We start from the raw sequence: 115343 nt of genomic DNA on the forward strand, positions 1-115343 counted from the left end.
CTCGTGCGTTCTGGCACGGGTGCCTTCGATGCGATGGAAGCGCTCGAAGACGCGCGGCAACTGGTCCTGCGCAATGCCGACGCCCGTATCAGTAACCATCAGCACAACGCGATCGTCCAGTGCATGGAGCGTGACCGTGACCGCGCCTTCGAAGGTGAACTTGAATGCATTCGACAGCAGATTGAGAATGATCTTCTCCCACATCGTGCGGTCGACGTACACCGGCTGCGGCAGCGCTGCGCAATTGACATGCAGCACCATGCCGGCCTTTTCGATGGCGGAGCGGAACACGCCGGCCAGCTCCGCCGTGGTTTGCGCGAGATCGATCGGCTCAAAGGCGGCGCTCATGCGTCCGGCTTCGATGCGGGAGAAGTCGAGCAAGGCATTGACCAGCTTCAGAAGACGCATGCCGTTGCGATGCAGGAGCCTGAGCTGGCCGTGGGCTGCGGACGGCATGCTGTCGTCCGCCAACAGTTCTTCCAGCGGGCCGAGCATGAGCGTCAGCGGCGTGCGGAACTCGTGGCTGACGTTGCTGAAGAAGACGGTCTTGGCGCGATCGATTTCGGCCAGCGCCTCGACGCGCTTGCGCTCCGCTTCATAGGCCAGCGCTTCACTGATCAAGCCTTGCAGCTGGTCGGCCAGCAGGTTGTAGAAGGACAAATAGGCATCGTCGAGCGCGCGGTGCGGGTTGACGCCGGCGACCAGTAGCGCGATCGGACGGTCGCCGCCCGGCATGGCGATGGGAGCGAGTATCGCTTCGCGCACGCTGGACGACCAGATGCCAACCGGCAAGCGTGCGAAGCGCTTGTGCAGGTCGCCCGCCACATGCACGCCATCCGAAGCCAGCGCTTCGGCCAGCGGCCAGGAAGATGTCTTGTCGTGCAGCGCAATCTCGTGGGGAGCAATCTCGGGAAATTTCTCGACGCCAAAGGAAGCGGCGAGACACGCCGTGCCCGATTTTTCGTCGATCAGGTAAAACAGACCGAAGGGCAAATCCGCCTTCGCGCCGGCGAGCACGTTCGCGGCGGCGCGGCAGGCGCCGGGCAGATCGGATGCGCGCGGCTGGTTGCCGAGCAGGCGAAGCGTCTCGATGCGGCGGTGCCCGATCACCTTTTCGGTGGTTTCGATGACCGGTGTAAAGATGCCGCCCACGCCACCTGATTCGTCCATGATGGGCGAGTAACTGAAGGAAAAATAGGTTTCCTCCTCATAGCCGTTGCGGTTCATCACCAGCAGCAAGTCTTCCGCCTTGACCGCCTTGCCGGTGCTGACCACTTCCGCCAGCATCGGGCCGACCACCGGCCACACGTCGGCCCACACCTCGCGCCCGATGCCGCCCATCGCCGCCGGGTGCTTTTTGCCGAGGGCCGGAATGTAGTCGTCGTTGTAGAGAATGACCATCTCCGGCCCCCACCACAGGATGATGGGAAAACGGCAGGCCAGGCAGATGCTCAGGGAGGTTTTCAGGCTTTGCGGCCATTCGCTCATCGGGCCGAGCGGCGTGGTGTCCCAATCCATCTTGCCGACCAGGCGCGCGGTTTCACTGTTGCCGCCGATTAGGTAAAGCGATTCCTGCATCTCGTGTTCCTTGACGGCCGTGAGAACCATTCCGACGGCTATGCAAGCATGATACCAAGCCAGTCCAAAAACCAATTGAGGGGCGTCGAACGCAATTCATGTCGACGCGGAAATGGACACGCGTTCTACAAGACCCGGTTGAACCAGAGCATCGACAGGAAGGCGGACAAGACCGCGAATACGGCTGCGCCGGCGGCAAACAGACCGGACACCTCGCGCTCGCGCCGCTCAAGGGTGAGATGCGAACTGAGTGTCTTGTACACATTGGCCAGGTCGTGTGCCGTGCCTGCGTGAAAATACTGCGCTTTCGTGACTTCGGCGATCTTCTTCAGCGGTTCTTCGTCAAGCCGCACGTGCATGGCCCATCCGTCGCCCGTGAGGATCTTGCCGGCCTCGGTGCCGATGCCGACGGTATAGACCCGCACACCGCGCTCGGCCGCCATCAAGGAAGCCTCGACCGGATCCGGACCGGTAGTGGTCTGACCGTCGGTCAGCAGAATGATGGCGGCGGAGTTGAAGGAACCAGGCGGTACCGGAACAAATTGCCCTGGCGGTTTCGGCTTCAGCTCCTTGCCCAGTTCCTGCGCGGTCAGCTTGTCCTGCGACTCAACGGGTCGCGGATCGAGCGAATCCAGATTGAACTCGATATCCGGAAAGATCGCCTTCAGCGACACAAGGATGCCGCTGCCCACCGCCGTGCCGCGTTGCAGTTGCATGCGGCCAAGCGCGTCCAGCAGGTCGTCGCGATTCGACGTTGGCGCCTGCACGATGGCTGCCGTGCCGGCAAAAGCCACCAGCCCGACGCGGGAATTGCGTGGCAGGTCCTGCACGAAGGCCTTCACGGCGGAAAGCGCCGCCGCCAGGCGGCTTGGTGCGACGTCGTTGGCGCGCATGCTGCCGGAAACATCCACGGCAAGGATCATGGTTTTCTGGTCGGAGGGCAGCATCATGATGGCCGCGGGTCGTGCCGCTGCCAGCAGCATCAATGCCAGCGCCACCAGGAACAATGCCGGCGGAATGTGGCGGCGGATCTGCTGCGTGCTGTCCATCGCCTGCCGGACCGTTGCCAGGCCGGCGTATTGCATCGCATATTTCTTCCGGCGCCGCATCATGACCCAGTACGCGAGCACCAGCAGTGGCAGGACCAGCAACAACCACAGCATGTCAGGCCAGATGAAACTCATTACTGTCTCCTGCCGAATTGCGATGTGCCGCCTGTCGCCAGGCGGCTGCTGTTCTTGCGCAACTCCGAAAAGCGGTACAGCGCATCGACAATGTCGTCTTCGGTCGAGAGTTCGAGCGCATCGACCCCGGCGTAGGAAAACGCGTCGTGCAAGGCCTCCTCGCGTTCCGTCACGGCAGCGGCAAAGCGGCTGCGGAATGCCTTGTCGTGCGTATCGACAAGCAATTGCTCGGCTGTTTCCGCATCCTGGATCGTCAGCAGGCCGAGGTCGGGCAAGGCCATTTCCAATGGGTCATAGAGCCGGATCACAACCAGTTCATGACGCTGCGCCAGCATGGCCATCGCCTTTTCCCATCCGGGCTGGGTAATGAAGTCGGATATCACGAAGACCAGCGAGCGCCTGTGCATCACATGCGCGGCGGTCTGCAACAGGTCCAGCAGCCGGGTCGAAGACGGCGCCTTGGCGCCCTGTGGCCGCTTGAGCATCCTGTGCAGCAGCTGCAAGACCTGGCGCCGGCCGCTGCCGGCTGGCACGACGGTGTCCACACTGGTGCCGTAGAACAGTGCGCCGACGCGATTGCCGTGCCGACTCAGCAGGCTGGCGAGGATGGCCGTCAGGTCCATGGCCTGCGTGCGCTTGGTGACTGTTTGCGAGCCGAAATTCTCGGACGGACTGAGATCGAGCAGGAACCAGGCGGTCAGCTCGCGTTCCTCGTAGTATTCCTTTACGTAAGGGGTCTGCAGGCGCGCGGTGACATTCCAGTCGATATGCCGCACGTCGTCCTGATACTGGTATTCACGCAGGTCGGCGAGATCGACGCCGATGCCGCGGAACAGGGTTCGGTAGTCGCCGTGCAGCAAACCATCGAGACGGCGAAGCACCGTCATTTCAAGGCGGCGCAGTATCGCCTCAGGCGCTGGCATCAACTCGGACATGGCTTTCAAGCACTCTTTCGGGAGGCGGCAAGTGTTTCAGGATGCGATGGATGATCTGGTCGGCGCTCACCGCATCCGCCAGCGCTTCATAGGACAAGGACAGACGATGGCGCAGCACGTCGGGCACGAGATCGACCACATCCTCGGGAAGAACGTGGTTGCGCCCGCGCAGCAGGGCCAGCGCCCGCGCGCCTTCCACCAGATGAATCGATGCGCGCGGACTGGCGCCGCAGCTCAGGTAATGCGCCAGGTTCTGCACCTGGTAACGGTCCGGATTGCGGGTGGCGGCGACCAGGCGCACCGCATAGCGCACCAGCGACGGGTCGATATAGCAGGCACGGCATTGGCGCTGCAGGTTGGCAAGTTCCTCGGTCGTGGTGACGGAGGCCACTTCCTGGTCCTCGCTCGTGACCCGGTTGACGATCACGAATTCCTCTTCCTCGGTCGGATAATCGATCAGCACCTTCATCATGAAACGATCGACCTGCGCTTCCGGCAGCGGATAGGTGCCTTCGGTCTCGATCGGGTTTTGAGTCGCCATCACAAGAAAGGGTTCGGGCACGCGATGGGTAGTGCCGGCAATCGTCACCTGGCATTCCTGCATGACCTCCAGCAGCGCGCTTTGGACTTTCGCCGGTGCACGGTTGATTTCGTCGGCCAGCAAAAGATTCGAGAAGACCGGCCCGAGCGAGGTGCTGAACTCGCCGGTCTTCTGATTGTAGATGCGGGTGCCGATCAGGTCGGCGGGGACCAGGTCGGGCGTGAACTGGATGCGATGAAAACTGCCGCGGATGGTGCGGGCAAGCGTTTTGACGGTGAGCGTCTTGGCGAGTCCCGGTACGCCCTCTACCAGCAGATGGCCGCCGGCCAGAATCGCCACCAGCACACGTTCCAGAAAATGATCCTGCCCGACGACAACCCGTTTGACTTCATACAGAACGCGCTCCATGCGCAGCGAAACGTCCGGCTTGCTCTTGTCCATGTTTTCCATTGTGTGGTGTCCGGTCAGTGTTGTCAGAATGGCGACTCGCCTGCTGCGGCCGCCGCGACTTCAATCGGTACCGCGAAGCCGATGCCGATGAAGGTGCCCTGCTCGTGCGGGCTCAGGATGGCGGTCACCACGCCGACCACTTCGCCGTCCATGGTGACCAGCGGCCCGCCGGAATTGCCCGGATTGGCGGCGGCATCGAATTGGATCAGGTTATGCAGGACTTCGCTGCCGTCCGGCGCGGAATAAGTTCGCCTCAGGCCGGACACGATGCCGGCCGATGCGGAGGGACCGATATTGAACGGATAGCCCACAGCAACCACCTTGTCGCCGACCGCGAGATTCTGCGTGGAACGCAAGGTCGCGGGAACCAGGTCATCCGGAATCGTCAATGCCTCGATGACCGCCAGATCCTGGTCCGGCATGCGGCGCAGCACGATCGCATCCGATTCCACGCCATTGGCGAACTGCACCTTGATGCGCGTTTTTTCATCGCCGTCGACGACGTGCAGACTTGTCAGGATGGCGCCCTTGTCGATGATTACCACGCCGGTGCCGACACCGCTGGGCGTCTTCTTGCCGTTGCCTTCATCATGGACCTGGACCACGCGCACCACGGAGCGCCGGATGCGCTCGAACGCCCTGGATTCGGGTGAAGGCAAGGTGTTTTTCTCCAGTGTGTGCAGCACGGCGGCATCGATATCGCGCTGCGTCAGCTTGTGCACGGAGGGCAGCGAGAGTGTGTAAGCAAGGAACAGCACTGCGCTCAGCAGCACAGACGAGGCGACCAGCAGCACGCGCTCATGTCGCGCGGCCAATGCCCGCATGCGGACATAAACCTGGTTCTGCTTGTGCGGGCGCGCCTCGGGCGCAGCTTCTGCCGATTCGTATGAAGCAGCAGACGCCGCGTCCGCCGGCGGCTCCGCCCTGCGTTTCCGCGCGGATCTGCTGTAGATGGGTGGGCGTCTCATTGCATGTCACTCTCGCGGGTCTCAGGACGATCCTGTGGATATCGGCTGCGGAAAATTCTTCAACGCAGATTCTTGTAGCGTCCTACGCGATATTTCCGCATCTGGTAATTGGCCGTCGTTCCCAGCACCAGCACGCCGAACAGCGGTATCAGCAAGAGCGGAGAATTGCTGAAGACCGCGCCGCCAAATCCGAGTACCGAACACAGAGCAAGAAGCTTGCCCAACTGCCGCATGCCGACCTTCCATGCCTGGTACGCAAGATCGAGTGTCATGAGCATGAAGAACACGTCAAGAAAAATCATGATGCTTTCCTGCAGTAATCAAACCGGTATCCCGCCTCATGGGTGCGGGATACCGGTTGGAAAACAGGCGCGTCCAAGTCTCCTGCACTCGGATTTGCGTCCCACCTTGTTACTTTGTCCTTGCGGGATTGGGCAAGTTCAAGGCGTTTTTCGCCCTGCAGCAAGCAGCATGCAAATAATGTGGCGCAGACGGGAGTGACGGCGGGCGACCCTCGCCGCGCTCAGGCGGCGAGCTTGGCGTCCGCGCTCGTTGCGTGGAAACTCATTGCCATCTCGAACGATGCCTGCATGAAGGCGAGCAGCCTGGCGAACTCCGCATCGTTCAGCGCGCGTGCCTGGTCGCATGCGCGATAGATATTGGCGAACTCGCGCTCGCGTCCGGCCTGTACCAGCAGCCTGCCGAGGCCAAGGTCTTCGAGGGTCTTCCAGAGTCCCGGATTGTGGCTGCGCGCCAGGTTCAGGAGAAAGATCACGGGATCCTTGCGGCCCAGGACTGCCGTCAGTCTCAGGATGATTTCAAACGGCAATGCAGCCTTGCCGTTCTCTGCGAGGTCCAGCAGAACCGGGTCCTTCAAATTGACAGCCTTCCCCAGCTCTTCGATGCTCAGCCCCGCGGTCTTGCGTGCGCCGCGCAGCAGGCTTCCCGTCTTCCGCAGTATTTCCTTCTGTTCCGGACTTGTGAAACCTTGGCGGGCGATGGTGATCGTGATATCGGTCGCTGCAACAGTGATGTTGAGCAGAGAACCGGTCCAGCTCCTTAGCTGTCGAGCCAGGCGCAGTACCGGCGTGCCTTGCGATGCACGCACGGCCGGCACATTCGCGGCCTCTTGCGGTTTTCGGCTCGCGCTGGCGCGTGGCCTGCTGTTTCGCGCGGTAGTGGATGCGCTCTTTCGTGTTGCCGCCAAAATCCTTCCTCCCATTCGTTGTCAGCCAAGCGGAATTCGCTCCGCCGGTGGCAGGAAATGGTGGCACACAAAGTCGCGCGTCAATACGACCTGGCGCGGAACGCGTGACGATTGCGGAAGGAAAATGCAGCCGGTTTGATAAAAATCGGCTGCCGCATGGAAATGCGCACGCCGAAGGCGGCTTTCGCTGTTTCCGAACAGCGCAAGCAATCCATTCAAATGGCGCGGATTTCCGATGAATTCGCCGGCTCGGCGAAGGGGCCCCTGGTTTCAAGCCGCTCTTCAAAGTCTTCGTCGATCTGGCCGTGCTCTTTCAGGAATTCACGCACCTCATGCAGCCACAGGCGCTTGTCGCTCAAGCCGGAATCGTCGCCCAGGGTGTAGGTGTTCCTGTCGCTGAACAGACGCTCCGCGTCGGGTTCCTCGAGAGCGAATACTCTTGCCAGAATGTGCGCCGGCGATCCGGTTTCAGTTGGTTCACCCTGCAGCACCAGTTGCTCGCCCTCGAGCGACAGGCCCAGCGCCGTGAACTTCGGATGCTGTGCCAGCCAGCCGGCCGGCGAGCATATCGTTCCATGTTCGAGGGACGCGCCCCGGGCGGTTTGCAGCTGGCCGAGAGCAATGGCGGTTTCAGGGATGCCATCGATGATGGCGTAAGCATCCTTGAGCAGTTCAAAGTCAGGTCCGGTTTCCATTGCTCATCCTTTCGCGTCGTGTTGTGAGATGTGAGATCGTCCGGGACAGGTGTCTCCCTTGATCTGTAGACTCGAAATCAGGTCGAGTGGTTTCATTGACCTCGATCCGGTCAAACGCGATTCGTGTCGTTTGCCTTCACCGAATATGGCCGTGGTCTTTCCATCCGGCACGGGCAGCAGTCCACACCGTCATTCGACGGTCAGGGCGTCGGCGGCGATCACCACGCGGTTTCTTCCCTCGTGTTTGGCGCGATAGAGCGCCTCGTCGGCGCGGGACAAGGTTTGTCCGATGGTTTCGCTCCCTTCGTATTCCGCGACACCGATTGAAATCGTGACGCGCGCTTCCCGCGGTATCCCCGGAAATTGCAGTTCTTCCACGCCCTGGCGGATGCGTTCGACGAATGCGGCCGCCGAATCGACGCCGCTGCCGGTCAGGAGCAACAGGAACTCCTCTCCGCCATAGCGCCCGAAGCAATCGGTCTTCCGAATGTCGCCCTGGATCTTTGCGGCCAGGGTCACCAGCACCTGGTCGCCTGCCGCGTGGCCGTACCTGTCGTTGACTTCCTTGAAATGGTCGATATCGATCAGGCACAGGCAGAACGGTGCGCCGTTGCGCTCCACGCGGTTTCTTTCCTGCTCGGCGACGCGTATCAGTTCGCGCCGGTTGAACACGCCGGTCAGTTCATCCCTGATGGCGAGATCGCGAATGATGCTCAACGCCTGGTCCAGTCGGACGAAGGCAGCGGCATTGATCCTTTCGTAAAGCAGCAGGAAGATCGCCACCGTCATGACGAACGTGCCCGTCGACGCGAACGTGAGCAGCCGCATGTCGCGCACAACCGTGGCCGGCAGCACGTCGAGAATGTTTCCGATATACAGGCCGATTACGGCAAGCAGGCTGAGCGCGGACCAGATTAGACCGGGGCGCAGGCCGCCGCCGGCTGTCGCGACCAGCGGGCAAACGGCGAACCAGACGACCGTCGGCGCCGTCACGCCACCGAGCCGGGAGCTGAGGATGGCGAGCGGGATGAACATGGAGACGATGAGGATTTCCCGCGCCAGCACCGCGTTGCCGGCCCACTTGAGTACGCCTATCGTACTCAGCGCACCCGCCATTGCAATGAAACACGAGCTGGCATTGACCTGATCGCCGAGCGCCTGGTAGAAGAAACCGTAGGTCGGCATGATCACCAGCGCCAGCAGCGCCGCGGTAAGCAGATTTTCCGCGCGCGTCATCTCCGACGGACTATGCAACTCGGAGGCCGGCAGAAGAAGTCGTACGGCGTTGAAAAGGCGCTGGAACTGCAGCGTGAAGCGTGGTCTCATCCTCAGCCTTTCACAAACGCTTGCTCGACGAGCGTAGCGACGGTATTGCCGCGCGCGTGAGGCGCCACGGGAAAGCCCCACTGCGGCGAAACGACCGGTCAAGTGCTGAAAGGTGGATCTGTCGGACGAAGAACCTGGCCGTCTTCCGTCTTCTCTTCCGATGCAGACTGCAGGCCTGAACCGGTCAGTTTCTGCAGATAAACTTTACCGCAGCATTGCGTTGCCCGCAATAAATGTGGCAAAACTGCACGATCGCATTTCATTGCCAAAACGGAAAGCCGCGATCGAACAGAGAGGATGCCTAGACTATCTTTCCGGGGTTCAGGATGCCGTTCGGGTCCAGGGTCGCTTTCAGGGCGCGCATCAGCGCGATCTCCTCGGGTGTCCTTGAAAGAGGCAGATAGGGTTTCTTCTCCAGTCCGATTCCGTGCTCGGCGGAGACGGAACCGGCGACGAGTGCGAGCGGCTCGTACACGATGCGCTCCACCTGCGCACGATCTGCGTCATTGCCGGTATGGATCACGAGATGCAGGTTGCCGTCGCCGAGATGGCCGAATACCCAGCAGTGATGCGCAGGCCAGCGCTCTGCCAGCGTCCGCCGTACGCCAAGGATATAACCCTCCATGGCGGTGACCGGCAGCGAGACGTCGAAAGTGAATGGCCAGCCGTAGCGCGCCACCTGCATCACGTCGTCGCGCATCGCCCAGAGTCCGGCCCGCTCGCGCTCGGAGCTCGCGACCACCGCATCGGCAATCAGGCCGGCGTCGCTGGCGCTTTCCAGTGCGGCGATGAAGCGCGCAGAATCTTTCTCCTGCTCCGCGCCGAGCGATTCCACCAGCACGTAAAAAGGCCGTCCATGCGGCAGCGGCGGCGTCGATTTGGCCGGCGCCGTCGTCACCAATTCGTAGAACTCGCGCCACATGACTTCGAATGCCGACAAGCTGCCGCCCAGTGCGCGATCCATGTGCTTGAGAAAGGCCGTCACCGCATCGAAACTGTTCAGGGAAACGAACGCCACATCCTGGCTGCGCGGGCGTTCCGACAGGCGCAGCACCAGGCGCGTAATGACGGCGAGTGTGCCTTCCGAGCCGATGAACAATTGCTTGAGGTCGTAGCCGGCATTGTTCTTGATCATGCGGTTGAGCGATGAAATCACGGTGCCGTCCGCCAGCACGGCTTCCAGGCCGAGCACCATCGCGCGCATCATGCCGTAGCGGATGACGCGATTGCCGCCGGCATTGGTCGCGGCATTTCCGCCGAGGGTGGCCGAGCCGCGTGCGCCGAGGTCGAGCGGAAAGGCCAGACCGTGCGGTTCCAGCGCTTCCTGCATGGTTTGCAGCGTGACGCCGGCCTGCGCCACTGCGATGCGCTGCACCGGGTCGATTTCCTCGATGGCATTCATGCGTTCGAGCGACAGCACGATATGCGCGGGCGCGGTGTCGGCGCCGTGTACCAGGCCGGTCAGGCCGCCCTGGGGCACGACCGGGATCTTTTCGCGGTTGCACAGCTTGAGCACCGACGACACTTCCGCCGTCGTCTTCGGCCTGATCAACAGGCCGGCTTGAAGGGTATCCTCGCGCATGAAACCCGCAGGACGCCGCCTGAGTTCTTCCGCAGGCAGGATGCCTTCCGGGCCGACTATGGAACGCAAGTGCTCGATCAGTTCTTCATTCATCATTGTTCTCCCGACACCGCGGTGTCAACGCACTACTCCAGTTTGCTGACGTCGCGCACCGCGCCGAACGCGGCCGAGGTCACCAGTGCGCCATAGGCCTTCAGTGCGGTCGACACCGTGCGCTTGCGCGACACCGGCTTCCACGCCTGCTTTCCGCGCGCCTGCATGGCCTCGCGTCGCGCCGCGATCTCGTCATTGGGTACCGCCAGGCGGATGCTGCGTGCCGGTATGTCGATCTCGATCATGTCGCCGTCTTCCACCAGGCCCAGCAGTCCGCCTGCCGCTGCCTCCGGCGAGATATGCCCGACCGACAGGCCGGAAGTCGCCCCGGAGAAGCGGCCGTCGGTGATCAGCGCGCAGGACGCACCGAGGCCGCGCGCCTTGAGCATGCCGGTCGGCTTCAGCATTTCCTGCATGCCCGGACCGCCCTTCGGCCCTTCATGGCGCACCACGACCACATCGCCCGCCTTCACTTTTCCACTCTGTATGCCCTGCCCGGCGTCGTTCTCGCTTTCGAATACGATGGCCGGACCTGAAAACACAAGCGCGGACGGATCGACTCCGGCCGTCTTGACGATACAGCCATCCGGCGCCAGGTTGCCATACAGGACCGCCAGGCCGCCGTCGGTGCTGTACGGATGCGCGCCATCGCGGATGCAGCCCCCGCTGCGGTCCAGGTCGAGTTGCGGATAGCGCGCATCTTGCGAAAACGCCTGTAGGTTCGGCCGGTTCCCCGGCGCGGCGCGGAAGAAATCGAGGACGCGCTCCTCGCGCGTGCGGCAAACATCCCATCGATCGATCGCCTCTCCCATTGCAGCGGAATGCACGGTCGGCACGCGCCTTTCGATCAGCCCGAGACGGTCGAGCTCGCCGAGGATGCCCATCACGCCGCCGGCGCGGTGCACGTCCTCCATGTGATATTGCTGGATCGAGGGTGCGACCTTGCACAGGTGCGGCGTCGAGCGCGATATGCGATCGATGTCGGCCATGGTGAACGGCACACCGGCTTCATGTGCCGCGGCCAGCAGGTGCAGCACGGTGTTGGTGGAACCGCCCATCGCGACATCGGCGCGCATCGCATTTTCGAATGCCGCAAAACTGGCGATGCCGCGCGGAAGCGCGCTCGCGTCGTCTTGTTCGTACCAGCGCCGTGCCAGCTCCACGGCGGTGCGTCCCGCCTGCAGGAACAGTTCGCGGCGTTCGGCATGCGTCGCGACCAGCGAGCCGTTGCCGGGCAGAGAAAGGCCGAGCGCTTCGGTCAGACAGTTCATGGAATTGGCAGTGAACATGCCGGCGCACGATCCGCAGGTCGGACAGGCATTGTGCTCGACCTCATCCACTTCGGCGTCGGAACATCCGGGATTGGCGGCCGCGATCATGGTATCGACCGCGTCGATCGGAATGACGTTGCCGTTGCGCGTCAGCTTGCCCGCCTCCATCGGCCCGCCGGAGACGAAGACGACTGGAATGTTCAGCCGCAGTGCCGCCATCAGCATGCCGGGCGTGATCTTGTCGCAGTTGGAAATGCAGACCAGCGCATCGGCGCAATGCGCGTTGACCATGTACTCCACTGCATCGGCGATCAGGTCGCGCGAGGGCAGCGAATACAGCATGCCTTCGTGGCCCATGGCGATGCCGTCATCCACGGCAATCGTGTTGAATTCCTTGGCCACGCCGCCGACCGCCTCGATCTCGCGCGCCACCATCTGCCCCAGGTCTTTCAGGTGTACATGGCCCGGCACGAACTGCGTGAAGGAATTGGCAATGGCGATAATGGGCTTGCCGAAATCCCCATCCTTCATGCCGGTGGCGCGCCACAAACCGCGTGCGGCGGCCTTGTTGCGTCCGTGGGTGGTGGTGCGTGAGCGGTAGTTCGGCATAGGGCCTCCTAAGGATTCACCAGGTCCAGCGGCGTGCCGTGCAGCGCTGCGATCAGGTTGCGCGTCGCCTGCATCGCCATGGCGTGGCGCGTGGCCATCGTGGCGCTGCCGATGTGCGGCGCGAGCACGACATTATCGAGCGACAGGAAACCGGGATGCGGATGCGGTTCGTCCTCGAATACATCCAGCCCGGCGGCGGCGATGGTGCGGCTCTTCAGCGCATCGACCAGCGCGGCGTCATCGACCACGCCGCCCCTGGCCGTATTGATCAGCACCGCGGTCTTTTTCATCATGGCCAGTTCCACTGCGCCGATCATGTGATGCGATTCGGGGCCATAGGGCATTTGCAGCAGCACGAAGTCGGATTCGCGCAGCAGGTCCGCCAGCGGCTGGTAACGCACGCCGAGCGCTCCCTCTTCCCTTGCCGGCAATGGTCTGCGCTTGAAATAGCGCACATCCATGTCAAAGCCGCGTGCCCGGCGTGCGATGGTCTTGCCGATGCGGCCGAAGCCAACGATGCCCAGCACACGGTGGTGGATGTCGAGTCCCATCGGCGGCGCCGAGGCGCCCCATTTGCGTTCGCGCACGAAGCGGTCGACTTCCACTAGCCTGCGCGCAGCTGCCAGCATCAATCCGAATGCCAGGTCGGCAGTCGCGTCATCCACCGAGCCGGGCGTATTGGTCACCATGATGCCGCGTGCCGTGCAGGCATCGACATCAATGTTGTTGTAGCCCACACCGATATTCGCGATGACGCGCAATTTGGGGCAACGCGCGATCAGGGCGGCATCGATGCGATCAAGCGCGCTCACCAGCACCGCATCCGCCTGCGCCATGTGTTGCGCCAGCGCCTCGCCTTCGAGCACGCCGGCGTCGGGGTTGTAGAGAACCGTGCCTTGCTGACGCAGCAAGGCGATGATGTCGCTCGGCATCGGGCGTATGACGGCAATGGTATTTTTCAAGCTCACTCCTTCGACGAGTGGTCGGGACAGGTTGGCGCAGGTCGGTACATCAGACGCCGAGGTAGATCCGCCGGATATGATCGTCGTCCTTCATCTCCGCACTTCCCCCGCTGCGCGCAACCTTGCCGTTCTCCAGCACGAACACGCGATTCGCCACGCGCAAGGTATTCAGCGCGTCCTGCTCCGCCATCAGCACGGCAACGCCCGATGCGCTAATGGCACGAATGGCATCGAAGATCTCGATCTTCAGACGATGGGCGATACCGACCGACGGCTCATCGAGCAGCAACAGCTTCGGCCGGCCCATCAGCGCGCGGCCGATCGCGACCATCTGCTGCTGCCCGCCAGACAGGGTCGCGGCCTGCTGATCGCACCTTTCCCGGAGCACGGGAAACAGCGCGAATACTTTCTGCATATCCGCTTCGATGTCGTCGCGGTCGCGCCGCAGGTAGGCGCCCAGCTCCAGGTTCTTGCGCACGGTCAGTTCTGCGAACAGGCGGCGGCCTTCGGGGCAATGGCAGATGCCGAGGCCAACGACCTGATGCGGCGCATGCTGATGCAGCGACGCGCCATTGAATTGCAATGTGCCGGATGACGGCAGCGTGCGCGATATCGCCTTCAGCAAGGTGCTCTTGCCGGCGCCGTTCGGCCCCAGCACACCGACCAGTTCGCCCGGCTGAACGTCGAGGCTGACGGACTCCAGCGCAAGCGCCTTGCCGTAGCGCGCGGCAAGCTGTTGAATGTCAAGCAATGCCAAGGTCGGCCTCCGTCTTTCCGATATAGGCTTCCACCACTTTCGGGTGGCGCACGATGTCTTCCGGGCTGCCGGTCGCGATCACTTCGCCGAAATCGATCGCGATCACGCTCTGCACCAGTTGCATGAACTCGCGCAGCTTGTGCTCGATGATCAGGATGGTCAGGCCGCGTTCGCGATGCAGATGGCGGATCAGTTCCGACAAGGGCTCGATTTCGCTCGATCCGAGTCCGGCGAAGGGCTCGTCCAGCAGCAACAGTTCCGGCTCGGTCGCCAGTGCGCGCGCGATCTCGAGGCGGCGCTGATCGCCGTAGGACAGCAATTCCGCCGACATGTCGATCTTGTGCCCGAGGCCGACATCGCCCAGGATCTTGCGCGAGCGGTTTTCCGGTGATTCGCCGTGGATTGTGCCGTGCCTCGCGCCGCGCGGCGAATAACAGGCAACCATCACGTTTTCCAGCACCGACATCCCGACGAATGGCCGGCAGAGCTGGAAGGTGCGTGCCAGTCCCATGTTCACGACGCGGTACGGCGGCTGTTTTTGCAGCGGCTTGCCGTTGAATTCGACGCTGCCCTGGTCCGGCGCCATGAAGCCGGTCAGCAGGTTGAACAAGGTGGTTTTTCCGGCACCGTTCGGCCCGAGGATGCCGACGATCTCGCCGCGCCGCACCGAAAAGGACACATTGCGCACAGCAACCAGGCCGCCGAAGCGCTTGGTCAGGTCGCATACTTCAAGGATCGGTTTCATTTGGCCGCCCCCTTCGATGCCGCTGCACCGAGGCGCTTCCAGATCGGGGCGATCAGCCCATTGCGCAGGAAGAAGATCACCAGGATCAGCACCAGTGCGTAGACCAGCAGACGATACTCGCCGACGCTGCGCAGCAGTTCCCCCATCAGCGACAGCAGGATCGCGCCGCCGGCCGCGCCGTACACCGTGCCGAGGCCGCCGACATAGACCATGGTCACCACCGCGACCAGCATCATGACCGACAGAATCTGCGGGCTGACCTGCATCTGATAGCTGGCATACAAGGCACCGCCCATGCCGGCGAAGGCTGCGCTGATCACCAGCGCCGCGATCTTGTAGAAGGTGACGTTGATGCCGGCTGCCTGGCAACTCGCCTCATCCCCGCGAATCGCGCGCAGCAATATGCCCCAGCGCGAGCGTGCCAGGCCGACCAGCACCGCGCCGCTGACCAGCGTCATGGTCAGCACGAAGTAATAAAAGGCGACCGGATTGCTCACCAGCGGTGTGAGTCCCTGGATGCCCTCCTCGCCGCCGCTCACCTCCCAGAAGATCAGCACCATCCGTTGCGCGATGGACGCCGCGGCCAGCGTCGCCAGCGCGAAGTACGGCCCTTTCAGGCGCAGCGTCGGAAAACCGATCACGATGCCGACCAGCGCCGCGCATCCCATCGCCGCCGCCATGCCAAGCCAGGGCGAAACGCCATGATTGACATTAAGATAAGCGATGGCATAGGCGCCGATGCCGATGAACAGCGGATAGCCGAAGTTCTCGCGCCCGGTCAGCCCGGAAAAGAAATCCCAGCTCATCGACCAGATCGCGTAGATCAGGCAGACGGTGAGAACGCCCGTCAGGTAGCTGCTGCCGCCAAGCCAGGGCGCGGCCACGAGCAGCAGCAAACAGATCGCGGCCAGCGCGGCCTGCTTCACGCTCAATTGCATGGTCAATTTCATGCTCCTCAGAAAGCAGCCTGTTTGCCGCGCAGGCCGGCCGGACGCAACAGAAGTGTCAGGAGCACCGCCGTCAGCGAAACCACTTCGGTCCACGATGAAGACACCAGATAGGCCACCGCCGTTTCGGCAAAACCGAGCAGGATGGCGGCCATGATGCTGCCCGGCAGCGAACCCAGTCCGCCGACGATCACGATGGCGAAGGCCTTGGTCAGCGCCGGCAGCGCCATGTGCGGCGATGCGGACAGGAACGGACCCGCCATCACCCCGGCCAATGCAGCCAGCGCAGCAGCGACCGCCACCACGCGGCCATACACCCGGTCGATGGGGATGCCCATGTACTGCGCAGCCAGCGGATCCTGCGAGATGGCCAGCACTGCCGCGCCGGCACGGGTGTGCTGCACCAGCAACCACAGCACGGCCAGCGCCGCCACCGCGACCACCAGCGCGAGCATTTGCTGCCCGCCGATATCAGCGCCGAACACGGTCAGCTTGGTGTCGACGAAGGCCGGCACGTTGATCACTTCGGAACCGAAAGTGACAAGCAGGCCCTGCTCGACCACCAGCGACAGCGCCAGGGTCACCATCATCACCGCCATGGCTGAACTGCGTTGAGGGCGGATCAGCACGCGCTCCACGACCAGCCCGAACAGCGCGGTGATGCCGATTGCCAGCACTGCGGCCACCAGCAGCGGCAGTTTCAGCACGACGGCGAACAGGTAGGTGAGATAGGCGCCCATCGCGTAGAACGCGCCATGCGCCAGGTTAAGGATGCGCGCCACCCCGAATACCAGCGTGAAACCCACCGCCAGCATTGCGTAGATGGCGCTCGTGACAGCGCCGTGTACCAGGATTTCCATCATGCTCTGGCAGCCTTACTTGAGCCAGGGCGGCAGGATGTAGGGGCCGGTACGCAATTCCTTCGGCCACACGATCACGCGCTTTCCGCCTTCCTGCCATTGCGCGAACAGCACATTGACCAGGCCCGGGCCGGCCTTGACGTCATGGTTTTCGTCAAATTGCAGGCGGCCGACGGTGACCGGCATGTCGGTCTTTTCGAGTTCCTTGATCACCGCATTGTTGTCGAAGCTCTTGGCGCGCGTGACTGCCTCCGCATATGCATACACTGCGTCATAGGCGCCATTGCCGGTGTAGACCGGTTCGCGGTTGTAGTGCTGCTTGAATGCGTCGAGGAAGGGAATCGTGCGCGGCGACAACGGTGCGCGGACGATGAAATTGGTCGCCACCTCGCCGATTGCCTTGCCGCCCACGCGCTGGAAGAAGTCGGCGTCCTGGCTCTTGACGTCGATGCCGCCGTACGGAACCGGGATGCGTGCGTCATACCACTGCTTGGCGAAGACATCGCTGGACGCATGCGACAGAATCACGAGCAGATATTCCGCGCCGCTGTTCTTGATCTTGGAGAGCAAGGGCGAGAAGTTGGTGGTGCCGGTATCGAAGGTTTCCGCCATCACGACTTCCAGCCCGCCCTCTGTTGCGCCCTTCTTCAGCACCGGCAGCAAGTCCTGCACCCATTTCGCGCTTTCGCCCACGACGGCGATCTTCTTCAGGCCGAGTTCGCCCTTCAGGAATCCGGTCATGTAGCCGACCTGGCTGCGCGCCAGATGCAGCGAGTTGATCGGGCCGACGCGGAAGATGTATTTGTTGGTCTCGTAATCCTGCTTGACCTTGGCATTGATGGCGGGCGACGCAGCACCGACATTCAGGTAGATGGTCTTGGAAGCGGCGATATGCGGCACTTGCGCCAGCACCACGCCGGAAGTATAGCCACCGACCAGGACGTCGACCTTTTCATCGCCGGTCAGCTTCTTGATGGCGCTGATGCCTTTTTCCGGATCTTCGGTTTCGTCCGCCACCACCATCGACAGCTTGCGTCCGAGCACGCCGCCTTTCGCATTGATCTCGTCAATGGCAAGCTGCGCGCCGTCGCGCGTGTCGCGCCCGATCTGCAACTGGATCGCAGTGGTAACGCCGATCTTGACCGGCTTGTCCGCCTGCGCGAACGCGAGCGCCGGGCCAAGCGCCAGCGTCGCCGCCAGCGCCAATCGCTTCAATGCAAATCTGTATGTCATGTCTCGCTCCTTTTGGATTGTCTTAGTGTTGATGCGGCGCTTTTTTTCACCGCTGCTTTCAGCAAGCTTCTATGCGGCCACCTCCTTTTTCGCGCCGTTCCACCGTTGCAGCAAATTCGTGCGCTGGCTCGCCAGCTTCTGCGCGCTGGCTTCGCGTACGTGGCCGTAGCCGCGTACCTGCTCCGGCCATCCGGCGATCTCGACTGCCAGATCGAGATGCGTTGCATCCAGCCCGTCCAGCAGTTGCGCGATGTCCTGCTCGTATTCCGCAAGCAGGCGCTGCGCCAGCTTGCGCTCGGGGCTGCGCCGGAAGGGATCGAGGAAGGTGCCGCGCAAGCCGCGCAGCCGCGCAAGCACACCGAACACTTGCAGCACCCATGGCCCGAGTTCACGCTTGCGCGGCGCGCCGGTGACCGGGTCACGCTGGGCGAACGGCCAGGCACCGAGATGGAAATGCAACTTGTAATCGCCTTCGAAGGCCTGTTCCAGTTCGGCACGGAATTCCGGCGAGCTGTGCAGGCGCGCGACCTCGAACTCATCCTTGGTCGCCAGCAGCTTGTAGTAGTTGCGGGCCACGGCGCGCGCCAGGCGTTCGCTGCCGTCGAATATGCGCTCCACCTCCGCCACGCGCGTGACCAGGCGGCGATAGCGTTCCGCATAGGCAGAATTCTGGTAAGCAGTCAGGCGCGCGGAGCGGTCGGCGACGATGTCGGCCAGGCGGTTCAGGCTGGTCGGCACGATACTGATCACGGCGGCCGGCTTGACCAATGCCTCGACGGAGACGGGATCGTGCGCCATGCGTCGCCCCCACAGGAAACTCTTGAGGTTGAATTCGACGCTGACGCCGTTCAGTTCGATGGCGCGTTCGATGGCACCGCGCGACACAGGCACCCAGCCGCGCTGCCATGCATAACCGAGCATGAACATGTTGGCGGCGATGGCGTCGCCCATCAGGTCCATTGCCAGGCGCGATGCGGGTAGACAGGCGACACGCTCTTCGCCGCCGGCGGCGGTACGGATGCGCTGCTGCAACTCCTGCGGGTCGAGCTGCCAGTCGGGATTCTTGGTGAAATCGCTGGTTGGCGTCAGTTCGGTATTGACCGCGGCGCGCGTGCGCCCTGCCGCCAGCCGTGACAAGGCTTCATCGCCGGCACTGACCACGAGGTCGCATCCGACCAGCAGATCGGCTTCGCGCGCGGCGAGGCGCGAGGACTGCAGCATCGCCGGATCGTTGCCGATGCGGACATGCGACATCACCGCGCCGTATTTCTGCGCAAGACCGGTGACATCGAGCGTGGTGGCGGCCTTGCCATCGATATGAGCCGCCATGCCAAGTATCGCTCCGATGGTGACTACGCCGGTGCCGCCGATGCCGGTGACCAGCACGCCGTAAGGATGTCCGTCCAGTTGCGGCACGACGGGCTCGGGCAAGGCCGGGAAATCGGCATCCTTCAGCGTGCGCGTCTTGCCGCGCTTGAGGCTGCCGCCGTGCACCGTCACAAAACTCGGGCAGAACCCTTCGACGCAGGAATAGTCCTTGTTGCAGGAAGATTGGTTGATGCGGCGCTTGCGTCCGAGTTCGGTGGCAACCGGCTCGATCGACATGCAGTTGGATTTCTGGCTGCAGTCGCCGCAGCCTTCACATACCGCGGTGTTGATGAAGCTGCGTTTTTCCGGGTCGGGATACTTGCCGCGCTTGCGCAGGCGACGGCGTTCCGTGGCACACATCTGGTCGTAGATCAGCACGGAGACCGCCGGGAAGTGACGCAAATCGCGTTGCACGTTGTCCAGTTCACGCCGGTGTTCGACCTTGACGCCAGCGGGCAGCTGCACGCCGGCATAGCGTTCCGGGTCTTCCGTGACGACGACCACCTTGCCGACGCCTTCGGCCAGCAGCTCGGCGGCCATCTGCGGAACGCTCAGCTCGCCGTCCACCGGTTGGCCGCCGGTCATGGACACGAAGCCGTTGACCAGCAGCTTGTAGGTAATCGGGACCTTGGCCGCGACCGCCTGGCGAATCGCAAGGAAGCCGGAATGGAAATAGGTGCCGTCGCCGAGATTGGCGAAGACATGCTTTTCCTCGGTGAATGGCGCCTGGCCGACCCACATCGCGCCCTCGCCGCCCATGTGGCACATGGTGCCGGTGTGCTCGGGACGCTGCAGCGCGGCGATCGCATGGCAGCCGATGCCTGCCAGCGCACGACTGCCGTCCGGAACCTGGGTAGAGGTGTTATGCGGGCAGCCGGAGCAGAAGTTCGGCATCCGGATCGGGCCGGGACGACGGGTTGCGTCCTGGGCATTGCTTCCCCAGCTCAGGCCAAGCAGCTTTGCGATCAGGGCTGCGACCTGCGGCGGAGCCAGTTCGCCGACCGAAGGCAGGCCGGCTGCGCCGCGTGCCGGCGACCATTCATTGGCACTGTGGAATTTGCCGACAACGCGTGCGCGAATCGCGGAATCGAACAGGATGGTCTTGATCTGGTTTTCAAGGACCGGGCGCTTTTCTTCCACGACAAGGATCGTGTCGAGCCCTTGCGCGAATTGTTCGATGATCTGCGGATCGAGCGGCCATACCATGCCGATCTTCAGCAGGCGGATGCCGTGCGCGGCGACCTCCTCTTCGCTCAGGCCCAGTTCCAGCAGGGCCTGACGCACATCGGTATACCCCTTGCCGGCCGCGACGATGCCCAGCCGCGGGCTGGCGCTGTCCAGCACGATTCGGTTGAGGTCATTGGCGCGCGCATAGTCGAGCGCGGCGTGCAGCTTGTGGTTGTAAAGGCGCGCCTCCTGATCCAAGGGACGGTCGAAGCGGCGGATGCCGAGACCGTCGGCCGGCAATGGCACACCGGGCGTAACCGATCGCGGATGCTCGGGGCCGACGTAGACGCTGCCGGAGGATTCGACCACATCGGTGACCAGCTTCAGTCCGACCCAACAACCCGCATGACGACTCATCGCCAGGCCATGCAGACCGAAATCGAGAATGTCCTGCACATTGGCGGGATACAACACGGGAATGCCGGTGGCGATCAGGATGTAATCGGATTGCGCGGCCTGGGTCGATGACTTCGCCGCATGGTCGTCGCCGCACAGCGCAAGCGCTCCACCCCATGGCGAGGTTCCCGCGCCGTTGGCGTGGCGCAGCACGTCGGCGCTGCGGTCGACGCCCGGCGTCTTGCCGTACCAGATGCTGAAAACGCCGTCGTATTTGGCACCGGGGAAAATCCCGATGTACTGCGAACCCCACACCGCGGTCGCGGCCAGGTCTTCATTGACGCCCGGTTGAAAATGGATGTGGTTCTTCTTCAGCCATTCGGAATTGCGCCACAACTCCATGTCATAGCGACCCAGCGGCGAACCGCGATAGCCGCTGATGAAGCCGGCGGTGTTGCGTCCGGCGGCCTGGTCGCGCATGCGCTGTTGCATGGGCAGCCGCACCAGCGCCTGGGTCCCGGACATGAATGCCCAGCCGTCATTGAGCGCATATTTGTCGTCGAGCGTGATGTCGAGACGGGCCGTCAGTGGAAAAGGTGCATTCATAGCGCGCTGCGTGCGGGCACGGCGGACCCTTGCGACTGGCGCGGCCGTTTGTCCTTCCGGGCGGCGAATGCGTCCGGTTGGCAAACACGGCCGGCGACCGCGCTGGCCCGGACGGGCGTGACGCTGTCTCCATTGTTGTTTTGACCAGCGGGATTCTAAAAGGAACGAGCGTTCGATTCACCACCTGTTCGGGTGGTGAACGTCGCTGCGGTGCAGCATGGGAATTTCCGCTACTCAATCAGGCGCATGCAGCGCGCCCTGGCAATGGCCTGCGCGCGGTTATGCGCATCGAGCTTGGCATACAGATTCTTGAGATACCACTTGACGGTGTTTTCGGAAATCTGGAAACGCACCGCCAGTTCGCGGTTCTGCTCGCCCTGGGCGAGCGCGCGCAGCATCTCGCGTTCGCGCGGATTGAACGGCTCCGGACCCGTTTCCTGCGTGCTATCGATGCCTGCGGGCACCGACTGTCCGCCCGCTTGCAGCACCCGTTCTGCATGGTCGCGCACCACGCCGTGCGGCAACGCGTCCCTGCCGGAAAGCCAATGGCCGATGCGCGCCAGAACCGCATCGCCTTCATCCGCGAAACTGCGAATGAAGCCATGCCGGCTGCCGATAGCCATGGCTGCAGCCAGTTCATCATTCGCCGCAACCGACTGCCCGATGGCATCGAGCGCACAGGCGCGCATGATCGACAGTTTCAAGGCCCGCCAGCCACGATCCAGCGCGCGCGCCTCTTTCAGCAGACGCTCGATGAGCGGCAGCATGGTTTGCGCGTTGCCGAGGCGGATCTGCAGCCGTATCCAGGTGATGTCGCGCGCTTCGGCATCGGTGGTGAAATAGAAATGCGCTTCCTGCGGCTCATGCTGCGCGGCGGCGGCCAGCGTGGTCGCCACCCGCAACTGGTTCGACAAGGTCGCGAAGCGCACCTTCTCCCAGCGGCAAGCAAATGCCAGGCGATGAAAGCGCCTGACCATTGCACGACCCAGCGCCTCGTCCAGCATCGCCATCGCTTCGTTGACCTCGCCTTGCACGAAACGCAGGCGCGCTGCGGTCAGGTAGCCGCCCAGCAGCAGCCCCATCGCCAGATAGCCTTCCTCGGCAGGTGTGTGAATGGCAAGCACCGCGGCCGCTTCGTCCAGCCGGTCAGCCTCGTACAGGATCTCGTTGTGAAGGCCGGAGCCGATGCTGGCGTACTCGATTTGCGCGTGATCGGCGGGCGGCGTGCGCACGTCGATACCGGTGTAGCACGCCATGGCGCGATGCAGCTCTCCCCTCGCCGCCCACGCGGCAGCACGTAGGCCGACCGTGGCCGACATGCCGAACAGGTTGGATGCCTTGCGATTGTGGTGATCGGCGCGGTCAAGCAGTTCGAGCGCGGCGTCGAAATGGCTCATCGCGATTTCGCCAAAGGCGCGCACGTTGGTCATGATGCCGAGCGCATAGTCGCCGGAGACCTTGCTCAGGTTGCGCGCCGTGACTTCCATCACCTGTCCCACGTCTTCCGCGACGGCGGGAATCAGGGCTTCGAGCGCGAGGCAGTCCTCCCATACCAGCGGGGCAAAGGGCCGGCTCTCGGCCAGGGAAAACAACTGGCGCAGGCGGGCTTCCGCTTCGTCGATCTGGTGGAAATAGGTATGCGCGCGGGCTGCCGCCCACACGATGTCCGGATGATCATCCGCGATATGCGAAGGCAGTCGTCGCACCCATTGCAGCAGGGTCGCGAGATTGCCGGCCTTGACCAGTTGCTTGGCTGCGCGCTCCATCATGCCGGCGGCAAAGCCTGGTTCGTCCGCCTCCATGGCATGACCGATCGCCTCGATCAGTTGGCCGTGCTGTTCCAGCCAGAGCGCTGTCTTGCGATGCAATTGCTGCGCCATGCCGGGGTGCAGTCGATCGAGGCGCGTGCGCAGGAAATCGGCCAGCAAGGGGTGATATCGGTAGGCACCGTTGCGCACATTGTCGAGCGGGATCACGAACTGGTTGCGCCGCCCCATTTCATGCAGCAGCTGCGCACTGTTGCGGATGTCGCACAAGGCGTCGCACAAGCCCGGCTCCAGGTAACGCAGCACGCTGGTATGCAGCAGGAAGGATTGCTGCTCCGCCGGCTGGCGATCGAAAATCTCCCCGGCCAAATATTCAGCAAGATCCGACGCGCCATCCTGCAAGACTTCCAGAAAACCCTGCGGCGCTTCGCTGCGATTCAACGCCAGCGAGCTGAGGCGCAGCATTGCCGGCCAGCCTTCGCAGCGCTCGGTCAGCAACGCATGCCATGCTGCCGGAACGGCGTTGCTTCCGCCGGATCCATGCAGGAAGGCGCTGGTCTCGTCCGAATCGAAGCGTAGCTGGCGGGCCGACCATTCCAGCACCAGTCCGCTGGCCTTCATGCGTCCAAGCGCGAGACCGGATTCCGGCCGGGTGCCAATCACAATGCGCAGGTTGTCGGGTGCGAAGCGCAACAGGCGGTTGAGCAAGGCCAGTGCTGCAGGTTCCTGCACCGATTCAAGCTCGTCGAGGAACAGCACCTGCGGTTCGGGCAGACGCTCGACATTGTTGAGCCAGAAACCGAGATCGGGCATGTGCGGCATCGCCAGCGATTCCTGCGACTGGCCGGGATATGGCTGTCCGATGACGGCCTGCAAATGCGTCAGAAGATGGTTGAGGTCATCGTCGCGCGGGTCCAGCGTGAGCCAGCGGCAATGCGCGCCGTTTTGGGTGAGGCGCGCGAACAGCTGGCTCATCAGGGTGGTCTTGCCGTAGCCGGCCGGAGCGCGCAGCAGGAGGACGCGCCAATCGGGCATCTTGTTCAGCGCGTCGAGCAGCTTGTGCCGCGGCAGCATGCCTGCTGTCAGGGTCGGCGGATGGAGCTTGCTTCCCAGCGCCGCGCCTGCAGCGACATCAAGGTTTTGCCTGGAAAGGTCTTTCATGGGAGCGACTGACTTCCCTTCGTGTCGAGAACGTGCTGGACGATGTGGAGCGGACATTATCGCAGCATTCCAGAACGAAAAGCTTCGGGCGCTGCAGGGCTCAGGCCAGCGCGTCTTCCGATGTCTCCTGCTGCTTGTTGCTGGCATTGAAGCGGCCTTCGAGCAGCAACAGGGAGTCCATCAACTGGCGCAGCTGATGGTCGGGGATGCTGCCCAGCGTGCGCTTGACGAAGGAGGCGCGTTTCGGAAGGCTGTGCTCGACCTGCTGCTTGCCCGCATCGGTCAGGGTGACATTGGTGATGCGCTTGTCGTGCTGATCGGTGTGGCGCTCGATCCAGCCCAGCGTCTCGAGTGCGCTGAGCTGCCGGGAAAGCGCGCCGGGATCCATGTGGGACGCGTCGCCCAGCTGCTTTTGCGGACAGGGACGCTCTTCGGTGTACAGGTACAGCATGACCCGCCAGCGCGGCAGGAAATGCCCGACTTCCTTTTCGTATGCGCTCATGAACGCCCGATAGGTGCGTCCGAGCTGCTGAAGCACTTTCAATTGTTCAACCGCATCAAGCATTTCCACTCCCCTTGCGCCCCATGGCTCGCATTATCCCCGATTCTGCCGGTTTTTCGTCCTGTCAGCGGCGTAACTGGAGGCGCGGCACGCGGCGCAATTGCAATACCGCAAGCACGGCGACGGCAACCGACAACATCTGACCGACGTGGATGGACGATACCAGCGACACGCGTGCCATTTCAATCAGGTCAAGGCCGTTTTGTCCGGCCGCATGCACCTGGGCCAGCAGGTGCCCCTGCTCCACCTTGTTGATCAGGATCTGCGGATCTTCCAGCGGTACCAGCCATTGCGAAGCATGCATGGACTGCAGCGCATCGCTCACGCGGCTGATGTACAGGTGATTGACCAGGGTGCCGACAAGCGCGGTGCCGAGCATGCCGCCCACCATGCGCAGCGACTGGATCATCGCGGTCGCAATGCCCAGATGGGCGCGGCCGGCGGTCTCCTGGGTGAAGATCGTCAGGTTCGGCAGGATGAATCCAAGGCCGAGTCCGCTGCCGAGCAGATAGAGCGCCACCAGCGCATGCGGCGTCGTATGCTTCAGTGTTGCGATGCCGATGCCCGACAGGCCCAGCAAGGCGAAGCCGGTAAACATGATCCAGGCGGGATTGGGCACGTGCGGCAACAGCCGGCTGTTGGAAATCGAGCCGATCGTGATGCACACCACCAGCGGCGTGATCAGCATGCCGGCCGCATTCGGCGACAGTCCGAAGCCGCCCTGCAGCAGCAAAGGCATGTAGAACAGCAGCGCGAACATCATGAAGCCCATCATCACCGACAGGATGAACAGCGAGGCGAGCGCCGGATTGCGGAACATGTCGAATGGCAGGATGGGATTGCTCGCCCGCTTTTCACAGAAATACAAGCCGACAAAAGACGCCACGCTGCCGGCCGCCAGCAGTGCCATGGCGATGCTCAGTCCGTGTTTCGGCAGCAGTTCGACGAACAACTGCAGGCTGCCGAGCGAGCTTGCGATCAGTAATGCACCGATCCAGTCCAGCTTCATCGGACCCTCGTGCTTGTGGTGGCGAATCAGCGGCATATGACGCCAGACGAAGTACACGCTGAGGAGTCCCACCGGAAGATTGACATAGAACACCGAACGCCAGCCGGCGTATTCGGTCAGGAAGCCGCCGAGCGACGGTCCGACCGCGTTCGCGATGCCGAATGCCGTGCTGATCAGGACTTGCCAGCGCAGTCGCACGCGAGGTTCGGGAAAAAGATCCGGGACGGAAGCGAATGCGGTGCCGACCAGCATGCCGCCGCCGATGCCCTGCAGGCCGCGTGCCAGTACCAGGAAGAGCATGCTGCTTGCCATGCCGCACAAGGCGGAAGCGAGCGTAAAGATCACGATCGATGCGACGACGAAATACTTGCGCCCGAAGTGATCGCCCAGTCGCCCGAAGATCGGCACGGTAATGACCGACGCCAGAAGATAGGACGTGGCGACCCACGCATACAGGTCGAAACCCTTGAGCTCCGCGACCACGGTCGGTAGCGCAGTGCCGACCACCGTCTGGTCGAGCGCCACCATCATCACGACAAAAAACAGACCCAGCATCGCGAGCAAGGACTCGCGGAACGACCTTCCTTGCGTGCCTTCTCGGCTCGGAATGGTGACTGTTGCTGGATTGGAATCTGTTGCTTCGGTAGTGTTGGCTTGCTTTTCCACGGGAATTGTTTGACATCACAATCATTGACATGTCAATGATATTACGCCTCACCGAAACCCGTGTCAAACGCCCTCCACACATTCACAGAGCGATTGCAAGAACCACTACTCGGTCCCCGAAAGACACGAAAAATACAAATAGTGCTCGCGTTGCATTTTTTCGTGTCTTTCGTGTCTTTCGTGTCTTCCGTGGACGACATAATGTTTCGCCTTCCCAACGCTTCCCCTCATCCAGTCACGCTGCACATATACTCACTTCCCTTCCGCACCCCTGCTCTCGGCCTCCCAGGCTTCCGCGTCGCGCGCGAACATGTCTTCCAGTTCCTTCCGGCCCTGCTTGGCCATCGAAATCATCTGCGGCTGATCCTTGTAATGCGGATACGCGGCTTGCAGCAGCTTGATGTTATGCGCACGAAATTTCCGGACCACATCCTCCGCCCGGTCCCGCTCATACCCCAGCTCCTGCAGCACTTTCCCGCCGAGTTGCAGCGATGCCTCGAAGGTTTCGCGTTCGAGGATGGACACGCCGCGATCCATCAGATCGTAGTAATGGGTAACGTTGCGCGCACGGGCCAGGATTTTCAGGTGCGGAAAGTCGCGCCTGACCATATCAACCAGCGCAAGGCTGTCCTCGACATTGTCGATCGCGACCACCAGCAACTTGGCCTTCTCCACCCCGGCGGCACGCAACAAGTCGGCGCGCGAGGCATCGCCAAAGAACACCTTGAAACCGAACTTGCGCAGCAGATCGACCTGGTCCGGGTCGTGGTCCAGCACCGTGGCGCGAATCCGGTTGGCCAGCAACAGGCGACCGATGATCTGGCCAAATCGGCCGAAGCCGGCGATGATGACCGGATCCTCCTGCGGCTCGATCTTGTCCGCCGGGCGCCGCTTCTCTCCCCTGAAACGCGGCGCGATCCATTTGTCGTAGAGCACCAGCAGCAATGGCGTCGTCACCATGGACAGCGCGACCACGACCACCAGCAGCGATGCGATCTGCGCGGAAAAGACCCGAGCCGTTGCCGCCGCCCCGAACACCACGAAGGCAAACTCGCCGCCCTGCGACAACACGAATGCGAACAAGGCCTGTTCGCCGCGCGGAATGCCGAAGCGTTTGCTCAGCACATAAAGCACTCCGGTTTTGAGGAGCAGAAAACCCGCCACGAGGCCGAGCACCAGCAAGGGCTGCGCGAGAAACACCCCGAAATCGACCGACATGCCGACCGCGGTGAAGAACAGTCCCAGCAGCAAGCCCTTGAACGGTTCCAGGTCGCTTTCCAGGGCGTGCCGGTATTCGGAGTCTGCGAGCAGCACGCCCGCGATAAAGGTGCCGAGCGCCATCGACATCCCGACCGACTGCATCAGCCAGCCAATCGCGATCACCAGCAGCAGCGCGAAGGAAGTGAATATCTCCCGCAACTGCGTCTTCGCGATGAAGCGCAACAAGGGGCGGATCAGATAGCGCCCGCTGAAGATCAGCGCGATCATCACCGCGGCCACTTTCGCCGCGACCATCCATCCGCCTTCGGTATCGTCGCGCGGCATTGCGCCCAGAAACGGAATCAGCGCGATCATCGGAATCGCCGCCATGTCCTGGAACAGCAGGATGGAAAATCCCGCCGCGCCGGCCGGTGTTGCCTTGAGGTTGCGCTCTTCCAGCGTCGCGAGCGCGATCGCGGTGGACGACAAGGACAAGCCGAGCGCCGCGATCAGCGCGGTCTTCCAGTCGAGCCTGAGCGCAAGCCCTGCCCCGAACAGCACGAGAGCGCCGACACCAACCTGCAGTGTGCCCCAGCCAAATATCGGACGGCGCAAGGCCCACAAGTGCTTCGGATCCAGCTCCAGCCCGATCAGAAACAGCAGCAGGACAACGCCGAATTCGGAAAAATGCAGGATGACATCAACGCCTTCGATCAGGCGCAATCCCCACGGGCCAATCGCCATGCCGGCCAGCAGATAGCCGAGCACGGCGCCCAGGCCAAGGCGCTTGGCGATGGGCACCGCAATCACTGTGGCGGCAAGGTAAATCAGGGAATTGAATAGCAGGCTGTGTTCCATCGGAGGTCTCGGCCAGGCGCGAGCAATGTCGCAGATGCTGGTACTTTACCGCGGGACCGGAGAAATCGCCGATGGAAACCCGTTGTTGAATGAAAGAAGCGCGATGGCGTGCTCTGCACGGTGATCTCGAGCATCAAAACATGTCGGAAATGGGCCGGTCAAGTCCTTGAATCTCACTTCGTGATCGCGGGGACCAACTGTGGCTTCCCAAGTCAACAAAAATATCGGCGCGCTCATTGTTTTTATACAAATCCGGACAGACAATCGCTTCGTACCAAGTCGACCATGTGCCTGCTCAAGGGGTGATCGAAATCAGGCGTAGAGCAAGAGTGGTAAAAACCACCTCAATGGCTTGGAACACCGCTCGCAGGGAGGCGGAACGACAAAACAGACTGCCGAAAAGGCAGCAAAGGTCGTAAAAACTTAAACACCAATTCATGGAGACAACAATGAAAACCCAGCTACGGAAATGGCTGTCTGCAGCCCTTATTGCAATTTGTATTCTGCCGGCCCAGTCCTGGGCAGTCGGCTATACCCAGACCAAATACCCGATCGTGCTCGTGCATGGCCTGTTCGGCTTCGATAATATCGGCCCGTTCGGTTACTGGTACGGCATTCCCTCGGCCCTGACAGCCGACGGCGCCAAGGTTTATGTGACACAGGTGTCGGCAGCCAACAGTACGGAAGTGCGCGGCGAACAATTGCTGACCCAGGTGAAGCAAATCCTGGCAGCCACCGGCGCCGCCAAAGTCAACCTGATCGGCCACAGCCACGGCGGCCCGACCGCGCGCTACGTGGCGTCGGTGCGGCCGGACCTGGTGGCCTCGGTCACCTCCGTCGGCGGCGTCAACAAGGGTTCCGCGGTGGCCGACATCCTGGTCCACGTGGCTCCGCCGGGCTCCCTGTCCAATGCCGTGCTGACCTCGGTCACCAATGCCCTGTCCAGCCTGATCAACTGGCTGTCGGGCAACCCGTCGCTCCCGCAGAATTCATGGGCAGCCGCAATGTCGCTCAGCACTGCCGGTTCGGCAAAGTTCAACGCAGCCCATCCTGAAGGCGTGCCGACCACCGCCTGCGGCGAAGGCGCGTATCAAGTCAACGGTGTGCGCTACTTCTCCTGGAGCGGCGGCAGTTCTTACACCAATGTCCTGGACGTCGTCGACCCATGGCTGCTGTTGACGTCGGCTGCGTTCGCCGGCGCCAAGAACGATGGCCTGGTCTCGAGCTGCTCCAGCCACCTGGGCAAGGTCATTCGTGACAACTACGGGATGAATCACCTCGACGAGGTGAACCAGACGGCCGGCATCGTGAATCTTTTCGAAACCAATCCCAAGACGCTCTATCGCCAGCATGCGAATCGCCTGCAAAGTCTTGGCCTGTAATTTCCGATAGAGATTCCTCATGCAAATAAGGAAACGATATCTTGGCGTGGCGGCGGCTTTGGCCGTCGCCATTTGTTACGCTGCCTGGCCGACGCAGCCTGAACCCAGGGTGGCGCTCAAACCACGCGGCGACGGCAATCTGTTTTCCTTCGTCAGATCGATGGACGGCACCCGGCCGGATGGCAATGTCACCTCCTCCCCCGACGACCAGCTGGTCGTCGATGCGGAGCTGCCGCGCATGTTCGATTACTACCTGGCTGCGGTCGGCGAAAAATCGCTGGACCAGATTCGCGCCGAAATCGAGCGTCAACTGGACCAGCGCCTGAAGCCGAACGCAGCCGCGCAAGCCAAGCGCCTGCTGGCCGCCTACCTGGATTACAAACGCGACTTGGTCACAGTGGAAGAGAACTTGCAGGCCGGCGCCACCGGCAACGGAATCGAAGCGATCAAGGCACGCCTCGACGCCATCCGGCAATCGCGCCTGCAATTTTTTACTCCCGAAGAAGTGCAGGCCATGTTCGGCCTGGAGGATGCGTACGACCGGTATAACGTTGAGCGGTATGAGATTGCCCAGGATAAAGCCCTGACGGACGCGCAAAAGGGGGAAAAGCTGGCAGCGCTGGATGCGGCGATGCCGCCCGAATTGCGCAAGGAACAGGAGGCGCCGCTGGCCGTCGTCAAACTGGAAGAGTCGGTGCAGAAAATGCGGGCAAACGGTGCCAGCGATGACGACGTGTATCGCACGCGCGCTGCCACGCTCAACCCGGAAGCAGCGGCGCGCCTGAGCGAATTGGACCGCGACGAGGCCGCCTGGAAAAATCGCATTGCCGACTATCTGGCCCAGCGCAGCAGCCTGCTTAACGCCAACATGGCGGATGCGGACCGGCAGGCGGCAATCCAGCAATTGCGCAACAGCCGCTTTGACCCGCAGGAACAGATGCGCCTTCCGGCATACGAGTAACCGGTTTTATCGGCGTTGGAAATCTCCCTTTCTGGCAGGAGTGACGCACGGTGCCGCAGAATGATTCGCGCTGCGAGCACCTGCTATTTTGCCGCTTAACGGATTGGGCCGACTTCAGATTCAACACCTGCACAGAAGTTCGCAGTTCAATCAAGGAACGCGCAGTGCGCTCGCGCGCTGGCTTTTTGCCGCTCGCCATGCCGCCAGCATTTTTCCGACTACTCGCCAGTGAAACCGCTTGTCCGTTGCCGCACGGTGAACGATCCATCGATTGGCCTGCAGCGCATAGCCCTTGCACGCGGTTCTCGTCGCTATTCCCGCGTGCCGCAGAAGCGCGCCCCGGGAGCGATACAAGGTGATGTGGTCGAAAGCCTGCAACTCGCCGAGCAAAGCCGTCTTGTACTCGTACCAACTGTGACCGAGATGAAAATGTTCCGCGCCCGATTCAATGGCATTGCATATCGCCAGGTAGCAGCACAGCATGCCGAGGCGGTAATCGTCGTAGGCCGGATCATGTGCATTCACCCGCGATATCCAGTTCGTCCCGATGCGGTACATGATCGTGCCGCCGCACAGGCGACCATCGATGGTGGCAAGCAGAACGGCGCCGCTGCGCTGAACCAGCTTGATGATGTTGCACGTTTCATCTTCGTCGATGCCGAAGGAGATGCCTTTGCCAGCGATGCGCGCGCGGCTCAGTTCGATGATCTCGCGGATGAGCCGTTCGTCCACCTCGCCGCGCTCGACGATGCGATGCCTGAATGAGGGGAAATCGCGCTCCACGCGGTTGCGATGACGCTTGAGATTCTTGCGCGTGGAGGAACCCAGGCGCGCAAGATAGTCTTGCGGTGTGGACGGCAGCGTCACAATGAAATCTTCGGCGCAAAAAAAGCGCTGCTGCAGCAGCGGGACGCCGCGCGACTCCATCTGCACCGCATGCAAGATGATCATGTCAACCGGATCGGAGCCGGCAAACATGTGATGCGCGAAGCGTTCCACCTCAGCCGCCTCAAGTCGCATTCCCTCGTTGACCACATACAGCCTTGTCCCTTCGCGCCGGTACAGGAAGACCGCCGTCGGCACGCCATTCCGTCGCGCGATATAAGTGCTGACGCCTGCCAGACTCGCGCAGGCGTGAAAGTAAGTCAGTGAGGAATACAGCGTCCCGTACAGCCGGTCCAGCTCCGGCCCGACATGGGGCGGCACCTCATTTTCATGCACAACAATATCGGCCTCGGCCGCGAAATTCGGCTCTATATCGAAAGGTGTCATGTCTCTTCGGACGGCATCGCGCGCTGCGTCGTAGCCGTCACCTCCGGAAGATTCCTCTTGTCGGCGAGCACTTGTTCGCTCTGCCACTTGTCCAGGCGTCGGCGTGCAACGGCCTGTTAAGACTGCGAGCGAGCATGCAAGGGGAAGTTCCGGCTTTTGCGTTTCCTGCGTGGAGGGCTTTGAACCGGCGCAAGCAGATCGTGGAGCGCGTCGGCAAGTGTCTGGTGCGAACGAACAGAAGTGCATCAGTCTGTTTGGCGGGGACCACCACGCCTTCGACCAGCATCTTGCGAAAAACAGTAGCAAGACGTATCACGAAGAAAGTATTTTTCCTTTTAATTCAATGGCTTGGAAGATTCCGCGTGAGGTGTGACGCGAGCTGGCACAGTCCCTGCGATATCCCTCTCGAGTGCGACAAAACGCTCACCAACCAAACCCGAATCATTCATTTTTAAAGGAACATCACCATGAAAACCCTGACCATCAAAGACCTGTCCCGCACCGAAGAACTCGACCGCGATGCCATGGCTGCCGTACACGGCGGCACCGGCATGGGCAAAGGCATGATGCCCTACTACTGGGGCGGCCCGTCATACAACGTCAACAAGAACGACTTCTCGTTCGACGCCAGCCAGTTGATGTCGCAAAGCCAGAACACCGAAGTCAACAACGGCAACAACGTTGCCTTCGCAAGCAACATCACTGCCAACGTCAACCCGACGCAGACCGGCACCAACAAGATCGACTTTCTGTAATTTATTTTGAAAACCTTCAGGAGAACAGACATGACCACATTGATCATCAAAGACATCGCTGCCATCGCAGAACTCGACCGCGACTCCATGGCTGCCGTACACGGCGGCCATGGCATGGACAAGGGCATGATGCCCTCTTACTTTGGCGGCCCGTCGTTCAGCCTCAACAAGAACGACTTCTCATTCGACGCCAGCCAGCTGATGTCGCAAAGCCAGAACACCGAAGTCAACAACGGCAACAACGTTGCCTTCGCAAGCAACATCACCGCCAACGTCAAGCCTACGCAGACCGGCACCAACAAGATCGACTTTCTGTAATCAAATTGAAAACCTATTGGAGAACCGACATGACGACACTGATCATCAAAGACATCGCTGCCACCGAAGAACTCGACCGCAAAGCCATGAGCGCAGTACGCGGCGGCACCAGCAAAGGATTGACGCCCTACTACTGGGGTCCGAGCGTGAGCATCGACAAGAACGACTTCTCGTTCGACGCTACGCAAATGCTCGGCCAGAAGCAGGATACGCTGGTGAACAACGGCAACAACGCTGCCTTTGTGTCGGGGATTACCTCCACGGTAAATCCGAGCCAGACCGGTACCAACAAGATCAACTTCGGTTAAGAAGTGACACGGTGAGGGGCAGCCCTCACCTGCATGCGAAGATGAAGGGCGGGTATCCGCCCTTCACTCTTACTGCTTGCGTGCGATGAAACCGCCCACTGAAGCGGCCCCAGTCGTTGCGTTCGACAGCGAGAAGCTGCCGCCGATTTCTGCAGGGCCTGCGCCGCTGCCTCCTGCAAGCACCGGGCCGAAGAACCGGCCGCTCAATCCGCCATTCAGCGTGCCGTTGTTGACCGCGCCGGTCAGGTAGTTGGCGACATTGCTGCCCGCGGCACCCATTGCGGTGGAGGCGCTCATGGTGACAGGCACCGCCAATGCGGCATCGTCATCCGTATGCGTATTCTGGATCGCGACGCTGACCGAACGGGTGGCAAAGTCGACGGTAATGAGCGCCGAACCACGGAAGAATGCAGCATCTTTGGTGGCCGAGGCAGCGTACCAGCCGAATACGATGCCGGAATAGGTCGCCTTGCCCGAGGCCGGTACGCTGGCCGGATCGGATACCTGCCCGAAGGCGACCATGCCGGTGCGTGCCTGATTATGCTCATCGCTGCCGGCGCCGGCGGTCCACTCCACGATGCGGACAGTGTCCTGCGTGAGCCAGGCGCCGAGGTTGGCATACTGGTAGCTCCAGTTGCTCAACTGGCGATAGCCCTTCGAGCCGGGGAACGGCACGCCGAAGCCATTCCCGCCGGGCAGGATGGTCGGATTGCCATTCGCATCCGGCAAACCATTCCCAGCATGCACGTCGCCGTCGCCGTGCAGGCGGCTGGCGCTCGTCGTATCCGGCATGATGCCGCCGGTCTGCCAGTCGCCCGTGTGATGCTGGATTCCGGATGTCTCGATCGTCGGGCAAGGCACCATCTCGGGCGGACAGCGCGAAGGATCGCTGCGCGGGAAGTAGCTGTTGTTCGCGTAGTTGAGCTGCGTGGCGGCCGTCCCCTTGCTGGCGACGTCGTAGAAGGCCAGGTTGGAACTCGGCGGCAGCGCGCCTGAACTGATCATTCCAGAGGAATCGATCTGGACGCGGCCTTGCGTGGTGCGGAAGGTCTCGACGATGATCGGACGCTCGACCTTGCCATCCCACGAAATGCCCAGGTTGGACAGCAACAGCACGGGGTTCGACACCAGCCCGTCGCTCGCCTTGAACACGCGCACCTCGGCCAATCCGCCGCTCGCAGGCGCAAGGCCCCAAGCCGCGGTGGCGTCGACGATGGGCGTGGCCAGGTCGTTGGTCGATTTGCCATACGCCTGAACGCCGGAACTCGTCAGGGTGACGCCGTTCTCGGTGCGGATGATGCTTCTGCCGCTGCACTGGGTGTTCGCGCCCTCGACGCAGGACATGGTCATCTGCACGCCGTCCGGCACAGGCGACGGCAGTCCCGGCGGCGGCGGGGGATTGGGATCGGTGGACGTCGTAGCATATTCACAGATCTTGTTCGCGCCGGGCAGCGGATCGCCAAACACTTCGTTGTTGCAGCCGATCGTATTCGTGGCGGTGAGCGTCGCATAGGTGCCGTTCAGGCCGTAACGGACCTGCGTGGTGCCGGAGAACGAGCAGATGCCGTTTTCGTCCGCACACTTTGTCCATCCTGGCGTCGGATCGGGGTCTGGTGGCGGCGTGGACCCGGATAAAGTGTATTCGCAGATTTTGTTGGCACCCGGTAGCGGGTCACCGAAGACTTCATTGTTACAGCCGATGACGTTGGTGGCGGTGAGGGTCGCGTAGGTGCCGTTCAGTCCATAACGCACCTGCGCGGTGCCGGAGAAGGAACAGGTGCCGTTCTCGTCCGCGCATTTTGTCCAGGTCGTCGGGTCTGGCGTGGGATCGGGTACGACGGTGATCGTCCGATACTCGCAAGTCTTGTCCGCGCCGGGCACCGGATCGCCGAAGACATCGTTGTTGCAGGCAATCGCGGAACTTGCCGTGAGCGTCGCATAAGTGCCGTTCGCGCCATAGCGCACTTGCGTGGTGCCGGAGAACACGCAGGTACCGTTCTCATCCGCGCATTTTGTCCAGGTCTCAATATAGGTGTCGGCGAGCAGTTTGGATGTCGCGTTGGATTGTTGTCCTCCCGCGGAGACGTCTTGATTGCCGCCGCAGCCAGTCAGTCCAATCATGAGTAGCATGGCGAACGCGAATGCGACGCTTCCGGGTGTTTTCATTGGTGTTCTCCGCATTGAAACACTCACGAGTCTACGAGTTGCGGATTTGCATATGCTTGAGTGGCATCAATTGCCGATCGTATAAGAAAAAAATCGGCTTTCCCCTGGGCATGTCTCATTGATTCGCGTTGCAACCAGTCTTCAGGACGTGGCCAGAGACAGCCGGGTTGCGGTTACTGGCGGCATCGAGCAAATGTGTTTATGCTCCGGTCTGACAGCGGCACACGCAGCTGATACCAAGGTGAATGCAATGGCAAAGAAAGAGAAACTTGATCCGGAAACCGCCGCGCTGATTCAGTGGTGCACGGAGGTGGAAGGATTCCTGGTCGCGGGCGGAGCGACGCTGGCCCAGGCGCAGGAACATATCGAGGAACAGGTCGAATGGTTCACCGACATGTTCTACGACGGATTGTCGCCCGAGGAGGCGGCGAAAGCGGCATTAAGCGACTGAGAGCGAAGCGTCCGGCGGCAGGGCCGTGCATCGCCGCCGACGCCTCTTCAATCTCGATTCCGCACGGATACTATCCGGCGAACGCGCGCCGCAGTCCTTCACGCAGTCCTTCAATATCGATCTTCTTCATCTTCGGCCTCGCAGCCATCGCGCTTTGCACAAAGGCTGCGACGCCGACTGCAAGACTTGTCTTATTTCGCGTCCGGCGCATGCCAGTTTCGCGGTACCGGTTGCAGCATGCTCACGCGATTACCTTCTGTGTCGATGAACGAGACGTACTGGCCGACGCCGGGTATCTCCATCGGCTCACCGAGCACCTGACCGCCGGATTCGCTCACTTTCCTCGAGGATTCCTTGATGTCGGTGACAGCGATGACGACGGAGGGATGCTGCGCCGGCCATTCCGGATTCTTCGAGTAGAAGCCGCCGTTGATCGCACCGGGGCGCTTCGGTCCTGCATCGTCCGTCTCGGTCGTGGTGGCGATGACGTAGTTGCCCATCTCCGGGCCGAGATTTTTCGTTTGCCAGCCAAAGGCCGACTCGTAAAACGACGCCATCCGGTCTTGATTCTCGTACGGCATTTCAAAGTGAACGACTGGATCCATGTCTTTCTCCATTTCGGTTGAGTAAGGATGCGCTCCCGCGTGCGTCGGGCAGTCGCACGCGTCGCGGTGCTGTTTCTTGTTTCCAGGTTTGAAATCGCTCCCAGTTGATATGCAGGATGGTGCATGGAGAATCCTTGTCAAGCATGATCATCAGGTTTTCCTGACCGGTCCAAATTCACGGCAGCAAGGGTTGTGAGGCATCCTTCGCGCATTTTGCATTGCGTCATTTCCATATTTCGACTATCCTTGAAATATCGAACAACACAAGCCGACCGGCTTCCGAAACATGGACACCTCCGCCGCCGTCTCCGCACTTTCCGCGCTCGCCCACGAATCCCGCCTGTCGGTATTCCGACTGCTGGTCCAGGCCGGGCCGGAAGGAATGGCCGCCAGCAAGATTGGCGAGAAGCTCGACATTCCGCCCTCCTCGCTATCCTTTCATCTGAAGGAACTGACGCACGCCCGGCTGATCAGCCCGCGCCAGGATGGCCGCTACATCATCTATGCCGCCGCGTTCCCGACGATGAACGCATTGATGGCATTCCTGAGTGACAACTGCTGCGGCGGCAATCCGTGCATGCCGATCCCGCAGTGCACGCCCGACTGCCAAAAGACCGCGGACACATCCTCCGCAGATTGAGGCCCCTCTTTCCGACCAACGCGATCAGCACATGAACGTTCTCTTTCTATGCACCGGCAATTCCTGCCGCTCGATCCTGGGTGAAGCGACCTTTAACCATCTCGCCCCGCCAGGCTGGCGCGCAATGAGCGCCGGCAGCAAGCCGACCGGCCAGGTCCACCCGCGCTCACTCGCGCTGCTGGCCAAGGAAGGTATGGCCACCGACGGCTATTACAGCAAGTCGTGGGATAACTTGCCGGCCACGCCCGACATCGTGATCACCGTCTGCGCCAGCGCGGCCGGCGAGACCTGCCCGGCTTATCTTGGTCCTGTACTGCGTACGCACTGGGGCGTGGAAGATCCGGCGCACGCGACGGGCACCGATGAAGAGATCAATGCCGCCTTCCGCAAGGCGTATCGCATCCTGCGCGCGCGCATCGAGGCATTTCTCGCCCTGCCGCTGGATACGCTCGAACGCGACAAGACGGCACTCAAAGCAGAACTGGACAAGATCGGTCAACTCGTTTAAGGAGCATTCATCATGGCAAGCATTCAAGTATTCGATCCGGCATTGTGCTGCAGCAGCGGCGTCTGCGGCGTCGACGTCGACCAGCAACTCGTCACCTTCGCAGCCGACGTCAGCTGGCTCAAGGAGCAAGGCGTTCAGGTGGAACGCTTCAATCTCGCGCAGCAGCCGATGGCCTTCGCAGAAAATGCCACCGTGAAGGGGTTCCTGGAGCGCTCCGGACAAGAGGGCCTGCCCCTGATCCTGGTCGATGGCCAGATCGCCTTGACCGGCCGCTATCCGCGCCGTGCCGAGCTCGAGCGCTGGGCGGGTCTCGCAAAACCCGCCATCGAGGTCAAGGCGGCCGGCGGATGCTGCAGCGGATCGAACTGCTGTTAAGGAAGGTCCTGCCATGCGATTCCTCGACACCCCTCCCCCCTTCCTCTTTTTCACCGGCAAGGGCGGCGTGGGAAAAACCTCCCTCGCCTGCGCCTCGGCCATCCAGCTCGCGGACCAGGGCAAGCGTGTCCTGCTGGTCAGCACCGATCCTGCGTCGAACGTCGGGCAAGTTTTCGGGATCACCATCGGCAACAAGGTGACCACGATCGATGCGGTACCGCGCTTGGCCGCACTGGAGATCGACCCGCAAGCGGCGGCGCAGCAATACCGCGACCGGATTGTCGGGCCGGTGCGCGGCGTGCTTCCCGAGGCGATCGTCAAGGGCATCGAGGAACAATTGTCCGGCGCATGCACGACGGAAATCGCGGCATTCGACGAGTTCACCGCGCTCCTGACCGACCCGGCCCTGCTGCTGCAGTACGACACCATCGTGTTCGATACCGCGCCCACCGGGCATACCATCCGCATGCTGCAATTGCCCAGCGCCTGGACCGGTTTTCTGGAGGCCGGCAAGGGCGACGCCTCCTGCCTCGGGCCGCTCGCCGGTCTGGAGAAGCAGCGGAGCCAATACAAGGCGGCTGTCGACGCGCTGTCCGATACGCATCGCACCCGGCTCATCCTGGTCGCGCGGGCACAACGCTCGGCACTGCTCGAAGTCGCGCGCACGCACGAGGAACTGTCCGCAATCGGCTTGGCGCAGCAATACCTGGTCATCAACGGCGTGCTGCCCGTTGCTGAGACGACGGATGATCCCCTGGCCAAGGCCATCTACGAGCGTGAGCGGGCGGCGCTGACCGAGTTGCCGGCAGCGCTTTCCGTACTGCCCGTGGACTACGTTGCCTTGAAGCCTTTCAATCTCGTCGGCCTGCCGGCATTGAAGAGGCTTCTGAGCGACGAGACAGCAGCATTGGCGTCAGGAACACCTCCTTCCCGGCCACCCGCAGCGCCGGACCTCGCATCCCTGGTCGATTCGATATCCGGCGACGGTCATGGCCTGCTCATGCTGATGGGCAAAGGCGGTGTCGGCAAGACCACGATGGCCGCAGCCGTTGCGGTCGAACTGGCCAGCCGGGGCTACCCGGTTCATCTGACGACCTCCGACCCGGCGGCGCATCTTTCCGAGACCTTGGCCGGCTCGCTTGAGAATCTGACCGTCAGTCGCATCGATCCGCACGCGGAAACCGAACGCTATCGCCAGCATGTGCTGGACACGAAAGGCAAGGATCTGGATGCACAGGGACGCGCGCTGCTGGAAGAGGACCTGCGCTCGCCCTGCACCGAGGAAATCGCCGTATTCCAGGCGTTTTCGCGGGTGATTCGTGAAGCCGGAAAGAAGTTCGTCGTGATGGACACCGCACCGACCGGCCATACCCTGCTCCTGCTCGACGCAACCGGCGCGTACCATCGCGAAATCGTCCGCCAGATGGGCCACAGCGGCATGCATTTCACCACGCCGATGATGCAACTGCAGGACCCGAAGCAAACCAAAATCATGATCGTGACCCTGGCGGAAACCACGCCAGTGCTGGAGGCGGCGAATCTGCAGGATGACTTGCGCCGGGCCGGGATCGAACCCTGGGCATGGATCATCAACAACAGCCTCGCTTACGCCAACCCGCGATCGCCCTTGTTGCGCGAGCGCGCCGCAAATGAAATGACGCAAATCGAAACCGTTGCTTCCCGCCATGCGCAGCGCTGGGCGATCGTCCCCTTGCAGGCGCAGGAACCGGTCGGCGTCGAGCGCTTGCGCATGCTGGCGCGCCACGCAAGCGATATCCCCGCCCACTCCTGAACGAGAGCATCATGTCCGCACAATGTGAAGTTACCGGCAAGCGCGCCGCCAAGGCGCCGCTCAGTTTTTTCGAACGCTATCTGACCGCCTGGGTGGCCTTGTGCATCGTCGCCGGCATCCTCCTCGGGCAAGGTTTGCCCGACATCTTCAAGGCCGTCGGCGCGATGGAAATCGCGAAGGTCAATATACCAGTGGGCTTGCTGATCTGGGTGATGATCATCCCGATGCTCCTGAAAATCGACTTCGGCGCCCTGAACCAGGTGCGCGCACATGTCAAAGGGATCGGCGTGACACTCTTCGTCAACTGGCTGGTCAAGCCGTTTTCGATGGCACTGCTGGGATGGCTCTTCATCCGCGTTCTGTTCGCGCCGCTGCTGCCCGCCGCGCAGATCGACAGCTATATCGCCGGCCTGATCCTGCTGGCGGCCGCACCCTGCACCGCGATGGTTTTCGTCTGGAGCCGCCTGACCGACGGCGATCCGTATTTCACCCTGTCGCAGGTGGCGGTCAACGACCTGATCATGGTGTTTGCGTTTGCCCCGGTGGTCGGCCTGCTGCTGGGTGTCTCCAGCATTACCGTGCCGTGGGACACACTCATCACGTCGGTCATCCTGTACATCGTCATCCCGGTACTGATCGCGCAGGCGCTGCGGCGAATACTGCTGGCCAGGGGGCAAGCGGTGTTCGATGCGGCGATGGGGAAGATCCAGCCGTGGTCGATTGGCGCGCTGCTGCTGACGCTGGTGCTGCTGTTCGCGTTCCAGGGTGACGCCATCATCAAGCAGCCGCTCGTGATCGCGCTGCTGGCTGTGCCGATCCTGATCCAGGTCTTCTTCAACTCGGCGCTCGCGTACTGGCTGAACCGCAAGCTCGGCGAAAAGCATTCGGTAGCATGCCCTTCCGCCTTGATCGGCGCGTCGAACTTTTTCGAGCTGGCGGTCGCCGCAGCGATCAGCCTCTTCGGATTCGAGTCCGGCGCTGCGCTCGCGACGGTGGTCGGCGTGCTGATCGAAGTGCCGGTGATGCTGCTGGTCGTGAAGGTGGTCAATGGCAGCAAGACCTGGTATGAAGCTGGAGCGCATTCCGCGCCGCGCGGCTGATGGAACTAGTCGAGCGCTGCACCGATCGTCCCGCCCAGCTCGCGGAAGCTCTCTTCAACAATCGCGACATCATCTAGCAGGCATAGTCGCGCCATGCGCGCGACGGCCTTCATGTAGGCATGCTCCGCACGCGTCTCGAGCGCTTCGCAGTAGTCGAGGCCCCATGCAGCGAGATGTGTATTCAGGAAAGAGCGCTGGCTGGCGACCAGTTGCATTGCTTCGGCCGTCCTGCCCTGCTCCCACGCCTGGCTTTCCTCGCAACTCAGCAAGGCCATGAACTTCAGTTCCGCGCCGATATGATCGGGTGACGGCGCATCCGGTGCAATTTCGGCAAAGCCGCAGTCCGCCATGCAGGCGACGACCTCCGCCGTTGCCGGTCCGGGGACCGTGCCATCCCGCACAAATGACTCGTAGGGCAGACTCTCTCCGCCCGACTTGCTCACGACGACGAGGCGACGGGTGAATTCAACCGCCGCATCGTCCGGCGCACGCAAGGATTCCTCGACCGCCCGTCGCAACTCGGCCAGCGAGCCGTCCGTATCGGCGCCCGCAAGCTCTGCCTGCAGTTCGCGCAGATGCTGCGCATCCGGCACTCTCAGGAACAGCCGGGAAAGCAACCAGTATCCCTGGCTGCGCACCTGGGCCAGAACACCATACTCCTTGTGCTCATCCATGGTCAATGCGGCGCATAGACCGGCAGCTTGTTGCTCTTCTGCCGGTGACACTCATAGCACTCCTTCGGATCGACCGGACCGGGCGAGCCCTTTGCGAGCGGCTTGTTGCGGCTCACCAGCAGCACATTGTCGGCCAGCGGCTCCTTGCTGTGGCAATCCTCGCAGTCGGTCTTGGCCTTGCGCGCATGGACCTTGTGGAAGGACCCCTTTTCCGCCATGGAGAGCTTGCCGGTCGCGACAGGTTTGGTGGTGGTTTTCTTCGCTGCGGCATCGGCCGCGATCGCGCCCTGGAAAACCGCCGCACTCGCCACGCAAAGCAGGAAGGTCAGAATCGATTTCATGACGATGCTCCCTCATCGAGAATGTAATAGACCTGCGGCGAAGTGTTGAACTGCTTCTTCAACTGCACCGCGTTGCCTTCCTTGATGCGTTTCGACACTTCGCTGTTCGGGTCGTCCATGTCACCGAATACACGCGCCTGCACCGGACAGACCAGGTCGCAAGTCGGTGTGTATTCCTGGTCCTTGCCGATACGATCGACCTTGCCGTTGGCCACGGCCTTTTCCAGCTTGTGGCTGCAGAAGGTGCACTTTTCCGCGACATTGGCCTTCTTGCGATGCGTCGGATGGCGCACAGCGGCGGACAAGGTTTCGGATCCGATCGGTCCCTTGCCTGGCCGCAGGGATTTCAGCGACTTGTTGACCTGCGGTACGCCATAGGGGCAAACCGATGCGCAATAGCCGCAGCCGTTGCACTTGTCGTAGTCGATGATCACGGCGCCGAATTCATTCTTGCTGATCGCCTTGGTACCGGTATGGTCGCAGGCCGCCTTGCAGGCCGGGTGCTCGCAGTGCATGCAGCCCATCGGGATGTAGATCTTCTTTACCGTCGGATAGGTGCCGACTTCATATTCCATCATCACATTCCACGGGGCGTCGGGCGTGAAATGGTTTTCGACCGCGCAGGCCGCCATGCAGGAGCGGCAGCCCATGCAGCGCTTGGTGTCGATTACACGAACGAACTTGGTCATTTTCTTCTCCCTTACGCCTTGTAGAGCTTGCACTTGGTATCGTTGAACGAGTTATGTCCGGAGATCAGGTCGGGATGATGCTCCAGCACCTGATTGATCGCGGTCCCGTTGTGCCCGTCCGGCGCGTAGCCGGGGCTCCATTGTCCGTAGTGGTAGGAGACGGCGATGGTGTCGGGGCGGATGCCCTGTATCAGCTGCGCGGTCCCCTTGATCTTGCCGACCCGGGTTTCGATCGTGACGGCGTCACCGCTCCTGATGCCCAGCTTGCGCGCCGCGGCGGCATTGATCTGCACGGTGTTGGTCGCCGCATCCCTACCGATCGCCTGGTTCAGGATCACGTTGTTGACGGTGTTTCCGGACTGGTTGCGATACATGCGTTTATGGGTGATGACGTAGAACGGGTAGTCCGTTGCCTCGCGATGCGGGGTCGGGAACGCATGCTCCCGCGTCGGCAACGGCGAGTAGGCTATCCGCAGTTTCGTCAGGTCGAACGATGCGAGATTGTTCTTCTTGACGATGCCCTCGGCCTTGTAATAGGTGTCGATCAGCTGATCGGCGTAGAACTTCATCTTGGCCTTGCCTGGCCCCTTGAACTTGTCCTCGGCGCCAGACAGATACTTGCTCTTGACGCTCTTCTTGCTGCCGATGAAGCCCTGCTCGACCGCGACCGAAAAATCCTTCCTGGCCTTGTCGGCCCAGAGTGTTTCCACGCCTTCGCGGGTCGTGTAGTCGCGCCCCGGCTTGAAGGTGACTTCCTTCAAGCCCCAGGACTTGTTGCATTGCTCGGCAAACTGATCGCGGAAGCCGACCCGCTTGCTGAGCTCCCAGATGATGCTGAATGCATCGTGTTCCAGGTTGTAGGGATTGGCCATCGGCTGGCGGATCGCGACATGGCCGGTGTCGGTCGTGCCGCGCGTCGGCGCGAAATGCCAGGATTCGAGGTAGGTCTTGTCCGGCAGCACGATATCGGCGTACCACGCGCTTTCGCTCATCACGATGTCGATGACGACGTTGTAGGTTTTTGCCAGGCCTTCGAACTGCTGCCATGAATTCGGAATCGACACCGGCCGGTTGGTACCGTAGAAGATCTGCATCTCCGGCTGATACGGCAATCCGTATGCCTTCGGATCCTGCACCACGAGATTCGGCGTCTGCGCAATGTGGTGATTGGAGTACGGGAAGAACACGCTTTGCGCAAGGTCGGCGCGGCTGGGCGGGTATTCGCACTTGCTGACGTCAAAGTACTGCGGACGTCCATACGCGCCGCCGAGCATCAGGCCACCCACGGCGTCGATGTTCCCGACCAGCATGTTCAGGATCAGGCCGGTGCGCCAGCCTTGCACTCCGTGCTCCTTGGCGGCCAGGCCGCGGAAGGAGTACAGCACGGCGGGGCGGTAACGCAGCGTCTGCCCGTCGATCACGATGGTTTCTCCGATACGCGCCTCCTTCGCAAAAGTCTGCGCGAGGCGTGTAATCGTCGCTGCCGGGACATCCGCCACTTCCTGCGCATATTCCGGCGTGATGTCGGCGATGCTGTCTGCCAGCACCTGGAAGGCGGTGCGGAACGGCTTGCCATCGACGGTATAGGTGCCCTTCAGCGCCGGCTTGACACCCTGCACATACGGTTTGGCGCTGCTGGACACGGTATCCCACACCAGCGGCGTCTTGCCATCCTTGTCCTTGAGGATGACGCCTGCCGCGTCGACGAGTTGCGGCGCATTGGTGTAATCGACCAGGAAGGGTTCATCGATCGTTCCCGCATCGATCATCACCTTGGCCATTGCCAGGATCATCACGACATCCTTGCCGGGTCGTACCGGCACCCATTCATTGGCCTTGCCCGCCACACCGGAAAGCCGCGGTTCGACGACGATGGTCTTGAGGCCATTGTTGTCGATGCTTTGCATGGTCTGCCAGTCGAGCCAGCGCGAGGCTTGCTCGCCCTCGTAGTAATTCGCGCCGAAATTGAGCAGCAATTTGGAATGCTTGAGATCGGGCAGGATGCCTCCGCCGGCCCAGGTCAATTCGTCGGCAACGTGCCGTGCCGCTTCACACGCGGTCGTCCGGTGCACCATGTTCGGCGTGCCGAAAGCCTTGGTCCACGCCTCGCAATACTGCTCCTGAATCAGATATTTGCCCTGGCCATGCTGCCAGATCAGCTTGCGCGGATCTTCCGCGCGCAACTTCCTGAGCCGATCGGAAATCGTGTTGAATGCTTCGTCCCAGCTGATTTCGACCCAGCGCGGATCCTCGTGCGGACCCTTCTTCGGATTGGTGCGACGCAGCGGCTTTTTCAGCCGGTACGGATCGTAGGTATTGAACATGCCCGAAGCGCCCTTCGGGCAGATGCCGTGATTGTAGAACTCGGCCCGCGCCGCATCCGGGTAAATAGTGCGGATCACGCCGTTGACGACGGTTGCTTCGATGCCGCAGAAATTCGGGCAGATCGCGCAACCGGATTTGATCTTGCGGATGTCGACGGCGCCGGCTGCGCCATTGACCTTCTTCGCGTTTTTCGCTGCTGCGGCGATCGTGGGAAAGCTGAATGCCGAAGCGGCAGCCGCCCCGCCAAGCGCACCGACACCCTGCATGAACTTTCTGCGACTCAGTTCCATGGCCTTGTCCTCTTACTTTTGAGAGTGAAATGTGTTCTCGACGACTGCTGATGAGATTAACCACGAACCTATCATGGTCGTTTTAGAGGGACAATTTGGCGTTCTGGAAAGGGTGATTCAGATCAATTTGACAATGCAATCAGCCGCGATTGGGTGCGAGAATGCATTTCATGAGGGAGCGGGCCGGCGAACGCGGCCCGGATGGATGCGAGAGCTTAGAACTCCAGTTCTTCCGCGATTGCGTCGATGCCCGCCTTGGCGCACGCATCATCCGCACTGCCGTTCGGTGCGCCGGACACGCCGATGCCTCCATACAAGGTGCCGCCTGCCTCGATCATCAGGCCGCCGCCGATGGCGAGCACGCGCGGGATGCTGCGGATGCCGCTGGATTCCTTGCCGCTCTGCGTCGATTCCGCGAACTGGCTGGTGTTGGACTTGAAGCTGACCGCCGTCCATGCCTTGTTGACCGCGGCTTCCGGCGTATGCATGCCGGCGAAGCGATCGCGCAGGACGACCTGCGTCTGCCCAGTGCGATCGACCACGGCGATGGCCACCTGATAGCCGCCGTCGCGGCATTTTTTCAAGCCGGCCTGCGCTGCCTTGAGCGCCGTTTCCGGGGTCATCAATTTGATTGCGTAAGTTGCTTCCGCCGCGTAAGTACCGGCGCTTGCGAAAAATGCGAGCGTGACTGCGAGTTTGTACTGAACTTTCATGGTCTTCCTCCCTTTGTTTCTCTGTGTTCCGTATCTCGCGCATGCGCCAGCTTGCGTGCGGCCTCGGCGAAAGCATTGTCCAGATATCCGCCATAGAGCCCTACCGTGTCGCCACCGACGATCGGGGCTGTCAGGATTCGGCCGGCGCTATCGAGCATCACCACCGTCGGCGCAAATCGAATGTCGTAACTGCTCGCCAGCGCGTGCTGGCTGATCCGCTCCCGGTGAAAGCCGATGAGCATGCTGCCGCCGTTGACTTGCACTTCACGGATGACCGGGCGCTGTTGCTCCGGCAGATCGCGCAGCAGCGGCGCGAGATAGTTGCGCCGCACGACATTGCAGAATGAACATCCCGGGAGCGAGAACAGAATCACCACCGGCTTGCCGCGCTGCTTCGCCACACTGCCGTCCTGACTCAAGTCGATCGGGGCCGGAAGTTCGACGGAGACGTCGGATGCCGTCGCCGCTCGTGCACTGAACAACAGGAAAAGCAGTGCGGAAAGCGCCGGCAGGAGGGCCGCAACTATGCCTAATCTAACGAGCCAGGCGCGCGATATCATCGAAGTCTTCGTCAAAAATCTCACCAATGTCGATTCTGAGCACCTTGCCGTTCTTGTCGAATACCTGATTGACCGGCAAGCCTTTCAGTCTGCCAAAGGCATTTTCGAATGCGGTGAAGTCGGTGGTTACCGGATAGGAGAGCTTGTACTTCGCGATCCAGCGCTCCGTCTTTGCACCTTGTTCCGGATCGTTGCGCTCGATGTTGACGCCGATGACTGTCAGCTTGTCCCGGTTTTCCCGGTAGAGTTTCTGCAGCTTGGGCGCTTCATTCATGCAGAATGGGCAGCCGGATGAAAAATAGCTGACCACCAGCAATTTGCCACGCAATGTGGCGGCATCGATGGTCTTGCCGTCGATGGAACGAACGGCCGGCAATACGGGCGTATCGCCGACGCGCAGCTCGGCCGCGTTCAGGGCGCCGGCAAGAATACTCAGGCACGCGCCGAGCAAGAGTTTCCGGAGACTCAGCACGGCGATCTCCCGTCAGAACTTCGGAAAGTACAACTTGTTCTTGTCCAGCTTGTAGGTCCACGGAAGGCCGGCATTCTTCCAGCCGTTCACCGCCCGCTGCCCCGCCTTCGTGCCGTCCTTCGCGAGATCGCCCTCATAACCGTCGATGACGGTATAGACCTTGCGATAGCCGAGATCGTTGAGCAGGTTCGCCGCACGCGCGCTGCGATCTCCCGAACGGCACATGAGAATGATAGTGTCGTCTTTGCCGAGTCCCTTGTCCGCGAGACGGCGACCAAGCTCGGGCCCGAAATCATTATTCGGCTCAAGCTTGAAGCGTCCCGCCTTGTCGTCCCAGGGCGCATCGTCAGGGTGCTCGACGTAAGGAATATTGGCATCGGCCACGGTCGGCATGCCGAGGTAGGACACTTCCGCCCGCGTGCGCACGTCGACCATGAAAGCCTTGTCGCCGAGCTTCTGCTTGAGTGCGTAGGCTTCCGGCGCATCAAGATACAAGGCTTGTTTGGTGCGCTTGACCTCGGGCACTTGCGCAGCGTCTGCGGCCCATGCATGCACGCCGGCCAATGAAAAGACCGTCAGGAAGATCAGTGCGCTCGCAAATCGTTTCGTTCTCATGTTTTTCTCCAGATATCAGATCGCAATGCCGGGGTTGCCGTCCATGCCGATGATGCGCGGGGTGTTGAGCTTGCGCGGCGCGACGGTCTTCTTGTCGCGCAGCCACTTCGCCACCACTTCCCACACTGGCTCGCCGCTTGCACCTTCCGCGACAGGTGCCCAGCCCGCAACCTTGTAGGTCTTGCCGGCTTCGATCGGGTTGCCGTTCAGTCGCATGTCCTGGATGCGCGATCCCATCTTGGCGCGCGGATCGATGGCGTAGGTCATGCCACCCACGCGCACCATGTCGCCGCCCTGCTGATAGTACGGATCCGGATTGAACAGATTGTCGGCGACGTCTTCCATCACGTTCTTGATGGTCGCGCCGGTCATTTCGGTCAGCGTGCTGTACGAATAGGTCGTCGCGGTCTGGTCCATCAGATGTTCCATCAGGATCGCGCTGTTGGGCAGCAGCGAGGTGCCCCAGCGGAATCCCGGCGAAAATGCGAGATCGGCGCCCTTCATATCGATCAGCGCATCGACGATCAGCTGGTCGAAGGTGCCGTTGAAATTGCCGCGGCGGTAGAGCGTCCCTTCGGTCATCGCGAGCCTTTCGTTCAGCTTCGATTCGTACGGCGCGCGAATCTTCTTGATCAGCGCATCCATCTCCTTGTCAGCCGGCAGGAAATTGGAGAATACTGGCATCAGGCGATAGCGGAAGTCCCGGATTTTTCCGCCGCGCACATCGAAGTCGAGCACGCCGAGGAACTTGCTGTTGCTGCCCGCATTGGTGACCAGCGTCTTGCCGCCGGCATTGCTGACAACCACCGGTTGCGGCATGCCGTCATGCGTATGGCCGCCGAGGATGGCGTCAATGCCGCGCACGCGCGAGGCCATCTTGATGTCCACGTCCATGCCGTTGTGCGACAGTACGACGACTACCTTGGCACCCTTGCCGCGCGCCTCGTCGACCATCTTCTGCATGTTCTCGTCCTGGATGCCGAAGCTCCATTCCGGCACCATGTAACGCGGGTTGGCGATCGGCGTGTACGGGAATGCCTGGCCGATGATGGCGACCTGCACGCCGTTCATTTCCTTCATCACATAAGGATCGAACACCTGGTCGCCGAAATCGGTGGTCTTGATGTTCTGCGCAACGAAGTCGACCTTGCCCTTGAAATCCTTCTCGACAATTTCCTTGACGCGCTTGTCGCCCAGCGTCATTTCCCAGTGTGCCGTCATCACATCGACGCCGAGTGCGAGACAGGCATCGACCATGTCCTGCCCGTTCGTCCAGAGCGCCGTGCCGGAACCTTGCCAGGTATCGCCGCCGTCGAGCAGCAATGCGCCCGGACGCGATGCCTTCATGCGCTTGACCAGCGTGGCCAGGTGCGCAAAGCCGCCGACCTTGCCGTAGGTCTGCGCGGCTTTTTCGAAGTCGAGATAGGAGAAAGCATAAGCCTCAGCCGTATTCGGGCGCGCGCCCACCTGCTTGAGCAACTTCTCGCCGACGAGATGCGGCATGCGGCCGATCGCTTCGCCGATGCCGAGGTTGACATTCGGTTCGCGGAAATAGATCGGCAGAAGCTGCGCATGGCAGTCAGTGAAGTGTAGAAAGTGGACGTTGCCGAAGCGCGGCACGTCATACATCTTGCCTGCGGAAGGCGCGGCGAATGCGCTGCCCGCGTTCAGCGTCATCCCGCTGGCCGCGGCTATCCCCATGACATGCATGAATTCACGCCGATTCATTCCCATTGCTGTTCCTCGAAATTCTGAATTGGTTGATCCGGGCGAGGGCACCCACTGCCCCGCCCGTTTGACTGTCGCTTATTTGTTTGCGGGAGAGGCGGGATCCAGCAGCAAGGCCATGACGTCCTTGATCTGCGCCTCCGTCAAGATGCCGGAGTGACCGAAGCGCGGCATGTTGGAACACGCCGAATACGCCTGCGAGTTGTAGATCTTGCCCCAGGTGTACTTCACGATCTCGTCGCTGTTTCCGCGCAGCTTGCCGTAGTTGTACAGCGAGGGCCCGATGTTGCCGAAGGAGATTTCTTCCTTGGTGATCTGGTGGCAGGCGTAGCAGTTGCCGCCGTTCGGCGCGCCGACCTTGTCGGACGATTGCATGCCACGGCCGTTCTGCGCGATCTTCTCGCCTTCCTGCCACTTGCCGAGGTACTTGCCGTCGGACGGATACTTGATCGTCTTCATCTGGTTTGCTTCGATCTGCGCGGCCACGTCCTTCGGGCGCTCGGACGGATATTCGCTGCACAGGCGCTGTGCCTCGTCCTGGTTCAGCATGCGTTCCATTGTCGCCGGCCCCTTCGACTTGAAGTCGTTCTTCAGCAACGCCAGCGCTGCCTTGCCGTAGTCGGTGTCCGTCGCCACAGTGGCGCAGCCCGCGATCGCCAGCACGCCTGCCATCATGATGCTCATACGTTTCATGTCGTTTCTCCTTATCGCTTGAGCGCCGGGGCGTTATACACGCCACCTTCCGCATTCTTTGCCAGGAACATCGTGAGCGCCGTGATGGCGTCCGATGCATAGCCCGGCTCGGGGAAACGCTGCTGGCGGAAGCAGTCGTTCAGGCGATGCTGCATGGTGCGAACTTCGCCCTGCGAGACGCGGTAGGCAGGCCAGGTGGTGTAGGCAGCCTGTGCGTTTGCCTTGTTCAGGATGTTGGGCAGTTCCTGCAGGCGGATGCGCTGGCCGTCGGTGCCGTGGCAGGTGGCGCAGGAAAAGTCATGCGCGCCGGCCCGGTAGAAGAAGATCTTCTTGCCCGCCTCGTAGGCTGCCTTTTCCGCCGGATGATCGGTCGGGGTTGCCATCTTCATGCCGCGCGATTCGGCCGTGATATACGACACGATCGCTTCGATGTCCGACGGCTTGCCTTGCGCGGCGAACGGCTGCTTCGTCGCCTCCTCGCGGCTCAGTCCCTGCAGGTTCATGCGGCAATGAATCAGCCGCTGCTCAAGGTCCATCACCTTGCCAGCATCCTTGAAGTAGCGCGGCAGTTCGACATAGGCGCCCTTGACGACGCCCGGGCCCTTGCCCAGATCGCATTGCTCAAGCGAGACGTTCTTCGGGCCCGCTTTCTTTTTCCACAATTCCTCGCCGCGCATTTCCCACAACTCGGCGGGATTGCCATCGGCAAGCATCTGGCGATACTTCGCGATTTCGTCCGTTGCGGAAGTCTGGGCCGATGCGGACGCCGCCGTCGCGGATGCCGCGATGGCGACCAAAATGAGGCCTTTCCAGTTCATGCTGTCTCCTTGGTACAAATTGATCGGGTATGGAACTCATTCCATAAATAGGAGGGCTCGCGAAGGTGGCCTGGACGGATGCAGTGCAAGGCGCGGTGCGACGCGCAGGGTGGTTCCCTGCGCTAGCAGCGCAACGCCGCAATGCGCCGTCCAGGCCACCTTCCCGGAGGGTTCGCACCAGAATCGGCGCTGGACAGCGTTGTGCTTCTTGCAAATAGGCACCGCTATTTGACGCGGCGCACGCCTTGCCAGCACCGATTCTGGTGCAAACGCGAGCCCTCCTATTTATGGAATGAGTTCCCTCCACTCTTGCCGGTGGTATGAAATGCAAACAGCAGTTACGTCCAATCAGGAAATCGTGCCTTCGTCGGTGCGCGTGTCGCCCTTGGTGTCGATCCAGGTCACGGCGACCTTGTCGCCTTTGGCGCCGCCCTTGAACTTGAACGACAGGAACGGGTCCTTCGATACGGAGGGGCCGAACTGCGCGTCCAGCACGAGTTTGTCCTTGCACTTGGCGGTCAGCGTCTTGATGTAATGCGCCGGGATGACCTTGCCGGATGCGTCCTTGCGCTGACCTGTTTCCATGTCGTGACGCATAAGAATCTTGACTTCGACTACATCGCCGTTTGCACTTGCGCGGATGCGCATTGGATCTGCCATGATGATTTCCTTCGAAAATTCGTAAAAATGGATTCGGTGTCGGATGTCGATCAGCCGCCGCAGCCGCCGAGCGTGACCTTGATTTCCTTGCTGGCGACCAGCCACTTGCCGTCGGCCTTGACCAGTGCATGCACATTGGAAGTGGCGCCCATCTTGACTCGGGTGCTGATGGCAGCTTCCGTGCCAGCGGGGATGTTGAAGCCGGCCGACATCGCGCTCGGATTCTTCTCCACGAGGATGGCCATGTATTCCGTGTTGGGAACCTTGCTGCTCACGGATACCGGGACCACGGCGCCGTTTTCGGCAATATCCGGCCCGGTGATGGCGACGTCGCCGCTGACCGCGAACTTGTCGCCGCCGAGCGCCTTGACCACGTCATCGATGCTTTTCGCGTCGAATGCCGTCTGATTCCAGTCCGCTGCAAATACATCGCTTGCCTTGAGCAGGCCCGCGGTAAACGCCATGCCGAGAACGGCGGAAATCCGCAACATGTCGCGTCGATTTTGATTCATCTCTCTCTCCTATCGTAAAAAAACAAGGCAAGCCGTCTCACTGGTTCGCCCTGATGCATCGAATGCCGTGCCGCATGCGTCATCGCATTGCGCACGGCGTTCGCCAGTACTCTTACTTCGCGCCGGCCAGGACCCATGACACAAGGGTCTTGACGTCGTCGTCCTTGATCTGCGCCTGCGGCGGCATCGGGATCGGGCCCCATACGCCACTGCCGCCGCTCTTGACCTTGGCTGCCAGCGTGGCCTGAGCACCGGCATTGCCCTTGTATTTCGCGGCGACGTCGTTGAAACCCGGGCCGACGATCTTGTTGCTCACGCCATGGCAAGCGGTGCAACCGCTCTTCTTTGCCAAGGCCAGGCCGTCGGAATCCGCGAACGCGCTGCCCGCCAGGGCGGCCAGTGCCGCAGCCATTACTACTTGCTTCATGCTCTCTCCGTGATTGGTCGAATGTTGCTTTGATGGTTTGCTGTTGTATGCCTACTTCGCGCCCGCGAGAATCCAGGACACGATGGTCTTGATTTCGGCTTCATTGACATGCGCCTGCGAGGGCATCGGGACTGCTCCCCACACGCCGCTGGTGCCGCTCTTGACCTTGCCGATCAGGGCGGACTCCGCCGTTGCATTGCCTTTGTATTTCGCGGCAATCTCATTGAAGCCCGGCCCCACGATCTTGTTCTCCACACCATGGCAGGCGACGCACGCGTTCTTCTTCGCCATCGCAAGGCCTTCCGGTTCGGCGGCGCTGGTTGCGCCGGCGGCGCTCGCCGTCGCGGCCTTCGCAGCCGACAACGGTCCGGTCGACGCCGGCTTGGTCGTATCGACGCCACGAACCGGGCCGAAGGCGCGGTTCTGCTGCGCGACGTTGCCATGCGCATTGCGCGATACGTCGGGCAAAGTCGAGTGGATCTTTTCGTCAACCGGGCAATTCTTCATGCAGGCGACGCTCTTGACGTCCGGCTTGCCATGGATGTCCCACATGCCGTGATTGGTCGTCATGCCGTTGCGGTTCGGCATGCGCTTCTGCACGTCGGCGATGTTCTCGTTCGACAGCGTGAAATCATCGGGAACGATTTCCGCCATGTTGAGAATGTAGGCGAGCACCGAATAGACCTCTTCGGTCGACAGCGACTTCGGTGCGGTCCACGGCATGGCGCGGTTGATGTAGTCCCACAGGGTCGAGACAGTGGCGACCTTCATGATCGTGGTCTTCTGCGGCTGGCGGCCGGTGACGAGCGCGGCCACGCGCCCGGTCTTGATGTCGTCCGGCGTGGTGCCGCCGATGATGGGCGTGAACACCTCATTGGATTCGCCGAAGGTGCCGTGGCAGCTGGCGCATTTGCCTTCCCACACCTGCTGGCCCTTGGCAACCGTACCCGATCCTTTCGGCAGGCCCTTGAAGTCAGGGCGCACGTCGATATCCCACGCCGCGATTTCCTTCTCGGTCGCGGTACGACCGATATTGGGAAACTTCTCGGCGAACGCCAGGCCGCTCGTTACCGCCAGCGCCAGGGCGGCGATGGAATTAATAAACCTGGACATTCGACACCTCTCCGGATTCGGCGACCTTCCACGACTGGATCGCATTGTTGTGATAGATGGATTTCGTTCCGCGAACCGCGCGCAGTTCATTGATCTTCGGCTGCACATAGCCGGTTTCATCGATCGCACGCGACTGCAGCACGACCGGCGAGCCGTCCCATACCCAGTCGATGTTGAAGCGGGTGAGGCACTTCGACAGCACGGGCGTCTCCAGGCGCGCGGTGCGCCAATTGCGGCCGCCGTCGACCGACACATCGACGCGCTTGATCTTGCCGCGACCCGACCATGCGAGACCGGTAATGTTGTAGAAACCCTTGTCGAGCAGCGTCTGCCCGGCGGATGGCGTGGTGATGACGGATTTCGTTTCCTGGATCGAGGTGTACTGGCGGAAGGTCCCGTCCGGCATCGCGTCGATGTAGTGGATTGCTTCGTCCTTGGTGGCGTAAGGCTTGTCGCCGACCTCGATGCGGCGCAGCCACTTCACCCAGGACACGCCCTGCACGCCGGGCACGACGAGGCGCAAGGGGTAGCCGTTTTCAGGGCGCAGCATTTCGCCGTTCATGCCCCACACGACCAGCACGTCATCCAGCGCGCGGTCGATCGAGATGGTGCGTGTCATGGCCGAGCCGTCCGAACCTTCGGCCAGCACTACCCTGGCATTCTTCTTGTCGTAGCCGCAGTCTTCCAGCAGATAGGAGAGCGGCACGCCGGTGAATTCGCTGCAGCTCAGCATGCCGTGCGAATACTGCACGGTCGGCACCGCGACGTTGCCCCACTCCATCGCGGTATTGGCGCCGCATTCGATGAAGTGCATGCGCGATACGGAAGGCATGCGCATCAGATCGTCCATGGTGTAGACCTTGGGATTCTTCACCATGCCGTTGATCATGAAGCGATGCTTGCTCGGATCGACGTCATACCAGCCTTGATGATGGCGCTCGAAATGCAGGCCGCTCGGCGTGATGATGCCGAACAGGCCCTGCAGCGGCGTGAACGCCACCGACGCCGCCGACACGCGGGTCAGGCCCGGCGATTCGCGACGCAGCAGATTGGTTTCAAACTTCGAAGGCATGCCATAGGCATTGGTCGCGACCGGCTTGCCCAGCGTTTTCGCATGCTCGGGCAAGGTCAGGATATTGCTATCCCCTTCGAAACTGCTGGCCGCGGCCTGGGCCAGGGCCGTGCCGCTGGCCATGGCCGCGCTGGCGGCCAGGAAGCTGCGGCGCAAGAAGCCGCGCCGTTCCTTGTTCATGCCGTCCTTGCTGATCTCCTCAGCAAGCCGGCTGTCGACGAAATTTTCGGGCGCTCGAAGTATCCGGCCCGTCTTTTTGATTTCATGAGACATGCAGCGTCATCCTCGTAGAATTGTTGAATCTTTTGATCTTGTATAAAACTATATAGCTACATCTTAATATTTAAGGCAAAAATAAATCCGGAAAATAGATTCCGGATCGGATTCTTACTCGCCCCCGGCCATGAAGCTGTCGACGGCGTCCTTGTCCAGTGTCTTGTTATTCGCCAGTTTGACCGACATCTTTCCGCAAACCGTGCGGCACACGTCGACCGTGTTCTGGTCGTCGATGCGGTAATAAACCTGGGTGCCGTCCTTGCGCCGAGCCAGGATCTTCGCGCGATACAGCATGTTCAGCTGGCGCGATACGTTGGCCTGGGTCGACTCGATTTCCGACACGATCTCGCCTACCGGACGTTCGCCGCCGCACAGTGCATGAAGAATCTTGAGCCGTGTCGGTTCGGAGAGCAGAAAGAAGTAGTTCGAGACTTCTTCAAACAGCTCCTGCATCTGCCCTTTTGCGAGATTCTTGTCCATGTTCGTCGAAATTTCTTTATATGTGTAAGTGCGCATATAAACAAATTCTACGAATCTTTGCAAATCTTTTTGATTGTGCATCGCAACAACCAACCTGCAACCGATCCTTGACCACGCCGGTTTCATCCCCCGCCAATGTTCCGGCGTCGACCGCATCGCCGTAACGACGCGCCCGAGTCACTGTCCGGCCTTCACCGCTTCTCCGCCTTGTACCCGCCGCTCCTCGCGCGTCAGCTTGTTGCGCACCTGGACCGAGGTCTCGGCAAAGGCGGAGTCGAGATAAGGTCCGGCCTGGGCGATGATGAATTCCTTGAACGCGGCCGTGGCCGGCGACAGGTGCTTGTTGCGCAGGTGCGCCGCATACCAGGTCCGCATCATCGGCATGCCCTTCACGTCGAGCACAGCCAGTTCGCCTGCCTTCAGTTCCAGTGCCAGCGTATGCAGCGAAATGAAGCCAAGGCCAAGGCCGGCGATCACCGCCTGCTTGATGGTTTCATTGCTGCCCATGACCATGCCGCGTTTCGGCTGTATCTGCTGCTCGCTGAAAAAGCTCTCCATCGCCAGCCGGGTACCCGATCCCTCTTCCCGAATCAGAAACGTCTCCTCGCTCAGATCCGCCGCCTTGATCCTGCGCCGCGCAGCCAAGGGATGATCGGGTGATGCGATGATCACGTGCGGATGTCGCGCCAGCGGAAACGACAGCACGTCCATCTCCTGCGGCGGCCGCCCCATGATCGCGAGATCGATCTCGTTGTTGTGCAGGAGCTGGATCAGGTTTTCGCGATTGCTGACGGTGATGCGCAATTCGATCTCGGGATGACTTTGCCTGAACAGCGCAATCAGTTTCGGTACGAAATACTTCGCCGTGCTGACCAGCGCCACCGTCACCAGGCCGGCGCGCAATCCGGTCAGCGCGGCAAGACTGTCCTGCGCGTTCTTAATCGCACCCAGCACTTCATGCGCGGTGCGCTCCAGCTGCCTGCCCGCTTCGGTCAGGTACATCTTTTTGCCGATCTTGTCGAACAAAGGCATGCCGACCGATTCTTCCAGCTGGCGTATCTGCATCGACACTGCCGGCTGCGTCAGGAAAAGCTCTTCGGACGCCCGCACAAAACTCAGGTGCCGCGCCGCAACACTGAAAATCTGCAACTGGCGCATCGTCAGGTTTCTCATCATCACTCCGGAAAATTTTCACGTGGCATTACTTAAGCATAACCTTACTTATACCCTAATTATTATTGAATTTTCTTTATTCATCCACCTGCATACACTTCCGTCATCGCAGCAGTTCACGATAACCCATCAATCAAGGAGTGGCAGATGACTGTCAAGAAGTACAGCGCGGGTGTGAAGGAATATCGCAGCACCTATTGGGAGCCTTTCTATACCGTCAAGGACACCGACATCCTTGCCTGCTTCAAGATCACGCCGCAGCCGGGTGTGGACCGCGAAGAAGCCGCAGCCGCCGTCGCGGCCGAATCCTCGACCGGCACCTGGACCACGGTGTGGACCGACCTGCTGACCGACCTCGACTACTACAAGGGCCGTGCCTATCGCATCGAGGATGTGCCCGGCGACGACACTTGCTTCTACGCATTCATCGCTTACCCGATGGACCTGTTCGAAGAAGGCTCGGTCGTCAACGTCTTTACCTCGCTGGTCGGCAACGTGTTCGGCTTCAAGGCAATCCGCGCGCTGCGCCTGGAAGACGTGCGCTTCCCCATCGCTTATGTCAAAACCTGCGGCGGCCCGCCGAATGGCATCCAGGTGGAACGCGACAAGATGAACAAGTACGGCCGTCCGCTGCTCGGCTGCACCATCAAGCCCAAGCTCGGCCTGTCCGCCAAGAACTACGGTCGCGCCGTCTATGAATGCCTGCGCGGCGGTCTGGACTTCACCAAGGATGACGAGAACGTCAACAGCCAACCCTTCATGCGCTGGCGCGACCGTTTCGACTTCGTGATGGAAGCGATCCACAAGGCCGAGAAGGAAACCGGCGAACGCAAGGGCCACTACCTGAATGTGACCGCGCCGACACCGGAAGAAATGTACAAACGCGCAGAGTACGCCAAATCGATCGGCGCGCCGATCATCATGCACGACTACATCACCGGCGGCTTCTGCGCCAATACCGGCCTGGCCAACTGGTGCCGCGACAACGGGATGCTGCTGCATATCCATCGCGCGATGCACGCCGTACTCGACCGCAATCCGCACCACGGCATCCACTTCCGCGTGCTGACCAAGATCCTGCGCCTGTCGGGCGGCGATCACCTGCACTCCGGCACCGTGGTCGGCAAGCTCGAAGGCGACCGCCAGGCAACGCTGGGCTGGATCGACCTGATGCGTGAACGCTTCGTGGAAGAAGACCGCAGCCGCGGCATTTTCTTCGATCAGGACTGGGGTTCGATGCCGGGCGTGTTCCCGGTGGCATCCGGCGGCATTCACGTGTGGCACATGCCGGCGCTGGTTTCCATCTTCGGCGACGACTCGGTGCTGCAGTTCGGCGGCGGAACGCTCGGCCATCCATGGGGCAATGCGGCCGGCGCGGCGGCGAATCGCGTGGCACTGGAAGCCTGCGTGGAAGCGCGCAACCAGGGCCGCGAAGTCGAGAAGGAAGGCAAGGACATCCTGATCGCTGCCGCCAAGCACTCTCCTGAACTGAGAGCGGCGATGGAAACATGGAAGGAAATCAAGTTCGAATTCGACACGGTCGATAAGCTGGACGTGGTGCACAAGTAAGCACAAACAAGCGCAGCCATCGCTCGCAAAGAAACAGCATCGGAGATATCAAATGAGTGAAATGCAAGACTACAAATCGCGCCTGTCCGACCCGGCCAGCCGCAAGTTCGAAACCTTTTCCTACCTGCCGGAGATGGATGACGAACGCATCCGCAAGCAGGTCGCCTACCTGGTGAGCAAGGGCTGGAATCCGGCCATCGAACATAGCGAGCCGGAAAACGCCTTCGACCATTACTGGTACATGTGGAAGCTGCCGATGTTCGGCGAAACCGATGTCAGTGCCATCCTGGCCGAGGCCGAAGCCTGCCATCGCGCCAATCCGAATCATCACGTGCGGCTGATCGGCTACGACAACTTCAAGCAGAGCCAGGGCGCGTCGATGGTGGTGTACCGCGGCAAGACTGTCTGACCGAGAACGGCAACATTTTCGGGCGAGGTTGCTGCGTCCCTTTTTTCTGTCGCAGCAGGCCTCTTTTGGGCGGCGGGACATGCCGTCCCGTCGCAGCTTTTTTTAAACCGCATCATGACTGATCCGATCGCACAATACCGTTTTCGGGAAGAGCCTTATTACCGCGCCACCGGCGACGAGATCGCCTTGTACGAGGCCGCCTATTCGGCCCGCATGCCGATGATGCTCAAGGGACCGACCGGCTGCGGAAAGACCCGATTTGTCGAATACATGGCGTGGCGCCTGGACCGGCCGCTGATCACCGTCGCCTGCAATGAAGACATGACGGCATCCGATCTGGTCGGGCGCTTCCTGCTCGGTGCCGAAGGTACGCACTGGCAGGATGGCCCGCTGGCACTGGCTGCGCGTCATGGCGCGATCTGCTATCTCGACGAAGTGGTGGAAGCGCGCCAGGACACGACGGTCGTCATCCACCCGTTGACGGACAGTCGGCGTGTGCTGCCGCTCGACAAGAAGGGCGAACTGGTGCGCGCCCATCCCGATTTCCAGATCGTGATCTCCTACAACCCGGGCTATCAAAGCCTGATGAAGGACCTCAAGCAATCGACAAAGCAACGCTTCTGCGCGCTCGATTTCGACTATCCCGCGAAGCAGGTCGAACTGGAAGTGATCGTGCATGAAACCGGCGTGGACGAGGACATCGCGAACCGCCTGGTCGGCATCGCCGAACGGGGTCGCAACCTGAAAGGTCATGGACTGGACGAAGGCATCTCCACGCGCATGCTGGTGTACGCAGGTTCCCTGATTGCCAAGGGCATCAAGCCGCTCGACGCCTGTCGCATGGCACTGGTGCGGCCGCTCACCGATGATCCTGACATGCGCGACGCACTCGACGCCGCTGTCACTACCTATTTCTGACAACGAACCATGCTGGCCGCGCAAACCGACATCAGCGAGCTACCGGGCAAGGTCCAGGACGCGATCGATGCGTCTGCCGCGCAGGCAGCGAAGGCGTTCACGCCGCACGGCCTGCTGTCATATCACGCCGGCATTGCCGCCCTGTGCCGACTCGGGCGCGGAGACGGCCTTGCTCTCGCATTCATCAATGCGGCACCGTCGATTGCGCGCGAACTGGGCGAGGATGTGCTCGACGAACTGGTGCAGGAAGCCTTGCGGCTGGCTTCAAAAACCAGCGGCGCCGTGATCGAGAGACTGCTGGAAACGGCGCCCCTTGCCGCTTCCCGGCTCGGCGACGCTGAAGTGTTTCATGGCTATCTGTCGCTGATCCATCACATCTCGGCCAACGCCCCGCGCGCGCTGCGGCCGATGCTCGACAGGCTGGATACCCTGCTCGGCCAGCTCACGCTCGGCGGGCTGCGGCGCTGGGCGCAGTGGGGCATTCAGGCGCATCGCACGCATTTCGACGATCAGATGCGCTACTTCGGCCTCGACAGCGCGGAATCGCTCGCCATCCTGCAACAGGAGCGGCGCGGGACGCTGTTTGTCGATGTGCACCGGCGCATCGGCATGTACCTGCGCGCCCTGTTCGGCCGCGATTTCATCATGCGCCCGACCGCAGGCGATTTCGAGTCGCGCAACGGCTATCGGCCTACCATCGATGAATACCTGATCCACTTGCCCGACGCCTACGATGACGTCGGCGATGTCGGCGGACTCGACATCTATCGCGCTGCGGCGGTGCATGCTGCGGCGCATGTCGTCTACACCACCGACCGGCTTTCTGCGGAAGGTCTGAGCCCATTGCAGATTGCGGCCGTCGATGTGGTGGAAGATGCGCGCGTAGAAGCGCTCGCCATGCAGCATTTTCCCAACTTGCGCCTGCTGTGGTCGCGACTGCACGCGGCAAGCCCGGCACAATGCGCCACCCTCGGCGACTACCTTGACCGTGTGGCGCGCGTACTGCTCGATCCGGCGTATGTCGATGACGATGCGATCGTCGCCGATGCGCGGTCGCGCTTTGCGCGAGCGCACCGGGACTTGCGCAGCAATCTCGTCTCGCACGACATCGGACTCGCGTTGGCCGAAAGACTCTCCGCCCTCCCCGTCGTCTTCCGTGCGGCCGATGCCGTCCGGTCAGCACCTTATCGCGATGACAACCGCCATACTTGGGAATACCGTGGCTATGACACGCGCGCCGCGCTGGAAGAGCGATACCGCTTCTCGCGCCAGCAGCGCCGGCACGTGAACCTGATGGAGTTCGTCAACGAGATCGATACCGAGACGGCCGGCGACGACGCGCAAGAGGTCTGGGTACTGAAGAGCGAACTCTTTCCCTATGAAGACCGTGGCGTCTCGTATAACGCCATCGAAGGCGCGCAGGCGCAGGCGGCTCCACTGCCCTATCCCGAGTGGGACTATCGCATCCAGATGCAGCGCCCCGCCTGGGCGCAGATCATCGAGTCGCTTCCCGCCCCGGGCGATGCCGCGCGCATCGATGCCATTCTTGCACGTCACAAGCCCTTGATCGGGCGGCTGCATCGCCTGATCGAAGCCATGCAACCGCAAGGCGTGCAGCGCCTGCGCAAGCAGGAGGACGGCGACGAGATCGACCTGAATGCCGTACTCGATGCATGGACCGACCTGCAACGCGGCCAGATGCCCGACAGCCGCTTCATGCTGCGTCACAAGCGTTCGGTGCGCGATATCGCGGTGCTGATCCTGCTGGACCTGTCGGAATCGGCGAACGAGAAGCTTGCCGGTTCGGAGCAACGCATCATCGACCTCGCGCTGGAGGCGACCGCCCTGACTGCGGACACGCTCGAACGCATCGGCGATCCGTTTGCGATCCATGGTTTCCAGTCGGACAGCAGGCACGCGGTGCACTACCGTCGTTTCAAGGATTTCAAGCAGGCTTACGACGCGGCAGCGAAAGGCCGCCTGTGCGGCATGCGCGCCGAGCTGTCCACGCGCATGGGCGCAGCCTTGCGGCATGCGACGCACCTGATGCAAAAGCAGCCACAACGGCAGAAACTGATCCTGGTGCTGACCGATGGCGCGCCGGCGGATGTGGACGAACGCGATCCGCAGTACTTGCGCCAGGACGCGAAGAAGGCCGTCGAGGAAGCGCGGCGCGCGGGCGTCACGACCTTCTGCCTGAGTCTCGATCCGCAGGCGGACGATTATGTCGAGCGCATTTTCGGCAGAAGCCATGCGATGGTTCTGGATAACATCGCGCGCCTGCCCGAGAAGTTGCCGGCGCTCTATGCGGCGTTAACAAAATGAGCTGCCTTTTTGCTATGGCAAGGAACGTGACTCCGACACCGACAAGGCCGGCGTTCGATAAGCGGAATTTATATTCACCTTAAAAACATCTGACTGTATATTATTTACCTAGTTAGTTATATTGAGATATATAACATAATAATTGGAGACACCATGCCCAACGGACGCACCACCTTCAGCAAGTTCATCATCGAGCAGCAGAACCGGCTCGAGACCGCCGATACCGACCTGACGGCATTGCTCAACGATGTACAGACCGCATGCAAGTACATCGCGTCAGCCATCTCGCGCGGCGCACTGAACGGCAGGCTGGGCAGCACCGCCCAGATCAATGTTCAGGGCGAGACGCAGAAGGAACTCGACATCGTTTCGAATGAAATCTTCATCGAAAGCTGCGCGCTCGGCGGCCAGCTTGCGGGCATGGCATCGGAGGAAATGGAGGATGTCTATCCGGTGACCAATCCGTCCAAGCGCGGGCGCTTCCTGCTGGTGTTCGATCCGCTCGACGGTTCCTCCAATATCGACGTCAACGTGTCCGTCGGTTCGATCTTCTCCATCCTGCGCGCCCCCGATGACAAGGCAAGGGTCGCCGCGGACGACTTTCTCCAGCCCGGCACGCAGCAGGTCGCGGCCGGCTACGCAATCTATGGCCCCGTGTCGATGATCGTGCTGACCATGGGCGACGGCGTGAACGGCTTCACGCTCGACCGCGAGATCGGCGCGTTCATCCTCACGCATCCTAACCTTCGCATTCCGTCGGATACGTGCGAGTTCGCAATCAACACCTCCAATGCGCGCTTCTGGGAACCGCCGGTGCGCCGCTACGTCGAGGAATGCGTGGCAGGACGGACCGGCCCGCGCGAAGCCGACTTCAACATGCGCTGGATCGCATCGATGGTGGCCGAAATCCATCGCATCCTGATGCGCGGCGGCCTGTTCATGTACCCGCGCGACAGCAAGGATCCGGCCAAGGCCGGCCGTCTGCGACTGCTGTACGAAGCCAATCCGATGAGCATGATCGTGGAACAGGCAGGCGGACTCGCCTCCACCGGCTACGAACGCATACTCGAAGTCAAACCATCCAATCTGCATCAGCGCATTCCAGTGATCCTGGGTTCGTGCAATGAAGTCCGGCGTCTTGAGCAATATCACGCCGATCACGCGGCAGGTACGGACAAACCGTTCGAATCGCCGCTGTTCAATACACGCAGCCTGTTCATGCAGCCCGTATAACCCAATCACTGGATATCGCCATGTCAAAGAAACATCCCATCATCGCCATCACCGGCTCGTCCGGTGCCGGCACATCGACGGTCACCAAGACCTTCGAACACATCTTCCGCCGCGAAGGCCTGACCGCTGCCATCGTCGAGGGCGACTCCTTCCATCGTTTCGATCGACAGACGATGAAAGTCCGCATGGCGGAAGAGCTCGCCGCCGGCAACCAGCACTTCAGCCACTTCGGCCCGCAGGCCAACCTGTTCGAAGAACTCGAAGGCCTGTTCCGCCGCTATGGCGAAACCGGCAGCGGCATGGTACGGAAATACCTGCATAACGAAGAGGAAGCGGCGCCCTACCATCAGGAACCGGGCACCTTCACACCGTGGGAAGAAATCCCGGCCGGCACCGACCTGCTGTTCTACGAAGGGCTGCATGGCGCAGCAGTTGACGGCAACATCGATGTGGGCCGCCATGCCGATCTGCTGGTCGGCGTGGTCCCCACCATCAACCTCGAATGGACGCAGAAGCTGATTCGCGACAAGAGCCAGCGCGGCTACTCGCAGGAGGCGGTGGTCGACACGATCCTGCGCCGCATGCCGGATTACGTGAAATACATCTGCCCGCAATTCTCGCGCACGCACGTCAATTTCCAGCGCGTGCCGATGGTGGACACCTCCAACCCGTTCATCACGCGCGACATCCCGACGGCGGATGAAAGCATGGTCGTGATCCGCTTTGCCAACCCGAAGGGTATCGACTTCCCCTACCTGCTGTCCATGCTGCACGATTCATGGATGTCACGCCCCAATATCATCGTCGTCCCCGGCGGCAAGATGAGCCTGGCGATGCAGCTGATCTTCACGCCGATGATTCTGCGGCTGACGGAGATGAAGAAAAAGTAAGGCAACGCTGTCGGCACGCTCGACCGACCGCACAGCACCCATGCAGAGCGGACACGATGTCGTGCCCGCCGGGCCCGCTTTCGCCTGGAATATCCGACTTAACAGGAAGACACATGACCATCACCCGCCAGCAACTGTCAAATGCCCTGCGCTTTTTGGCCATCGACGCCGTGCAGGCCGCCAATTCCGGCCACCCCGGCATGCCCATGGGCATGGCCGATATCGCCGAGGTGCTGTGGCGCCGCTACCTGCGCCACAATCCGTCCAATCCGCGCTGGATCGACCGCGACCGCTTCGTTGTCTCCAACGGCCACGGATCGATGCTGCTGTATGCGCTGCTCCACCTGAGCGGCTACGATCTGCCGATGGAGGAACTGAAACGGTTCCGCCAGATGCATTCCAAGACGCCCGGCCACCCCGAATACGGCATCACGTCCGGCGTCGAAACCACCACCGGTCCGCTCGGCCAGGGCATCACGAACGCGGTTGGCATGGCGCTGGCGGAGAGGCTGCTCGCCGACGAGTTCAATCGCCCCGAGCATGTCATCATCGATCACACCACCTACGTCTTCCTCGGCGACGGCTGCCTGATGGAAGGCATTTCGCACGAAGCCTGCTCGCTGGCCGGCACGCTCAAGCTCGGCAAGCTGATCTGCTTCTATGACGACAATGGCATTTCCATCGATGGCCATGTCGAGCACTGGTTTGCCGACGACACGCCGCGACGCTTCGAAGCCTATGGATGGCAGGTGATCCCGAACATCGATGGACACGACCACGAGGCGATCGACAAGGCGATCCAGCAGGCACGCAACGAGTCCGGCAAGCCGACGCTGATCTGCTGCAAGACCGTGATCGGCAAGGGCAGTCCCAACAAGGCCGGCACGCATGATGTGCACGGCGCGGCATTGGGCGAAAAGGAAATCGCGGCGACGCGTGCGGCCCTCGACTGGCCTTACGCGCCCTTCGAGATTCCCGACCGCATCCGTGCCGAATGGGACAACCGCGAGCGCGGCGCCATGATCGAGCGCGCATGGAACGAACGTTACGTCGCCTATGCCGCGCAATATCCGCAGGAAGCCATCGAACTCATGCGCCGCATGGCCGGCCATCTGCCGGAAGGATGGTCGGTGCATGCGCTGGAAGCGCAGCACGAGACCTGCCGCAAGGGCGAGACCGTGGCCACCCGCAAGGCATCGCAGAACGCCATCGAAGCCCTTGCGCCCAGACTGCCGGAACTGCTGGGCGGTTCCGCCGACCTGACCAGCTCCAACCTGACCAATTGGAGCGGATCGGTCGCGGTGCGCGCCGACAAGCGCGGCAATCATATCAACTACGGCGTGCGCGAATTCGGCATGAGCGCCATCATGAACGGCATCGCCCTGCACGGCGGCTACATTCCCTACGGCGGCACCTTCCTCACCTTCTCGGATTACAGCCGCAATGCCTTGCGCATGGCCGCGCTGATGCAGATCCGCTCGATCTTCGTGTTCACGCACGACTCCATCGGCCTCGGCGAAGACGGCCCGACGCATCAGCCCATCGAGCACGTGACAAGTCTGCGCATCGTTCCCAACATGAGCGTCTGGCGTCCATGCGACACCAGCGAAACCATGGCTGCCTGGAGCGCCGCGATCGAGCGCAGGAACGGCCCGACCGCGCTGATCCTGTCGCGCCAGAACCTGCCCTTCCAGGCACGCACGCCGGACCAGGTGATCGCGATTCGCCGCGGCGGATACATCCTGTCGGAAGCAGCCGACGGCAAACCGGTTGCAATCCTGATGGCAACCGGCTCGGAAGTCATGTTCGCGATGGATGCGCAGCGCGCGCTGGCCGAGGACGGGATTTTCGTGCGCGTGGTATCCATGCCGTCCACCACGGAATTCGACATGCAGGGCGACACCTACCGCCGCAGCGTGCTGCTGCCGGAGGTGCCGAAGATTGCAATGGAAGCCGGCGTCACCGATCTCTGGCACAAGTACGTCGGCGACAAGGGCCGCGTGATCGGCATCAACAGTTTCGGCGAATCCGCACCCGCGCCGCAACTCTACAAACATTTCGGACTGACCGCCGCAGCGCTGTGCGAAGCAGTCAAGGACATGCTGGGGAAATAAGCGATGACAATTACCTCCTGGGCCCGCCCTGTCAATGCAGTGCTGTTCGACCTCGACGGCACGCTGCTGCACACTGCTCCCGACATCACGGCCGCGGTCAACATGATGCTCAAGAGCCGCAACCTGCCCATCCTGCCCGAGGCACTGGTGACCAATCTGATCGGGCGCGGCAGCCCGGCCCTGATCGACCGCGTGTTCAACGTGCTTGATGTGAACCTGTCGCCCGGCGAACGGCTGGATGCCCTGCAACTGTTCCAGCAGTTCTATGAAGACATCGTCGGCACCCGCGCCCGCCCCTATCCCGGCGTGGTCGATGCGCTGGAGCGCCTGCGCGACATGGACCTCAAACTTGCGGTCGTGACCAACAAGTACCACCGCTTCGCGATCCGCCTGCTGCGCCAGTTCCACATGGCGTCCCTGTTCGACCTGGTGGTCGGCGGCGACACGCTGGAAGCGCGCAAGCCCAATCCGCTGCCCATCCTGCACACCTGCGACAGCCTCGGCGTGCCGGTCACGCAGGCCTTGTATATCGGCGATTCCCCCATCGACGTGGAAGCGGCGAAAGCGGCCGGCGTCCCGGTCTTCTGCGTGCCCTACGGCTATCGCGAAGGCCAGGCACTGGCGACACTCGCCTGCGACGGCTTCATCGAATCGCTGGCCGACATTCCCTACATGATCACCGGCCGCCTCGGCGCCAGGCGCGAGCAGAAAAGCGCATAACACGCATTTCACATTCTCTGGAGACAAACATGACGATACGCGTTGCAATCAATGGCTACGGCCGCATCGGGCGCAACATCCTGCGTGCCCACTACGAAGGCGGGAAGAAGCACGACATCGAAATCGTTGCCATCAACGATCTTGGCGATGCCAATACCAATGCGCACCTGACGCGCTTCGACACCGCGCACGGCCGCTTCAACGGCAAGGTCGAGGTGGACGGCGATACCATGACAGTGAACGGCGACCCGATTTTCGTCACCGCCATGCGCCATCCCGCCGAGCTGCCGTGGAAACGCCTTGGCGTGGATGTGGTGCTGGAATGCACCGGCTTCTTTACCTCCAAGGAAAAGGCCGCCATGCACCTTGCCGCGGGCGCGAAGAAAGTGATCATTTCCGCCCCCGGCGGCAAGGATGTCGATGCGACCATCGTGTACGGCGTCAATCACCAGGTGCTCAAGTCAACGGACACGGTGATTTCGAATGCATCCTGCACCACCAACTGCCTGGCGCCGATGGTGCTGCCGCTGCACCGCTCGCTCGGCCTGGTCCAGGGCCTGATGACCACGATCCATTCCTATACCAACGACCAGGTGCTGACGGACGTCTATCACAGCGACCTGCGCCGCGCGCGCTCCGCCACCATGTCGCAAATCCCGACCAAGACCGGTGCTGCCGCTGCGGTCGGCCTGGTGCTGCCGGAACTGAACGGCAAGCTCGACGGCTTTGCCGTGCGCGTGCCGACCATCAATGTGTCGCTGGTCGACCTGACCTTTACTGCGGCGCGCGAGACCAGCGTCGAGGAAGTCAATGCCATCATGCGCGACGCGGCTGCCGGCGACCTCAAGGGCATCCTGGAATACAACGACCAGCCGCTGGTGTCCGTCGATTTCAACCACAACCCCGCCTCATCGAATTTCGATGCCAGCCTGACCAAGGTCATCGGCAACCTGGTCAAGGTCAGCAGCTGGTATGACAACGAGTGGGGCTTCTCCAACCGCATGCTCGACACCACCGTCGCGCTGATGAATGCACGTTGATTGCACGCTGATTACCCGGAGAACATGATGTCGATTCGCCAATTCACCGCGATGCCGAATATGGCCGGCAAGCGGGTTTTCATCCGTTCCGATCTCAATGTGCCGCTGGACGACCAGGGGCGGATCACCGACGACAGCCGAATTCGCGCCTCGCTTCCGGCGCTGCTGCATGCGCTCGAACGCGGTGCCGCCGTCATGGTGACTTCGCATCTTGGCCGGCCGACGGAAGGCTGCTTTCGTGAGGAAGATTCGCTGGCGCCGGTCGCGGCCCGCCTTGGCGAACTGCTCGGCCGCCCTGCGCGCCTGGTGCGCGATTGGGTCGAGCAGCCACCGCACATCGAACCCGGCGAACTGGTCGTCCTGGAAAACTGCCGCCTCAATCCCGGCGAGAAGGCCAACGACGACGGGCTCGCCAGAAAGATGGCGGCAATGTGCGACATCTATGTCAACGACGCCTTCGGCACCGCACATCGCGCCGAGGCCACCACGCACGGCATCGCGAAGTATGCGCGAGTCGCCTGCGCCGGTCCCCTGATGAGCGCCGAACTCGATGCGCTCGGCAAGGTGCTGCAGACGCCCTCACAACCGGTTGTTGCCATCGTGGCAGGATCGAAAGTATCGACCAAGCTCACCATCCTCAAGAGCCTGGTCGAAAAGGTCGATCACCTGATCGTCGGCGGCGGCATCGCCAATACCTTTCTTCTCGCCATGGGGTACCAGGTCGGCGCATCGCTGGCCGAACCGGATCTGGTCGGCGAAGCCAAAGCCATCATGCGCGAGATGCGCGCCAAGGGCGGCAGCGTTCCCCTGCCGGTGGATGTCGTCTGCGCAAAGAAGCTGTCCGCCGATGCGGTGGCAAGCACCAAGTCGCTGGGGGAAATCGCGCCCGACGACATGATCCTCGACATCGGTTTTCAGTCGGCCTCCCGGCTCTCGCTGCTGATCTGGCAGGCCGGAACGGTACTGTGGAACGGACCGGTCGGCGTGTTCGAGCATGAGCAGTTCGCGCAGGGCACGCGCGTGATCGGCGAGGCAATTGCGAAGTCCTCCGCGTTCTCGGTCGCGGGCGGCGGCGACACCCTGGCCGCGATTGCCAAATTCAAGCTCGCCGATCGCATCAGCTACATCTCGACAGGCGGCGGCGCCTTCCTCGAATTCCTCGAAGGCAAGGAGCTGCCGGCGGTGGCGATACTCGCGAAGCGCGGCGAAGACTGACCGCCGCACCGCCCTTCCACTTACTTATTGCACATACTCACAGGAGACAACAATGGCACTGGTATCACTTCGACAATTGCTCGATCACGCCGCTGAACACGGCTACGGCCTGCCGGCCTTCAACGTCAACAACATGGAGCAGATCCAGGCCATCATGCAGGCCGCCGATGCCTGCGACAGCCCGGTGATCCTGCAAGGTTCGGCCGGCGCCCGCAAGTATGCCGGCGAGGTCTTCCTGCGCAAGCTGGTGGAAGCCGCCGTCGAGACCTATCCGCACATCCCGGTCGTGATGCACCAGGACCATGGCGCCAGCCCCGCCGTGTGCCAGCGCTCCATCCGCTCCGGATTCTCGTCGGTGATGATGGACGGCTCGCTGATGGAAGACATGAAGACGCCCTCCTCCTTTCAGTACAACGTCGAAGTCACGCGTCGCGTGGTCGACATGGCGCATGCGGTCGGCGTGTCGGTCGAGGGTGAACTCGGCTGCCTCGGCTCGCTGGAATCCGGCATGGCCGGCGAGGAAGACGGTTCCGGCGCGGAAGGCAAGCTGTCGCACGAGCAGATGCTGACCGACCCCGCGCAGGCAGCCGACTTCGTGGCGCAGACCGGCGTCGATGCGCTCGCCATCGCCATCGGCACCTCGCACGGCGCCTACAAGTTCAGCCGCAAGCCGACCGGCGACATCCTGGCCATTGCACGCATTCGCGAAATCAATGCGCGCATTCCGAACACGCATCTGGTCATGCACGGCTCCAGCTCGGTGCCGCAGGAATGGCTTGAAATCATTCGCCAGTTCGGCGGCAACATCAAGGAAACCTACGGCGTGCCGGTGGAAGAAATCCAGCAAGGCATCAAATACGGCGTGCGCAAGGTCAACATCGACACCGACATCCGCCTCGCGATGACGGGCGCGATGCGCAAGCTGATGGCGGAGAAGCCGGACGAATTCGATCCGCGCAAATTCCTGGCCGAAGCGACCAAGGCGGCCAAGGGCATCTGCAAGACGCGTTTTGAAGCATTCGGCAGCGCGGGACAGGCATCAAAGATCCGCCCCGTTTCGCTCGACACCATGGCGACCCGCTATGAACAGGGCGAGCTGAAGGCGATCGTGAAGTAATACAGGTGGCGTTCGGTGCGGCAGGCAGGAATTGCCGCCTTGACTGTGGTGCATCATGCTAATCGGAGTGTCGAATGAAAAACCGAATCGATCCGGACTTTGACGAAGGCCTGCTGCAGGCCCTGATCTTCGATGTCGACGGCACGCTGGCCGACACCGAGCGCGACCTTCACCGTGTCGCATTCAATCGCGCGTTCCGCCAGGCCGGTCTCGACTGGACATGGGACGTCCCCACCTACGGCCGATTGCTGAAAGTGGCGGGCGGCAAGGAGCGCATCCTTCATTACATCCACACCTGCGTCCCGCACCAGGCGCCATCGAATCCGGAGACGCTCACCCGCGAGCTGCACGCGCTGAAGACACAGTTCTACCTGGAGCTGCTGCGCGAAGGCGAGATCGCGCTCCGCCCCGGCGTCGAACGCCTGATCCGCGAAGCCCGCAACGGCGGCTTCCGCCTCGCGATCGCGACCACCACCACCTACGCCAACGTGGTCGCGCTGCTGCATGCCACGCTAGGCGAAGGCGCGCACAAGTGGTTCGACATCATCGGCGCCGGCGATGACGTGCCGAACAAGAAGCCATCGCCCGACATCTACCGCTACGTCCTGCAAAAGCTCAAGCTCCCGGCCGCCGCCTGCTTCGCCTTCGAGGATTCCGCGAACGGCCTGCGGGCCAGCTCTGGCGCCGGACTGCGCACCATCGTCACCCCGACGGTCTACACCGCACGCGAAGACTTCAGCGACGCGTTTTCCATCCTGTCCGATCTCGGCGAGGCCGATTCGCATTGCACGCACTTCGGCGGCTGTCGCCCGGAGCGCGGCGCGGTTGATATTGCGCAGCTTGATATGTGGCATGGGTATGTTGCGGCGGTGCTGGCTTGCTGATTAGACCTGTCCACCCACGCCTTTAAACTTCTCAACAAAAGCGGCAATCTTTTGGAACACACTCTGTTTCTTTGTCAGGTATTGCGGGTTTAACGGGCTCATTTTGGGCAAAATAGCATTGAGTTCAGTGCCATTGTCACTGGCGAATTCCCGCTTCAGTGAGGTGGTGATATAGCGTTTGGCCGCCTCTGCATTCAGATTTTCGACGCTAATGAGCTCTTGTGCCTCACGTTGTTGTTCTGCTTGGGCAAAAGTGAAGAAGGCATCTATCACACTGGCCTTATCGCCGATCTGGTCCAGATCGGTCTGGTTGATGAAGTCGACCAGCAGGCTTTCTTTGGCGCGGTTGCCCAGGCTGGCGCGAATCACTCGGCGCACGTCCTCGACCAGTGAAGCTTTGTCCTTGACCTTTTTATTGTTCTCAAAAATCAGCTCCAAAATGTAGTCCAGATTGATTTCTTGAGACTTCAGCAGGTCGACCTCAAAGACCACATCATCCCAGTCGATCGTGGAGTTTTCCTTCTCGGTGGAAGATTTTTCCCGACGCAACCAATCGCGAACGTCGTTATAGGTTGAACGATAATCCTGGATTTTGCGTTCGGCAGGCATCTGAATGGCTTGCAGATCTGCCAAAGCAGCGTCATCAAGATAATACTTGGCCTTGAATGCTTCAACTGCCGCCGGGTCGTTCATATCAACGTTTTGCAAGGCCTTCAGACTGGCGAACTCGTCATAGTTTTGCAGTACGTTCTCAACGCGCAAATACTCTCCAAACAGCTTCGCGAAGGCTTTTTTGTCGGACTCTTTTTCAATGGCAGACGGATCAGGAAAGCGATCCTCCAGTTCCTTCACCACGTCCACATAACCACGTCGCGCTTCACCGGTCGCCGCATCAGTGAAACCTTCCATGTAGTCCTTATAGCTTTTTTCCAGAACCACGTTCTTGGTATTGTTGTCGCCAAACAAGGTGATGGCCTCAATGGTCGCCTGCTCCAAATCGCGGAAGGTGACGATATTGCCAAAGGTTTTAGTGGCGTCAAAAATCCGATTGGTGCGCGAATAAGCCTGAATCAATCCGTGGTAACGCAGGTTTTTATCCACAAACAAAGTGTTCAATGTGGGGGCATCAAAGCCGGTCAGGAACATGCCCACCACAATCAACAAGTCAATTTCCTTGGCTTTGACTTGTTTGGCCAGATCCCGGTAATAGTTTTGAAAGCCATTGCTATCCACGCTGAAATTGGTTTTGAACAGCGCGTTGTAGTCAACGATGGCCGCGTTCAGGAACTCCTTGGCGCTACTATTCATGGCTGAAACATCAAAGCTTTCATCCTGAATTTCGCCTACGGCATCCTGCTCTTCATTGGCTGCAAAGGAGAAGATGGTGGCCACTTTCAATGGCTTGTCGCTGTTCTTCTGCAACTCCTTGAACGACTCGTAATACAGCTTGGCGGCATCCACGCTGCTCACGGCAAACATGGCATTAAAACCCTTGCCACCAGCTTGCAGGCGATGGGTCTTCTGCCGGAAGTTATTCAAAATGTACTGGGTAATTTCTCGAATGCGATCGGGGTGCAACAAGGCCTGCTTGGTTTCCGCGGCGCTGAGCTTTTTCTCGTCCTGTTCGGTTTCAATGGCTTTGAACTTCGGGCGCACATCGTTGTAGTCCACCTTGAACTTCAGCACCTTCTCATCACGAATGGCATCGGTGATGACATAAGAGTGCAACTCGCGACCAAATACGCTAGCCGTATCTTCTGCGCCTAATGCGTTTTTCCCAGCAAAAATCGGTGTGCCGGTAAAGCCAAACTGATAGAACTTTTTGAACTTCTTCTTCAGGTTTTTCTGTGCTTCACCGAACTGGCTGCGATGGCACTCATCAAAAATGAATACGACCTGCTTGTTATAGATGGGAAGGTCGCCTTCGCTTTTCATCAGGTTATTGAGCTTCTGGATGGTGGTGACGATGATCTTGTTGTCGTCCTTGTCCAGGTTGCGTTTGAGGCCTGCGGTGCTGTCAGAGCCATTCACGCTGTCCGGCGAAAAGCGCTGGTATTCCTTCATGGTCTGGTAATCCAGGTCCTTGCGGTCCACCACGAAGAAAACCTTGTCGATAAACTCCAGCTCGGTGGCCATGCGCGCCGCCTTGAAGCTAGTCAGGGTCTTGCCGGAGCCAGTAGTGTGCCAAATGAAGCCGCCGCTTTCCGTCTTGCTCCAGTTTTTGGCCTGCCAAGCGCTCTTGATCTTCCATAGAATGCGTTCAGTGGCGGCAATCTGGTACGGGCGCATCACCAGCAGCGTATTGCTAACATCGAATACCGAATAATGCAGCAACACATTGAGCACGGTGTGCTTCTGAAAGAAGGTGGCGGTAAAGTCTTTCAGGTCTTTGATTAGACTGTTATCCGCCTTCGCCCAGTTCATGGTGAAGTCGAAGCTATTCTTGAGGCGCTGAGTGGTGTTGGCAAAATAACGGCTGTCGGTGCCGTTGGAGATCACAAACAGCTGCAAATACTTAAACAAGGAGTGCTCGCTGTTAAAGCTTTCCTTGCTGTAGCGATGTACCTGGTTAAAGGCTTCACGAATTGCCACGCCGCGCTTCTTTAATTCTACCTGTACCAGTGGTAAGCCATTCACTAACACGGTTACGTCATAGCGATTGGCGTGCGTCCCCGTTTGCTCAAACTGTTTGATGACCTGCACCTTGTTGCGAGCAATGTTTTTCTTGTCCAGCAGGTAGATGTTCTGGATATGCCCGTCGTCAAAGACAAAATCGTGAATGTAATCGTCGTGGATCTTTCGTGTTTTCTCGACGATACCATCGCTGGGTTTATCCAGCCAGGTTTCGACAAAGCGCAACCACTCGCCGTCCAAAAACTGCACGTTGTTGAGCGCTTGCAGCTGCTGGCGCACGTTGGCCAGTAAAGCATCCGGGGTTTTCAGGCTTGGCAGGAATTCATAGCCCTGATTGGCCAAATCCTGAATAAGCTCACGCTCCAGATCGCCCTCGCTTTGGAAGCTTTCAGAGACTTTCCATTCCTTGGTGTATTTATCCAGAACAATGAAGTTATTAGATTCGGCAATCGGCTTGGTGTAATCAACCATTTTGTTGCTCCTGCTGCCAGTAGCCATAGTTGCTCTTCAAGTGATCGAGCAAGAGTTTGACAGTCGCTTTCTCCGCTTGCGTTGGCTCTGCCACGGTTTCATTAGATAGCGTGCTGTGGCTTGTAAAATTAATGATTCTGCTTAAATAGAGCTGCTTGTCATCAGGCAAGAGGTCCGACCATTTGGGGTAACCCAGAAAGCTGGCCGTTTTCTCGTAAAGATTGCGCAGCAAAGTGAAGTGATACCTTTCAACTTTGTTGTCAGCAACCGCCTGTTCGATTGTTCGTTTCAAATGCAGGTGGTAGGAGAAGCTCTTGTTGGAGTCGCCATGTTTTTCTGTGAGGGCGAAGGTACCATCGTCAAAACGCTCCAGCATGTAGCAGGCTTTGCCGTTCAGCTCATTGAATAGCACGTTATAAAACAGCGGGCTATGCGTCGTGACAATGAACTTCAGCTGCGATTGACTGGATTTAATCAGACTCGCCAGATTAACCGCCAATTCAATCAAGTGGTTTTCATCGAGAGAACTGACGGGGTCATCAATAAATACATACTCCAGCCGATCAAATGCGCTGGTTTCTCGCTCACCCGGCTCGGCGACATTAAGAATCGTCACCACCTGATCAAGCAGGGTGTAAAAAACGCTCCAGATAAAGTTGCTTTCTTCGCCTTTGGATAGCTTGACATGACCGGATCGCTCGTTGTTGCCGCGCTCCAGGGAAAATGTGACTTCGGTAAAATCTGCGCTAAAGTGCGGTGTTAATTTGTCGTTCGCATAGCGCTGAAAATAATGGACGATATTTCCATCCTGGCCCAGGTCTTGAAGCAGCGTGAGCAGCCAGCTTGTGTACGAATTGGGTTGGATTTTCAGCTTGTGCTCGACATCGCCCGCCAGATCGTTATCCCAATAAAACAAGTCCTCGGTGAAGGCGTTGTAATAGAGGATTTTATTGCGCGGCAACGCAGGCTGATCGGCTTCGTCATCGCCTTCTCCGCCATTTGCTTTGGGCGCAATCAGCTGCTTGAACTCCCGCGAAAGGCGCGTCTTGCCCGTGCCGTTGAAGGCGTAGATCAGCTGCACCTTTGGAACAGGTTTGGCTTCGTCAACTTCCTTGGTCTTTTCAGGGACAGTTTTCCTGACTATCTTGGACGCACTAAGCTGCTGAGCTATCTCCGCGAGTGTCTTGCTCATATCAGGCCGCCAACTCATCCGGCTTTGGGAAGTTCAAGAGCAGATCGCGGTAATACTCGTATTGCTTCTTGCGCAGTTCGATCTCGCGGGGCAAGCCTTCGCTGATGGAGTTGGTGAGGGCGTCGAATTTATCCAGAATGGCGACGATCCGGGCTTGTTCGGCGAGTGATTTCTCTGAGTTCCCTGGGTATGGAATGGGTATTCGTACTTTTGCGATCCCGTCAATCAATAATCTATTAACCTTCCCTCGCGACACATGCTTCGCCTTCTCATCGATGAATGCAGCTGTTTGCATAACATAGGAGATAAATTTCGGATTCATTGAATGGCGAAAGGCGTAACTATCGTCGTGAATCGCCACCTTCTCTTCGCCAAGCCAAGCCACTGCTTTGCCTACATCTTCTACAGTTTCCCCGACCCCAGCCATTACAACGTCTCCCGGCTTTGCGTAGCGCAGTGATTCAGCCATGTCACTTCTGACATGAGAAAAGGCTTGGTTCGCAAACGCCCCATACCGAGTATATATCTCGCCGTAGTGAATAGCGCGAATGCCATCTTCCACATAGTCGGCCTTGGTAAAACGTTTCCCGCGAATGAATTCACCAATCTCTCCCAGAGGCTTCCACTCCACCTCCCCGTCTTCAAAGCACAACAATCGATCGCGATAGTGGTTGTATTGTTTTTTGCGGGCGGTAAGCTCGGCAGTAAGCTCGGCACTAAGCTGGGCGGTAAGCTCTGTAAATGCGTCCAGAATACGGACGATTTCGGCCTGAATTTCAAGTGATTTTTTTTGGTTTTCTGGGCATGGGATAGGTATTTTTGCTTTGCCGAGGCCATTCGAATTTATCGATGATATTTTTCCAGAAGAGATATCCTTCTTGATTTGCTCCTTAAAAAGAACAGTTCTTAAGAAATAGGATACATATTTTGGGTCTAATTTGCTTCTATACGAAAAGCAGGCATCGTGAATTACGACATCATCTTCGCCTAGCCAAGCAGTGCCATTACCTATATCTTCAATAGTTTCACCCGCCGCGACAATAATCACGTCTCCATGACTTGCGACTCGTAGCTTTGAAGCCAGCTCTGAATCAAGAAAAGATTTTGATTCTTTTGCCCAAATCCCGTAATGCGTGTACATCTCCCCATAATGAATGCACGGGGTGCCCTCTGGGGCCATATCTGTTTTTACAAATCTTTTTCCTCTAACGAAGGCACCGATCTCTCCCAACGCCTTCCAATCCACTTCAACGCCATTTAGCAGTTTTTCCATCAGGCGCAACTTGTTCATGCCCCAAGCTCCTCGCCTTCGATCTCGGCCACAATGGCATCGATCTCCGTCCGCAGCTTGTCGATCCTGGCCACCGTGGTTTTCAGCTCGGCATTGAGCCGGACAATGTTCACTACTTCGCGGGTATCTTTTGCTTCGACATAGCTGCTGACCGACAGGTTGTAATCGTTGCCAGCGATAGTCTCAAACGGCACCGATTTGGCAAAGTGGTCCAGATTCGCCTTGCTCTCGAACACCTGCATGATCTGTTCGATATGCGCGTCCAGCAGCACGTTGTTATTGGTTTCTTTCTTGAACAGCCCGCTGGCATCAACGAACTGGGTGGTGGTGTCGGTTTTATGTTTGGATAACACCAGAATATTCACGGCGATGGTGGTGCCAAAAAACAGGTTGGGCGCGAGCGAGATCACCGTTTCGACGTAGTTGTTATCCACCAGATACTGGCGGATTTTCTGCTCGACTCCGCCTCGGTAGAAGACGCCGGGGAAGCAGACAATGGCGGCGCGGCCTTTGCTGGAAAGATAACTGAGCGCGTGCAGCACAAACGCAAAGTCGGCTTTGGACTTGGGCGCGAGCACGCCAGCTGGGGCAAAGCGCTCGTCGTTGATCAGCGTGGGGTCGTCCGAGCCTTTCCACTTCACCGAATACGGCGGGTTGGAGACGATGGCATCAAAGGGTTTGTCGTCACCAAAATGCGGCTCGATGAGGGTATTGCCCAGCTGGATGTTGAACTTGTCGTAGTTAATGTTGTGCAAGAACATGTTCATCCGCGCCAGGTTGTAGGTAGTGTGGTTGATTTCTTGCCCGAAAAAACCTTCTTCAATGATGTGCGCATCGAAGTGTTTCTTTGCTTGCAGCAGCAGCGAGCCGGAGCCACAGGCCGGGTCGTAGATCTTGTTGACGTTGGTCTGCTTGTGCATGGCCAGTTGGGCAATCAGCTTGGACACATGCTGCGGAGTGAAAAACTCGCCGCCGGATTTGCCGGCGTTGGCGGCGTAGTTGGAGATGAGGAATTCGTAGGCATCGCCAAACAGGTCGATGTGGCTGGCGTCAAAGTCACCGAAATCCAGTTCAGCCACGCCTTTGAGCACGGCGGCCAAACGGGCGTTTTTGTCTTTTACCGTATTGCCGAGACGGTTGCTGGTGGTGTCGAAGTCGGCAAACAGGCCTCTGATATCCTGCTCTGATGGGTAGCCATTGGCGGAGCTTTCGATCGCCGCAAAGATGGCGGCCAGGTCGGTATTCAGGCTCTCGTTGGTGTTGGCGCTGGCGGCCACGTTGGCGAACAACTGACTAGGGTAGATGAAGTAGCCCTTGGTTTTGATGGCGTCGTCTTTGATTTCAGGTGTGATAACTCCATCGCCGAGTTGCGCATAATTGATGTTGTCATCACCGCCTTCAATGTAGCTGGCAAAGTTTTCACTGATGAAGCGATAGAACAGGGTGCCGAGTACATATTGTTTAAAATCCCAGCCGTCCACTGCACCTCGTACATCATTGGCGATTTGCCAGATTTGGCGTTGTAGGGCGGCGCGTTGTTGGGCACTTGTCATTGTGTTAATCCTGTTTCAATACGTTATTTCAAGCGAGGGCAACTTTATACTTTTCGAGCACTGTTGAATAGTCAGGGCGACTTATTGCGGTGATGGGGGCGCCGCTAGAGATGCGAAAGAAGGCAAAACCGGCATCGGCGGTTCCCCGTCGATTGAAAGAATGATTTATGCCTGCTTCTGGCCGAAGCGACCGACGCAAGGCGAAATAGTCGTCACTGGATCACCACCACACGGGCCAACCGCCAGCCTTTCCACGAATTGCCAGTTCGCAGAATCCCGCTCAACTCTTAAGCTTGTACCCAGTCTTGAACATCCACCAAACCGCCGCCAGACAGAGACCCAGGAACATCAAGGTCATGCCTATGCTGATGTCGACCCGAACGTCGGCTACACCATAGAAGCTCCAGCGAAATCCGCTGATCAAGTAGACCACCGGATTGAACAAGGCAATTTTCTGCCAAAGCGGCGGCAACATGCTGATCGAATAAAAGCTGCCGCCCAGGAAGGCCAGCGGAGTGACGATCATCATCGGAATGATTTGGAGTTTTTCGAAGCCGTCCGCCCATATCCCGATTAAAAAGCCGAACAAACTGAACGTGACGGCAGTCAGGATCAGGAATGCGATCATCCAGACCGGATGCACGATAGTAAACGGCACGAACAGCCGTGCCGTCGCCATGATCAGCAAGCCGAGGATGACCGACTTGGTTGCGGCCGCGCCGACATAGCCGATCACAATTTCAACGTAGGAGATGGGCGCCGAAAGAATTTCGTAGATGGTGCCGGTAAATTTCGGCATGTAGATTCCGAACGACGCGTTGGAGATGCTTTCCGTCATCAGCGACAGCATGATCAGTCCCGGGACGATGAATGCCCCGTAACTGGTACCGTCAATCTTGACCATATGCGATCCGATCGCAGCGCCGAATACCACGAAATAGAGCGAGGTCGATATTACCGGCGACGCGATACTTTGCATCAGCGTGCGCCAGGTGCGCGCCAATTCGAATTGGTAAATGGCGCGAATGGCATAGATGTTCATGGCTGCGCCCTCACGAGGTTCACGAAAATTTCTTCCAAAGAGCTTTCGCTGGACTGCAGGTCCTTGAAATCTATCCCATGCTCGCCGAGACGTCGCAACAGGTCGGCAATGCCGGTTTTCTGGCTCTGAGCATCAAAGGTGTAGGTCAGCGTCATGCCGTCCTCGCTCAGTTCAAGTTGAGGTCCTGCCACTTCTTCCGGGATTCGTGCGAGCGGGTGCTGCAGGTGCAATCTCAATTGCTTCTTGCCAAGCTTTTCCATCAAGGCGACTTTGTCTTCCACCAGGATGATTTCCCCGCTTCGGATGACGCCAATCCGGTCCGCCATTTCCTCGGCTTCCTCGATATAGTGCGTGGTCAGGATGATCGTCACGCCGCTTTCGCGCAGACCACGAACCATCTGCCACATGTCACGCCGCAATTCGACGTCGACACCGGCGGTAGGCTCGTCGAGAAACAAGATCTCTGGTTCGTGCGACAGGGCCTTGGCGATCATCACCCGGCGTTTCATGCCGCCCGACAGCGTTCTGATCTTGGCATCCTTTTTATCCCAGAGCGAAAGGTCGCGCAGTATCTTCTCGACATAAGCCGCATTGCGCGGTTTCCCAAAAATCCCGCGGCTGAAATTTACCGTTGCCCAGACACTTTCAAACGCATCGGTGGACAATTCCTGAGGAACAAGCCCGATCTTTGACCGCGCAGCACGGTAGTCGAGGACGACATCATGGCCGCCGGCCAGCACCACTCCGTGCGTCGGCTGGACGATGCCGCAAATGATATTGATCAGCGTAGTCTTGCCGGCGCCGTTTGGGCCCAGCAGCGCAAAGATTTCGCCGGGGCGGATCTCCAGATCAACTGCCTTGAGCGCATGGTGGCCCGACGCATAGGTTTTGGTAAGGCGATTAACTGAGACGATGGCCTGCATCTTGACTCACGATGGCAAATATAAAGGTGGCCTAGATTGTATGGCGAATCGGCAGGGGGTGCTGTCAGATCGTAAATTTGGCTTTTGGAACGATGCTGAGCCGATTTCCAAGTGGAGCCAATGGCCGAATTCAGCCGAACCACTTATCGCGGTGGCTATACATCAGGTTTCTGAGGTTCTGAAAGCGATGTACGGCAGGAATTGGGCACACAACATCTGGGCGGATTTCCTGACCTAATGTTGGGGATGCCCTGGCGGTGAACACCGCCAGGGCGAGCGGAAAAAGACATATGCAGGCGACGCGCCGGCAACCAGCAGCGCCGCCTGCAGATGCTACGGCTTCAGATACGCATATCCTTCCTGCGTCTGCAGGCGGACGACTTCAGCCACGCCGGACGGTACGATGGTCGCCTCGGGAATCACCCGGCTCTTGTCGATCTTGCGCGTCTGCAGCGTGTTGTTGCAGACCCGGAACTGGACGTTGCGATTGGTCAGTTCCTGCACCACCGCGTCGTAGGGATTGCCGTTCTTGTCTTTTGCGCCATCGAGCAGGAAATCGATTCCCGGCCCATGGGCGACAACGACGATCTTTGCATTGGGGCTGGCATTCAGATGATTGCGGATATTGTTGAGCGCGGCCATGGGGTTGGCACCGTCATTCATGTGGTAGACCACCTTTTCCTCGCGGTCGGCAGCGACCGCCACTGCAAGCCCGAGGAAGGCCAGGAAAAACACGGCCACTGCATTACGTAATGTCTTCATCGTTGTCTCCTATTTTTGAATTGAGTGTTTCACTGCTATTTTTGCTGCAAGCTTTCCTTCTCCATCAGGATGTAGGTCCCGTAGGCATTCAGGCGGTTCGCCGCATCGAAGGCCGGGTAATCCTTGAACCGCGACCAGTCGATCTTTTCATAGGTTTCCTCGAAGGGAACCATGTCCGCTACCGCCTCGCCGATATGCTTGCGCAGGAAAAGCAGGTATTCGCGGGTGAACTGCATGTCTTCAAGCGTGCGGGTGGACGATTCGCCGTGACCGGGCACCACCACCGCCGGCTTGATTTCCAGCATGCGGTCGAGCGCCGCCAGCCAGACCTTGCTGTCGGCATTGCCGACGAAGGGAATGCGTCCGGTGAAGAACAGATCGCCGGCGAACAGCATCCGGTCTTCGTCGACCGACAGCATGATGTCTTCGTCCGAGTGCGCGCCGCTGGTATCGATGACGCGGAAATGGATGCCGCCGAGTTCGAAGGGGATGATCCTGGCCTGCTTGAAATTGAGCCAGCGATCGGCCGGCACCAGTCGGGTCCGCTCATCGACCCAGGGGCTGAGGGCTTCCCGCCGCTGGGCCAGTCGCACCTTCGCGAGGTCGGAATGCAGGTAGACCTTGCCGTGCTCGTGCGCCCAGATTTCTGCGCCTTCCGCCTTCAGCGCCTGCAGGCCGTAGAAATGGTCGGCGTGGTAATGGCTGATGATCACGTAACGGATCGGCTTGGGCGTGATCGTACGGATTGCCTTCACCATCGCTTCGCCGAGTGCGGGCGTGGCGAGGGCATCGAAGACCACCACGCCCTCATCGGTGACGACAAAGCCGGCGTTGGACATGAAGCCCTTGTTTTCCGCGCTGGCCATGCCGGAACCGCCATGAAAGTAATACACATGCGGCGACACCTTGATCGGCTCCAGCCGGATCTCCTCGCCGGCCGCCTTCGCGACGCTGGAAGCCGCCGCTCCGGAAATGCCTAGCAGCCGCACCAGCCCTACTCCAAACTTTCGACACATCGCGTTTTTCACTCCTGCGTATTCAATCGCTTGCCGCTCCATGACAGAGCGGCGATCAAACAACTATAACACCACATGAGTATATGACGATTGACGAATATATGCTTAAATACCTTCAGACAACCGATGCAGAAACGCAAAGCATCTGCATTTTCGACAAGTCGAGTTCGGGCGTTTCCGTGCAAAGAACGCGGGTGCGGTCCGGACTGGGCGTGATTGGGATGGGAATATGACTCTGGCTGGCCTGATGGAAGCGATTGGCGAAGGCGAAGTCCTCGCACTTGGCGGATTGGCAATCGGACTGTTGTTCGGCATTTGCGCGCAACGATCGCGCTTCTGTCTGCGCTCCGCCGTGATCGAAGTCTGCCATGGCGACCTGGGCGCCAAATTGGCCATCTGGCTGCTGGCCTTTTCCGGCGCCATCATCCTGACGCAGTCCTTCATCCTGAGCGGCATCCTCGACGTCAGCAATGCGCGTCAGCTGGCGGCGCGCGGCACGCTGTCCGGCGCCTTGATCGGCGGCCTGCTGTTCGGCGCCGGCATGATCCTGGCGCGCGGCTGTTCAAGCCGTCTCCTGATCCTCGCCGGCACCGGCAACCTGCGTTCGCTACTGTCCGGCCTGGTGTTCGCCGTCGTCGCCCAGGCCTCGCTGGGCGGCATTCTTTCCCCGCTGCGCATTGCCATCAGCAACTGGTGGACCATCGATGGCGGGACCGCGCGCAATGTCCTCGACATTTTCCATGTCGGGAATGGCAGCGGCCTGGTGTTCGGCCTCATCTGGCTGATCGGCGGACTGTTTTTCGCGGTGCGAAGCCGGATCAGCCTGAGCTCCGCGATCACCGGTTTTGGCGTTGGCGCCATGGTGGCTGGCGCCTGGCTGTTCACCTATCAGATTGCTTCGGAGGCCTTCGAGGTCACAGCAGTAAAAAGCCTGAGCTTCACAGGTCCGGCCGCCGACGTCCTCATGCTGGTCCTGTCGCCGCCGGGACACCCGTGGAATTTCGATATCGGGCTCGTCCCCGGCGTCTTCATCGGCTCATTCCTGTCGGCCTACATCGGGCGCGAAGTCAAGCTGGAGGGTTTCAAGGATGGCCTGAGCATGCGCCGCTACATCATCGGCGCGACCTGCATGGGCTTTGGCGGCACGCTTGCCGGCGGTTGCGCGGTTGGCGCAGGCGTGTCCGGGGCCGCCGTGTTTGCGCTGACGGCGTGGGTGACCTTGTGCGGCATCTGGATCGCCGCCGGTCTCACCGACTATTTCGTCGACAGGCGGCCGCTCGCGGCCTGATTCACATCCTCCGATTTGCTTCGTCGCTCCTGAAGCGCTGAATCGCGGCATCCACCATGCCTTCGACGCTGCCGCTGCTGACATACTGGTCACGCAAAAAACTGGCGTCGCTGCCCGCGTGGGCGGCATGGTAGAGATGCTCCAGCGCCATCTCGCCGCCCAATTCCACCGCATGCGACTCGATCCTTCGCAAGGTCGTCAGAATGTCCTCGCGCACTGACAGCGATTCATGGCTCTTGGGATGCACGATGGTGCCATCCAGCCCAAAGCGGCATGCCTGGAAGCGGTTGTAGTTGTAGACCAGGTAATCATCCTCGGCGGGTGCGGGTTCATGCCCTTCCAGCAGATAGCTGCACAGGGCCTGCAGATAGCCGGCGAGCGCAGCGGCCCGCTCCACGTTCAACGGCGTATCGCACACCCGCAATTCGATGGTGCCGTATTCCGGCTTGGGACGGATGTCCCAGTAAAAGTCCTTCATGCTCTTGACGATGCCGGTGTGCTCCATGCGCGCGAAATAATCGCGCTCGAAATCCTCCCAGCGCAACAGGAAAGGCGCACGCCCGCTCAGGGGAAACGCAAAGACCGAATTCAGCCGCGCGGAATTGAACAGCGTGTCGCTGCCCTGGAAATACGGCGACGACGCCGACAAGGCAATGAAGTGCGGCACGTAGCGATTGAGCGAATGCAGCAGCATCAGCGCGTCGTCCCCCGATTCGCAGCCGATGTGCACGTGCTGCCCGAACACGGTGAACTGCTTGGCCAGGTAACCGTACAGCGCGGACACCTGCTTGAAGCGCGGCTTGGAAAATATCTTGCGCTCTGACCATTTCTGGAAAGGATGCGTGCCGCCGCCGCACACGCCGACATTGAGCATGTCGCCCGCGCGTACCAGCGTATCGCGAATACGCCGCAATTGTTCCAGCAGTTCGCCGTGCCTGGTGTGCACTTCGGTATTGATCTCGATCATGCTCTCCGTGATCTCGGGCGTGACGTTGCCCGGAAACGGTTTGCGCGCCAGCAAGGCCAGCATGTCCGGGCTGGCATCGGTCAAGTCGAAATCGCTCAGACTGACGAGTTGCAGCTCCAGTTCGACGCCGACCGTTAGCGGGTCCGATTGCTTGAATGGTTCCAGCGGCATGCTTACTCCTTGATCGTGTCTGGCTTGTCCGGCGTTTCCGGTGTTTCCTGCGCCCAGATCAGGGCACGTTGCGTGATGATCGGTCCGATCACTTCCAGCAGCAGCGCCATCGCCGCCAGCGGCATCAGGCTGTCAACGAGATTCACTCCCGCGCGCCGCGTCTGTTCCAGCATCAGGATGACAAATACCGACAGCGGCGCCAGCGCCAGCCCGGTCAGCAGACCCTTGCGCCACGAGACGCCACTCACGCGCGCAAAGACCCCGACGCCGATCATCTTCGCCGCGAACCGGGCGACAAGCAGGATCAGCCCGAGCGTCATCCCATCAATCACCTGGCGCCAATCCAGCGTGGCGGCAACGAAGAAGAAAAGCACGACGCTCAGAAGATCGCCCATCACGCCGAAATTGCGCTGCGTCTGGTTCAGCGTCACGCGACGGTGACGTGCCACAAGGCCGAAAGTCAGGGTTGCCAGCACCGGCGAGAACTTGAAGGCATGCGTCACCGCGACCAGCAGAATCACGGCGATGGCAAAGGCCAGCGTCGCATCGCGCGAAAGATTGCCGAGCCGGCGCAACAGGCCGGGCACCGACACGCCCACCAATGCGCCGAGACCGGCGGATACGGCGAGCACCACCAGGCTGCTCCACACGGCATCCAGCAGACTGCCGGAAGTCTGGAACACGCCGATACCGACGATCACCTTGAAGGTAAACACGGCCAGCACGCAATTGAGCGCGGACAGATGCAGGATGCGCTCGCTGACCTGGCCGGAGCTGCGCTCCTCGTTCAGCACGCGCAGGATACCCGCCGGCGAAGTCGACATCGCCAACGATCCCAGCAGCAATGCCGCGAGCGGTGCCATGCCGAACCATTGCGCGACGAAATACACAACCACAAAGGTGGCGACCGCCTCGACCACGCCCATCACGCCAATCCACGGATTGGCGCGCAGCCAGTGCAGGTTGATGCGATAACCCATTTCGAACAGCATCAGGCCGAATGCAATGTTCGCCAGCAGCATGAAGGTATCGGCTTCAGATTGCGGCAACACCCCCGCCAGCAGATTGCCGAACAGAAAACCGACTAGCCCGTAAATGCTGATGCGCGGCAATCCGGTAAGTCGATATCCGAACTCTCCGGCCACCCATGCGATTGCAATGGCGAATGGCCACGCGAGCTGGTACGACATTGGAATAAACTCCGGCATACCCCTTTTTCTCCCGAGTCACGAACCGGAGTGCAAAGCAATCCGATTCGAATGCAAATCGACGTCCCGGCCGTGAACCGGCGGGGAACGTCGTCCAGGTCAATGAACTGCCCTTGTTTTCAATACGGATTCCAGGAGCAATGATCGCGCAATCCGCCAATTGCCGCTCCCGCTCCGCGCACACGATTTGATATAGGCCCGTCCTGTCTTCCCAATCCGGTACACCTTCGAGACCGCGGTTGCCAATGACAAACTCCGGCATCAAGTCCAGCCATACACCCTCGCCCTGCAGCGGTCATCCCTGGATCATCGCTACCGGCGTCATTTGTTCAGTTGATTTTCAAGACGTGAGCGCATTCAAGGCACACAGCAGATAGATGAGCTCGACCATGTCATGAATCCTTTCGCCACTTGAACGCATCCGCAAACTGATGCGCCCTCTTCCCGGTCTTCGAATGGATCAGGTTGCTGATCTCAACGAGATGGTGCGCATAGCTCTCGGCGAGGAGATCGATCATCTGCCGCAGGCTTTCCGATGCGGGCTGGTAGCGGAACACCGCATTGTTGTCGGTCGTCGCAAGGACGTCGGCGGCCTGCAGTGCGCTCAGCAACTCGCTGGCGGATCTCTCGCTGAGATACAAGCGTGTCGCAAGCCGTTTGCTGTCCCAGTCCTGCGCCGCGTTTCTTCGCAACAGCAGCATCGCCTCCAGGAAGGGAACGGATGGAATGCTGGCGAGAATAAAGCGTCTTGCTTCGTCGGGTATCTGTTCCCGATTCATAGTCTCCCTGCGCCATTCACACGTGCTCGACCCATGCGGCTTGGCGGCATCGAAACGCCAGGTCGTTTCATCAGGTCCACGCGAAAAATGTCCCCCCGGTTAAGGGGGGACGAAGAAAAGGCCGGTAATTACCTTTCCACTGCTGTTGCTCATTTGTCGAAGGCGTCAGGATCAACGCCTGCCCTCGATTCCCGGAAGTCATGCCTGCTTGACTCGGGAACAGGGAAAAAGGCAGCCCGTCAGGAAACGCGCGGGCCCAAGGGGATCAAGTTGTGTATCAATGCTTGCAATGATGCATTACAAAACTTAGGGGAAACTTAAACACGGAGAAAAAAGCGAATGGAAGGCGGCACACTTTCGCCGCGCCTGCGCCCGGGAGCGGTTCATGCCGCCGTGGCGGATGCTGCGGTCGGTTGTGCCTCGTCAACGAGGGGGAATGCGACCGTGACGGCCAGCCCGCCGAGTTCCGAGGTGCCCAGCTCGACGCTGGCGCCATGCCGGTCAGCAATCGTCTTGACAATGGCCAGGCCGAGTCCGCTTCCGTTGGGCGCCGTGCCGGGGACGCGATAAAAGCGATCGAACACGCGCGCCCGGTTTTCTTCCACAATGCCGGCGCCGGAGTCCTGGATTCTGAGCCTGGCGCTTGTGGCATCCACTGTCAGATCGATGCACACCTGGCCCTGCTCCGGCGTGTAACGCACCGCATTGTCGAGCAGATTACGCACGAGTATGCGCAGGCTGTCCGCATCGCCGAGGAGTTCCACGTCGGGCAGTTCGGCGTAGCGCACTTCGACATGACGCGACTGCGCAAGCGGCGCCACGTCGCTGGCCGCATTCGCAATGCATCCAGTCAGCGAAACCGGCGTCAGCTCCTCCGCTTCCGATGAGGGATCCTGCCGTGCCAGCACCAGCAACTGCTCGACCAGGCGCGATGCGCGATCGACGCCGCCAAGCAAACGGGCGATGCCTTGGTTGCGCGCGGTTTCATCCTTGGCCCGCGCCAGGGTCTGCACCTGGAGCTTCAATGCCGTCAGGGGCGAACGCAGCTCATGCGCCGCGTCCGCCACGAAGCGCTGCTGCGCATCGATCGCGCGCGCCATGCGTGAAAGCAGGGAATTGAGTTCCGCGATCAGCAGCGACACTTCCTTCGGCACGCCCTTGTCAGAAACGGGAGCAAGCGAGCCCGCATGGCGGTGCGCCAGATCGAGGCCGATGCGATTGAGCGGCGCCAGCGCCGAGGTGACGACCCACCATGCGGCCGCAAACAGGAGCAGAGATACGGGCAGCACCGGCCATACGGAATTCCAGGCCAGCGCGATGGAGCGGTCGCGGCGCGAATCCATTTTCTGCGCGACCTGGATCACCCGCGTCTCGCGATGGACCGTGTAGATGCGCCAGTCGCCGTTATCCAGCGTGACCGTCGAATAACCGAGCGTACCCCGCTCGGGCAGACTGCGATAGGCGCGCGACTGATAGACGCGCACGCCGTCATCGGTCCAGATCTGGATCACGAAATCGAAATCGTTGTCGTCGGTGGGCGCCTTGTACCAATCCGACTGCTGCACCGCGCTGTCCTGCAGTGCGAGTGCCATTTGTTCCATGTGATAGTCGAACAGGCTGTTTGCCTTCTGCATCGCTTCCCGGAAGGACGCGGCGAACTGCACCCCGGCCGCGATCAGGATCGCGGCGCCCAGCAGCAGGATCAAGCGTATGCGGAGCGACTGCATCAGACTTTCTCTACCATGTAACCGAGGCCGCGGACATTGATGATGAACTGCTGTCCGAGTTTCTTGCGCAAGCCGTGGATATAGACCTCCACCGCGTTGCTCTCCACCTCGCCGGACCAACCATACAAGCGCTCTTCCAGCTGGGCGCGCGAGAAGATCGCGCCGGGCCGCGCCACCAGCGTGTCGAGTATCGCCCACTCGCGCGAGGAGAGCACCAATTGCTTGTCGGCGACCATGACCTGCCGCGTCGACGGATTGATCTCGACCTCGCCTTTCCGGTAGACCGGATCGCCGCCGCCCCTGGCACGCCGGATCAAGGCATGCAGACGCGCGATCAGTTCTTCCAGGTCGAAGGGCTTGACCAGGTAATCGTCGGCGCCGGTGTTCAGCCCCTGCACGCGCTGCTCCACCGTATCCCTCGCGGTGACCACGAGGACCGGCATGTTGCTTCCCCTGGCCCGCAAGCCGCGCAGGACGTCAATGCCGTCTTTCTGCGGCAGACCGAGATCGAGCAGCAGCGCATCGTAGCCGTAGGTAGCAAGCGCGGCCTCTGCCGCCGTTCCGTCTTTCACCCAGTCGACCGCGATGCCTTCGCCGTCCAGCGCGATCTGAACATTCTCGCCAATCATCAAATCGTCTTCCACCAGCAGTACTTTCATCTTTGGCTCACGCGCGGGTAATGCAAAAAAGGTCACTTCGCTCGTGGGCGAAGCTCTGGGATTGTAGGCGCGCCTGGCGGGACGCCGCAAGCGCTTGAGAAAACGGCCGCCGCGTAAGCGTCGATTGACGGACTTGAAGCGGAAGGGAATGCCGTGTGTGCGGATGCAGTGCGCGGAACCCGATGCGGGCATCAGGCAAGCGCTTGTTTGCCGATCCAGCTCCGGCAGCACAAATAAGAAAGCCCGCGCCTTCCAGGCGCGGGCTCACTTGATTGTCTCTTCCCACCTTCTCCGAGATGGATTTTTTTACACTGCGGGTGGATTCTGCACTCTTTTCCTGTTTTTGAAAAGAGTCTTTTGATTTAGCTGAATAAAAGCAAACGATTGATGCTCTGAGGCAAATCTGTGTCGTTCCAGCACCTTTTGCAGCTTGAATTTCAGATCCGCGAACACTTTAAGCGTGGCCTAAGTTTACTGTGCCAAGATTTCCTGCCGCCACCCATTTATCTGGTCTTGGCGGGCAACAAAATCATCGAATTTCTGATTCTCATGGGAGCTTGGCGATGCCTGAAAAAACACTAACGCATTTCGCGAATCGGTCGGTTTCTCAAGCCGCCGGAAAAGCTGGTGGTGGCGCACACAACGCGCTTCGCCCGCAAGCCCGCAGTCCATTCAAGCTGCAACGCGCCGAGCAGGAAAGACTGGACAGATACGGCAGATTCGGCCGCAGATAAGCGCTTGGCCCCTGTCAGTTGAATGCGTGGTCCGCACGGCCACGCATTGTTCGTCCTTTCCCTTTCCATTGACCGATTGTCCAGTCTGCGCAACAAACAGGATTGGATCACAGGTCTGCTTGTTCGCGTGAGCAGTATTCGAGCGCCTTCACGCGATTTGTTCTCGCGATCCGCTGCCGCATCCGCGGCTTGTTTCCCTCCCCTGTAGCCCTGAAAAGAACAACCGCACGTTTCCCATTTCCTCAGGGAGACCGTTTCGCGTCGCCATGGAAATATATAAGTATCAACTTATGCTATCCATATATTTACTCATTTGATCTTATGTTAATCAGGCCCTTATAGTGAAGCGAATAGCGGATTGATAACACTCCGCCCGACCTTTACTGTCAGGACGCCTGCCATGTCTGAACGCCACCCGATCATTGCGATTACCGGCTCATCCGGGGCCGGAACGACTTCCGTCACCCGCACTTTCGAGAACATATTCCGCCGCGAAGGCGTGCGCTCCGTCATCATCGAGGGCGACAGCTTCCATCGCTACAACCGCGAAGAGATGAAAGAAAAAATGGCAGAAGCAGCGCGGCAAGGCGATCAGCATTTCAGCCATTTCGGTCCCGACAACAATTTGTTCGAGGAACTCGAATCGCTGTTTCGCAATTACAGCAAGGAGGCTTGCGGACGGCGGCGCAAATACCTGCACGATGAAGAAGAAGCCGCACCCTATCGTCAGCCGCCCGGCACATTTACCGCATGGGAAGACATTCCAGACGACACCGACCTGTTGTTCTATGAAGGCTTGCACGGCGGCGTCGTTCACAAGAGCATCAACATTGCGCAGTACCCGGACTTGCTGATCGGCGTGGTACCGGTCATCAACCTGGAATGGATACAAAAGCTCTGGCGTGACAAGTCGATGCGCGGCTATTCCACTGAAGCGGTGACCGATACCATCCTGCGCCGCATGCCGGATTACGTGAATTACATTTGTCCGCAGTTCTCGCGCACGCATGTGAATTTTCAGCGCGTGCCTTGCGTGGACACCTCCAATCCCTTCATTGCGCGCGAGATTCCCTCGGCGGATGAAAGCTTCGTCGTCATACGTTTTGCCAATCCGAAAGGCATCGACTTCCAGTACCTGCTGGCGATGATTGCCGATTCCTTCATGTCGCGCGCCAACACCATCGTGAGGGTCGGCCGGGATTCGCGCACGATTTGTTGAAATCTCCTCCAACGCCATGATTTTTAAAGAATTTTGATGCTGTAATTCATCGGTGGCACCTTCCTGTCCAGATCCAGCGTGTAATCGCCGAACCGGTTGATGTGCTCGGTCCGGTACGGCGCCAGCCCGGCCAGGATTTCCTCGTTGATCGGCAACCCTTCCTCCTGCATCTCTTTGAGTAGGCGCGTCATCGATTCGACGTTGTGCAGGATCGCCAGATTCGCCACAAGCTGGTTGTATTTGACCACCTTGCGCTGCTCGTGGCGCACATTTTCCGCGATCACGCCCTGGTTGCCGAAGAACAGCCACTTGATGAACTGGTTAAATTCCTCGCTCTTGTTGGTGGCCGCCTGGATCGTCTTGCGCAATTCGCCGTCGGCGATATACCTGAGCAGGAATTCGGTCCGCACCACCCTGCCGAGTTCGCGGAACGCGAAATACAGCTTGTTTTTACGACTGGCCGTGCCCAGGCGCCGCAGGATCGTCGACGGCGTGATCTTGCCGGCCTTGATCGACAGCGCGATGCGCAGCATGTCCGGCAGGTGCGTCTCGATCAGCTCCCAGTCGATCGTCTTGTTTTCGACGAAGAGCGCGTTGATGTGCTGGTAACGCATCCCGCGCTCCGGCTTGAAAAACACCAGCTGCTTCAGATTGCGTATCCGCGGCATCAGGTTGATCCCCAGCAGATACGCCAAGCCGAACACGGGCGCGCTCTGCGCGTGCGTGTCGCCGTGCAGCGTATCCGGCTGGATCTCCGATTCATTCTTGATCAAGCCATCGAGGATATAGATCGCCTCGTACACCCCGCATGGGATGAAATGCGAAAACAGCGCGATGTACATGTCCGAGACATGGTAATAGCCGATGCCGCCGTAGCCGCCATAGCGGATATGGTACTCGGAGAGCAGGTTCTGTTCATACAGATTCCATTTGGTGCCGTCGGCTGACGCGCTCTTGCCGCTACCCCAATACTTGGGCAGCAGGAATTTGTTGTAGGCATTGATGACCTGCACGATTGCCTTGTCCAGCCGCTCCTCGGTCATGTGATGCAGGTTGAGCCACACCACCTGCTTGCGCGACAGTCCCTTGACCGACCGCGCCGTCTGCGTCGGCCCCAGGTTGCAGCCGTAGCAGAACAAGGTCGTCACGAAGCGCTTGCGTGGATCGTCGATCTTCGCCTCGAAGCCGGACAGCGGCCCGAAATGCTTGTGCAGGTCCAGCCAGCTTTCCGATTCGACCAGGATATCGAGGATGTTCTTTTCCGGGATGCGTTCGAGCAGCAGTCGGTCGACATCGTCGAGCGCCGCCGGCTTCGCCTCCTTGTCCTGTTTGCGCAAAATGATCTGGTTGCCGTTCAGCTCGACATTCTCATTGCCGGGCAAGCCCTCGTCTACTTGGCGCGCGGTCTCGGCCAGCGACTTCTTGAGCCGCGCGACGAAGGTCTTCGGCTCGACCGGGATCTCGAGCATCTCGCCATAGTCGTCGACCTGCGCGTGATAGGCATCCCAGTCGACCAACTGCACCCGGTAGTCGCTGTACTGATCGCTATTGGCGACAAACAGGTCGCCCGATTGCAATTCCCGCATCGTCTCGGTCAACACGCACATCTCGAAGTATTTCCGGTTGACCTCGGCGACGTTGCCGGTGCGCTGGCCGGTCACGAGCTTGCGCCATTTGTCCGGAATCCATTTCAGGCTGATGTTTTCGCCGGCAATCGACAACCATTCCCGGTGGCTCTGCCGGTGCTGCAACACGAAGCGGATCGCGTCGATCAGCGACAGGTCGGCCGAGGTCGATTCGAGATCGAGCAAGGTCAGGCAATTGAGTAGCATCGGGCGCTGCGTCTGGTACGGCGCCAACATGAATGGCAGATAGTTGTTGCCGGCATAAGCCATGTGCTCGTCGCATTCGGCGATCAGCTGTTCCGGCGCGTCATGGATCGCGGCGGCGACGCGTTTGCCGCGCTCCTTGTCGTCGGTGCCTTCCTGGAACGCTTCGAGCACGTCGCGTAGTTGCGACACCAGCTTTTCGGTGCGCTTCTGGTGCTCGAGGTAGTAGCGCTGCAATTGTTCCTCGGCGCCGTTGTGGATCTTGCGCAGCTTGCGGATGAACATCTCGACGGCGTCATCGAGCGCCTTCGACAGTTGGGCGTGGAACAGCACGACCATCAAGGCATAGCGCTTGCCCGGCTGCGTCGCCTTCAGATCGGCAGCATCGAGCGCCCGCGCCTCATTGACGAACTGCGTGTATTTCACGACCGGCAACTGGTCGACGGGCGGCAGGTTGACCACCCAGCTCCTGAGCCATTCGACGTGATCCAGATAGCGGCGCACCTCGGTATTGGTCGGCTTCTTTGGCTCCTGCTTCAACTGCTGCCAGCCGGACAGCACATGCCCCGGCTGCAGGACCAGCATGGCGTCGAAGCGTTCTGTCACCGACGCGTCCAACGGCGTCGTCAGGCTGCGGAAGTAGCGGTCGTTGGCGAGGTTGCGCGCCTTTTGTGCGGCCCGGCGCAACTTGCTGAAGGCCGGCAGCTCATAGCGTTGCCGGATCAGTTCCTCGATCACGACATTGATGATGTCGGCCAAGTCCTGTTTGGTCTGCGCCGCCTCAAGCGCAGTCGCCAGAATGAGGCGGTCGGTTTCCTTGGTCACCGGCGCAATCTTGAGGAAATCCCGGATCGCCTCGACGAAGCGGCGCCGCGATTGCGATCGTTCCTCGGCGAGCAGATCGCGCTGGGCCACGGAGCGCGTGCCACTGAATTTGACCAGGAAAGACACGATCGGCGGCGGCACATCGGCGAGCATCGCGAAATAGCCGAGGCGCTGCGTGGTCTTGAGCAGGATCAGCAAGTACAGGCGCGCCGGCGCCGATTTGCCGAGCTTGCGAGCGAACCGCATTTCCTCGTTGCTGGGCCGATACACCTCGTTGAGTTCGCGCGGCGTCAACTCCGGCTTGAAGCGCGGGTACGCCGTTTCATGCAGACTGGTCACGCCCTTTCTCCCTGTCGCGTGTATTGAGGATGGATGGCGGCGATCCAGGCGCCGCATCGGTGACTAGTGCTATGGTTTCAGCGGCAATTCGCAGCGGAACAGCACGGCATGCACCTTGTGCAGCTCATGCTCATGGTCCTTCAGGAATTTGCGCAGCGTCGGTTCGGTATCGATCAATTCCAGGCATTGCGGGTGGCGCAGCGCGCTGCCTTCGAGCGAATGGTGGCTGACCCGCTCGCCCGGCAGATAGCCGGCGTCGACGTGATGCAGGATTGCCTGCTTGACGCCCAGGCGCCGGGCGTATGCGAGTAGATGAGACGCCAGGTTCGGTGCAGTGAAACGATGCCAGAAACGCGTGCCGCGCGCCTTGGCGGACAGCGGGAAATAGAGTCGGAGTGCAGCGAGGTCTTGCATGATGATTTCAAGCGGTTGGATTATTGGACGGATTGGTCTTGTTCGGCTTCTTTGCGCAGCTGGTGCCGGTAGTGGGCGACTTCGCCAAGCTTCATACCTTCGGGAACGTGGCGATGGTGTTTGGCATGGCCCACGCGCTGCGCGCGGTAGATGCCGGTGTGCCCGGAAAACAGATAGCTGACCACGCACGCGATGCCGGCATAGGGGCCGATGGCCGGGCCGAACAATTCGATCGCCATGACGGTCGAGGCGAGCGGCGTGTTGGCCGCACCGGCAAAGACCGCCACGAAGCCGAGCGCGGCCAGCATCGAAAATGGCTGCTGCAGGATCGGCGCCAACGCGTTGCCGACGGTCGCGCCAATGTAGAACAAGGGCGTGACCTCGCCGCCCTTAAAGCCGGTGCCCAGTGAGCCGATCGTGAAGGCCATCTTGCCGGCGAAATCCCACCACGGCAGTTGCTGCTGGAACGATTCGACGATGACTGGAATGCCCAGGCCGATATAGCGATGCGTGCCGACCGCCCACACGGCGACGGCCACGGCGATGCCGCCGATGAAGGGGCGCAGCGGCGCATACGAAACGTGCTTTTTCAGGATGTCGGACAAGCCGTGCGTCGCGTTGGCGAACACCATCCCGATCAGGCCGAACACGATGCCGGCGGCCAGCGTCGCGCCCAGGCTCCATGCCGTGATTTGCGGGATGGCCGAGACGGCGTAATGCGTATGGTGGATGCCCCACAGCAGGCCGACCTGGTCGGCGACGATCGCCGCCACGAAACACGGCAGGATCGCGTCATAACGCATGCGACCGATCGCCAGCACCTCGAGGCCGAAGATCGCGCCGGCCAGCGGCGTGCCGAACACGGATGAAAAGCCGGCGCTGATGCCGGCCATGATCAACAGGCGGCGCTTCTGCTGGTCCATCCGGAACAGGTGCGTCAGCTGGTCGGCCAGCGCGCCGCCCATCTGCACGGCGGTGCCCTCGCGGCCGACCGAGGCGCCGAACAAGTGCGACAGGATCGTGCCGCCCAGGACCAACGGCGCCATGCGCAACGGAATGACTTTCTTGGGATCGTGGATCTCGTCGATGATCAGATTGTTGCCGGCCTCGACATTCTTGCCGAGCTTGAGATAGACCCAGCCGACCGCGAAGCCGGCCACCGGCAGCAGCCAGATGAGCCAGGCGTGTGCCTCGCGCCACGCGGTCGCCCATTCGAGCGAAAACAGAAACAAGGCGGACGCGGTGCCGGCCAGGATGGCGACGATGAGCGCGAGTGCGAGCCACTTGCCCATGTAGGGCAACAGGTCGACTTGTTCGGGATGTTTGGAATGTTTCATGCAACCAGGTTTGTTGAATGCACAACCTGGCCGTGTGAAGCGGTGGACGAATGCCTACAGCTCCCATGACCAGGAACGACTGTAGGCATCATCAGCCACCCACCAAGTGGGCGGCGGTTCAGGGAGGAATGCCATCTCCGCAGCCGGCAGATTGTACGGTATCCGGTCCGAGATTGACAACCGGCACGGCCAACCGGAAGGAAAAATGGCTTGTCTTGATAATCAAAAGACAATGATGATGACGGAGCCCGCCACGATCAGCGCTCCGCCAAGGGCGACAGGCCAGGTCAGTTGTTCGCCGACGAACACGATGCCCAGGACAATGGCGATGGCCACGCTCAGCTTGTCGATGGGCGCCACCTTGCTGACCGGGCCGAGCTGCAGCGCCCGGTAATAGCACAGCCACGACAGGCCGGTGGCGATACCGGACAGCACGAGAAATAGCCAGCTATACGGCGAAATCGAATTTGGTTTTTGCCACTCGGTCCGCCAGAACAGAATGCCGGCGGTGACGATTAGAATGACGATGGTCCGGATGAACGTCGCCATATTGGAATTGATGCCGGCGACGCCGAGCTTGCCGAACAACGCGGTCAATGCCGCAAAGAACGCCGATCCCAGTGCAAACACGACCCAGCTTGGAAGAAAATTCATGCGCATTCCCTGAAAAGAAAATCAAACGAGCAAACCATGCACTGTCACGCACGGCGCACCAGCGACACAGTCAGCATGCCGAGCAGCGTCATGCCCAAGGAGCCCACCACATGGATCGCAATGGCGCCGCAGGCCCACGCCAAGCGGCCTTCCTGCAAGAGCGCGACGACTTCCGCGGAAAAAGTCGAAAAGGTCGTCAAGCCGCCGAGAAAGCCGGTCACGACCAACAGGCGGATTTCCGGCGAGAGTGTCGGGTGGTCGGCGAAGAAAGCCACTGCGATACCGATCAGATAACCACCGAGCAGATTGGCGGTCAGCGTGCCGGGAGGGATCGCTGGAAACAGGGCGTTGAGCTGGTTGCCGAGCACCCAGCGCAGGATGGCGCCCAGGCTGGCGCCGACGGCAATGGCGGCAATGGAGGTCCACACGAGTCCTGTCCTTTCTTATTGTCGCCTGGACAGGCGGGCCTACGCATCCCGTCCAGGCTTTGCTGTAGGCAGCATCAGCCGGCTGCGCGGCGCCGACGGTTCAGGGAGGCATGCCATCTCCGATAGCCAGAATGTACCAGACATGCCGCGCTCGAAGGAGTATGACGAAATAAAGCCGAAAATAGGTAGCTGACTACGCAGGCGATGCCCGCATAGGGGCCGAGGCCGGCCCGAACAATTCGATGGCCATGCCGGTCGATGCAAGCGGCGTATCCGCCCCGGTCAGCTTGCCGTCGGCGCGAGATGAACATTGCGATGCCCTGCCAGCATCAACAGCGCGTGTTGCGCGGAGCGGGTTTCCTCGTCGCTGGTCAGCAACCGGCGTACTGCATCATATTTGGTCGCGTAGCGCCGCATGTCTTCCGCGAGGCGGTCGAGCAGGGCCGCCTCACGGGCGAGCAGCATGTGTGCCGTGTCGGCGTCGTCGACGCGGGCAATCAACTGCCGCAGATGGGGAAGACAGATGACGGAAAGCCCTCCCAACGTGCCTTCCCTGTCTTCCGCGAGTCGTGCTGCAAGTGACGCTAGCGCCTCCGCTTCTGCTTGGGCGCGCTCACGGCAAAGCACGCAGGCATCCGCGCCGGGCAGGAGTGCTTGCAACGCGGTTGACAGCGCCTGTGGCGCAAGCGCGGCATCCGCGAAATCACGAAAACGTTCCGAGAAATGCTCAAGCAGCGCCGGATAGCCGCTGCAAATGCCCTGAGTGGAGGCCAATGCGCCGTATTGCCAAGTATGCAATGCGCAGAATCCACCGCGCTCCGCGTGCCGACGTTGCACCTCTGGCCGAGTGCAGAGTTCGTATTGATAGTGGCACAGGAACGCGAACTCGGTGTCAACGATGCGCGTGCAAATCTCGCAGGAGCGAAACTGCTGCGACGCATCGGAGGCCGCGACGGTCGCCGCCTCATTACGCAGCGAAGCGCCCGGCAGGCTCGCGGCGATCCGCCGCGACAGGGAATCGACGTCCTCCGCCAGCCGCTTCGCATCCGCCCCCGGCGGCAACCCGCATAGCACATCGATCACCCGGTCGCAGAGCCGCAGCAGGAATTCACTGCTTTTCTCTTCCAGCAGGAAGCGCACCAGCTCCGCTTCGAGTGCCTCGACGCCGCTTGCCGCCAGGCGTATCGGATCGACGTCGCGCTTGGCCTGCAGACCGTCGCGCGCGGAGAGCGGGAATATCCTGGGGATGTTGGGGCCGAGCCCGGCGCGCAATTGTTCCCGCACATGCCCCAGCACCTGCTCGCATTCTTCGGGCGACACCATGTCCTGCTTGTTGACGACAACAAAAACGCGACGCGCCGATGCGCAAGCCACGCGCAAAATCCGCAACTCCTCGTCAGCAAGCGGGCTATCCATGCTGGTGACGAGCAGGAAGGCATCGGCCTCGGGCAGAAAGTCTTCCGTGGTGCGGGTATTCTCCGCGATCGATGACCCGAGCCCAGGGGTGTCGACGAAGTAGAAGCCGCGCCGCAGCATCTCGGCAGGCAACCGGATCTCGACCACCGCGACGCGCTTGACGTTGCCGGGATTGCGCTGCTGGGTCACGTATTCCGGCAACGCCGCCAGCGGGATGTCGGTCCTGAGAAGATCATGTCCCTGGTAACGGATCAGCGCGTGTTCCTTGCTGCCGTAGGTGACGCTGGTGATGACCGAGGTCAGGGGCACGATGCCAGTGGGCAGGCGGTCCATGCCGATGAGCGCATTGATCAGGGACGTCTTGCCGCGGCTGAAGCGTCCCACGACCACCAGGTTGAAGCGATCTTCGGCGAGGCGCACGAAGCATTCCCGGATGCGTTGGCGGTTGTCTTCCGAGGCGGCGAGCAACTGTGCCGAGCGCAGCAGTTCGGCCAGATCAAACTTCGCATGTTCATAGGCTCTCAAATCCATCGCGATACTCCACCTCGTCCGCAGCGTCGGCCATCCCCCATCGCATCAACGTCTCTCCCCCTGCTTGCGCACGATGAAGAACAGTGGGAGAGCGGCCAGTTGCAACACCATGCAGAACCCGATCGTCGCCGCCAGCGAGCGGTCGTACAGAATGCCGATCAGCGCGCTGCCGATGAACCAGCACACGCCGTAGCCGGCAGTAAACAAGCCGTAAGCGGATGCGCGATGCTGGCGCGCCACCATCGGCGCGACCGCCGCCGGCACGATCGATTCATGCACGCCCATGCCGATTCCCCACAGGGCGGCGCCAAGTAGCGCAGTCCAAAAGCCGCCCAGGAATACCAACGGTGCAAACAGGGCGGCGATGATCGTCAAGGGAATCAGGATCGCAATGCCGAAGCGATCGAACAGCCGCCCGAGCACGAGCGAGCCGGTGCCACTTACCGCCATCGCGACCGCATAGGCAATGGGCACCCACTGCGGCGGCACCGACGACGCCTTTTGAAAGTGGTAGGCGATCAGCGGGAAATCGGCGAACCCCGCGGCCACCAGCCCAGCACCGGCGAGGTAGATCCAGAACACGCGCGGGAACTTCTGCCCTTTCACGTCGGGTATGGCGATGTCCGCTTCCATGTTTTCCGGGTGCGGATACAGGTGCCGGGCGACTAGCAGCAGGCACAGGCAGACCACGCCGGGCAACAGCAGCGCAGCAAATGCGAGGCGATAGTCGCCGCGCTGTGCCAACACGCCGGCCACCGCGAGCGGGCCGAACAGCGCGCCGAACTGGTCCAGCGCCTCATGCGCGCCGAACGCCTTGCCGTAGCCGATTTCCTGCGCCGCATGCGACAGCATCGTGTCGCGCGGCGGGTTGCGGATTGCCTTGCCGACGCGTTCGAGGATGATCAGCACCGCCGCCGTCTGCCAGCTGTCGGCCAGCGCCAGCGCCGGCACCGCCAGCATCTGCACGATATAGCCGGCGATCGTGATCGGCCAGAATTGCCCGGTGCGATCGGCCATGCTGCCCGACACCAGGCGCAAGCCATAGCCGAGTAATTCGCCAAAGCCGGTGACGACGCCGACTGCGGTGGCGCTGGCTGCCAGCAGCGCGAGATACGGGCCGAGAATGCTGCGCGAGCCCTCATAGGTGAAATCGGCAAAGAAGCTCAGCACGCCGATCATGATGACGAATTTCCATGCCGCGTTATTTTTCGTAGTGGCTTGTTGCATGATGGTGCCCTCATCACGACGCTGCAATACCGCGTTCACCCGACCAACGCCTGACGAACGCCGTGGTACCGGCAAAAACCGCCGATCCACCCAGGCTTTCCTCGATGCGCAGCAACTGGTTGTATTTCTCCACCCGTTCGCCGCGGCACGGCGCGCCGGTCTTCAGATGCCCGGTACCCAATGCGACGGTGAGGTCGGCGATGAAGCTGTCCACCGTTTCGCCGCTACGGTGCGAGACCATCGCGCCCCACTGCGCGTCGTAGGCAAGCTGCACCGCTGCGTTGGTTTCGGTCAGGCTGCCGATCTGGTTCGGCTTGATGAGCACGGCGTTGGCAACGTTTTCTTCGATGCCGAAAACGATGCGGTCCACGTTGGTGACGAACAAGTCGTCGCCCACCAGTTCGATGCGGTCGCCGAGCGCCTGGTTGAGCCGTTTCCAACCGGCCCAGTCGTCCTCGGCCAGCCCGTCTTCCAATACCGCGATCGGGTATTGCGCCACCCAGTCGGCGTAGATGGACACCATTTCTTCGGCGCTGACCTGCCGCCCTTCGGTGCGCAGATGATAGAGACCGTTTTCGTAGAAAGCGCTGGCAGCCGGGTCCAATGCCAGCAGCACGTCTTCACCGGGCCGGTAGCCGGCTTGCCCGATGGCCAGCAGGATGAGTTCGATCGCGTCGGCATTGCGCTTCAACGCGGGCGCAAAGCCACCCTCGTCGCCGACGGCGGTCGAATGACCGGCATCCTTGAGGACAATCTTGAGCCGGTGGTAAATCTCCGCGCCCCAGCGCAACGCCTCGGCGAAGGTGGGAGCACCGACCGGCGCAATCATGAATTCCTGCAAATCGGTCCCTTGCCAATTGGCATGAACGCCGCCATTGAGGATGTTGAACATCGGCACCGGCATTCGGCAGGCGCTGGGGCCGCCGAGGTAACGAAATAATGGAAGGTCGCAGGCATGGGCGGCGGCGCGCGCGACCGCGAGGCTTACGCCGAGAATGGCATTGGCACCGAGCCTTTCCTTGCGAGAGGTGCCGTCCAGCGCCAACATCGTGCAGTCCACCCGCCCACGGTCCAGCGCGTCCATGCCATGAATGGCGTCGGCGATGGCACCGTTGATGTTGTCGACGGCGCGACGAACGCCCTTGCCGCCATAACGCGATAGATCGGCGTCGCGCAATTCCACCGCCTCATGCACGCCGGTGGAGGCACCCGACGGTACGGCGGCACAGCCTTTGGCGCCGTTGGCGAGAACGACATCGACTTCCACTGTAGGATTGCCGCGCGAGTCGAGTATTTCGCGTGCGTGGACCGATTCAATGCGGGTTTCCATGTGCTGCTCCGATCAAAAGGGGCTTTACGTCGGCTACATGTCACGATGCAGGAAGAACCGACAGGGCGGACGACCGGCACCGATCGCGCAGGCCGGGCAATGCGCGGTACGCACAACGTTCAACGGGGGAAGGGATTTTCATGAAGCCAGGGTTGCAGAGCGTGCGAAACCTGGATAGGGGGAAACAATACATGCATGCCTACCATTTCCCGGTCCAGGAACTTGTAGGCATCATCAGCCGGGCTAGCCGGCGCTCAGGGAAGGAATGCCATCTCCCACTGCTCACATTTACTAAAGGTTGAGCGTCTTCATGCAGATTTGTTCCTTAAATAGCGAATAACCGGCGTAACATGGAGAACTAATGTGTTTCGGTTTGGAACGTTCTGTCGCGGGCAAATTTCCTATACTTCTGACGGAGGCTGTCCTCCTTGAAGGAGCTGCCATGAAAGGCTTTCAACTCGAGTTCTTTATGGAACAGAACAAGCGTCACCACCATCAGGGATTATGGGAATGGCTGCTTGAGGCAGCCCGCTCGCATGGCATTCGCGGCGCGACCGTGTTCATGGGGGCCATGGGATATGGGCATCACCGCCGCATCCATTCCGCGCACTTCTTCGAATTGGCGGATCAGCCGGTGGAAGTGACCATGGTGGTGACCGAAGAAGAAGCAGACCGCTTGTTTGCGCTACTGAACGAAGAAAAGGTGCACCTGTTCTTCGTCAAGTTGCCGGTGGAGTTTGGCACCATCGGCGAGGTAGGGGCATAGAATGGAGACGGCTTGACCGGACAGGACCGCACCGTCACGACCTGATTCTTTTTACGTGGCAAGCAGGTTGCAGAAGCTTGGTGGCTTGAATCTCCTTATCCCGGCGCATATGATGATGTTCAAGGAGATGGCATTCTCCTCGAACCGCCTTGATGGCTGATGATGCCTGCAGACCGCCCGACACGGGCGCTGTGGGCGTTCGGCTCCTTTCCCCCGTTCTCCCAGAGTGTCCCGCGTGGCCTGTTATCGCTAGTAAGCAGTAGGTCCATGAGGAGTCATGCTGTGGAATCGACGACCCCGCCTTGTCCGTTTTGCGCCATCAGTGACGCCGTATTTCTGCTCAACCAGCATGTCCATGCACGCTGGGACCTGCACCCGGTCACGCCCGCGCACGCGCTACTCGTTCCAAACCGCCATGTCGCCAGCTTTTTCGATACCACCGACGACGAGCGCGCTGCCTTGCTGCAATTGCTCAAGGAGGCGAAAGCCTTGCTGGATGACCGCCATGCGCCCGCCGGCTACAACATCGGCATCAACATCGGCGAAGCCGCGGGCCAGACCATTCCGCATGCGCACGTTCATTTGATTCCGCGCTACCACGGCGATGTAGAAAATCCGCGCGGCGGCGTGCGCGGCGTAATCCCGGCGCGACAATCCTACTGAGGCAGACAACGAACAATAACCGGCGCGAGAGGAGAACCCCATGACCAACGTATGGATGCTTGCCGCTCTATGGCTTGGCTTGGCGCTCATCGCCACGCTGTTGTCGATCTGGCTGCGCATCGCCACGGCGCTGTCCGAGATCGTGGTGGGGACCGTCGCGCAACTGTTCATCGGTGCGCTGATCGGCGGCGCTGTGCTGGGAACCGATGAATCCTGGATCAGGTTTCTGTCCGGCACCGGTGCCATCGTACTGACCTTCCTGGCAGGCGCCGAGCTCGATCCGGCGGTATTTCGCAGCAAATGGAAGGAGGCGTCCGCGATCGGCCTGATCGGCTTTTTCGCGCCATTTTTGGGATGCGCCGCAGTGGCCTATTATCTGCTCGGCTGGAACTCTCCCGCCAGTTGGCTGGCCGGCGTCGCCCTGTCCACCACCTCGGTGGCGGTGGTGTACGCAGTAATGCTCGAATTCGGGCTCAACAAGACCGATTACGGCAAGACCGTGCTGGCCGCGTGCTTCATCAACGACCTCGGTACCGTGCTGGCACTCGGTTTCATCTTTTCGCCGTTCACGATGAAGACGCTGGTGTTCTTTGGTGTCAGCATTCTCGTGTTTGCGATCCTGCCCTGGCTGACGCTGCGCTTTTTCCGGCGCTATGGCGACCGGCCGTCCGAACTGGAGGCGAAATACCTGTTGCTGATCCTGTTTGCGCTGGGCGCGCTGGCGAGCTGGGCCGACAGCGAAGCGGTCTTGCCTGCCTACGTGATCGGCATGGTGCTGGCGGGCACCGTCGGCAAGGACCATGCGCTGATCCGACGCCTGCGCACGCTGACCTTCGGCCTGCTGACGCCGTTCTATTTCATCCGCGCCGGGTCGTTCGTTTCGGTGCCGGCGCTGGTCGCCGCACCGGCCGCCTTCTTCGTGCTGTTCCTGGCCAAGATGGCGACCAAGTTCGTCGGCGTCTATCCGGTGACGCAACTCTACAAGACGCCGAGGAAAGAGGCGATGTACACGACTCTTCTGATGTCGACCGGACTGACCTTCGGCAGCATCTCGGCGCTGTTCGGCCTGTCGCACGGCGTGATCGACCAGACGCAATACTCGTATCTGGTGGCGACCGTTATCGGCAGCGCGGTGATCCCGACCCTGATCGCCAACGCGTTTTTCCTGCCGCACCATCTGTTGCGTCCGCTTGACGCGACGCCGGCAGAAGCACCGGCCTCCGCGGCCGGGGCCGCGCAACTCTCCGAGTCGAAATAGGAAAGGAGACAGGCGATGTTCAAGCGCATCCTGATTGCCTACGATGGCTCGCAGCCGGCGGAAAAGGCGTTTCACACGGCGCTGAGCCTGGCGGCGAAGTATCAGGCGAGCCTGCAGGTGCTGTCGCTGGGGCGCCCGCTGGAGCGTTTTGCCGGCGAGTTTGAACTGATGCTGGCGCAGATGGCGCCGACGGAATTCACCCCGGACGCGGAAATGGACGCGGTGGCAAGACATGCGCAAGAACGTTATCAGCAACGGTTCATGCTGCTGCGGGAACGCGCGGCGCAATCCGGTGTCGTTCCCGAATTCCAGGTGTTGATTGGCGACCCGGCCGAGCAGATCGTCCGCACGGCCGACGAGAAGGCGATCGACCTGGTCCTGCTCGGCCATCGGGGCAATGCGCTGTTCGAGCGCTGGTTGCTGGGATCGGTGGCAAAAGCGGTCATCGCGCATGCGAAGTGCACGGTACTGGTCGTCCGATAGCAGAAAAGGAGGGATGCCATGTTCAACCGTATCCTGATTGCCTACGACGGTTCCGAACCGGCGGACAAGGCGTTCGATTATGCCGTCGATCTGGCGGCCAAGTACCAGGCGTCCCTAGAGGTGCTGGCGATCGCCCGTCCGCCCGACTTTGCGGAAGACGTCGAAACGGAAGCGCTGCTGGAAAAGACGCAGGAACATTTCCAGGATCAATTCGCGCAATTGCGCGCGCGCGCCGCCCGCGGCGGCGTCACGCCCGAATTCAACGTCGTGGTCGGCCATCCGGCGGAACAGATCGTGAAGGAAGCCGAACAGAAAGCGATCGACCTGATCGTGGTCGGCCATCGCGGCAAGGGCTTGTTCGAACGCTGGCTGCTCGGTTCCGTGGCGCGCGTCGTCATCGCCTATGCGCACTGCGCGGTGATGGTGGTGCGGTGAGCGGCGCGAGGGCCTGCTGTGACAAGGAAGTCGACGGGCATGAACGAAGTGTTTTGCATGCATTGTTTCGCGTTGCTGCCGGCGCAGACGATCATCTGTCCGGTATGCAACCGCGCGGCGGAGGACACAGATGTGGGCGACTACCGGGAAAAGCTGGTGAACGCCTTGCATCATCCTCTGGCGGAGGTGCGCATGCGCGCGATCATTGCCCTCGGCCTGCGGCACGACAAGCCGGCCGCCGATGCACTGGTTGCCTGCGCATTGCGCAATCCGGTCGATGTGGTCGAGGGTTTGCAGATCATCGATGCGCTCAAGATCCTCGACGACGGCAAGCCACGCATGATGGCGTTGCACTACCTGTTCGTGCGTCATCCCGCGAGCGCAGTCAAGCAGGCGGCGCTGGCCGCCATCAACAATGTTTTACCGCGCGACGCAGAAGAATGGTCGAACCAGTGATGCTATCACTGAAGAGGAATGGCAATGATCGACATCGATATCCCCGGCTATCGGCATCTCAGCCTGTCGCACCTGGTGGTCGACTTCAACGGCACGCTCGCCTATGACGGCACGTTGTGTGAAGGCGTGAAGCCGCAATTGACCGAACTGGCGACACTGCTCACGGTTCATGTGGTCACCGGCAACACCTACGGCACCGCGGACGATGAATTGCGCGGCAGCCCTTGCCAGATCGTGCTGCTGCCACCGGAAGGACAGGCGCAGGCCAAGCGCGACATCGTGCAGCGGCTTGGGGCCGATGTGACGGTTGCCATCGGCAACGGCCGCAACGATACGCAGATGATGCAGCTGGCGATGGTCGCCATCGCGGTGATCGGCGCTGAGGGTGCCGCGTTTCAAACACTGGCTGCGGCGGATGTGGTGACCAACAATATCCATGCCGCGCTCGGGATGCTGCAGCACCATCAGCGATTGATCGCAACGCTACGATCGTGACCTTGCCGTTCGCATCCGCGCGCGGGCTGCAAGAAAGGCAAACAACGAGGGCATGCATGATGGAATTTTCCGCAAGCCGTTCCGCCTCGCCGGACCGTGCCATCCCACCGCGCGGCGAGCCGCTATCCGATGGCGAAGTGGGCTTTCTCTGGTGGTTCATCCAAGGCGGCATCATGGATTCGGAAGTGCGCGCGCATCTGCATCGCGGCTGGGGGCTGTGTCCCCGTCACAGTTTCGCTTTTCTTGCCGTCAATGCCGCCTTCTGCCACCACTACTTGCACGGGCCAGCCGTGCTGTATGCGGATCTGATGACGCGCGCACGCGACGCCTTCGCCTTGTCGGGTCCGCTGCACGAGACGCGTCTGCAGCATCGTCTGCGCGAGTCCGGCCCCTGCCACATATGCAATCAGGGTCTGGGGCCGGCCTCGGCCGGATTTGCCAGTCCGGAGCACCTGGTCATCGGGCGCAATACCGACAATATCCTCGGATTCTTGCGTGAAACCCAGCCGTTCTGGATGCCGGCACTCTGCGGACGCTGCAGCGGCACCGCAGCCGCGCCGCGCTGCCGGCCGCACCTCGTGGAGGAACTTGCCGAAGGAACGCTGCGCGATCTGGCGCGGCAGCGCGCCCTGGTGGAAAACATCACGCGCCATCTGCTGAATTACGAGCAGTCATTCCGCTGGGAGTTCAACGGCACCGATACGCTCGAAGACCGCGGCGCGCTGGTCGGCGCGGTCGGTTGGTGCAGTGGCTGGGAGGCGTTGCTGCATGTTATTTCCGACCAGGCAGTCACGCACTGACGCGTCTCCAATGCAGAGGGCCCCCGCGACATGCGCTTCCACAGCATCCTGTTTCCGAAACCCGGCACCGCCCTCTCCAAGGAGACGCCCGAGTTCTTCCACGACTTGAATCTCGACCAGATCGTGGAAGCCGCCACCGCCGGCAGGCAGGACTACGACCTCGCGCCTTTTTTCCACACTGGTCTGCACGAGCGCGATGCGATCACCTACCGGCAGGAAGTCATGCGTGATCTCGAAGACGAGCACGCGATGCAGATGATCCGGTCGTTTTCCCAAGGCATGCGCGCGATGCGCGAACATCTCGAACAGCAAAAGAAATTCCACTACAAGTACGAAAGCGAACGCTGGTTTCTTCGCGCTGTAGCGCGCTATTGCGATGCCGTAGAAGGTCTGGCACGGGACCTGCGGCTGCTCAAGCTTCAATCACGCGGCATGGCCGCCTTCCGCGATTACCTGCTCGGCTCTGTGCAATCCGCCCCCTTCGCCACGCTGGCGGGGGAAACGCGAACGCTGACGTCTGCTCTGTCCGCCATCTGTTACTGCCTAGTCATCGAAGGGGACACGGTCACGGTGCGCCCCTTGGGTGACGAGATCGATTACACGGCGGAGGTCGAACGCACGTTCCACAAGTTCCGGCGCGACACGGTGAAAGACTACCGGGCGAAGTTCGACGACCGGATCGGCATGAATCACATCGAGGCGCAGGTGCTGGACCGCGTGGCGCTGCTGAACCCGGATGCGTTTGCCGCCCTCGACCGCTATTGCGTTGAGCATGCGGGATATCTCGACCGGAAGATCGCCGATTTCGAGCGGGAAATTCAGTTCTATATGGGCTGGCTGGAGTACGTCGCGGTCGTCCGGCAGGCGGGCTTGCACCTCTGCTATCCCCAAATGTCCGACACCAGCAAGGAGATCACCGGGCGCGACGTCTTCGACCTGGCATTGGCTCACAAGCTGGTGGCGCGCAAGTCGGCGGTCGTGTGCAACGACTTCGATCTGCGCGAGCCGGAGCGCATTTTCGTCGTCTCCGGTCCGAACCAGGGCGGCAAGACGACGTTCGCGCGCATGTTCGGCCAGTTGCACTACCTGGCCAGCCTGGGATGCCCGATTCCGGGTTCGCGCGCGCGGCTGTTCCTGTTCGATCGCCTGTTCTCGCATTTCGAGCGGGAAGAGGACATCCGGAACCTGCACGGCAAGCTCGAAGACGATCTGGTTCGCATCCACGGCGTTCTCGAACAGGCGACACCCCGCAGCATCATCGTCATCAACGAGATATTCTCGTCGACCACGCTCAAGGATGCGGTCTGTCTGGGAAAAAAAGTCATCGCCAGACTGTCCGAACTGGATACGCTGTGCGTCTGCGTCACCTTTCTTGACGAACTGGCATCGTTCAACCGAAAAACGGTCAGCATGGTCAGCACCGTCGAGCCGGACAATCCCGCGGTTCGAACCTACCGGATCGAGCGTAGGCCGGCCGATGGGCTGGCCTATGCGCTGGCGATCGCTCAGAAGTACCGCGTGACCTACGACTGGTTGCAGAAACGGATCGCCACATGAAAGTGCTCTTGATGCATCGCGACCGGGATTTCGATCCACCGCAAGACGCGGCGTGCGATCTGCAGACGCTTGCGCAGGACTTGGAACTCGGCACGCTGTGGCGTGCGATGGCCGGTGACGACGAGTTCCTTGCCGACGTTGCGCGCAAGGCACTCTTCGCGGGCTTGCGCAACGACCTCGACACGATCCGATACCGGCAGGCCGTGTTGCGGGACTGCCTGAAGTACCCGGCGCTGATCAGGCAGGTTTATGCACTTGCCGGGGAGGCCATCGAGAAGAAGGGCAAACATTATTTTGGATTTTTCACCACTTACCCGTCATCGACGCTGCGCGACGCGATCGACGTGATGCGGATGTTCGTCGACATGCTCAGGGCCGTGCGGGAGACCGTGCGCTCCGAGGCCGGCGGCTTTGCTTCGCAGGGCTTCATCAATCTGTTTGCGATGCTCGACGCCGAGTTGAACGACGACTATCTGGCCCGCGTGCAGGAACAATTGAAGGAGTTGAAATTCAGGAAAGGCGTGCTGTTGAGCGCCGAACTCGACAGCGGCAATCGGGGCACGCATTACCTGGTGCGTAAATCCACCCGCAAGCGACCCTGGTGGTCGCGCTTGTTCGTCAGGCGCTCCGCCTATACCTTCCGGCTCGCCGAGCGCGACGAAGCCGGCGCGCGGGCGCTGTCGGAAATCGAAGGGCGCGGCATCAACTCGGTGGCGAATGCGTTGGCCCAGTCCGTCGAGCACATCTTGGGGTTCTTCCAGATGCTGCGCACGGAATCGGCTTTCTATGTCGCTTGTGTGAACCTGCACGAGCAGCTCACGGCCATGGGCGAACCGGTATGCCTGCCCCAGCCGCTACCCATGGACCAACGCGGGCACCGGTTTCACGGACTGTACGACGCCTGCCTGGCCTTGCAAATGGGGCGAACCGTCGTCGGCAATACCGTCGATGCCGGCGGCAAGAGCCTGGTGATCATCACCGGCGCCAACCAGGGCGGCAAATCGAGCTTCCTACGCAGCATCGGCGTGGCGCAGTTGATGATGCAATGCGGGCTGTTCGTCGCAGCGGAGCGCTTCGAGGCGGGCTTGTGCAGCGGCCTGTTCACCCATTACAAGCGGGAAGAAGACGCCACCATGAAAAGCGGCAAGTTCGACGAGGAACTCGCCAGGATGAGCGGCATCGCCGACCGTGTCGCGCCGGATGCGCTGCTCGTCTTCAACGAGTCGTTCGCCGCAACCAACGAGCGCGAGGGGGCGGAGATCGCCAGGCAAGTAGTGTGCGCCTTGCTGGACAAGCGCATCCAGGTTTTCTTCGTTACGCACTTCTATGAGTTCGCGCACAGCTTCTTCGACAGGAAGCGGGACGATGTCCTCTTTTTGCGTGCGGAACGGCTGGCCGATGGAACGCGGACATTCAGGCTCGTTGAAGGCGAGCCGCTCGATACCAGCCATGGCGAGGATTTGTACAAGAAGATATTCGCCGCACGTACCGAACGGGAGCGCGCAGCGTGACAGGAGGATGCGGTGCGGTCACGTCATCGTCTATGGGGGAAATTGAGGAAACGGGAAAAATTGTACGCTAAGGATTTTCGGCCTCGAGACCGGCTTCCGGCCGGCCGGGATTCGTGCAAAATTCGTCAAAAACTGCTCCGAGCCCCTGCTTTAAACGGGAACCCTGACTCAGATTTTCCTACTCGCGCGCGCCGCCATCATTGTTCTTCAGCACGGCGGCCGACGTTGGGCCTTCGGGCGCCGGCAACATCGCCTCAATCCGGTGCCGGGCAAAGGGATCTGCGCCCTCGACATAGCGTAGCGCGCTTTGCACACTCTTCCAACCGACGTATTCCATCAGCGTCTTGATGTCCCAGCCGTTGCTAGTTGCCCAGCTGGCAAAGCCGCGTCGCAAGGAATGCGCGCTGTAGAGTTCCGGATCGGCTACGCCGGCGTTGATAAAGATGGTCCGCAGCAGCGGCACCAGGCTGGCCGGCTTGAGCCCTTCGTCAGCGATATGTCCCCAACGGTCGATCGAGCGGAACACCGGCCCCGACTCCAGCCTGGCCAAACTCACCCACGCCGCGTAGGCCGTCAAGGGACAGAATCGGGATAGCGCCGGCGCCTTGAAGGTGGCGCCGTGCCCCTGTCGGTCGCCCTTGGTACGGGGGAGGAAGCATGTCATCCCCTCACCTGGTACGACCTGGACATACTCAGCCTGCAGGCGGGCGAGTTCATCGCCGCGAAAGCCACGCCAGAATCCCAACAGCAGCAGCGCGCGATCGCGCGTATGCCGCAGCTCCGCTGGCCGATTTTTTGTGGCCTGTGCGGCCGCGATCGCGCCGTCGAGCCACGTGTCGACCTGGCCCAGCTGGTCCAGCTGGAACGGCTTGGCGCGCTTTTCCTGCGCCGGGTGCTCGGCCTGGATGCCGCGCATCACCTTGCGCACCAGCGGCGCCTTGGTCGGATCGGGAAAGCCTTGGTCGATGTGCCACTGCGCGATGGCGGCCAGGCGCTGCCGCAAGGTGTTGATCGCCAGCGTTTCCGCATGGTCGGCCAGGTAGCGGGCGATGTTGTCGGCGGTGGCCGGCAGGAAGCCGCCCCACTCGATCTCGTAGTGCCGCAGCGCTGATTGATAGCCGAGGCGCGTGTTATGGCGCGTACCAGCTTGCACATAGCGATCGATTTTGTTCATGGCGTGTTTAGCGGCTAAACAGGAGGCAGTACATGAAATACCATCGATTTTAGCGGCTTTTTTACCTTCATACGCAATAAGATTACTTTATTAAGCATGACTTTTACAGAAAATTCACTTGCCTTGCACAGATTTATAGTATGTAATTACGTGGTATGTAATACATTACTTTATTTGCGGAGGCGCCATGGCGCGCAGCGGACTCTATAAATCGGACGTCAAGAAGGCACGCGACGCCTTGCTGGCACAGGGCAAGCACCCGTCGGTCGACGCCGTGCGCATCGCGCTCGGCAATACCGGCTCCAAGACCACCATCCACAAGTACCTGAAGGAACTGGACGAAGAAGACGGTGGCGCCGGCGGCCACCGTGCCTCCATCAGCGACGCCCTGCAGGACCTGGTGGCGCGACTGGCCGCCCAGTTGCACGACGACGCCAACGCCCAGATCGATGCGCTGCGCGCCGGGCACGCCGAGCAAGAGCGTCAGCAGGCCGACACGTTGACTGCGGCGCGCAAGGAAACCGAACAGTTGCGCGCGCAACTGCAGCACCTCCAATCAGATTGGCAGCAAGAGCGGGACGCGCACGGCCGCACGCGCGAATCGCTGCAGCAGGAAACCATCGCGCGCCATACGGCCGAACAGCACGTCGCCGACCTCAAGGAGCGAGTGGCAGAAAACGAGGCGCATTGCCAATCCCTGGAAGACAAGCACCGGCACGCGCGCGAGGCGCTCGAGCATTACCGGCAATCGGTCAAGGAGCAGCGCGACGCCGATCAGCGCCGGCATGAGCAGCAGATCCAGCAGCTGCAGGCCGAGCTGCGTCAGGCGCAGCAAACCATCGTCGTGAAGCAGGAGGAAACAACGCGCCTGAACCAGGACGGTGCGCGCCTCATCGCCGAATTGACCCATGCACGCCAGGCCTTGCACGAAACGCAGGAAAACGGCCGGCGCCAGGCGCAAAGGCTCGAAGCGCTGCAAGCAACCGAGCAGCGTAATAGCGCACTGGCGGCGCAGCTTGCCGATAGCCACGCGCAGGCCCAGGCGCTGCAGGCGCAATTGGCCGCCGCGTCGAAAACGATCGAACGCCTGTCGGCGCAGGGGCGCGACCTCGAACTAGCCGCGGCGCAAGCGCAGGCAAAATTCGAGACACAGCAAGGCATCCTGGCCGAATTGCGCGCGTATATGGACGGCCGCGCACAGCCTGTGCCCGGCGAGGCCGGCGCATGAGCCCCCGCGTAGACCTGAAGCTGCGCCTCTGGTGCAACGGCGAAATCGCGCTGGGTCCGGGCAAGGCCGAGCTGCTTGCGGCGATCGCGCACACCGGTTCCATCAGCGCGGCCGCGCGCAGCCTGGAGATGTCGTACCGCCGCGCCTGGCTGCTGGTCGATACGATGAACCGCTGCTTTACCGAACCGCTGGTCGTGACCCTGGCGGGCGGCAAGCGCGGCGGCGGCGCCCAGGTGACGGCCGCCGGCCAGGACGTCCTGACCCGCTACCGTCGGATGCAGGACAAGGCCAAGGCGGCGATTAGCGCCGATTTGGAAGCACTGTCGCCCCTGCTCAAAAGTTCCCCCTCCGATCGCGCCTAGTTCTTTCGGAATATGCGCCGCCAACGCTATATCTGGCAGAATATAGCGAATTCGTTACCCAAGGAGAACCACTGTGGAAGTCCTCAAGCACCTGCTGCTGGCCTGTGCGCTGCTGTGCGCGGCATCGGCCCATGCCGAAAAAATCACCGTCGCGGCCGCGGCCGACCTAAAGTTTGCGATGGACGACATCGTGGCCGCATTCCGCAAGGACCATCCGGCCGACACGGTCGACGTCACTTACGGGTCGTCCGGCAAGTTCCACACCCAGATCCAGCAGGGCGCGCCCTTCGACCTTTACTTCTCGGCCGACATCGCCTTTCCCCGCGAATTGCACAAGAACGGATTTGCCGCCTCTGACGTGAAACCGTATGCGTTGGGGCGGATTGTGCTTTGGAGTACGGGCATGGATGCGTCCAAAATGACCCTGGACAGCCTTGCCGACGCCAAAATCACCCGCATCGCCATCGCCAATCCCAAGCATGCCCCGTACGGCAAGCGCGCGGTCGAAGCGCTGCAGGCGACCGGCGTATGGGACAAGGTCGAGCCCAAGCTGGTGTATGGCGAGAACATTGCCCACACCGCGCAATTCGTCCAGACCGGCAATGCGCAAGTCGGGATCATCGCGCTGGCGTTGGTGCTGAGCCCCGAACTCGCCGGCAAGGGCGGCTACTGGCTGATCCCGGACAACCTGCATCAGCCGCTCGAACAGGGGTTCGTCATCACCAAGCGCGCCGAGGGGAATGCCTTGGCCCGGCGCTTTGCCGATTACATGAATAGCAAGGCCGCGCGCGCCATCATGGTTAAATACGGCTTCGTCCTGCCCGGCGAAGCCGGCGGCAAGTAATGCACAGCACGGCAGTGCGCGGCCGAAATGCGCAGGGCTTTGTGGCCGGGGGCCTGATCGGCACCCTGGGCGGCTTGATCGGCCTGGGCGGCGCGGAATTCCGCTTGCCGCTGCTGGTGGGCGTCTTCCGCCTGCAGACGCTCGAAGCCGTCATTCTCAATAAGGCCATCAGCTTGGTGGTCGTGGCGGCGGGGCTGCTGTTCCGCGCCGGCACCATTGCGCCGACGGCGCTCGTATCCCACATCGACGTCGTACTGAACCTGCTCGCCGGCAGCCTGATCGGCGCGTGGTGGGCAGCCGGGCACGCGATCACGTTGCCGCGTCATTGGCTTAACCGGATCGTTATGACGCTACTGCTTGCGCTGTCCCTCATCATGCTGGCGGAGGCGTGGGCTGGACGGGGCGCTGCCGGTTCGCCGCTGTTCGAACCCGGGCTGCTGCGCGTCGGTGCCGGCGTGATCGCGGGGTTGGGCATTGGCGTGGTCGCCGCGCTGCTGGGCGTGGCCGGCGGCGAGCTGCTGATTCCGACCATCGTTCTGCTGTACGGTGTGGACATCAAGCTGGCGGGCAGCCTGTCGCTGATGGTGAGCCTGCCGACCATGATTGTCGGCTTCGCGCGCTACGGCCGCGCCGAAGCATTCGCCGTGCTGCGACACGAACGGCCGCTGCTGCACTGGCTGGCAGCCGGATCGATCGCCGGTGCCGCCGTGGGCGGGCTGCTGGTGGGATGGGTGCAACCGGCGCTGCTGATGGCGCTGCTTGGCGTGCTACTGTTCGTCTCAGCCGTGAAAACCTTCCGACACGCGCACTGAACAGGAAAACCTATGTTACTGAGCGACGGCGATCTGCAAGCGATCTGGCTGACCGTGCGCCTGGCGGCGATCGTCACCGCGATCCTGCTCGTGGTCGGCACGCCGATCGCCTGGTGGCTGGCGCGCACCAGGAGTGGGTGGAAGGGGCCGATCGGCGCGGTCGTGGCGCTGCCGTTGGTGCTGCCGCCGTCCGTGCTGGGTTTTTACCTGTTGCTAGCAATGGGCCCGGACGGGCCGGTGGGGCGCCTGACCCAAATGCTCGGCATCGGCCCGTTGCCGTTCACCTTTTGGGGACTGGTCCTGGCCTCGGTCTTCTATTCGCTGCCGTTCATGATCCAGCCGCTGCAAACCGCCTTCGAAGCGGTCGGCGACCGCCCGCTGGAAGCGGCGGCCATGCTGCGCGCATCGCCACTTGATGCGTTTTTTTCGGTCGCGGTGCCGCTGGCGCTGCCGGGATTTTTTACCGCCTCGGTATTGACCTTTGCCCACACCGTGGGCGAATTCGGCGTCGTGCTGATGATTGGCGGCAATCTGCCGGGTGTCACCCGGGTCGCGTCGGTCCAGATCTACGACCATGTGGAAGCCATGGAACTGGCCCAGGCGCATCGCCTGGCCGGCGTGATGCTGGTATTTTCCTTCGCGGTGCTGCTGGCGATGTACGCCGGACGCCGCACATCGAAGAAAGGGCCGTAGCGTGACGACAGGGATTGCGGCACGCTTTCGGCTCGACTGGCCAGGCTTTGCGCTCGATGTCGACCTCAATCTGCCAGCGCGCGGGGTCACCGCCCTGTTTGGGCCGTCCGGCTCGGGCAAAACCACGCTGCTACGCTGCATTGCGGGCCTGGAGCGCGCTTCAACCGGCCGGCTCGCCATGCAAGGCGAAGTCTGGCAAGACACCGGGCGCTGGGTGCCGCCCCATCAACGACCGATCGGCTATGTCTTTCAGGAGCCGAGCCTGTTTCCGCATCTGACGGTAATGGGCAACCTGCGCTACGGCTTGCGGCGCATTGCACATCCCAGCCCAGCCCGATTGGAGCAGGCGATCGATCTGTTCGGCATCGGCCATCTGCTCGACCGCCAACCGGAGCGGCTTTCCGGCGGCGAGCGCCAGCGCGTCGGCATCGCTCGGGCGC

At 60.8% G+C, this 115343-nt stretch carries 106 protein-coding genes and 4 riboswitches (2 of these 110 cut by a window edge); of the genes, 41 read left to right on the top strand and 65 right to left on the bottom strand.

Annotated features, from left to right (window positions below):
- The 22 genes from E6W33_RS19455 to kefC form a co-directional block, all read right to left on the bottom strand.
- Positions 1-1608 carry the beginning of an ATP-binding protein gene (locus tag E6W33_RS19455; RefSeq protein ID WP_136418991.1) on the bottom strand. Its footprint begins 2184 nt before the window's first position, so the window shows 1608 of its 3792 coding nt (coding positions 1-1608); the start codon lies at positions 1606-1608; its stop codon lies beyond the left edge, outside the window.
- A 95-nt stretch (positions 1609-1703) separates the two neighbouring features.
- Positions 1704-2762: a VWA domain-containing protein gene (locus tag E6W33_RS19460; protein ID WP_136418992.1), complete on the bottom strand. Its 1059-nt coding sequence runs from the start codon at positions 2760-2762 to the stop codon at positions 1704-1706.
- The gene (locus E6W33_RS19465; RefSeq protein ID WP_247869709.1) at positions 2762-3697 is read right to left on the bottom strand and encodes a DUF58 domain-containing protein; all 936 of its coding nucleotides are present in this window, start codon (positions 3695-3697) and stop codon (positions 2762-2764) included. The genes E6W33_RS19460 and E6W33_RS19465 overlap by 1 nt, the downstream gene beginning before the upstream one ends.
- Positions 3672-4679: an AAA family ATPase gene (locus E6W33_RS19470; RefSeq protein WP_247869710.1), complete on the bottom strand. Its 1008-nt coding sequence runs from the start codon at positions 4677-4679 to the stop codon at positions 3672-3674. The genes E6W33_RS19465 and E6W33_RS19470 overlap by 26 nt, the downstream gene beginning before the upstream one ends.
- Before the next feature lie 32 nt (positions 4680-4711).
- Positions 4712-5656 carry a trypsin-like peptidase domain-containing protein gene (locus tag E6W33_RS19475; protein ID WP_136418993.1) on the bottom strand — a complete coding sequence of 315 codons (945 nt, stop codon included), beginning with the start codon at positions 5654-5656 and terminating at the stop codon, positions 4712-4714.
- 59 nt (positions 5657-5715) lie between these two features.
- On the bottom strand, positions 5716-5958 hold the full coding sequence (locus tag E6W33_RS19480; protein ID WP_136418994.1) for a hypothetical protein: 243 nt from the start codon (positions 5956-5958) through the stop codon (positions 5716-5718).
- Positions 5959-6179: 221 nt separating this feature from the next.
- A complete protein-coding gene (locus E6W33_RS19485; protein ID WP_136418995.1) occupies positions 6180-6764 on the bottom strand; it encodes a helix-turn-helix transcriptional regulator in 585 nt (194 codons plus the stop codon).
- 314 nt (positions 6765-7078) lie between these two features.
- On the bottom strand, positions 7079-7558 hold the full coding sequence (locus tag E6W33_RS19490; protein WP_136418996.1) for a hypothetical protein: 480 nt from the start codon (positions 7556-7558) through the stop codon (positions 7079-7081).
- A 189-nt stretch (positions 7559-7747) separates the two neighbouring features.
- The gene (locus tag E6W33_RS19495; RefSeq protein ID WP_136418997.1) at positions 7748-8884 is read right to left on the bottom strand and encodes a GGDEF domain-containing protein; all 1137 of its coding nucleotides are present in this window, start codon (positions 8882-8884) and stop codon (positions 7748-7750) included.
- Between the two features lie 301 nt (positions 8885-9185).
- Positions 9186-10562 (bottom strand): FAD-binding oxidoreductase, encoded by a 1377-nt coding sequence (locus E6W33_RS19500; protein ID WP_211097388.1) that lies wholly within the window; start codon positions 10560-10562, stop codon positions 9186-9188.
- A 29-nt stretch (positions 10563-10591) separates the two neighbouring features.
- On the bottom strand, positions 10592-12439 hold the full coding sequence (gene ilvD, locus E6W33_RS19505) for a dihydroxy-acid dehydratase (RefSeq protein WP_136418998.1): 1848 nt from the start codon (positions 12437-12439) through the stop codon (positions 10592-10594).
- Between the two features lie 8 nt (positions 12440-12447).
- A complete protein-coding gene (locus E6W33_RS19510) occupies positions 12448-13401 on the bottom strand; it encodes a D-glycerate dehydrogenase (RefSeq protein ID WP_211097389.1) in 954 nt (317 codons plus the stop codon).
- 49 nt (positions 13402-13450) lie between these two features.
- Positions 13451-14158 carry an ABC transporter ATP-binding protein gene (locus E6W33_RS19515; RefSeq protein ID WP_136418999.1) on the bottom strand — a complete coding sequence of 236 codons (708 nt, stop codon included), beginning with the start codon at positions 14156-14158 and terminating at the stop codon, positions 13451-13453.
- Positions 14145-14903: an ABC transporter ATP-binding protein gene (locus tag E6W33_RS19520; protein ID WP_136419000.1), complete on the bottom strand. Its 759-nt coding sequence runs from the start codon at positions 14901-14903 to the stop codon at positions 14145-14147. The genes E6W33_RS19515 and E6W33_RS19520 overlap by 14 nt, the downstream gene beginning before the upstream one ends.
- A complete protein-coding gene (locus E6W33_RS19525) occupies positions 14900-15853 on the bottom strand; it encodes a branched-chain amino acid ABC transporter permease (protein ID WP_211097390.1) in 954 nt (317 codons plus the stop codon). Before E6W33_RS19525 ends, E6W33_RS19520 begins: the two co-directional genes overlap by 4 nt.
- A 5-nt stretch (positions 15854-15858) precedes the next feature.
- Positions 15859-16713, bottom strand: coding sequence for a branched-chain amino acid ABC transporter permease (locus tag E6W33_RS19530; RefSeq protein WP_136419001.1), 855 nt, complete (start codon positions 16711-16713; stop codon positions 15859-15861).
- Positions 16714-16725: 12 nt separating this feature from the next.
- The gene (locus tag E6W33_RS19535; protein WP_136419002.1) at positions 16726-17943 is read right to left on the bottom strand and encodes an ABC transporter substrate-binding protein; all 1218 of its coding nucleotides are present in this window, start codon (positions 17941-17943) and stop codon (positions 16726-16728) included.
- 69 nt (positions 17944-18012) lie between these two features.
- On the bottom strand, positions 18013-21480 hold the full coding sequence (locus E6W33_RS19540; protein ID WP_136419003.1) for an indolepyruvate ferredoxin oxidoreductase family protein: 3468 nt from the start codon (positions 21478-21480) through the stop codon (positions 18013-18015).
- Between the two features lie 230 nt (positions 21481-21710).
- The gene (locus E6W33_RS19545; RefSeq protein ID WP_168798695.1) at positions 21711-24407 is read right to left on the bottom strand and encodes a LuxR C-terminal-related transcriptional regulator; all 2697 of its coding nucleotides are present in this window, start codon (positions 24405-24407) and stop codon (positions 21711-21713) included.
- Positions 24408-24507: 100 nt separating this feature from the next.
- Complete coding sequence (locus E6W33_RS19550) at positions 24508-24972, bottom strand: MarR family winged helix-turn-helix transcriptional regulator (RefSeq protein WP_136419005.1); 465 nt, start codon at positions 24970-24972, stop codon at positions 24508-24510.
- Between the two features lie 61 nt (positions 24973-25033).
- Positions 25034-26533: an MFS transporter gene (locus E6W33_RS19555; RefSeq protein ID WP_136419109.1), complete on the bottom strand. Its 1500-nt coding sequence runs from the start codon at positions 26531-26533 to the stop codon at positions 25034-25036.
- A 363-nt stretch (positions 26534-26896) separates the two neighbouring features.
- Positions 26897-28702, bottom strand: a complete 1806-nt coding sequence (gene kefC / locus E6W33_RS19560) for a glutathione-regulated potassium-efflux system protein KefC (RefSeq protein ID WP_136419006.1) — start codon at positions 28700-28702, stop codon at positions 26897-26899.
- A 449-nt stretch (positions 28703-29151) separates the two neighbouring features.
- Here kefC and E6W33_RS19565 point away from each other — a divergent pair, with 449 nt between their 5' ends.
- Together E6W33_RS19565 and E6W33_RS19570 are read left to right on the top strand one after the other, a co-directional pair.
- Positions 29152-30084: a triacylglycerol lipase gene (locus tag E6W33_RS19565; RefSeq protein WP_136419007.1), complete on the top strand. Its 933-nt coding sequence runs from the start codon at positions 29152-29154 to the stop codon at positions 30082-30084.
- 19 nt (positions 30085-30103) lie between these two features.
- Entirely contained in the window at positions 30104-31045 is a 942-nt protein-coding gene (locus E6W33_RS19570) for a lipase secretion chaperone (RefSeq protein WP_136419008.1), read from the top strand.
- 150 nt (positions 31046-31195) lie between these two features.
- On the opposite strand, the gene E6W33_RS19575 is transcribed toward E6W33_RS19570, so the two are convergent.
- Positions 31196-32317 carry a GNAT family N-acetyltransferase gene (locus E6W33_RS19575; RefSeq protein ID WP_168798696.1) on the bottom strand — a complete coding sequence of 374 codons (1122 nt, stop codon included), beginning with the start codon at positions 32315-32317 and terminating at the stop codon, positions 31196-31198.
- A 467-nt stretch (positions 32318-32784) separates the two neighbouring features.
- On the opposite strand from E6W33_RS19575, the gene E6W33_RS19580 reads away from it, so the two are divergent.
- Genes E6W33_RS19580 through E6W33_RS19590 form a run of 3 tightly spaced genes read left to right on the top strand, consistent with a single transcriptional unit; the run spans position 32785 to position 33698 of the window.
- Positions 32785-33072, top strand: coding sequence for a hypothetical protein (locus E6W33_RS19580; protein WP_136419010.1), 288 nt, complete (start codon positions 32785-32787; stop codon positions 33070-33072).
- Between the two features lie 30 nt (positions 33073-33102).
- A complete protein-coding gene (locus E6W33_RS19585; protein WP_136419011.1) occupies positions 33103-33390 on the top strand; it encodes a hypothetical protein in 288 nt (95 codons plus the stop codon).
- Between the two features lie 29 nt (positions 33391-33419).
- Positions 33420-33698, top strand: coding sequence for a hypothetical protein (locus E6W33_RS19590; protein WP_136419012.1), 279 nt, complete (start codon positions 33420-33422; stop codon positions 33696-33698).
- A 69-nt stretch (positions 33699-33767) separates the two neighbouring features.
- Here E6W33_RS19590 and E6W33_RS19595 read toward each other — a convergent pair whose 3' ends face one another.
- Entirely contained in the window at positions 33768-35864 is a 2097-nt protein-coding gene (locus tag E6W33_RS19595; protein ID WP_136419013.1) for a transferrin-binding protein-like solute binding protein, read from the bottom strand.
- A gap of 250 nt (positions 35865-36114) precedes the next feature.
- On the opposite strand from E6W33_RS19595, the gene E6W33_RS19600 reads away from it, so the two are divergent.
- Positions 36115-36315: a hypothetical protein gene (locus E6W33_RS19600; protein WP_136419014.1), complete on the top strand. Its 201-nt coding sequence runs from the start codon at positions 36115-36117 to the stop codon at positions 36313-36315.
- A gap of 191 nt (positions 36316-36506) precedes the next feature.
- Here the strand turns inward: E6W33_RS19600 and E6W33_RS19605 are convergent, their stop codons facing one another.
- Entirely contained in the window at positions 36507-36920 is a 414-nt protein-coding gene (locus tag E6W33_RS19605; protein ID WP_136419015.1) for a VOC family protein, read from the bottom strand.
- A 286-nt stretch (positions 36921-37206) separates the two neighbouring features.
- On the opposite strand from E6W33_RS19605, the gene E6W33_RS19610 reads away from it, so the two are divergent.
- From E6W33_RS19610 to arsB, 5 genes are read left to right on the top strand one after another with little or no spacing between them, the layout of a single operon-like run.
- Positions 37207-37560, top strand: a complete 354-nt coding sequence (locus E6W33_RS19610; protein WP_136419016.1) for a metalloregulator ArsR/SmtB family transcription factor — start codon at positions 37207-37209, stop codon at positions 37558-37560.
- Positions 37561-37591: 31 nt separating this feature from the next.
- The gene (locus tag E6W33_RS19615) at positions 37592-38068 is read left to right on the top strand and encodes an arsenate reductase ArsC (RefSeq protein WP_136419017.1); all 477 of its coding nucleotides are present in this window, start codon (positions 37592-37594) and stop codon (positions 38066-38068) included.
- A gap of 12 nt (positions 38069-38080) precedes the next feature.
- The gene (gene arsD, locus E6W33_RS19620) at positions 38081-38443 is read left to right on the top strand and encodes an arsenite efflux transporter metallochaperone ArsD (RefSeq protein ID WP_136419018.1); all 363 of its coding nucleotides are present in this window, start codon (positions 38081-38083) and stop codon (positions 38441-38443) included.
- A 13-nt stretch (positions 38444-38456) separates the two neighbouring features.
- Positions 38457-40235 carry an arsenical pump-driving ATPase gene (gene arsA, locus E6W33_RS19625; protein WP_136419019.1) on the top strand — a complete coding sequence of 593 codons (1779 nt, stop codon included), beginning with the start codon at positions 38457-38459 and terminating at the stop codon, positions 40233-40235.
- Positions 40236-40246: 11 nt separating this feature from the next.
- Positions 40247-41335, top strand: a complete 1089-nt coding sequence (gene arsB, locus E6W33_RS19630; protein WP_136419020.1) for an ACR3 family arsenite efflux transporter — start codon at positions 40247-40249, stop codon at positions 41333-41335.
- Positions 41336-41340: 5 nt separating this feature from the next.
- Here the strand turns inward: arsB and E6W33_RS19635 are convergent, their stop codons facing one another.
- The 18 genes from E6W33_RS19635 to E6W33_RS19720 form a co-directional block, all read right to left on the bottom strand.
- Positions 41341-42060, bottom strand: coding sequence for a molecular chaperone TorD family protein (locus tag E6W33_RS19635; protein ID WP_168798697.1), 720 nt, complete (start codon positions 42058-42060; stop codon positions 41341-41343).
- Positions 42012-42350 (bottom strand): cytochrome c3 family protein, encoded by a 339-nt coding sequence (locus E6W33_RS19640; RefSeq protein ID WP_136419022.1) that lies wholly within the window; start codon positions 42348-42350, stop codon positions 42012-42014. Before E6W33_RS19640 ends, E6W33_RS19635 begins: the two co-directional genes overlap by 49 nt.
- Positions 42347-43039 (bottom strand): 4Fe-4S dicluster domain-containing protein, encoded by a 693-nt coding sequence (locus E6W33_RS19645; protein ID WP_136419023.1) that lies wholly within the window; start codon positions 43037-43039, stop codon positions 42347-42349. The genes E6W33_RS19640 and E6W33_RS19645 overlap by 4 nt, the downstream gene beginning before the upstream one ends.
- 11 nt (positions 43040-43050) lie before the next feature.
- Positions 43051-45654 (bottom strand): molybdopterin-dependent oxidoreductase, encoded by a 2604-nt coding sequence (locus E6W33_RS19650; protein ID WP_247869711.1) that lies wholly within the window; start codon positions 45652-45654, stop codon positions 43051-43053.
- A 215-nt stretch (positions 45655-45869) separates the two neighbouring features.
- Complete coding sequence (locus E6W33_RS19655; RefSeq protein WP_136419024.1) at positions 45870-46367, bottom strand: heme-binding protein; 498 nt, start codon at positions 46365-46367, stop codon at positions 45870-45872.
- On the bottom strand, positions 46364-46849 hold the full coding sequence (locus E6W33_RS19660; RefSeq protein WP_211097391.1) for a thioredoxin: 486 nt from the start codon (positions 46847-46849) through the stop codon (positions 46364-46366). The genes E6W33_RS19655 and E6W33_RS19660 overlap by 4 nt, the downstream gene beginning before the upstream one ends.
- A 52-nt stretch (positions 46850-46901) precedes the next feature.
- Entirely contained in the window at positions 46902-47399 is a 498-nt protein-coding gene (locus tag E6W33_RS19665; protein ID WP_168798698.1) for a TlpA disulfide reductase family protein, read from the bottom strand.
- A gap of 12 nt (positions 47400-47411) precedes the next feature.
- Positions 47412-48014, bottom strand: a complete 603-nt coding sequence (locus tag E6W33_RS19670; RefSeq protein ID WP_136419027.1) for a rhodanese-like domain-containing protein — start codon at positions 48012-48014, stop codon at positions 47412-47414.
- A gap of 15 nt (positions 48015-48029) precedes the next feature.
- A complete protein-coding gene (soxB, locus tag E6W33_RS19675; RefSeq protein ID WP_136419111.1) occupies positions 48030-49742 on the bottom strand; it encodes a thiosulfohydrolase SoxB in 1713 nt (570 codons plus the stop codon).
- A gap of 78 nt (positions 49743-49820) precedes the next feature.
- Positions 49821-50435 (bottom strand): sulfur oxidation c-type cytochrome SoxX, encoded by a 615-nt coding sequence (gene soxX / locus E6W33_RS19680; RefSeq protein ID WP_247869712.1) that lies wholly within the window; start codon positions 50433-50435, stop codon positions 49821-49823.
- 11 nt (positions 50436-50446) lie between these two features.
- A complete protein-coding gene (gene soxA, locus E6W33_RS19685) occupies positions 50447-51253 on the bottom strand; it encodes a sulfur oxidation c-type cytochrome SoxA (protein WP_136419028.1) in 807 nt (268 codons plus the stop codon).
- A 348-nt stretch (positions 51254-51601) separates the two neighbouring features.
- Positions 51602-51913, bottom strand: coding sequence for a thiosulfate oxidation carrier complex protein SoxZ (soxZ, locus tag E6W33_RS19690; protein ID WP_136419029.1), 312 nt, complete (start codon positions 51911-51913; stop codon positions 51602-51604).
- A 50-nt stretch (positions 51914-51963) separates the two neighbouring features.
- Positions 51964-52425: a thiosulfate oxidation carrier protein SoxY gene (gene soxY, locus E6W33_RS19695; RefSeq protein WP_136419030.1), complete on the bottom strand. Its 462-nt coding sequence runs from the start codon at positions 52423-52425 to the stop codon at positions 51964-51966.
- Between the two features lie 112 nt (positions 52426-52537).
- Entirely contained in the window at positions 52538-52852 is a 315-nt protein-coding gene (locus E6W33_RS19700) for a c-type cytochrome (RefSeq protein WP_136419031.1), read from the bottom strand.
- A gap of 51 nt (positions 52853-52903) precedes the next feature.
- Positions 52904-53965: a c-type cytochrome gene (locus E6W33_RS19705; RefSeq protein WP_136419032.1), complete on the bottom strand. Its 1062-nt coding sequence runs from the start codon at positions 53963-53965 to the stop codon at positions 52904-52906.
- Positions 53949-55310 carry a sulfite dehydrogenase gene (soxC, locus tag E6W33_RS19710; RefSeq protein ID WP_136419033.1) on the bottom strand — a complete coding sequence of 454 codons (1362 nt, stop codon included), beginning with the start codon at positions 55308-55310 and terminating at the stop codon, positions 53949-53951. The genes E6W33_RS19705 and soxC overlap by 17 nt, the downstream gene beginning before the upstream one ends.
- Positions 55311-55424: 114 nt before the next feature.
- Entirely contained in the window at positions 55425-55793 is a 369-nt protein-coding gene (locus tag E6W33_RS19715) for a metalloregulator ArsR/SmtB family transcription factor (RefSeq protein ID WP_247869713.1), read from the bottom strand.
- A 177-nt stretch (positions 55794-55970) separates the two neighbouring features.
- A complete protein-coding gene (locus E6W33_RS19720; RefSeq protein WP_136419034.1) occupies positions 55971-56969 on the bottom strand; it encodes a LysR family transcriptional regulator in 999 nt (332 codons plus the stop codon).
- Between the two features lie 144 nt (positions 56970-57113).
- Between E6W33_RS19720 and E6W33_RS19725 the strand changes: the two genes are divergently transcribed.
- The 12 genes from E6W33_RS19725 to E6W33_RS19780 all read left to right on the top strand — a co-directional run bounded on the left by E6W33_RS19725 (position 57114) and on the right by E6W33_RS19780 (position 71400).
- The gene (locus tag E6W33_RS19725; protein ID WP_136419035.1) at positions 57114-58535 is read left to right on the top strand and encodes a form I ribulose bisphosphate carboxylase large subunit; all 1422 of its coding nucleotides are present in this window, start codon (positions 57114-57116) and stop codon (positions 58533-58535) included.
- Positions 58536-58587: 52 nt separating this feature from the next.
- On the top strand, positions 58588-58944 hold the full coding sequence (locus E6W33_RS19730) for a ribulose bisphosphate carboxylase small subunit (RefSeq protein ID WP_136419036.1): 357 nt from the start codon (positions 58588-58590) through the stop codon (positions 58942-58944).
- Between the two features lie 114 nt (positions 58945-59058).
- Positions 59059-59862, top strand: a complete 804-nt coding sequence (locus tag E6W33_RS19735) for a CbbQ/NirQ/NorQ/GpvN family protein (protein ID WP_136419037.1) — start codon at positions 59059-59061, stop codon at positions 59860-59862.
- A 9-nt stretch (positions 59863-59871) separates the two neighbouring features.
- Positions 59872-62187, top strand: a complete 2316-nt coding sequence (locus E6W33_RS19740) for a VWA domain-containing protein (RefSeq protein WP_136419038.1) — start codon at positions 59872-59874, stop codon at positions 62185-62187.
- Positions 62188-62340: 153 nt separating this feature from the next.
- A complete protein-coding gene (locus E6W33_RS19745; protein ID WP_136419039.1) occupies positions 62341-63420 on the top strand; it encodes a class 1 fructose-bisphosphatase in 1080 nt (359 codons plus the stop codon).
- A 20-nt stretch (positions 63421-63440) separates the two neighbouring features.
- Positions 63441-64310, top strand: a complete 870-nt coding sequence (locus E6W33_RS19750) for a phosphoribulokinase (protein WP_136419040.1) — start codon at positions 63441-63443, stop codon at positions 64308-64310.
- Positions 64311-64423: 113 nt separating this feature from the next.
- Entirely contained in the window at positions 64424-66424 is a 2001-nt protein-coding gene (gene tkt / locus E6W33_RS19755) for a transketolase (RefSeq protein ID WP_136419041.1), read from the top strand.
- Positions 66425-66427: 3 nt separating this feature from the next.
- The gene (gene gph, locus E6W33_RS19760) at positions 66428-67144 is read left to right on the top strand and encodes a phosphoglycolate phosphatase (RefSeq protein ID WP_136419042.1); all 717 of its coding nucleotides are present in this window, start codon (positions 66428-66430) and stop codon (positions 67142-67144) included.
- A 29-nt stretch (positions 67145-67173) separates the two neighbouring features.
- The gene (gap, locus tag E6W33_RS19765; protein ID WP_136419043.1) at positions 67174-68184 is read left to right on the top strand and encodes a type I glyceraldehyde-3-phosphate dehydrogenase; all 1011 of its coding nucleotides are present in this window, start codon (positions 67174-67176) and stop codon (positions 68182-68184) included.
- A gap of 24 nt (positions 68185-68208) precedes the next feature.
- Entirely contained in the window at positions 68209-69399 is a 1191-nt protein-coding gene (locus E6W33_RS19770; RefSeq protein ID WP_282183706.1) for a phosphoglycerate kinase, read from the top strand.
- A 52-nt stretch (positions 69400-69451) separates the two neighbouring features.
- Positions 69452-70516, top strand: a complete 1065-nt coding sequence (gene fba, locus E6W33_RS19775; RefSeq protein ID WP_136419044.1) for a class II fructose-bisphosphate aldolase — start codon at positions 69452-69454, stop codon at positions 70514-70516.
- A 74-nt stretch (positions 70517-70590) separates the two neighbouring features.
- Positions 70591-71400 carry an HAD family hydrolase gene (locus E6W33_RS19780; RefSeq protein ID WP_136419045.1) on the top strand — a complete coding sequence of 270 codons (810 nt, stop codon included), beginning with the start codon at positions 70591-70593 and terminating at the stop codon, positions 71398-71400.
- Here E6W33_RS19780 and E6W33_RS19785 read toward each other — a convergent pair whose 3' ends face one another.
- From E6W33_RS19785 to E6W33_RS19820, 8 genes are all read right to left on the bottom strand, one after another.
- Positions 71401-74505, bottom strand: coding sequence for a type I restriction endonuclease subunit R (locus tag E6W33_RS19785; protein ID WP_136419046.1), 3105 nt, complete (start codon positions 74503-74505; stop codon positions 71401-71403). It lies immediately after the preceding gene.
- Positions 74498-75697 carry an AAA family ATPase gene (locus E6W33_RS19790; RefSeq protein WP_136419047.1) on the bottom strand — a complete coding sequence of 400 codons (1200 nt, stop codon included), beginning with the start codon at positions 75695-75697 and terminating at the stop codon, positions 74498-74500. Before E6W33_RS19790 ends, E6W33_RS19785 begins: the two co-directional genes overlap by 8 nt.
- Before the next feature lies 1 nt (position 75698).
- On the bottom strand, positions 75699-76988 hold the full coding sequence (locus E6W33_RS19795; RefSeq protein WP_136419048.1) for a restriction endonuclease subunit S: 1290 nt from the start codon (positions 76986-76988) through the stop codon (positions 75699-75701).
- Complete coding sequence (locus E6W33_RS19800; protein WP_136419049.1) at positions 76985-78541, bottom strand: type I restriction-modification system subunit M; 1557 nt, start codon at positions 78539-78541, stop codon at positions 76985-76987. Before E6W33_RS19800 ends, E6W33_RS19795 begins: the two co-directional genes overlap by 4 nt.
- A gap of 280 nt (positions 78542-78821) precedes the next feature.
- Positions 78822-79583 carry an ABC transporter permease gene (locus E6W33_RS19805; protein ID WP_136419050.1) on the bottom strand — a complete coding sequence of 254 codons (762 nt, stop codon included), beginning with the start codon at positions 79581-79583 and terminating at the stop codon, positions 78822-78824.
- Positions 79580-80506: an ABC transporter ATP-binding protein gene (locus E6W33_RS19810; RefSeq protein ID WP_136419051.1), complete on the bottom strand. Its 927-nt coding sequence runs from the start codon at positions 80504-80506 to the stop codon at positions 79580-79582. Before E6W33_RS19810 ends, E6W33_RS19805 begins: the two co-directional genes overlap by 4 nt.
- Before the next feature lie 333 nt (positions 80507-80839).
- On the bottom strand, positions 80840-81268 hold the full coding sequence (locus tag E6W33_RS19815; RefSeq protein ID WP_136419052.1) for a DsrE family protein: 429 nt from the start codon (positions 81266-81268) through the stop codon (positions 80840-80842).
- A 35-nt stretch (positions 81269-81303) separates the two neighbouring features.
- Positions 81304-82284, bottom strand: a complete 981-nt coding sequence (locus E6W33_RS19820) for an MBL fold metallo-hydrolase (protein WP_136419053.1) — start codon at positions 82282-82284, stop codon at positions 81304-81306.
- A 229-nt stretch (positions 82285-82513) separates the two neighbouring features.
- On the opposite strand from E6W33_RS19820, the gene E6W33_RS19825 reads away from it, so the two are divergent.
- On the top strand, positions 82514-83572 hold the full coding sequence (locus tag E6W33_RS19825) for a YeeE/YedE family protein (protein WP_136419054.1): 1059 nt from the start codon (positions 82514-82516) through the stop codon (positions 83570-83572).
- 1 nt (position 83573) lies between these two features.
- On the opposite strand, the gene E6W33_RS19830 is transcribed toward E6W33_RS19825, so the two are convergent.
- The 5 genes from E6W33_RS19830 to E6W33_RS19850 form a co-directional block, all read right to left on the bottom strand.
- A complete protein-coding gene (locus tag E6W33_RS19830; RefSeq protein ID WP_136419055.1) occupies positions 83574-84710 on the bottom strand; it encodes a YbdK family carboxylate-amine ligase in 1137 nt (378 codons plus the stop codon).
- A 2-nt stretch (positions 84711-84712) separates the two neighbouring features.
- Entirely contained in the window at positions 84713-85918 is a 1206-nt protein-coding gene (locus E6W33_RS19835) for a cation:proton antiporter (RefSeq protein WP_136419056.1), read from the bottom strand.
- 392 nt (positions 85919-86310) lie between these two features.
- A complete protein-coding gene (locus tag E6W33_RS19840; protein WP_136419057.1) occupies positions 86311-86697 on the bottom strand; it encodes a hypothetical protein in 387 nt (128 codons plus the stop codon).
- A gap of 383 nt (positions 86698-87080) precedes the next feature.
- Positions 87081-88424: an ATP-binding protein gene (locus E6W33_RS19845; protein ID WP_136419058.1), complete on the bottom strand. Its 1344-nt coding sequence runs from the start codon at positions 88422-88424 to the stop codon at positions 87081-87083.
- Positions 88424-89083 carry a response regulator transcription factor gene (locus E6W33_RS19850; protein WP_136419059.1) on the bottom strand — a complete coding sequence of 220 codons (660 nt, stop codon included), beginning with the start codon at positions 89081-89083 and terminating at the stop codon, positions 88424-88426. Before E6W33_RS19850 ends, E6W33_RS19845 begins: the two co-directional genes overlap by 1 nt.
- 1134 nt (positions 89084-90217) lie before the next feature.
- Between E6W33_RS19850 and E6W33_RS19855 the strand changes: the two genes are divergently transcribed.
- The gene (locus E6W33_RS19855) at positions 90218-91036 is read left to right on the top strand and encodes a phosphoribulokinase (protein WP_136419060.1); all 819 of its coding nucleotides are present in this window, start codon (positions 90218-90220) and stop codon (positions 91034-91036) included.
- Positions 91037-91059: 23 nt separating this feature from the next.
- Here the strand turns inward: E6W33_RS19855 and E6W33_RS19860 are convergent, their stop codons facing one another.
- From E6W33_RS19860 to eno, 8 genes are all read right to left on the bottom strand, one after another.
- The gene (locus tag E6W33_RS19860) at positions 91060-94029 is read right to left on the bottom strand and encodes a Tn3 family transposase (protein WP_136419061.1); all 2970 of its coding nucleotides are present in this window, start codon (positions 94027-94029) and stop codon (positions 91060-91062) included.
- Between the two features lie 69 nt (positions 94030-94098).
- The gene (locus tag E6W33_RS19865) at positions 94099-94443 is read right to left on the bottom strand and encodes a DUF190 domain-containing protein (RefSeq protein ID WP_136419062.1); all 345 of its coding nucleotides are present in this window, start codon (positions 94441-94443) and stop codon (positions 94099-94101) included.
- Positions 94444-94463: 20 nt separating this feature from the next.
- Positions 94464-95780, bottom strand: coding sequence for a voltage-gated chloride channel family protein (locus tag E6W33_RS19870; RefSeq protein ID WP_136419063.1), 1317 nt, complete (start codon positions 95778-95780; stop codon positions 94464-94466).
- A 75-nt stretch (positions 95781-95855) separates the two neighbouring features.
- Positions 95856-95928, bottom strand: a riboswitch (Fluoride riboswitch).
- A 74-nt stretch (positions 95929-96002) separates the two neighbouring features.
- Complete coding sequence (locus E6W33_RS19875; RefSeq protein ID WP_136419064.1) at positions 96003-96434, bottom strand: EamA family transporter; 432 nt, start codon at positions 96432-96434, stop codon at positions 96003-96005.
- Between the two features lie 44 nt (positions 96435-96478).
- A complete protein-coding gene (crcB, locus tag E6W33_RS19880) occupies positions 96479-96862 on the bottom strand; it encodes a fluoride efflux transporter CrcB (protein WP_136419065.1) in 384 nt (127 codons plus the stop codon).
- A 58-nt stretch (positions 96863-96920) separates the two neighbouring features.
- Positions 96921-96992, bottom strand: a riboswitch (Fluoride riboswitch).
- A gap of 152 nt (positions 96993-97144) precedes the next feature.
- Positions 97145-98809 carry a dynamin family protein gene (locus E6W33_RS19885; RefSeq protein WP_136419066.1) on the bottom strand — a complete coding sequence of 555 codons (1665 nt, stop codon included), beginning with the start codon at positions 98807-98809 and terminating at the stop codon, positions 97145-97147.
- A 45-nt stretch (positions 98810-98854) separates the two neighbouring features.
- A complete protein-coding gene (locus tag E6W33_RS19890) occupies positions 98855-100036 on the bottom strand; it encodes an MFS transporter (RefSeq protein ID WP_136419067.1) in 1182 nt (393 codons plus the stop codon).
- 13 nt (positions 100037-100049) lie between these two features.
- On the bottom strand, positions 100050-101366 hold the full coding sequence (gene eno, locus E6W33_RS19895) for a phosphopyruvate hydratase (protein WP_136419068.1): 1317 nt from the start codon (positions 101364-101366) through the stop codon (positions 100050-100052).
- A 218-nt stretch (positions 101367-101584) separates the two neighbouring features.
- A riboswitch (Fluoride riboswitch) is annotated at positions 101585-101651 on the bottom strand.
- Between the two features lie 157 nt (positions 101652-101808).
- On the opposite strand from eno, the gene E6W33_RS19900 reads away from it, so the two are divergent.
- From E6W33_RS19900 to E6W33_RS19945, 10 genes are all read left to right on the top strand, one after another.
- Entirely contained in the window at positions 101809-102132 is a 324-nt protein-coding gene (locus tag E6W33_RS19900; protein WP_136419069.1) for a DUF190 domain-containing protein, read from the top strand.
- Between the two features lie 114 nt (positions 102133-102246).
- Positions 102247-102308, top strand: a riboswitch (Fluoride riboswitch).
- A gap of 106 nt (positions 102309-102414) precedes the next feature.
- Positions 102415-102795 (top strand): HIT family protein, encoded by a 381-nt coding sequence (locus tag E6W33_RS19905; RefSeq protein WP_247869714.1) that lies wholly within the window; start codon positions 102415-102417, stop codon positions 102793-102795.
- A gap of 40 nt (positions 102796-102835) precedes the next feature.
- Entirely contained in the window at positions 102836-104053 is a 1218-nt protein-coding gene (locus E6W33_RS19910; RefSeq protein WP_136419071.1) for a cation:proton antiporter, read from the top strand.
- Positions 104054-104068: 15 nt separating this feature from the next.
- Entirely contained in the window at positions 104069-104536 is a 468-nt protein-coding gene (locus E6W33_RS19915; protein WP_136419072.1) for a universal stress protein, read from the top strand.
- 18 nt (positions 104537-104554) lie between these two features.
- A complete protein-coding gene (locus E6W33_RS19920; protein ID WP_136419073.1) occupies positions 104555-104971 on the top strand; it encodes a universal stress protein in 417 nt (138 codons plus the stop codon).
- A 39-nt stretch (positions 104972-105010) separates the two neighbouring features.
- Complete coding sequence (locus E6W33_RS19925; RefSeq protein WP_136419074.1) at positions 105011-105427, top strand: HEAT repeat domain-containing protein; 417 nt, start codon at positions 105011-105013, stop codon at positions 105425-105427.
- Positions 105428-105451: 24 nt separating this feature from the next.
- Positions 105452-105922, top strand: a complete 471-nt coding sequence (locus E6W33_RS19930; protein WP_136419075.1) for an HAD family hydrolase — start codon at positions 105452-105454, stop codon at positions 105920-105922.
- Positions 105923-105978: 56 nt separating this feature from the next.
- Positions 105979-106722 (top strand): hypothetical protein, encoded by a 744-nt coding sequence (locus tag E6W33_RS19935; RefSeq protein ID WP_136419076.1) that lies wholly within the window; start codon positions 105979-105981, stop codon positions 106720-106722.
- A 30-nt stretch (positions 106723-106752) separates the two neighbouring features.
- On the top strand, positions 106753-108279 hold the full coding sequence (locus E6W33_RS19940) for a DNA mismatch repair protein MutS (RefSeq protein WP_136419077.1): 1527 nt from the start codon (positions 106753-106755) through the stop codon (positions 108277-108279).
- Positions 108276-109790, top strand: a complete 1515-nt coding sequence (locus E6W33_RS19945) for a DNA mismatch repair protein MutS (protein WP_136419078.1) — start codon at positions 108276-108278, stop codon at positions 109788-109790. Before E6W33_RS19940 ends, E6W33_RS19945 begins: the two co-directional genes overlap by 4 nt.
- Positions 109791-109968: 178 nt before the next feature.
- Here the strand turns inward: E6W33_RS19945 and E6W33_RS19950 are convergent, their stop codons facing one another.
- Positions 109969-110964: a site-specific integrase gene (locus E6W33_RS19950; RefSeq protein WP_136419079.1), complete on the bottom strand. Its 996-nt coding sequence runs from the start codon at positions 110962-110964 to the stop codon at positions 109969-109971.
- Between the two features lie 187 nt (positions 110965-111151).
- Here E6W33_RS19950 and E6W33_RS19955 point away from each other — a divergent pair, with 187 nt between their 5' ends.
- From E6W33_RS19955 to modC, 6 genes are all read left to right on the top strand, one after another.
- Positions 111152-112192, top strand: coding sequence for a DNA-binding protein (locus E6W33_RS19955; RefSeq protein WP_136419080.1), 1041 nt, complete (start codon positions 111152-111154; stop codon positions 112190-112192).
- The gene (locus E6W33_RS19960; protein WP_136419081.1) at positions 112189-112554 is read left to right on the top strand and encodes a winged helix-turn-helix domain-containing protein; all 366 of its coding nucleotides are present in this window, start codon (positions 112189-112191) and stop codon (positions 112552-112554) included. The genes E6W33_RS19955 and E6W33_RS19960 overlap by 4 nt, the downstream gene beginning before the upstream one ends.
- A 73-nt stretch (positions 112555-112627) precedes the next feature.
- The gene (modA, locus tag E6W33_RS19965; protein WP_136419082.1) at positions 112628-113398 is read left to right on the top strand and encodes a molybdate ABC transporter substrate-binding protein; all 771 of its coding nucleotides are present in this window, start codon (positions 112628-112630) and stop codon (positions 113396-113398) included.
- Entirely contained in the window at positions 113398-114210 is an 813-nt protein-coding gene (locus E6W33_RS19970; protein ID WP_136419083.1) for a sulfite exporter TauE/SafE family protein, read from the top strand. Before modA ends, E6W33_RS19970 begins: the two co-directional genes overlap by 1 nt.
- 12 nt (positions 114211-114222) lie before the next feature.
- Positions 114223-114903 carry a molybdate ABC transporter permease subunit gene (modB, locus tag E6W33_RS19975; RefSeq protein WP_136419084.1) on the top strand — a complete coding sequence of 227 codons (681 nt, stop codon included), beginning with the start codon at positions 114223-114225 and terminating at the stop codon, positions 114901-114903.
- A gap of 1 nt (position 114904) precedes the next feature.
- Positions 114905-115343: the 5' portion of a molybdenum ABC transporter ATP-binding protein gene (modC, locus tag E6W33_RS19980; protein WP_211097392.1), read on the top strand. The gene runs 632 nt beyond the window's last position; 439 of the gene's 1071 nt are visible here — the first part of the coding sequence; it begins with the start codon at positions 114905-114907; its stop codon lies beyond the right edge, outside the window.

This window comes from Herbaspirillum sp. ST 5-3 (assembly GCF_004804275.1).
In the GTDB taxonomy this organism is placed as follows: Bacteria; Pseudomonadota; Gammaproteobacteria; order Burkholderiales; family Burkholderiaceae_D; genus Noviherbaspirillum.

Excerpts from the sequence above, each read along its gene's own strand:
- E6W33_RS19460 (WP_136418992.1), bottom strand. The coding sequence starts at position 2,762 with ATGAGTTTCATCTGGCCTGACATGCTGTGGTTGTTGCTGGTCCTGCCA.
- E6W33_RS19465 (WP_247869709.1), bottom strand. The coding sequence starts at position 3,697 with ATGTCCGAGTTGATGCCAGCGCCTGAGGCGATACTGCGCCGCCTTGAA.
- E6W33_RS19470 (WP_247869710.1), bottom strand. The coding sequence starts at position 4,679 with ATGGACAAGAGCAAGCCGGACGTTTCGCTGCGCATGGAGCGCGTTCTG.
- E6W33_RS19475 (WP_136418993.1), bottom strand. The coding sequence starts at position 5,656 with ATGAGACGCCCACCCATCTACAGCAGATCCGCGCGGAAACGCAGGGCG.
- E6W33_RS19480 (WP_136418994.1), bottom strand. The coding sequence starts at position 5,958 with ATGATTTTTCTTGACGTGTTCTTCATGCTCATGACACTCGATCTTGCG.
- E6W33_RS19490 (WP_136418996.1), bottom strand. The coding sequence starts at position 7,558 with ATGGAAACCGGACCTGACTTTGAACTGCTCAAGGATGCTTACGCCATC.
- E6W33_RS19495 (WP_136418997.1), bottom strand. The coding sequence starts at position 8,884 with ATGAGACCACGCTTCACGCTGCAGTTCCAGCGCCTTTTCAACGCCGTA.
- E6W33_RS19500 (WP_211097388.1), bottom strand. The coding sequence starts at position 10,562 with ATGATGAATGAAGAACTGATCGAGCACTTGCGTTCCATAGTCGGCCCG.
- ilvD (WP_136418998.1), bottom strand. The coding sequence starts at position 12,439 with ATGCCGAACTACCGCTCACGCACCACCACCCACGGACGCAACAAGGCC.
- E6W33_RS19520 (WP_136419000.1), bottom strand. The coding sequence starts at position 14,903 with ATGAAACCGATCCTTGAAGTATGCGACCTGACCAAGCGCTTCGGCGGC.
- E6W33_RS19525 (WP_211097390.1), bottom strand. The coding sequence starts at position 15,853 with ATGAAATTGACCATGCAATTGAGCGTGAAGCAGGCCGCGCTGGCCGCG.
- E6W33_RS19530 (WP_136419001.1), bottom strand. The coding sequence starts at position 16,713 with ATGATGGAAATCCTGGTACACGGCGCTGTCACGAGCGCCATCTACGCA.
- E6W33_RS19535 (WP_136419002.1), bottom strand. The coding sequence starts at position 17,943 with ATGACATACAGATTTGCATTGAAGCGATTGGCGCTGGCGGCGACGCTG.
- E6W33_RS19540 (WP_136419003.1), bottom strand. The coding sequence starts at position 21,480 with ATGAATGCACCTTTTCCACTGACGGCCCGTCTCGACATCACGCTCGAC.
- E6W33_RS19545 (WP_168798695.1), bottom strand. The coding sequence starts at position 24,407 with ATGAAAGACCTTTCCAGGCAAAACCTTGATGTCGCTGCAGGCGCGGCG.
- E6W33_RS19550 (WP_136419005.1), bottom strand. The coding sequence starts at position 24,972 with ATGCTTGATGCGGTTGAACAATTGAAAGTGCTTCAGCAGCTCGGACGC.
- E6W33_RS19555 (WP_136419109.1), bottom strand. The coding sequence starts at position 26,533 with ATGCTGGGTCTGTTTTTTGTCGTGATGATGGTGGCGCTCGACCAGACG.
- kefC (WP_136419006.1), bottom strand. The coding sequence starts at position 28,702 with ATGGAACACAGCCTGCTATTCAATTCCCTGATTTACCTTGCCGCCACA.
- E6W33_RS19565 (WP_136419007.1), top strand. The coding sequence starts at position 29,152 with ATGAAAACCCAGCTACGGAAATGGCTGTCTGCAGCCCTTATTGCAATT.
- E6W33_RS19570 (WP_136419008.1), top strand. The coding sequence starts at position 30,104 with ATGCAAATAAGGAAACGATATCTTGGCGTGGCGGCGGCTTTGGCCGTC.
- E6W33_RS19575 (WP_168798696.1), bottom strand. The coding sequence starts at position 32,317 with ATGACACCTTTCGATATAGAGCCGAATTTCGCGGCCGAGGCCGATATT.
- E6W33_RS19580 (WP_136419010.1), top strand. The coding sequence starts at position 32,785 with ATGAAAACCCTGACCATCAAAGACCTGTCCCGCACCGAAGAACTCGAC.
- E6W33_RS19585 (WP_136419011.1), top strand. The coding sequence starts at position 33,103 with ATGACCACATTGATCATCAAAGACATCGCTGCCATCGCAGAACTCGAC.
- E6W33_RS19590 (WP_136419012.1), top strand. The coding sequence starts at position 33,420 with ATGACGACACTGATCATCAAAGACATCGCTGCCACCGAAGAACTCGAC.
- E6W33_RS19595 (WP_136419013.1), bottom strand. The coding sequence starts at position 35,864 with ATGAAAACACCCGGAAGCGTCGCATTCGCGTTCGCCATGCTACTCATG.
- E6W33_RS19600 (WP_136419014.1), top strand. The coding sequence starts at position 36,115 with ATGGCAAAGAAAGAGAAACTTGATCCGGAAACCGCCGCGCTGATTCAG.
- E6W33_RS19605 (WP_136419015.1), bottom strand. The coding sequence starts at position 36,920 with ATGGATCCAGTCGTTCACTTTGAAATGCCGTACGAGAATCAAGACCGG.
- E6W33_RS19610 (WP_136419016.1), top strand. The coding sequence starts at position 37,207 with ATGGACACCTCCGCCGCCGTCTCCGCACTTTCCGCGCTCGCCCACGAA.
- E6W33_RS19615 (WP_136419017.1), top strand. The coding sequence starts at position 37,592 with ATGAACGTTCTCTTTCTATGCACCGGCAATTCCTGCCGCTCGATCCTG.
- arsD (WP_136419018.1), top strand. The coding sequence starts at position 38,081 with ATGGCAAGCATTCAAGTATTCGATCCGGCATTGTGCTGCAGCAGCGGC.
- arsA (WP_136419019.1), top strand. The coding sequence starts at position 38,457 with ATGCGATTCCTCGACACCCCTCCCCCCTTCCTCTTTTTCACCGGCAAG.
- arsB (WP_136419020.1), top strand. The coding sequence starts at position 40,247 with ATGTCCGCACAATGTGAAGTTACCGGCAAGCGCGCCGCCAAGGCGCCG.
- E6W33_RS19640 (WP_136419022.1), bottom strand. The coding sequence starts at position 42,350 with ATGAAATCGATTCTGACCTTCCTGCTTTGCGTGGCGAGTGCGGCGGTT.
- E6W33_RS19645 (WP_136419023.1), bottom strand. The coding sequence starts at position 43,039 with ATGACCAAGTTCGTTCGTGTAATCGACACCAAGCGCTGCATGGGCTGC.
- E6W33_RS19650 (WP_247869711.1), bottom strand. The coding sequence starts at position 45,654 with ATGGAACTGAGTCGCAGAAAGTTCATGCAGGGTGTCGGTGCGCTTGGC.
- E6W33_RS19655 (WP_136419024.1), bottom strand. The coding sequence starts at position 46,367 with ATGAAAGTTCAGTACAAACTCGCAGTCACGCTCGCATTTTTCGCAAGC.
- E6W33_RS19670 (WP_136419027.1), bottom strand. The coding sequence starts at position 48,014 with ATGAGAACGAAACGATTTGCGAGCGCACTGATCTTCCTGACGGTCTTT.
- soxB (WP_136419111.1), bottom strand. The coding sequence starts at position 49,742 with ATGAATCGGCGTGAATTCATGCATGTCATGGGGATAGCCGCGGCCAGC.
- soxX (WP_247869712.1), bottom strand. The coding sequence starts at position 50,435 with ATGAAACGTATGAGCATCATGATGGCAGGCGTGCTGGCGATCGCGGGC.
- soxA (WP_136419028.1), bottom strand. The coding sequence starts at position 51,253 with ATGAACTGGAAAGGCCTCATTTTGGTCGCCATCGCGGCATCCGCGACG.
- soxZ (WP_136419029.1), bottom strand. The coding sequence starts at position 51,913 with ATGGCAGATCCAATGCGCATCCGCGCAAGTGCAAACGGCGATGTAGTC.
- soxY (WP_136419030.1), bottom strand. The coding sequence starts at position 52,425 with ATGAATCAAAATCGACGCGACATGTTGCGGATTTCCGCCGTTCTCGGC.
- E6W33_RS19700 (WP_136419031.1), bottom strand. The coding sequence starts at position 52,852 with ATGAAGCAAGTAGTAATGGCTGCGGCACTGGCCGCCCTGGCGGGCAGC.
- E6W33_RS19705 (WP_136419032.1), bottom strand. The coding sequence starts at position 53,965 with ATGTCCAGGTTTATTAATTCCATCGCCGCCCTGGCGCTGGCGGTAACG.
- soxC (WP_136419033.1), bottom strand. The coding sequence starts at position 55,310 with ATGTCTCATGAAATCAAAAAGACGGGCCGGATACTTCGAGCGCCCGAA.
- E6W33_RS19715 (WP_247869713.1), bottom strand. The coding sequence starts at position 55,793 with ATGGACAAGAATCTCGCAAAAGGGCAGATGCAGGAGCTGTTTGAAGAA.
- E6W33_RS19720 (WP_136419034.1), bottom strand. The coding sequence starts at position 56,969 with ATGATGAGAAACCTGACGATGCGCCAGTTGCAGATTTTCAGTGTTGCG.
- E6W33_RS19725 (WP_136419035.1), top strand. The coding sequence starts at position 57,114 with ATGACTGTCAAGAAGTACAGCGCGGGTGTGAAGGAATATCGCAGCACC.
- E6W33_RS19730 (WP_136419036.1), top strand. The coding sequence starts at position 58,588 with ATGAGTGAAATGCAAGACTACAAATCGCGCCTGTCCGACCCGGCCAGC.
- E6W33_RS19735 (WP_136419037.1), top strand. The coding sequence starts at position 59,059 with ATGACTGATCCGATCGCACAATACCGTTTTCGGGAAGAGCCTTATTAC.
- E6W33_RS19740 (WP_136419038.1), top strand. The coding sequence starts at position 59,872 with ATGCTGGCCGCGCAAACCGACATCAGCGAGCTACCGGGCAAGGTCCAG.
- E6W33_RS19745 (WP_136419039.1), top strand. The coding sequence starts at position 62,341 with ATGCCCAACGGACGCACCACCTTCAGCAAGTTCATCATCGAGCAGCAG.
- E6W33_RS19750 (WP_136419040.1), top strand. The coding sequence starts at position 63,441 with ATGTCAAAGAAACATCCCATCATCGCCATCACCGGCTCGTCCGGTGCC.
- tkt (WP_136419041.1), top strand. The coding sequence starts at position 64,424 with ATGACCATCACCCGCCAGCAACTGTCAAATGCCCTGCGCTTTTTGGCC.
- gph (WP_136419042.1), top strand. The coding sequence starts at position 66,428 with ATGACAATTACCTCCTGGGCCCGCCCTGTCAATGCAGTGCTGTTCGAC.
- gap (WP_136419043.1), top strand. The coding sequence starts at position 67,174 with ATGACGATACGCGTTGCAATCAATGGCTACGGCCGCATCGGGCGCAAC.
- E6W33_RS19770 (WP_282183706.1), top strand. The coding sequence starts at position 68,209 with ATGATGTCGATTCGCCAATTCACCGCGATGCCGAATATGGCCGGCAAG.
- fba (WP_136419044.1), top strand. The coding sequence starts at position 69,452 with ATGGCACTGGTATCACTTCGACAATTGCTCGATCACGCCGCTGAACAC.
- E6W33_RS19780 (WP_136419045.1), top strand. The coding sequence starts at position 70,591 with ATGAAAAACCGAATCGATCCGGACTTTGACGAAGGCCTGCTGCAGGCC.
- E6W33_RS19785 (WP_136419046.1), bottom strand. The coding sequence starts at position 74,505 with ATGGTTGATTACACCAAGCCGATTGCCGAATCTAATAACTTCATTGTT.
- E6W33_RS19790 (WP_136419047.1), bottom strand. The coding sequence starts at position 75,697 with ATGAGCAAGACACTCGCGGAGATAGCTCAGCAGCTTAGTGCGTCCAAG.
- E6W33_RS19795 (WP_136419048.1), bottom strand. The coding sequence starts at position 76,988 with ATGAACAAGTTGCGCCTGATGGAAAAACTGCTAAATGGCGTTGAAGTG.
- E6W33_RS19800 (WP_136419049.1), bottom strand. The coding sequence starts at position 78,541 with ATGACAAGTGCCCAACAACGCGCCGCCCTACAACGCCAAATCTGGCAA.
- E6W33_RS19805 (WP_136419050.1), bottom strand. The coding sequence starts at position 79,583 with ATGAACATCTATGCCATTCGCGCCATTTACCAATTCGAATTGGCGCGC.
- E6W33_RS19810 (WP_136419051.1), bottom strand. The coding sequence starts at position 80,506 with ATGCAGGCCATCGTCTCAGTTAATCGCCTTACCAAAACCTATGCGTCG.
- E6W33_RS19815 (WP_136419052.1), bottom strand. The coding sequence starts at position 81,268 with ATGAAGACATTACGTAATGCAGTGGCCGTGTTTTTCCTGGCCTTCCTC.
- E6W33_RS19820 (WP_136419053.1), bottom strand. The coding sequence starts at position 82,284 with ATGTGTCGAAAGTTTGGAGTAGGGCTGGTGCGGCTGCTAGGCATTTCC.
- E6W33_RS19825 (WP_136419054.1), top strand. The coding sequence starts at position 82,514 with ATGACTCTGGCTGGCCTGATGGAAGCGATTGGCGAAGGCGAAGTCCTC.
- E6W33_RS19830 (WP_136419055.1), bottom strand. The coding sequence starts at position 84,710 with ATGCCGCTGGAACCATTCAAGCAATCGGACCCGCTAACGGTCGGCGTC.
- E6W33_RS19835 (WP_136419056.1), bottom strand. The coding sequence starts at position 85,918 with ATGCCGGAGTTTATTCCAATGTCGTACCAGCTCGCGTGGCCATTCGCC.
- E6W33_RS19840 (WP_136419057.1), bottom strand. The coding sequence starts at position 86,697 with ATGAATCGGGAACAGATACCCGACGAAGCAAGACGCTTTATTCTCGCC.
- E6W33_RS19845 (WP_136419058.1), bottom strand. The coding sequence starts at position 88,424 with ATGCAGTCGCTCCGCATACGCTTGATCCTGCTGCTGGGCGCCGCGATC.
- E6W33_RS19850 (WP_136419059.1), bottom strand. The coding sequence starts at position 89,083 with ATGAAAGTACTGCTGGTGGAAGACGATTTGATGATTGGCGAGAATGTT.
- E6W33_RS19855 (WP_136419060.1), top strand. The coding sequence starts at position 90,218 with ATGTCTGAACGCCACCCGATCATTGCGATTACCGGCTCATCCGGGGCC.
- E6W33_RS19865 (WP_136419062.1), bottom strand. The coding sequence starts at position 94,443 with ATGCAAGACCTCGCTGCACTCCGACTCTATTTCCCGCTGTCCGCCAAG.
- E6W33_RS19870 (WP_136419063.1), bottom strand. The coding sequence starts at position 95,780 with ATGAAACATTCCAAACATCCCGAACAAGTCGACCTGTTGCCCTACATG.
- E6W33_RS19875 (WP_136419064.1), bottom strand. The coding sequence starts at position 96,434 with ATGAATTTTCTTCCAAGCTGGGTCGTGTTTGCACTGGGATCGGCGTTC.
- E6W33_RS19885 (WP_136419066.1), bottom strand. The coding sequence starts at position 98,809 with ATGGATTTGAGAGCCTATGAACATGCGAAGTTTGATCTGGCCGAACTG.
- E6W33_RS19890 (WP_136419067.1), bottom strand. The coding sequence starts at position 100,036 with ATGCAACAAGCCACTACGAAAAATAACGCGGCATGGAAATTCGTCATC.
- eno (WP_136419068.1), bottom strand. The coding sequence starts at position 101,366 with ATGGAAACCCGCATTGAATCGGTCCACGCACGCGAAATACTCGACTCG.
- E6W33_RS19900 (WP_136419069.1), top strand. The coding sequence starts at position 101,809 with ATGAAAGGCTTTCAACTCGAGTTCTTTATGGAACAGAACAAGCGTCAC.
- E6W33_RS19910 (WP_136419071.1), top strand. The coding sequence starts at position 102,836 with ATGACCAACGTATGGATGCTTGCCGCTCTATGGCTTGGCTTGGCGCTC.
- E6W33_RS19915 (WP_136419072.1), top strand. The coding sequence starts at position 104,069 with ATGTTCAAGCGCATCCTGATTGCCTACGATGGCTCGCAGCCGGCGGAA.
- E6W33_RS19920 (WP_136419073.1), top strand. The coding sequence starts at position 104,555 with ATGTTCAACCGTATCCTGATTGCCTACGACGGTTCCGAACCGGCGGAC.
- E6W33_RS19925 (WP_136419074.1), top strand. The coding sequence starts at position 105,011 with ATGAACGAAGTGTTTTGCATGCATTGTTTCGCGTTGCTGCCGGCGCAG.
- E6W33_RS19930 (WP_136419075.1), top strand. The coding sequence starts at position 105,452 with ATGATCGACATCGATATCCCCGGCTATCGGCATCTCAGCCTGTCGCAC.
- E6W33_RS19935 (WP_136419076.1), top strand. The coding sequence starts at position 105,979 with ATGATGGAATTTTCCGCAAGCCGTTCCGCCTCGCCGGACCGTGCCATC.
- E6W33_RS19940 (WP_136419077.1), top strand. The coding sequence starts at position 106,753 with ATGCGCTTCCACAGCATCCTGTTTCCGAAACCCGGCACCGCCCTCTCC.
- E6W33_RS19945 (WP_136419078.1), top strand. The coding sequence starts at position 108,276 with ATGAAAGTGCTCTTGATGCATCGCGACCGGGATTTCGATCCACCGCAA.
- E6W33_RS19950 (WP_136419079.1), bottom strand. The coding sequence starts at position 110,964 with ATGAACAAAATCGATCGCTATGTGCAAGCTGGTACGCGCCATAACACG.
- E6W33_RS19955 (WP_136419080.1), top strand. The coding sequence starts at position 111,152 with ATGGCGCGCAGCGGACTCTATAAATCGGACGTCAAGAAGGCACGCGAC.
- E6W33_RS19960 (WP_136419081.1), top strand. The coding sequence starts at position 112,189 with ATGAGCCCCCGCGTAGACCTGAAGCTGCGCCTCTGGTGCAACGGCGAA.
- E6W33_RS19970 (WP_136419083.1), top strand. The coding sequence starts at position 113,398 with ATGCACAGCACGGCAGTGCGCGGCCGAAATGCGCAGGGCTTTGTGGCC.
- modB (WP_136419084.1), top strand. The coding sequence starts at position 114,223 with ATGTTACTGAGCGACGGCGATCTGCAAGCGATCTGGCTGACCGTGCGC.